This window comes from Bradyrhizobium sp. SZCCHNR1051 (assembly GCF_032489615.1).
GTDB lineage: Bacteria > Pseudomonadota > Alphaproteobacteria > Rhizobiales > Xanthobacteraceae > Bradyrhizobium.
In genome coordinates this window covers 172552-287150 of the sequence record NZ_JAUEYJ010000001.1, presented here as the reverse complement: position 1 = coordinate 287150, position 114599 = coordinate 172552, and the positions used below count along the sequence as shown (strand labels likewise).

General features: G+C 65.4%; 108 protein-coding genes (2 of these 108 only partly in view). 73 read left to right on the top strand and 35 right to left on the bottom strand.

Annotated features, from left to right (window positions below):
* From QW868_RS01270 to QW868_RS01135, 28 genes are all read left to right on the top strand, one after another.
* Positions 1-272: the 3' end of an NADPH-dependent FMN reductase gene (locus QW868_RS01270; RefSeq protein WP_316229743.1), read on the top strand. Its footprint begins 286 nt before the window's first position; 272 of the gene's 558 nt are visible here — the last part of the coding sequence; its start codon lies off the left edge, out of view; the stop codon is at positions 270-272.
* 146 nt (positions 273-418) lie between these two features.
* A complete protein-coding gene (locus QW868_RS01265) occupies positions 419-1210 on the top strand; it encodes an aldolase (protein ID WP_316229742.1) in 792 nt (263 codons plus the stop codon).
* Positions 1211-1274: 64 nt separating this feature from the next.
* A complete protein-coding gene (locus tag QW868_RS01260) occupies positions 1275-1592 on the top strand; it encodes a septum formation initiator family protein (RefSeq protein ID WP_315738186.1) in 318 nt (105 codons plus the stop codon).
* Positions 1593-1790: 198 nt separating this feature from the next.
* Complete coding sequence (pdhA, locus tag QW868_RS01255) at positions 1791-2813, top strand: pyruvate dehydrogenase (acetyl-transferring) E1 component subunit alpha (RefSeq protein ID WP_315756686.1); 1023 nt, start codon at positions 1791-1793, stop codon at positions 2811-2813.
* A 29-nt stretch (positions 2814-2842) separates the two neighbouring features.
* Entirely contained in the window at positions 2843-4240 is a 1398-nt protein-coding gene (locus QW868_RS01250; protein WP_316229741.1) for a pyruvate dehydrogenase complex E1 component subunit beta, read from the top strand.
* A gap of 12 nt (positions 4241-4252) precedes the next feature.
* Entirely contained in the window at positions 4253-4558 is a 306-nt protein-coding gene (locus tag QW868_RS01245) for a DUF5076 domain-containing protein (RefSeq protein WP_015666657.1), read from the top strand.
* A 2-nt stretch (positions 4559-4560) separates the two neighbouring features.
* Positions 4561-5904: a pyruvate dehydrogenase complex dihydrolipoamide acetyltransferase gene (locus QW868_RS01240; protein ID WP_316229740.1), complete on the top strand. Its 1344-nt coding sequence runs from the start codon at positions 4561-4563 to the stop codon at positions 5902-5904.
* A gap of 39 nt (positions 5905-5943) precedes the next feature.
* Positions 5944-6183, top strand: coding sequence for a hypothetical protein (locus QW868_RS01235; RefSeq protein WP_315738181.1), 240 nt, complete (start codon positions 5944-5946; stop codon positions 6181-6183).
* Positions 6184-6215: 32 nt separating this feature from the next.
* A complete protein-coding gene (gene lpdA / locus QW868_RS01230) occupies positions 6216-7637 on the top strand; it encodes a dihydrolipoyl dehydrogenase (protein WP_315738180.1) in 1422 nt (473 codons plus the stop codon).
* A 137-nt stretch (positions 7638-7774) separates the two neighbouring features.
* Positions 7775-9016 (top strand): threonine synthase, encoded by a 1242-nt coding sequence (locus tag QW868_RS01225; protein WP_316229739.1) that lies wholly within the window; start codon positions 7775-7777, stop codon positions 9014-9016.
* 91 nt (positions 9017-9107) lie between these two features.
* Positions 9108-10079: a tripartite tricarboxylate transporter substrate binding protein BugD gene (locus QW868_RS01220; protein ID WP_316229738.1), complete on the top strand. Its 972-nt coding sequence runs from the start codon at positions 9108-9110 to the stop codon at positions 10077-10079.
* A 234-nt stretch (positions 10080-10313) separates the two neighbouring features.
* Complete coding sequence (gene ilvD, locus QW868_RS01215; RefSeq protein ID WP_315774988.1) at positions 10314-12038, top strand: dihydroxy-acid dehydratase; 1725 nt, start codon at positions 10314-10316, stop codon at positions 12036-12038.
* 103 nt (positions 12039-12141) lie between these two features.
* The gene (locus tag QW868_RS01210) at positions 12142-12858 is read left to right on the top strand and encodes a tetratricopeptide repeat protein (RefSeq protein ID WP_409997702.1); all 717 of its coding nucleotides are present in this window, start codon (positions 12142-12144) and stop codon (positions 12856-12858) included.
* 41 nt (positions 12859-12899) lie between these two features.
* A complete protein-coding gene (locus QW868_RS01205) occupies positions 12900-13376 on the top strand; it encodes a GNAT family N-acetyltransferase (protein WP_315738175.1) in 477 nt (158 codons plus the stop codon).
* Positions 13377-13575: 199 nt separating this feature from the next.
* Positions 13576-14625: a substrate-binding domain-containing protein gene (locus QW868_RS01200; RefSeq protein ID WP_316229737.1), complete on the top strand. Its 1050-nt coding sequence runs from the start codon at positions 13576-13578 to the stop codon at positions 14623-14625.
* A gap of 99 nt (positions 14626-14724) precedes the next feature.
* Positions 14725-15963, top strand: coding sequence for an ABC transporter substrate-binding protein (locus QW868_RS01195; RefSeq protein ID WP_316229736.1), 1239 nt, complete (start codon positions 14725-14727; stop codon positions 15961-15963).
* A gap of 65 nt (positions 15964-16028) precedes the next feature.
* Entirely contained in the window at positions 16029-16895 is an 867-nt protein-coding gene (locus tag QW868_RS01190; RefSeq protein WP_315738172.1) for an ABC transporter permease subunit, read from the top strand.
* Positions 16895-17947 (top strand): branched-chain amino acid ABC transporter permease, encoded by a 1053-nt coding sequence (locus QW868_RS01185; protein WP_316229735.1) that lies wholly within the window; start codon positions 16895-16897, stop codon positions 17945-17947. The genes QW868_RS01190 and QW868_RS01185 overlap by 1 nt, the downstream gene beginning before the upstream one ends.
* 1 nt (position 17948) lies before the next feature.
* Entirely contained in the window at positions 17949-18677 is a 729-nt protein-coding gene (locus tag QW868_RS01180) for an ATP-binding cassette domain-containing protein (RefSeq protein ID WP_316229734.1), read from the top strand.
* Positions 18674-19375, top strand: coding sequence for an ABC transporter ATP-binding protein (locus tag QW868_RS01175; RefSeq protein WP_315780133.1), 702 nt, complete (start codon positions 18674-18676; stop codon positions 19373-19375). Before QW868_RS01180 ends, QW868_RS01175 begins: the two co-directional genes overlap by 4 nt.
* A gap of 83 nt (positions 19376-19458) precedes the next feature.
* Entirely contained in the window at positions 19459-20973 is a 1515-nt protein-coding gene (locus QW868_RS01170) for an amidase (protein ID WP_316160085.1), read from the top strand.
* Positions 20973-21275 carry a putative quinol monooxygenase gene (locus QW868_RS01165; protein WP_316229733.1) on the top strand — a complete coding sequence of 101 codons (303 nt, stop codon included), beginning with the start codon at positions 20973-20975 and terminating at the stop codon, positions 21273-21275. Before QW868_RS01170 ends, QW868_RS01165 begins: the two co-directional genes overlap by 1 nt.
* A gap of 220 nt (positions 21276-21495) precedes the next feature.
* Positions 21496-21945, top strand: coding sequence for an urease accessory protein UreE (gene ureE, locus QW868_RS01160; RefSeq protein ID WP_316229732.1), 450 nt, complete (start codon positions 21496-21498; stop codon positions 21943-21945).
* Positions 21938-22615 (top strand): urease accessory protein UreF, encoded by a 678-nt coding sequence (locus QW868_RS01155; protein ID WP_315780126.1) that lies wholly within the window; start codon positions 21938-21940, stop codon positions 22613-22615. The genes ureE and QW868_RS01155 overlap by 8 nt, the downstream gene beginning before the upstream one ends.
* A gap of 11 nt (positions 22616-22626) precedes the next feature.
* The gene (gene ureB, locus QW868_RS01150) at positions 22627-23325 is read left to right on the top strand and encodes an urease subunit beta (RefSeq protein WP_315780124.1); all 699 of its coding nucleotides are present in this window, start codon (positions 22627-22629) and stop codon (positions 23323-23325) included.
* A 4-nt stretch (positions 23326-23329) separates the two neighbouring features.
* Entirely contained in the window at positions 23330-25036 is a 1707-nt protein-coding gene (ureC, locus tag QW868_RS01145; protein WP_316229731.1) for an urease subunit alpha, read from the top strand.
* A complete protein-coding gene (ureG, locus tag QW868_RS01140; protein WP_316229730.1) occupies positions 25033-25677 on the top strand; it encodes an urease accessory protein UreG in 645 nt (214 codons plus the stop codon). The genes ureC and ureG overlap by 4 nt, the downstream gene beginning before the upstream one ends.
* A complete protein-coding gene (locus QW868_RS01135) occupies positions 25674-26519 on the top strand; it encodes an urease accessory protein UreD (RefSeq protein WP_316229729.1) in 846 nt (281 codons plus the stop codon). The genes ureG and QW868_RS01135 overlap by 4 nt, the downstream gene beginning before the upstream one ends.
* Here the strand turns inward: QW868_RS01135 and bla are convergent.
* The 4 genes from bla to styA all read right to left on the bottom strand — a co-directional run bounded on the left by bla (position 26474) and on the right by styA (position 30362).
* Positions 26474-27337, bottom strand: coding sequence for a class A beta-lactamase (bla, locus tag QW868_RS01130; RefSeq protein WP_410051272.1), 864 nt, complete (start codon positions 27335-27337; stop codon positions 26474-26476). The two genes, QW868_RS01135 and bla, sit on opposite strands and share 46 nt — an antisense overlap.
* A gap of 21 nt (positions 27338-27358) precedes the next feature.
* Positions 27359-28150: an exodeoxyribonuclease III gene (gene xth, locus QW868_RS01125; protein WP_315738159.1), complete on the bottom strand. Its 792-nt coding sequence runs from the start codon at positions 28148-28150 to the stop codon at positions 27359-27361.
* Between the two features lie 420 nt (positions 28151-28570).
* Positions 28571-29098: a flavin reductase family protein gene (locus tag QW868_RS01120; RefSeq protein ID WP_316229727.1), complete on the bottom strand. Its 528-nt coding sequence runs from the start codon at positions 29096-29098 to the stop codon at positions 28571-28573.
* Between the two features lie 16 nt (positions 29099-29114).
* A complete protein-coding gene (styA, locus tag QW868_RS01115) occupies positions 29115-30362 on the bottom strand; it encodes a styrene monooxygenase subunit StyA (protein ID WP_316229726.1) in 1248 nt (415 codons plus the stop codon).
* Between the two features lie 95 nt (positions 30363-30457).
* On the opposite strand from styA, the gene QW868_RS01110 reads away from it, so the two are divergent.
* The 4 genes from QW868_RS01110 (at position 30458) to QW868_RS01095 (ending at position 37436) form a co-directional block, all read left to right on the top strand.
* Positions 30458-31363 (top strand): LysR family transcriptional regulator, encoded by a 906-nt coding sequence (locus QW868_RS01110; RefSeq protein ID WP_316229725.1) that lies wholly within the window; start codon positions 30458-30460, stop codon positions 31361-31363.
* A gap of 267 nt (positions 31364-31630) precedes the next feature.
* Positions 31631-32371: a metallophosphoesterase family protein gene (locus QW868_RS01105; protein WP_316229724.1), complete on the top strand. Its 741-nt coding sequence runs from the start codon at positions 31631-31633 to the stop codon at positions 32369-32371.
* Positions 32372-33422: 1051 nt separating this feature from the next.
* A complete protein-coding gene (gene ltrA, locus QW868_RS01100) occupies positions 33423-34700 on the top strand; it encodes a group II intron reverse transcriptase/maturase (RefSeq protein ID WP_316229723.1) in 1278 nt (425 codons plus the stop codon).
* A 420-nt stretch (positions 34701-35120) separates the two neighbouring features.
* Complete coding sequence (locus tag QW868_RS01095) at positions 35121-37436, top strand: ATP-binding protein (protein ID WP_316229722.1); 2316 nt, start codon at positions 35121-35123, stop codon at positions 37434-37436.
* A 15-nt stretch (positions 37437-37451) separates the two neighbouring features.
* Here the strand turns inward: QW868_RS01095 and erpA are convergent, their stop codons facing one another.
* Positions 37452-37793 carry an iron-sulfur cluster insertion protein ErpA gene (gene erpA, locus QW868_RS01090; RefSeq protein WP_315711699.1) on the bottom strand — a complete coding sequence of 114 codons (342 nt, stop codon included), beginning with the start codon at positions 37791-37793 and terminating at the stop codon, positions 37452-37454.
* 110 nt (positions 37794-37903) lie between these two features.
* Between erpA and QW868_RS01085 the strand changes: the two genes are divergently transcribed.
* From QW868_RS01085 to surE, 12 genes are all read left to right on the top strand, one after another.
* Positions 37904-39070 carry a deoxyguanosinetriphosphate triphosphohydrolase gene (locus QW868_RS01085; protein WP_316229721.1) on the top strand — a complete coding sequence of 389 codons (1167 nt, stop codon included), beginning with the start codon at positions 37904-37906 and terminating at the stop codon, positions 39068-39070.
* An 8-nt stretch (positions 39071-39078) separates the two neighbouring features.
* On the top strand, positions 39079-40875 hold the full coding sequence (argS, locus tag QW868_RS01080) for an arginine--tRNA ligase (protein ID WP_316229720.1): 1797 nt from the start codon (positions 39079-39081) through the stop codon (positions 40873-40875).
* Positions 40876-40970: 95 nt separating this feature from the next.
* Positions 40971-42515, top strand: a complete 1545-nt coding sequence (locus QW868_RS01075) for an SPOR domain-containing protein (RefSeq protein WP_316229719.1) — start codon at positions 40971-40973, stop codon at positions 42513-42515.
* Positions 42516-42557: 42 nt separating this feature from the next.
* A complete protein-coding gene (gene nagZ, locus QW868_RS01070) occupies positions 42558-43586 on the top strand; it encodes a beta-N-acetylhexosaminidase (RefSeq protein WP_316229718.1) in 1029 nt (342 codons plus the stop codon).
* Positions 43583-44422, top strand: coding sequence for a ScpA family protein (locus QW868_RS01065; RefSeq protein WP_315738149.1), 840 nt, complete (start codon positions 43583-43585; stop codon positions 44420-44422). The genes nagZ and QW868_RS01065 overlap by 4 nt, the downstream gene beginning before the upstream one ends.
* A 19-nt stretch (positions 44423-44441) precedes the next feature.
* Positions 44442-45536, top strand: a complete 1095-nt coding sequence (gene scpB / locus QW868_RS01060) for an SMC-Scp complex subunit ScpB (protein WP_315738148.1) — start codon at positions 44442-44444, stop codon at positions 45534-45536.
* Between the two features lie 284 nt (positions 45537-45820).
* Positions 45821-46054, top strand: coding sequence for a twin-arginine translocase TatA/TatE family subunit (locus tag QW868_RS01055; RefSeq protein WP_006614346.1), 234 nt, complete (start codon positions 45821-45823; stop codon positions 46052-46054).
* Positions 46055-46166: 112 nt separating this feature from the next.
* On the top strand, positions 46167-46694 hold the full coding sequence (gene tatB / locus QW868_RS01050) for a Sec-independent protein translocase protein TatB (RefSeq protein WP_315738147.1): 528 nt from the start codon (positions 46167-46169) through the stop codon (positions 46692-46694).
* Positions 46691-47509: a twin-arginine translocase subunit TatC gene (tatC, locus tag QW868_RS01045; RefSeq protein WP_315738146.1), complete on the top strand. Its 819-nt coding sequence runs from the start codon at positions 46691-46693 to the stop codon at positions 47507-47509. The genes tatB and tatC overlap by 4 nt, the downstream gene beginning before the upstream one ends.
* Positions 47510-47627: 118 nt before the next feature.
* Positions 47628-48959: a serine--tRNA ligase gene (gene serS, locus QW868_RS01040; RefSeq protein WP_315738145.1), complete on the top strand. Its 1332-nt coding sequence runs from the start codon at positions 47628-47630 to the stop codon at positions 48957-48959.
* Between the two features lie 102 nt (positions 48960-49061).
* Positions 49062-49418, top strand: coding sequence for a hypothetical protein (locus QW868_RS01035; RefSeq protein WP_315738144.1), 357 nt, complete (start codon positions 49062-49064; stop codon positions 49416-49418).
* 99 nt (positions 49419-49517) lie between these two features.
* A complete protein-coding gene (gene surE / locus QW868_RS01030) occupies positions 49518-50285 on the top strand; it encodes a 5'/3'-nucleotidase SurE (protein ID WP_315738143.1) in 768 nt (255 codons plus the stop codon).
* 8 nt (positions 50286-50293) lie between these two features.
* Here surE and QW868_RS01025 read toward each other — a convergent pair whose 3' ends face one another.
* Positions 50294-50677: a response regulator gene (locus QW868_RS01025; protein ID WP_315738142.1), complete on the bottom strand. Its 384-nt coding sequence runs from the start codon at positions 50675-50677 to the stop codon at positions 50294-50296.
* Between the two features lie 264 nt (positions 50678-50941).
* On the opposite strand from QW868_RS01025, the gene QW868_RS01020 reads away from it, so the two are divergent.
* Positions 50942-51589 carry a protein-L-isoaspartate(D-aspartate) O-methyltransferase gene (locus QW868_RS01020; protein ID WP_315738317.1) on the top strand — a complete coding sequence of 216 codons (648 nt, stop codon included), beginning with the start codon at positions 50942-50944 and terminating at the stop codon, positions 51587-51589.
* A gap of 107 nt (positions 51590-51696) precedes the next feature.
* A complete protein-coding gene (locus QW868_RS01015; protein WP_315770789.1) occupies positions 51697-53139 on the top strand; it encodes a LysM peptidoglycan-binding domain-containing M23 family metallopeptidase in 1443 nt (480 codons plus the stop codon).
* 51 nt (positions 53140-53190) lie between these two features.
* Here QW868_RS01015 and QW868_RS01010 read toward each other — a convergent pair whose 3' ends face one another.
* Positions 53191-54207, bottom strand: coding sequence for an ATP-binding protein (locus QW868_RS01010; protein WP_315738140.1), 1017 nt, complete (start codon positions 54205-54207; stop codon positions 53191-53193).
* A 203-nt stretch (positions 54208-54410) separates the two neighbouring features.
* On the opposite strand from QW868_RS01010, the gene yajC reads away from it, so the two are divergent.
* From yajC to QW868_RS00985, 5 genes are all read left to right on the top strand, one after another.
* Entirely contained in the window at positions 54411-54779 is a 369-nt protein-coding gene (yajC, locus tag QW868_RS01005; protein ID WP_315738139.1) for a preprotein translocase subunit YajC, read from the top strand.
* A gap of 89 nt (positions 54780-54868) precedes the next feature.
* Positions 54869-56470 carry a protein translocase subunit SecD gene (gene secD, locus QW868_RS01000; RefSeq protein WP_315738138.1) on the top strand — a complete coding sequence of 534 codons (1602 nt, stop codon included), beginning with the start codon at positions 54869-54871 and terminating at the stop codon, positions 56468-56470.
* 8 nt (positions 56471-56478) lie between these two features.
* A complete protein-coding gene (gene secF, locus QW868_RS00995; protein WP_316229717.1) occupies positions 56479-57486 on the top strand; it encodes a protein translocase subunit SecF in 1008 nt (335 codons plus the stop codon).
* A 50-nt stretch (positions 57487-57536) separates the two neighbouring features.
* Positions 57537-57914 (top strand): Mth938-like domain-containing protein, encoded by a 378-nt coding sequence (locus tag QW868_RS00990; protein WP_315738136.1) that lies wholly within the window; start codon positions 57537-57539, stop codon positions 57912-57914.
* Entirely contained in the window at positions 57911-58774 is an 864-nt protein-coding gene (locus QW868_RS00985) for a phytoene/squalene synthase family protein (protein ID WP_315738135.1), read from the top strand. Before QW868_RS00990 ends, QW868_RS00985 begins: the two co-directional genes overlap by 4 nt.
* Before the next feature lie 13 nt (positions 58775-58787).
* Here QW868_RS00985 and QW868_RS00980 read toward each other — a convergent pair whose 3' ends face one another.
* The 5 genes from QW868_RS00980 to QW868_RS00960 all read right to left on the bottom strand — a co-directional run bounded on the left by QW868_RS00980 (position 58788) and on the right by QW868_RS00960 (position 63533).
* On the bottom strand, positions 58788-59480 hold the full coding sequence (locus QW868_RS00980) for a TauD/TfdA family dioxygenase (protein WP_315738134.1): 693 nt from the start codon (positions 59478-59480) through the stop codon (positions 58788-58790).
* A 244-nt stretch (positions 59481-59724) separates the two neighbouring features.
* Positions 59725-60615 carry a TauD/TfdA family dioxygenase gene (locus QW868_RS00975; protein WP_316229716.1) on the bottom strand — a complete coding sequence of 297 codons (891 nt, stop codon included), beginning with the start codon at positions 60613-60615 and terminating at the stop codon, positions 59725-59727.
* 67 nt (positions 60616-60682) lie between these two features.
* Complete coding sequence (locus tag QW868_RS00970; protein ID WP_316229715.1) at positions 60683-61783, bottom strand: AMP-binding enzyme; 1101 nt, start codon at positions 61781-61783, stop codon at positions 60683-60685.
* A 7-nt stretch (positions 61784-61790) separates the two neighbouring features.
* Positions 61791-63224 carry a methylenetetrahydrofolate--tRNA-(uracil(54)-C(5))-methyltransferase (FADH(2)-oxidizing) TrmFO gene (gene trmFO / locus QW868_RS00965; RefSeq protein WP_316229714.1) on the bottom strand — a complete coding sequence of 478 codons (1434 nt, stop codon included), beginning with the start codon at positions 63222-63224 and terminating at the stop codon, positions 61791-61793.
* Positions 63225-63380: 156 nt separating this feature from the next.
* On the bottom strand, positions 63381-63533 hold the full coding sequence (locus tag QW868_RS00960) for a DUF1127 domain-containing protein (RefSeq protein ID WP_006614327.1): 153 nt from the start codon (positions 63531-63533) through the stop codon (positions 63381-63383).
* Positions 63534-64007: 474 nt separating this feature from the next.
* On the opposite strand from QW868_RS00960, the gene QW868_RS00955 reads away from it, so the two are divergent.
* Positions 64008-64271 (top strand): hypothetical protein, encoded by a 264-nt coding sequence (locus QW868_RS00955; RefSeq protein ID WP_315738130.1) that lies wholly within the window; start codon positions 64008-64010, stop codon positions 64269-64271.
* Positions 64272-64343: 72 nt separating this feature from the next.
* Here QW868_RS00955 and QW868_RS00950 read toward each other — a convergent pair whose 3' ends face one another.
* Both QW868_RS00950 and QW868_RS00945 read right to left on the bottom strand, forming a co-directional pair.
* A complete protein-coding gene (locus QW868_RS00950) occupies positions 64344-65165 on the bottom strand; it encodes a lytic murein transglycosylase (RefSeq protein WP_315797501.1) in 822 nt (273 codons plus the stop codon).
* Between the two features lie 193 nt (positions 65166-65358).
* On the bottom strand, positions 65359-66270 hold the full coding sequence (locus QW868_RS00945) for a DUF2189 domain-containing protein (protein WP_315797500.1): 912 nt from the start codon (positions 66268-66270) through the stop codon (positions 65359-65361).
* A 402-nt stretch (positions 66271-66672) separates the two neighbouring features.
* On the opposite strand from QW868_RS00945, the gene QW868_RS00940 reads away from it, so the two are divergent.
* The gene (locus tag QW868_RS00940) at positions 66673-67038 is read left to right on the top strand and encodes a DUF3597 domain-containing protein (protein WP_316229713.1); all 366 of its coding nucleotides are present in this window, start codon (positions 66673-66675) and stop codon (positions 67036-67038) included.
* A gap of 91 nt (positions 67039-67129) precedes the next feature.
* Here the strand turns inward: QW868_RS00940 and QW868_RS00935 are convergent, their stop codons facing one another.
* From QW868_RS00935 to QW868_RS00925, 3 genes are all read right to left on the bottom strand, one after another.
* Positions 67130-67294, bottom strand: coding sequence for a DUF1127 domain-containing protein (locus QW868_RS00935; protein WP_316229712.1), 165 nt, complete (start codon positions 67292-67294; stop codon positions 67130-67132).
* Between the two features lie 115 nt (positions 67295-67409).
* Positions 67410-67682, bottom strand: coding sequence for a GNAT family N-acetyltransferase (locus QW868_RS00930; protein ID WP_315738125.1), 273 nt, complete (start codon positions 67680-67682; stop codon positions 67410-67412).
* A gap of 6 nt (positions 67683-67688) precedes the next feature.
* The gene (locus tag QW868_RS00925; RefSeq protein ID WP_316229711.1) at positions 67689-68231 is read right to left on the bottom strand and encodes a DUF3828 domain-containing protein; all 543 of its coding nucleotides are present in this window, start codon (positions 68229-68231) and stop codon (positions 67689-67691) included.
* Positions 68232-68486: 255 nt separating this feature from the next.
* On the opposite strand from QW868_RS00925, the gene QW868_RS00920 reads away from it, so the two are divergent.
* The 6 genes from QW868_RS00920 to QW868_RS00895 all read left to right on the top strand — a co-directional run bounded on the left by QW868_RS00920 (position 68487) and on the right by QW868_RS00895 (position 75162).
* Positions 68487-70088, top strand: a complete 1602-nt coding sequence (locus QW868_RS00920) for an acyl-CoA synthetase (protein WP_315780087.1) — start codon at positions 68487-68489, stop codon at positions 70086-70088.
* 6 nt (positions 70089-70094) lie between these two features.
* Entirely contained in the window at positions 70095-70952 is an 858-nt protein-coding gene (locus QW868_RS00915) for a PCC domain-containing protein (protein WP_315738122.1), read from the top strand.
* Between the two features lie 75 nt (positions 70953-71027).
* Positions 71028-71798: an AAA family ATPase gene (locus QW868_RS00910; RefSeq protein ID WP_316229710.1), complete on the top strand. Its 771-nt coding sequence runs from the start codon at positions 71028-71030 to the stop codon at positions 71796-71798.
* Between the two features lie 553 nt (positions 71799-72351).
* A complete protein-coding gene (locus QW868_RS00905; RefSeq protein WP_316229709.1) occupies positions 72352-73284 on the top strand; it encodes a UPF0149 family protein in 933 nt (310 codons plus the stop codon).
* Between the two features lie 114 nt (positions 73285-73398).
* Positions 73399-73953: an SRPBCC family protein gene (locus tag QW868_RS00900; protein ID WP_316160122.1), complete on the top strand. Its 555-nt coding sequence runs from the start codon at positions 73399-73401 to the stop codon at positions 73951-73953.
* 276 nt (positions 73954-74229) lie between these two features.
* Complete coding sequence (locus QW868_RS00895) at positions 74230-75162, top strand: cytochrome D1 domain-containing protein (RefSeq protein ID WP_316229802.1); 933 nt, start codon at positions 74230-74232, stop codon at positions 75160-75162.
* A 128-nt stretch (positions 75163-75290) separates the two neighbouring features.
* Here QW868_RS00895 and QW868_RS00890 read toward each other — a convergent pair whose 3' ends face one another.
* A complete protein-coding gene (locus QW868_RS00890) occupies positions 75291-75935 on the bottom strand; it encodes an HAD hydrolase-like protein (RefSeq protein ID WP_316229708.1) in 645 nt (214 codons plus the stop codon).
* A gap of 273 nt (positions 75936-76208) precedes the next feature.
* Between QW868_RS00890 and QW868_RS00885 the strand changes: the two genes are divergently transcribed.
* The 3 genes from QW868_RS00885 (at position 76209) to QW868_RS00875 (ending at position 78277) form a co-directional block, all read left to right on the top strand.
* Complete coding sequence (locus tag QW868_RS00885) at positions 76209-77201, top strand: lipase family protein (RefSeq protein ID WP_316229707.1); 993 nt, start codon at positions 76209-76211, stop codon at positions 77199-77201.
* Positions 77202-77394: 193 nt separating this feature from the next.
* Positions 77395-77712, top strand: coding sequence for a hypothetical protein (locus QW868_RS00880; protein WP_315738116.1), 318 nt, complete (start codon positions 77395-77397; stop codon positions 77710-77712).
* Positions 77713-77947: 235 nt separating this feature from the next.
* Positions 77948-78277 carry a hypothetical protein gene (locus QW868_RS00875; protein ID WP_315797490.1) on the top strand — a complete coding sequence of 110 codons (330 nt, stop codon included), beginning with the start codon at positions 77948-77950 and terminating at the stop codon, positions 78275-78277.
* Between the two features lie 185 nt (positions 78278-78462).
* On the opposite strand, the gene uvrA is transcribed toward QW868_RS00875, so the two are convergent.
* The 6 genes from uvrA to QW868_RS00845 all read right to left on the bottom strand — a co-directional run bounded on the left by uvrA (position 78463) and on the right by QW868_RS00845 (position 86370).
* Positions 78463-81450: an excinuclease ABC subunit UvrA gene (uvrA, locus tag QW868_RS00870; protein WP_316229706.1), complete on the bottom strand. Its 2988-nt coding sequence runs from the start codon at positions 81448-81450 to the stop codon at positions 78463-78465.
* 275 nt (positions 81451-81725) lie between these two features.
* The gene (locus QW868_RS00865; RefSeq protein ID WP_315797488.1) at positions 81726-82370 is read right to left on the bottom strand and encodes a porin family protein; all 645 of its coding nucleotides are present in this window, start codon (positions 82368-82370) and stop codon (positions 81726-81728) included.
* Positions 82371-82656: 286 nt separating this feature from the next.
* Positions 82657-83397: an outer membrane protein gene (locus tag QW868_RS00860; protein ID WP_315738112.1), complete on the bottom strand. Its 741-nt coding sequence runs from the start codon at positions 83395-83397 to the stop codon at positions 82657-82659.
* A 212-nt stretch (positions 83398-83609) separates the two neighbouring features.
* On the bottom strand, positions 83610-84395 hold the full coding sequence (locus QW868_RS00855; RefSeq protein ID WP_315738111.1) for an outer membrane protein: 786 nt from the start codon (positions 84393-84395) through the stop codon (positions 83610-83612).
* A 271-nt stretch (positions 84396-84666) separates the two neighbouring features.
* Entirely contained in the window at positions 84667-85422 is a 756-nt protein-coding gene (locus QW868_RS00850; RefSeq protein ID WP_316229705.1) for an outer membrane protein, read from the bottom strand.
* 192 nt (positions 85423-85614) lie between these two features.
* Positions 85615-86370, bottom strand: coding sequence for an outer membrane protein (locus QW868_RS00845; protein ID WP_315780069.1), 756 nt, complete (start codon positions 86368-86370; stop codon positions 85615-85617).
* A gap of 461 nt (positions 86371-86831) precedes the next feature.
* On the opposite strand from QW868_RS00845, the gene QW868_RS00840 reads away from it, so the two are divergent.
* The 3 genes from QW868_RS00840 to gyrA all read left to right on the top strand — a co-directional run bounded on the left by QW868_RS00840 (position 86832) and on the right by gyrA (position 90710).
* Positions 86832-87332, top strand: coding sequence for a single-stranded DNA-binding protein (locus QW868_RS00840; RefSeq protein ID WP_316229704.1), 501 nt, complete (start codon positions 86832-86834; stop codon positions 87330-87332).
* 58 nt (positions 87333-87390) lie between these two features.
* Positions 87391-87789 (top strand): DUF2306 domain-containing protein, encoded by a 399-nt coding sequence (locus tag QW868_RS00835; RefSeq protein WP_316229703.1) that lies wholly within the window; start codon positions 87391-87393, stop codon positions 87787-87789.
* 170 nt (positions 87790-87959) lie between these two features.
* Positions 87960-90710, top strand: coding sequence for a DNA gyrase subunit A (gene gyrA / locus QW868_RS00830; RefSeq protein WP_315756621.1), 2751 nt, complete (start codon positions 87960-87962; stop codon positions 90708-90710).
* A gap of 59 nt (positions 90711-90769) precedes the next feature.
* Here gyrA and QW868_RS00825 read toward each other — a convergent pair whose 3' ends face one another.
* A complete protein-coding gene (locus QW868_RS00825) occupies positions 90770-91027 on the bottom strand; it encodes a hypothetical protein (RefSeq protein ID WP_315738105.1) in 258 nt (85 codons plus the stop codon).
* A 290-nt stretch (positions 91028-91317) separates the two neighbouring features.
* Between QW868_RS00825 and coaD the strand changes: the two genes are divergently transcribed.
* From coaD to queA, 4 genes are all read left to right on the top strand, one after another.
* Positions 91318-91812, top strand: a complete 495-nt coding sequence (gene coaD, locus QW868_RS00820) for a pantetheine-phosphate adenylyltransferase (RefSeq protein WP_316229702.1) — start codon at positions 91318-91320, stop codon at positions 91810-91812.
* Positions 91813-91880: 68 nt separating this feature from the next.
* On the top strand, positions 91881-92444 hold the full coding sequence (locus tag QW868_RS00815; protein ID WP_315711771.1) for a peptidylprolyl isomerase: 564 nt from the start codon (positions 91881-91883) through the stop codon (positions 92442-92444).
* Between the two features lie 291 nt (positions 92445-92735).
* Positions 92736-93200 carry a peptidylprolyl isomerase gene (locus tag QW868_RS00810; RefSeq protein ID WP_315770783.1) on the top strand — a complete coding sequence of 155 codons (465 nt, stop codon included), beginning with the start codon at positions 92736-92738 and terminating at the stop codon, positions 93198-93200.
* A 139-nt stretch (positions 93201-93339) separates the two neighbouring features.
* Entirely contained in the window at positions 93340-94434 is a 1095-nt protein-coding gene (queA, locus tag QW868_RS00805) for a tRNA preQ1(34) S-adenosylmethionine ribosyltransferase-isomerase QueA (protein ID WP_316229701.1), read from the top strand.
* A 39-nt stretch (positions 94435-94473) separates the two neighbouring features.
* On the opposite strand, the gene QW868_RS00800 is transcribed toward queA, so the two are convergent.
* Positions 94474-95499 carry an aspartate-semialdehyde dehydrogenase gene (locus QW868_RS00800; protein ID WP_315774923.1) on the bottom strand — a complete coding sequence of 342 codons (1026 nt, stop codon included), beginning with the start codon at positions 95497-95499 and terminating at the stop codon, positions 94474-94476.
* A gap of 272 nt (positions 95500-95771) precedes the next feature.
* Between QW868_RS00800 and tgt the strand changes: the two genes are divergently transcribed.
* Positions 95772-96926 (top strand): tRNA guanosine(34) transglycosylase Tgt, encoded by a 1155-nt coding sequence (tgt, locus tag QW868_RS00795; protein WP_316178001.1) that lies wholly within the window; start codon positions 95772-95774, stop codon positions 96924-96926.
* Positions 96927-97100: 174 nt separating this feature from the next.
* On the opposite strand, the gene QW868_RS00790 is transcribed toward tgt, so the two are convergent.
* Positions 97101-97319, bottom strand: a complete 219-nt coding sequence (locus QW868_RS00790) for a hypothetical protein (RefSeq protein WP_315711782.1) — start codon at positions 97317-97319, stop codon at positions 97101-97103.
* A gap of 488 nt (positions 97320-97807) precedes the next feature.
* Between QW868_RS00790 and cysK the strand changes: the two genes are divergently transcribed.
* The gene (gene cysK, locus QW868_RS00785; RefSeq protein ID WP_315738099.1) at positions 97808-98770 is read left to right on the top strand and encodes a cysteine synthase A; all 963 of its coding nucleotides are present in this window, start codon (positions 97808-97810) and stop codon (positions 98768-98770) included.
* 2 nt (positions 98771-98772) lie between these two features.
* Positions 98773-99012 (top strand): BrnA antitoxin family protein, encoded by a 240-nt coding sequence (locus QW868_RS00780; RefSeq protein ID WP_315711784.1) that lies wholly within the window; start codon positions 98773-98775, stop codon positions 99010-99012.
* A 76-nt stretch (positions 99013-99088) separates the two neighbouring features.
* Here QW868_RS00780 and QW868_RS00775 read toward each other — a convergent pair whose 3' ends face one another.
* On the bottom strand, positions 99089-100549 hold the full coding sequence (locus tag QW868_RS00775; RefSeq protein WP_316229700.1) for a caspase family protein: 1461 nt from the start codon (positions 100547-100549) through the stop codon (positions 99089-99091).
* A 208-nt stretch (positions 100550-100757) separates the two neighbouring features.
* A complete protein-coding gene (locus QW868_RS00770) occupies positions 100758-101648 on the bottom strand; it encodes a DMT family transporter (RefSeq protein ID WP_316229699.1) in 891 nt (296 codons plus the stop codon).
* Positions 101649-101871: 223 nt separating this feature from the next.
* Between QW868_RS00770 and QW868_RS00765 the strand changes: the two genes are divergently transcribed.
* A complete protein-coding gene (locus QW868_RS00765) occupies positions 101872-102102 on the top strand; it encodes a hypothetical protein (RefSeq protein ID WP_315738096.1) in 231 nt (76 codons plus the stop codon).
* A gap of 6 nt (positions 102103-102108) precedes the next feature.
* Here the strand turns inward: QW868_RS00765 and QW868_RS00760 are convergent, their stop codons facing one another.
* The 6 genes from QW868_RS00760 to QW868_RS00735 all read right to left on the bottom strand — a co-directional run.
* On the bottom strand, positions 102109-102576 hold the full coding sequence (locus tag QW868_RS00760; protein WP_315770776.1) for a hypothetical protein: 468 nt from the start codon (positions 102574-102576) through the stop codon (positions 102109-102111).
* Between the two features lie 25 nt (positions 102577-102601).
* Positions 102602-102952: a hypothetical protein gene (locus QW868_RS00755; protein WP_315738094.1), complete on the bottom strand. Its 351-nt coding sequence runs from the start codon at positions 102950-102952 to the stop codon at positions 102602-102604.
* Between the two features lie 293 nt (positions 102953-103245).
* Positions 103246-103839, bottom strand: coding sequence for a formyltransferase family protein (locus tag QW868_RS00750; protein ID WP_315738093.1), 594 nt, complete (start codon positions 103837-103839; stop codon positions 103246-103248).
* Positions 103840-104546: 707 nt separating this feature from the next.
* Positions 104547-108773 (bottom strand): sulfotransferase, encoded by a 4227-nt coding sequence (locus tag QW868_RS00745; RefSeq protein ID WP_316229698.1) that lies wholly within the window; start codon positions 108771-108773, stop codon positions 104547-104549.
* Between the two features lie 252 nt (positions 108774-109025).
* Positions 109026-110840: a hypothetical protein gene (locus QW868_RS00740; protein WP_316229697.1), complete on the bottom strand. Its 1815-nt coding sequence runs from the start codon at positions 110838-110840 to the stop codon at positions 109026-109028.
* Between the two features lie 568 nt (positions 110841-111408).
* Positions 111409-114599 carry the 3' portion of a hypothetical protein gene (locus tag QW868_RS00735; RefSeq protein WP_316229696.1) on the bottom strand. It continues 64 nt past the right edge of the window, so the window shows 3191 of its 3255 coding nt (coding positions 65-3255); the start codon falls outside the window, past its right edge; it ends in the stop codon at positions 111409-111411.

The window sequence follows — 114599 nt, the reverse complement described above, 5'->3', positions numbered from 1 at the left end:
CGCGCCCCTATGGGCAGAGCTCGTTCCTGGGCAAGCCGGTCGGTCTCATCGCCAACTCGCCGGGGCCGCTCGGCGGCGTCGCGGCGGCCAAGCACCTGCAGAACATCATGCCGGGCATCGCGGGCCCGGTCATGGGGCAGCCGGAGATCTACCTGAACGGGGTCGGCGACGCCTTCGACGTCCAGGGCGAGCTGGTCAAGGACTCGCTCAAGACGGTGCTGCAGCAATATCTGGAGGCGTTCGCCGCCTTCGTGGCCAAGCAGAACGGCTGACCAGGGTCGTCGCAGTGCCTCCGCCCGTGCGGCGGGCGCCAACTGCATGACGGGTATGATCCGGGCAGGGCGTTGACGCGCCTTGCCCGATCCGTTTCAAGGCAGTGCCGGATCTGCGCAAGGATGCGCATTGCCAAGGAAGCATGATGGCCCATTCGTTCACACCCGCGTCGTCAGTGAAGCCCGGCCCGAACCAGCCGGATCTCGACTCGGAGGCGGTCTGGCAGGCGCGGGTCGATCTGGCGGCCTGCTTCCGGATGGCCGCACGGCATGGACTCGAGGAGGGCATCTGCAACCACTTCTCGGCGCTGGTGCCCGGCTATGACGACCTCTTCATCGTCAATCCCTACGGCTATGCATTCCGCGAACTGACGGCCTCGAAGCTGTTGGTTTGCGATTTCGACGGCAACGTCATTGCCGGCGACGGCCGCCCGGAGGCGACCGCGTTCTATATCCACGCCCGCATCCACAAGGCGCTGCCGCGCGCCAAGGTCGCGTTCCATACGCACATGCCGTATGCCACCGCGCTCTCGATGACCGAAGGCGATCCGCTGATCTTCGCCGGGCAGACGGCGCTGAAATTCTATGGACGAACCGCCGTCGACGCGAACTACAACGGGCTGGCGCTCGACGCGCGCGAGGGGGACCGCATCGCCGGGGCTGTCGGTGATGCCGACATCGTCTTCATGAAGCATCATGGCGTCATGGTCCTGGCGCCGACCATCGCCGAAGCCTGGGATGATCTCTATTATCTCGAGCGCGCCTGCCAGGTTCAGTGCCTGGCGCTGTCAACCGGCCGCAAGGTGGTGCCGGTGGCGCCCGACATCGCCGAGGCCGCCTATCGCCAGATGCGGGAGGGAGATGCGGAATCGGCACGGCTGCATCTCGAAGCGATCAAGCGGACGCTCGACGCCGAGGAGCCCGCCTATCGGACTTGAGCGCGTAGCGGCACGGGGGCTCAGGGTTAGCGTTTCCTTAACCGGGGCGCCGCATTCTCGGGCCATGGTCTCCCGCGCGCGCCTCAAATCCTTCCTGACCGGGCTAGCTCTCTACACGATGGCGGCCGCCATCATCGGCTATTTCGGCATCAACGCCTATACCGGCCGGTACGGCCTGACCGCGCGTCAGGAGCTCGACCAGGAGATCATTGCGCTCACCTCCGAGCTCGCCCGGTTGAAGCAGGAGCGGGCGGAGGGTGAGAAGCGCGTATTGCTGCTGCGCTCCGACCGGGTCGATCCCGACATGCTCGATGAACGCGCCCGTTTTCAGCTCGGCTATGCCAACCCGCGTGATCTGATCCGGATCAATCGACCGCAGTGACGCGTGTCCCTTCGCCGCGGTGCCTAAACTTTAGCAGGCCGTGGCATCAGGAATTTCAAAAACGCGCTCATCAGCATTCGTTTATTTCGCGCTCGTTTGCAGTGCGGCAAAGCAAAATGAACCGCAATTCACGCAGTCCTTTTACGTGCCTTGGAGTTGAGCTAGAGAGAGCTACTTTTTCTCTCATCCGGAATTGCCATGGCCGCACCCAAGAAGACCGCCGCAAAGGAACAAGGGCAGGACAGAGACAACGGCCCGCCACCGGAATTCACCAGAGAACAGGAATTGGCCGCGCTACGCGACATGCTGCTGATCCGTCGCTTTGAGGAGAAGGCGGGTCAGCTTTATGGCATGGGTGCGATCGGCGGTTTCTGCCACCTCTACATCGGGCAGGAGGCTGTGGTCGTCGGCATGCAGATGGCGCTGAAGCCGGGCGATCAGGTCATCACCGGCTATCGCGATCATGGCCACATGCTGGCGACCGGGATGGATGCCAAGGGCGTCATGGCCGAGCTCACCGGGCGCCGCGGCGGCTACTCCAAGGGCAAGGGCGGCTCCATGCACATGTTCAGCATGGAGAAGAACTTCTTCGGCGGCCACGGCATCGTCGGTGCGCAGGTGTCGCTCGGGACGGGCCTCGCGCTCGCCAACCGCTACCGCGGTAACGACTCGGTCAGCATTGCCTATTTCGGCGACGGCGCGGCCAATCAGGGACAGGTCTATGAGAGCTTCAACATGGCGGAGCTCTGGAAGCTGCCGGTGATCTACGTCATCGAGAACAACCGCTATGCGATGGGCACGGCGGTGTCGCGCGCCTCGGCGCAGACCGACTTCTCCAAGCGCGGCATCTCCTTCAACATCCCGGGCGAGCAGGTCGACGGCATGGACGTCCGCGCCGTGAAGGCTGCCGGTGAGAAGGCCGTCGCGTGGTGCCGCGAGGGCAAGGGCCCGTACATTCTGGAAATGCAGACCTATCGCTATCGCGGCCACTCGATGTCCGACCCGGCCAAGTATCGCACCCGCGAGGAAGTCGAGAAGGTGCGCCACGACCAGGATCCGATCGAGCAGGTGCGCAACCGCCTGCTGGCGGCCAAGGTCACCGAGCAGGATCTCAAGGCGATCGACGCCGACGTGCGCAAGATCGTCAACGAGGCCGCCGATTTCGCCCAGGCCGATCCCGAGCCGGATGTCGCCGAGCTCTACACCGACGTTTACCGTTAAGCGCAGACGCTGTTTTGTCCGGAGCTGATATGCCAATTCAAGTTTTGATGCCTGCGCTGTCGCCCACGATGGAGAAGGGCAATCTCTCCAAATGGCTGAAAAAGGAAGGCGAGGCGATCAAGTCGGGTGACGTGATCGCCGAGATCGAGACCGACAAGGCCACGATGGAGGTCGAGGCGACCGACGAGGGCACGCTCGGCAAGATCCTGATCCCCGAAGGCACCGCCGACGTCGCGGTCAATACGCCGATCGCGACCATCCTCGCGGACGGCGAGACCGCGGCCGATCTCGGCAAGGCCGCAGCACCTGCGGCCGAGACGAAGGCTGCACCATCGGCGCCGCCGTCCGAGCCTGCCGCAGCCGCGCCGGCCGCGCCCGCGCCGACCGGCGTGGCTGCGCCGCAGAGCGTTGCTCAGCCCGATCCCGAGGTGCCCGCGGGCACCGAGATGGTCACGCAGACCATCCGCGAGGCGCTGCGCGACGCGATGGCCGAGGAGATGCGTCGCGACGGCGACGTCTTCATCATGGGCGAGGAGGTCGCCGAATATCAGGGCGCCTACAAGGTCACCCAGGGCCTGCTGCAGGAGTTCGGCGCCCGCCGCGTGATGGACACGCCGATCACCGAGCACGGCTTCGCCGGCATCGGTGTCGGTGCCGCGATGGCCGGCCTGAAGCCGATCGTCGAGTTCATGACCTTCAACTTCGCCATGCAGGCGATCGACCAGATCATCAACTCCGCAGCCAAGACGCTCTACATGTCCGGCGGCCAGATGGGCTGCTCGATCGTGTTCCGCGGCCCGAACGGCGCGGCGGCGCGCGTTGCCGCCCAGCACAGCCAGGACTACTCGTCCTGGTACTCGCACGTGCCCGGTCTGAAGGTGGTCGCGCCGTATTCGGCGGCGGACGCCAAGGGCCTGCTGAAGGCCGCGATCCGTGATCCGAACCCGGTGATCTTCCTCGAGAACGAGGTGCTGTACGGTCACTCCGGCGAGGTGCCGAAGCTCGACGACTACGTGATCCCGATCGGCAAGGCGCGCATCGCGCGCGCCGGAAAGGACGTGACGATCATCGCGTGGTCGAACGGCATGACCTATGCGCTCAAGGCCGCCGACGAGCTCGCCAAGGAGGGCATCGAGGCCGAGGTGATCGACCTGCGCACCCTGCGCCCGATGGACACGGAGACCATCGTCGCCTCGGTCAAGAAGACCGGCCGCGCCGTCACGGTGGAAGAGGGTTGGGCGCAGAGCGGCGTCGGTGCCGAGATTGCCGCGCGGATCATGGAGCACGCCTTCGACTATCTCGATGCGCCGGTCGTCCGCGTGTCCGGCAAGGACGTGCCGATGCCGTATGCGGCCAACCTCGAGAAGCTCGCGCTGCCGTCGGCGGCGGAGGTCGTGCAGGCCGCCAAATCCGTCTGCTACCGCTAAGGGAAAGCCCAGATGGCCGGACCCAAGGAGCAGCCATTGCCGCCGGACGTCATCGGCCGCGAGGACGCCACCGAAGTGTTGCGCGCCTTCGTGCTCGATGGCGGGCTCTCGATCGCCTTCCAGCGCGCCTTCGAGGAGCCCGACGTGTGGGGGCTGCTCCTGGTCGACGTCGCCCGCCATGCTGCGCGCGCCTATGCGCGCGAGAGCGATTATTCCGAAGACGAGGCGCTGCAGCGCATCGTCGAGATGTTCGAAGCCGAGCTGGCTCGGCCGACCGACACGGGCACCACCAGCCCCAGGTCGAAACAAGGTCACTGATCATGCCGATCAACATTCTCATGCCCGCGCTGTCGCCGACGATGGAGAAGGGCAACCTTGCTCGTTGGCTCAAGAAGGAAGGCGACCAGGTCAAGTCCGGCGAGGTCATCGCCGAGATCGAGACCGACAAGGCCACGATGGAAGTCGAGGCGGTCGACGAAGGTACGCTCGCCAAGATCCTGGTGCCGGAAGGCACGCAGGATGTACCCGTCAACGACGTGATCGCGGTGCTCGCCGGCGAGGGCGAGGACGTCAAGGCGGCCGGCAGCGCGCCGGCGGCCGCAGCTCCCAAGCCAGAAGCAAAGCCCGCTGCCGCAGCGGCAGCCGCTCCTGTCGCCACGCCTGCGCCGAAGCCGGCCGCAGCTCCTGCTGCTCCCGCGCCCGCCGCTGCGCCGCAGCTGAACGGCCACGCCCGCATCTTCTCCTCGCCGCTGGCACGGCGGCTCGCCAAGGATGCCGGCATCGATCTCGCCCGCATCACCGGCACCGGCCCGCATGGCCGCGTGGTCGCGCGTGACGTCGAGGAGGCGAAATCGGGCAAGGGCCTCAAGGCCGCGCCGTCAGCAGCGCCCGCTGCGGCAGGCGCCCCCGCGCTCGCACCCTCGATGTCCGACAAGCAGATCCTGGCGCTGTTCGAGCCGGGCTCCTACGAAGTCATCCCGCATGACGGCATGCGCCGCACCATCGCGCAGCGCCTCACCGCATCGGTGCAGAACGTCCCGCACTTCTACCTGACGATCGACTGCGACATCGGCAAGCTCTTGGCCGCGCGCGAGGAGATCAATGCGGCGGCTCCGAAGGACAAGGAAAAGAAGCCGCTCTACAAGCTCAGCGTGAACGACTTCGTCATCAAGGCGATGGCGGTGGCGCTGCAGAAGATCCCCAATTGCAACGTCAGCTGGACCGAAGGCGGCATGGTCAAGCACAAGCATTCCGACGTCGGCGTCGCCGTGGCGATGCCGGGCGGCCTGATCACGCCGATCATCCGCAAGGCCGAGACCAAGACGCTGTCGGCGATCTCCGGCGAGATGAAGGACTTCGCCGCGCGTGCCCGCTCGCGCAAGCTGAAGCCGGAGGAATATCAGGGCGGCACCACAGCCGTGTCCAACCTCGGCATGTACGGCATCAATCACTTCACGGCGGTGATCAACCCGCCGCATGCGACGATCCTCGCGGTCGGCACCTCCGAGGAACGCCCGGTGGTGCGCAACGGTAAGATCGAGATCGCGAGCATGATGAGCGTGACCCTGTCGTGCGATCACCGCGCCATCGACGGCGCGCTCGGCGCCGAGCTGATCGGCGCGTTCAAGCAGCTGATCGAGAATCCCGTGATGATGATGGTGTGATGTTGCTTTGCGGAGCGGGATGGCAAACGGGGCCAGCGCATGCGGATCAGAACGCGGTGGCCCTGGATCACGGCACTGGTAAGCGTCGCGCTGCTCGCCAACCCGCTCGGGATCGACGTCATCCATTCTGCTTTCTTCTCCGGCGAGGCGCTGTCGCGCGGCATCTGGGCGCCAATCGTGCTCGCCGGATTCGCGATCTGCGCTGTGCTGATGCTGCTGGAGGCAATTATTCGAGCCTTGATCTGGCGACGTTCCGTCGGCAGCACCACGACCATCTGATTTCCAACTGCTTCAGTTGAATGGGAGCCGTAATGGCCGACACATCCTTCGACGTCATCATCATCGGCTCCGGCCCGGGCGGCTACGTCGCCGCAATCCGCGCAGCCCAACTCGGGTTCAAGACCGCGATCATCGAGAAGTCCTACCTCGGTGGTATCTGCCTGAACTGGGGCTGCATCCCGACCAAGGCGCTCTTACGCTCGGCCGAGATCTATCACTACATGCAGCACGCCAAGGATTACGGCCTCTCTGCCGAGAAGATCTCCTACGATCCGAAGGCGGTGGTGCAGCGCTCGCGCGGCGTCTCCAAGCGGCTGAACGACGGCGTCGGCTTCCTGATGAAGAAGAACAAGGTCCAGGTGATCTGGGGGCGCGCCGCGATCGATGCGCCCGGCAAGATCACGGTGACCAAGTCGGATGTCGAGGCGCCCAAGGGCGCGCTGGGCGAGGGGACCTATCAGGCCAAGCATATCATCGTCGCGACAGGCGCGCGGCCGCGCGTGCTGCCGGGCCTCGAGCCGGACAAGAAGCTGATCTGGACCTATTTCGAGGCGATGGTGCCGGACAAGATGCCGAAGTCGCTGCTGGTCGTCGGCTCGGGCGCGATCGGCATCGAGTTCGCCTCGTTCTTCCGCACCATGGGCTCCGAGGTCACCGTGGTCGAGGTGCTGCCGCAGATTCTCCCCGTGGAGGACGCCGAGATCGCCGGCATCGCGCGCAAGCAGCTGGAGAAGCAGGGCCTCAAGATCATGACGGGGGCCAAGGTCACCAAGCTCGACAAGAAGAGCGACAGCGTGGTGGCGACGATCGACGACGGCAAGGGCAAGACCGAGTCGGTCGAGTTCGATCGCGTGATCTCGGCGGTCGGTGTGGTCGGCAACATCGAGAATCTCGGCCTGGAGAAGCTGGGCGTGAAGACCGATCGCGGCTGCATCGTGATCGACGGCTACGGCAAGACCAACGTGCCCGGCCTCTACGCGATCGGCGACGTCGCTGGCCCCCCGATGCTGGCGCACAAGGCCGAGCACGAGGGCGTCGTCTGCATCGAGGCGATCAAGGGCCTGCATCCGCATCCGATGGACAAGAACCTCATTCCCGGCTGCACCTATTGCCATCCGCAGGTTGCTTCCGTGGGTCTGACCGAGGCCAAGGCCAAGGAGCAGGGCCGCGACATCCGTGTCGGCCGCTTCCCCTTCGTCGGCAACGGCAAGGCGATCGCGCTCGGTGAGGACCAGGGCCTCGTCAAGGTGATCTTCGACAAGAAGACGGGACAGCTGATCGGCGCCCACATGGTCGGCGCCGAGGTCACCGAGCTGATCCAGGGCTATGTCGTGGCGATGAACCTCGAAACGACAGAGGAAGAGCTGATGCACACGGTGTTCCCGCATCCGACGCTGTCGGAGATGATGAAGGAAGCCGTGCTCGACGCCTACGGCCGCGTGCTGAACATGTAGTCTCGTTTCCCGTCGTCATGCGCGGGCTTGACCCGCGCATCCATCGCGCTTCTGGAACGTTCGCGAAGAGGATGGATTGCCGGGTCAAGCCCGGCAATGGCGGATGCAACCAGACGGGCCAACCTGAAAGTCCTGCCGTGAAATCCAACGACAATCTCACTATCGAACGCCCGACCTTCGTCACCCACCTCGAATGCGCGATGGAGGGCGATCATTATCCGGCGGACCAGGTCCACAACCTGTCCAAGGCCGGCAAGCCGCTCCTGGTGCGCTACGATCTCGCCGGCGTGAAGCAGGCGCTGACCAAGGACGCGCTGGCGCAGCGTCCGGCCGACATGTGGCGCTATCGCGAGCTGCTGCCGGTGCACAAATGCCAGGACATCGTCAGCCTCGGCGAGGTCATGACGCCGCTGATCAATCTGCCGAAACTCTCGAAGAAGCTCGGCGGCGGCGAGATCATCGTCAAGGACGAGGGACGGCTGCCGACCGGCTCGTTCAAGGCGCGTGGCCTGGTGATGGCGGTGTCGATGGGCAAGGCGCTCGGCATCAAGCACATGGCGATGCCGACCAACGGCAATGCCGGTGCTGCGCTCGCGGCCTACGCGACCTCCTGCGGCATCAAGACCACGATCTTCTGTCCGGCCGATACGCCGGAGGTGAACGTCAGCGAGATCGAGCTGCAGGGCGCGACCGTCTATCGCGTCAACGGGTTGATCGACGATTGCGGCAAGATCGTCGGCGAGGGCAAGGCCAAGGTCGGCTGGTTCGATACCTCGACCCTGAAGGAGCCCTATCGCATCGAGGGCAAGAAGACGATGGGCCTGGAGCTCGCCGAGCAGCTCGGCTGGGACGTGCCCGACGTGATCTTCTATCCGACCGGCGGCGGCACCGGCCTGATCGGCATGTGGAAGGCGTTCGACGAATTGGAGAGAATTGGATTCATCGGATCGAAGCGCCCGCGCATGGTGGCGGTACAGGCCTCCGGCTGCGCGCCGATGGTGCGCGCCTTCGAGCAGGGCGTCGAGCATGCGACGCGCTGGGAGGATGCCCACACCATCGCGTCCGGCATCCGTGTGCCCCAGGCGGTCGGTGATTTCCTTATCCTGCGCGCCGTCCGCGAGAGCAAAGGTTTCGCCATCGCGGTCGATGACGAGAAGATTTCATCTGCGCTCAGCGAAGTCGCGCGCGAGGAGGGGCTGCTGTTGTGCCCGGAAGGCGCGGCGACCTATGCCGCCTACAAGCAGAGCCTGGCCGACGGACGCGTGACGAAAAACGATAGCGTCATGCTGTTCAATTGCGCGACAGGACTTAAATATCCGCTGCCGCCGGTCACCCGGACGCTCGATCGTCACCAGCCGATCGACTTCGGGCAGTTCTAACTAACAAAACAGCACCGCGGCCTCGAGCACATGCTCCGGCGCAGACGCATTCGCGTCTGTGACCGGCGCGTGCGACACAAGGGAGGACGTGATGCGACGAGCTCTTTGCGCCGTGCTGTTTGCGTGCCTGGCTCTGGCGGTGCCAGCGCGCGCCGACACCTACCCCTCGCGCGCGATCACCGTGATCGTGCCGTTCGCCGCCGGCGGCCCATCGGATGCGATGATGCGCATCCTCGCCGAACACATGAAACGGACGCTCGGCCAGCCCGTGCTGGTCGAGAACGTGACCGGCGCGGGCGGCTCGATCGGCGTGGGACGCGCGGTGCGCTCGAAGCCCGACGGCTACACCGTGAGCTTCGGCCATCTCGGCACCCACGTCGCGAACGGCGCCGTCTACCGGCTTGGCTATGACCTCGAGGCCGATCTCGAGCCGGTCGTGCTGCTGCCGAGCAATCCGATGATCATCGTCAGCAGGAACAACATCCCGGCCAAAACGCTGCCGGAGTTTCTCGCCTGGGTGAAGTCGCAGCCGAACCCCGTATCGGCCGGCACGGCGGGCAACGGCTCCGGCAGCCACATCGCAGGCCTCTATTTCGAGCAGGTCACCGGCCTCAAGCTGCAATACGTGCCCTATCGCGGCACGGGGCCGGCGATGAACGATCTCGTCGCCGGCCAGATCGATCTGATCGTCGACCAGACCTCCAACGCCATCAACCAGGTCCGCGCCGGCACGATCCGCGCCTACGCCGTCACGGACGCCAAGCGCCTCGATTCCGCGCCCGAGATCCCGACCACCGATGAAGCCGGCCTGCCGGGCTTCCACATGACCCTGTGGTCGGGACTCTGGCTCCCGAAGGGCGTCAGCAAGGAGATCGTCGACACGCTCAACGCGGCCGCCGTGGCTGTGCTGGATGAGCCGGATGTGAAAAATCAGTTGAAAAACCTGGGGTTGCAGATGCCGGCGGCGGACCAGCGCAGCCCGGCCGCCCTTGGAACCCTGCAGCGCGCCGAGATCCGCAAATGGTGGCCGATGATCCGAGCCTCCGGGGTGGTGCCCGAGTAGCTTTCGCTCTTCATGCTAACCGAGGATGGTTGCGCGTCGGCCACGAATGTTGCGACGTCGCCACAGTTTACGAAGTTTTGGTAACAATCTCCGGCGCTCCGCAAACGCGCCGCTTTTTAGCCACACCTGGTCGTGAAATACTTTGATCAGAACATAACCAGTGCGTGTGAGGCTGCCGAAAATCCATTTCTAGGATTTTAGCGTTCTCCTCAGCACCGGGAGGCCAGAACAGCGATGGACGCGAAGACCGACATCAAGCGCAGGCTGCCCAGCCGTCATGTGACGGAAGGGCCCGAGCGTGCGCCGCATCGGTCCTACCTCTACGCGATGGGCCTGACCACGGCCCAGATCCACCAGCCCTTTGTCGGCGTCGCCTCGTGCTGGAACGAGGCCGCGCCCTGCAACATCGCGCTGATGCGGCAGGCCCAGGCGGTCAAGAAGGGCGTGGCGCATGCGGGCGGCACGCCGCGCGAATTCTGCACCATCACCGTGACCGACGGCATCGCGATGGGCCATGACGGCATGCGCTCGTCGCTGCCGTCGCGCGAGGCGATCGCCGATTCCGTCGAGCTGACGATTCGCGGCCATTCCTACGATGCGCTGGTCGGGCTCGCCGGCTGCGACAAATCGCTGCCGGGCATGATGATGGCGATGGTCCGGCTCAACGTGCCTTCGATCTTCATCTATGGCGGCTCGATTCTGCCGGGCAATTTTCGCGGCCAGCAGGTCACGGTGCAGGACATGTTCGAGGCCGTCGGCAAGCATTCGGTGGGTGCGATGTCGGACGAGGATCTCGACGAGCTCGAGCGCGTCGCCTGTCCATCGGCCGGCGCCTGCGGCGCCCAGTTCACGGCCAATACGATGGCGACGGTCTCTGAAGCGATCGGGCTGGCGCTGCCTTATTCGGCCGGCGCCCCGGCGCCTTACGAAATCCGCGATTCGTTCTGCATGACGGCTGGCGAACAGGTCATGGAGCTGATCGCCGCCAATATCCGCCCGCGCGACATCGTCACGCGAAAATCCCTGGAGAATGCCGCTGCGGTTGTGGCGGCGTCCGGCGGGTCGACCAATGCTGCGCTGCATCTACCTGCGATTGCACACGAGGCGGGCATCAAGTTCGACTTATTCGACGTCGCCGAAATCTTCAAAAAGACACCTTATATCGCGGATTTGAAGCCGGGTGGCCGCTATGTCGCCAAAGACATGTTCGAGGCTGGTGGCATTCCGCTCTTGATGAAGACGTTGCTCGACCATGGCTATTTGAACGGCGACTGCCTCACAGTCACCGGCCGGACGATCGCCGAAAACCTCAAAGGCGTGAAGTGGAATCCGCACCAGGACGTGGTGAGGCCGGCCGACCAGCCGATCACTGCAACCGGGGGTGTCGTCGGTCTGAAAGGCAATCTCGCGCCGGAGGGCGCGATCGTGAAAGTCGCGGGCATGTCGAACTTGAAATTCTCTGGGCCGGCCCGCTGCTTTGATCGGGAAGAGGACGCCTTTGACGCCGTCCAGAAGCGCACCTATCGCGAAGGCGAGGTGATCGTCATTCGCTACGAGGGACCGCGCGGCGGTCCGGGCATGCGGGAAATGCTGCAGACGACGGCGGCGCTGACCGGGCAGGGCATGGGCGGCAAGATCGCGCTCATCACCGATGGCCGGTTCTCGGGCGCGACCCGCGGCTTCTGCATCGGCCACATCGGACCAGAGGCGGCGGTCGGCGGAACGATCGCTCTGGTCGAGGATGGCGACATCATCGAGATCGACGCCGAGGCGGGTATCCTTAACGTGAAGTTGAGCGATGCCGAGCTGGCGACACGCAAGACCAAGTGGACGCCGCGTGAGACGCATCACACGTCAGGTGCACTTTGGAAATATGCCCAGCAGGTGGGGCCGGCCGTGGCGGGCGCCGTGACTCACCCAGGTGGTGCGCAAGAGAAGTATTGCTATGCGGACATCTGATCGGATCATTTTCGCATTGATGCTGGGGGTTGCCCCGCTCGCGTTGCCGACGTCGTCGTTCGCGTTCGATGGCGCTCCGGTCAACCAGGAGCCGGCGATCCCCGTGGCTGGAGCTCAGGCCGGCGCCGGCGCGCTGCGCAAGGCGTTGCCTGCGACCACGTCCTCCACGTCGCCCACGCAGTCGCTGACGGCGCTGCAATACGCGGCGGAGGAAGGTCACCCGGTTGCGCAGTTCAAGCTCGGCCGCATGTATGCGGCTGGCGATGGCGTTGCGCGGGATGACATGCGCGCCTTCGACTATTTCAGCCGCATCGCCAATGCGCATGCGGAGGACAGTCCGTCGGCGCCGCAGGCGCAGATCGTTGCCAATGCCTTTGTCGCGCTTGGCCGCTATTACCTGAGCGGCATCCCCAACACGAAGGTGAAGGCCGATCCGGATCGCGCGCGGGAGATGTTCTCCTATGCGGCGTCCTACTTCGGCAATGCCGACGCCCAATACGACCTGGCGCGGATGTACCTGAAGACGGCGGATGCCTCGCGCGACGACTTCCGCTATGGCGCGCGCTGGCTTGGCCTCGCCGCGCAGAAGGGCCAGCATCAGGCCCAGGCGCTGCTCGGCCAGATGCTGTTCAACGGCGACCGGCTGCCGCGCCAGCCGGCGCGCGGCCTGATGTGGCTCACCTTGGCGCGCGACAGCGCCGGTGCGGACGAAGCCTGGATCAAGGAGAGCTACAACCGCGCCTTCGCCAAGGCCTCCGACGATGACCGCGCCTCGGCGCTGCAGATGCTCGAAAGCTGGGTGCAGGGCAAGCGCGAGTAGCAGGAGCGCATCGCGTTCCCTCCGTTCGAGAGAGGGATTGAATGGTCATTCGCGATGCGACACCGGAAGACGCAACGGCGGCCTGCGAGATGCTGCGGGCATCCATCATCCAACTGTGCGTGGCTGATCACCGCGGCGATCCCGACATCCTTGGCCGCTGGCTCGCCAACAAGACGCCGGACAACGTCGCGACCTGGGCCGACGGGCAAGGCCGGTCGCTGTTGGTGGCGGTCGAGGAGGGGGCGATTCTCGCCGTCGGCGGGCTCGCGCACCCCGGCGAGATCACGGCCAACTACGTGTCGCCGCAGGCGCGCTTTCGTGGAATCAGTTCGGCGCTGTTGGCGGAGCTGGAGCGCCGGGCGATGGCACTGGGCGCCCGCGACGTCGCGCTGCTCAGCACCGAAACGGCGCACCGATTCTATCTTGCCCGCGGCTACGCCGATGTCGGCGTGCCCGCCGGCAAGTTCGGCACCGCGGCCTCCTATCCAATGAGCAAGACGCTCGCCACCGCGCCGTGAGTCGCGGGCCACGGTGAGACATCAAGGCCACGGCAGCGGCTGCCCAAGGAGTGGGCGATGACGCGCCGATGTTTTGACCAGCGTCAGGTTCCAGAACCAAAATCGGCGATCTTTGGTACACGAACGACCCCGATGACGCCAAAACGCGCTTGGCACGATTCGTGAGTGCAAGTCCTCTGCGACAGCAGAGGCGGCACGTTTGCGCAGCGTTCGGATCGGCCTGATCATTCCTCAGCGCGGCTCGGCAGGGTTGTGGGCGCCCTCCGCCGAAGCCTGCGGGCGGCTGGCCGTGACCGAGCTCAACCAGGCCGCCGGCATCCGCCGCCGACAGGTCGAGCTGATCGTCATCGACGCCGGCGCGACCGCCGCCAGCGCGGGCCGGGCTGCGGTCGAGGCGGTCGACGAACTCGCCGTCGACGGCCTCGTCGGCATGATGCCGAGCTACGCGCGCGATCCTGTCGCGCAAGCCGCGCGCGGCCGCGTGCCGTTCGTCTACACGCCCCAGTTCGAAGGTCTGTCGGCGAACAGCGACGTGATGACCACGGGCGAGACCGCTGGCGAGTTGCTGGGGCCGGCGGTGCAGTGGCTCTCCGAGGTCAAGCGCGCCCGGCGCTTCTTCCTCTGCGGCAACGACTACATCTGGCCGCGCTCGTCGCTCGACATCGCCAAGCGCCTGATCGCGCGATACGGCGGCGTCGTCACCGGAGAGCACTACGTGCCGGTCGGCGTGCATGATTTCGACGAGATGCTCGATCGGATCAAGACCACGCGCAGCGATGTCGTTCTCCCGGTCTTTCTCGGCTTCGACTGCATCGCCTTCAGCCGCGCCTTCTGCGCCGCCGGGCTCAGCCGCCACGTTCTGCGCTTCTCCTCGGCCTTCGACGAGACCATCGTCTATGGACTCGACAGCAGCGAGACCGAGAACGTCTTCGTCGCCTCTAGCTACTTTGCATCGCTGCGCTCGCGCAACAACGGCGCCTTCCTGGAGCGCTACTACACGGCGTTCGGCGACAACCCGCCGCCCGCGAACGGCTATGGCGAGTCCTGCTACGAGGGCATTCACGCGCTCGCCGCGCTGATCGAGCGCGCCGAGAGCTTCGACGCCCGCAACCTCAGGCGCTTCTACGGACGCACGCTGCAGTGGCGCACGGCGCGCGGCAACGAGGCGCAGCCGGTGGTTGGCGGACGCCACCCGATCCATCTCGCCGAGCTGGACGGCTACGACTTCGCGGTCGTCGCGTCGCGCTAGCGCGCAGGGCGCTTCCTAAAAACACTTGCCTTTTCAAATATTGTCATTTTAAACTTATCGCGGATCATGAACCGGCATCATCAACCCATGGGGACCTTTATGACTCTCTCCCGACGTCGTTTCCTGCAACGCTCGGCCATCGCGACCTCGACATTGATCGCGGCACCCGCCGTGCTGCGCTCGGGTGCGCTCGCGGCCGAGAATCCGATCACGGTCGGCAGCCTGCACGACCAGTCCGGTCCCATCGGCACCTCCGGCACGCCGATGGTCTATGCGCTGCAGCTTGCCGTCGAGGAGATCAATGCCGCGGGCGGCCTGCTCGGACGTCCCTTAAAGGTGATCCACTACGACACCCAGTCCAACATCCAGATGTACTCGCAATACGCCCAGCAGTTGGCGGTGAAGGACAAGGTCGACGTCGTTCACGGCGGCATCACCTCGGCCTCGCGCGAGGCGATCCGGCCGACCTTCGACCGCTTCAAGGTGCTGTATTTCTACAACACGCTGTACGAAGGCGGCGTCTGCGACCGCAACACCTTCTGCACCGGCACGACGCCGGCGCAGACCGTGGAGAAGCTTGTGCCGAGCGCGATGAAGAAGTCCGGCAAGAAGGCCTACATCATCGCGGCCGACTACAATTACGGTCAGATCACCGCGAAGTGGATGACCAAATACTGCAAGGACAATGGCGGCGAGATCCTCTCGACCGACTTCTTCCCGCTCGACGTCACCAATTTCGGCTCCACGATCTCGAAGATCCAGGCGGCGAAGCCCGACCTGATCCTGTCGGCGCTGGTCGGCGGCAACCATACCGCGTTCTACCGGCAGTGGACCGCGGCCGGCATGAAGGGGAAGATCCCGATCGCCTCGACCACCTTCGGCCTCGTCAACGAGCCCTCGACGCTCGATGCCGCCGAGAGCGACGCCATCATCGGCGCCTACGGCTATTTCGAGGAACTCACCACGCCGGCCTCCAAGAGCTTCGTCGAGAAGATCAAGAAGGCGCATCCGGATTCGCCTTATATCAGCGAGCTCGCCTCGTGCACCTATGAAGGGGTGATGCTCTGGGCCGAAGGCGTCAAGAAGGCGGGCAGCATCGACCGGATGAAGGTGATCGAGGCGCTGGAAAGCGGCCTCGTCTTCGACGGTCCCAGCGGCAAGGTCTCGCTGGACAAGCAGACCCATCACACCGTTCGCAACGCGTTCCTCGCCGAGGTGAAGGATCGCAAATGGTCGGTGCTGGAGACCTACACCGACGCCAAGCCGGCCGACACCGCTGGTGTCTGCGACCTCGTCAAGAACCCGAACGACGTCAAGCAGTACATCATCAATCTCTGACGCCTGCCGGGTCCCGCCGTCCGGCGGGGCCCGGTTTCACTGGACTGCCTTGAAAGATCTGACGCATGGCGATCTACGTCATCCTCGCGCTCGACGTCCTCAACGGAATCTCCTCGCTGTTCCTGTTGTGCCTTGGGCTCGCGATCATCTTCGGCATGATGAAGATCATCAATCTCGCCCATGGCGAGTTCATCATGCTGGGAGCCTATGCCACCGTGATCTCGGCCAACGCCGGGGTGAACATCTGGATCGCGATGCTGATCATCGCGCCGTTGTTCGTCGGCATCGTCGGCCTCGTCATCGAGCGCTGCCTGATCCGCTTTCTCTATGGCCGCCTCGTCGATTCGATGCTCGCGACCTGGGGCCTCAGCCTCCTGATCATCGGGATCGTCACGACGATCTATGGCAACACCCAGCAGGGCGTGCCGACGCCGCTCGGCGGCTTCTCGATCGGATCCTACCAGTCGAGCTACTACACGCTGTTCCTTGCGTTGATGGCGGCCGTCATGATGGCGATCATCTACGGCGTGATGCGCTACACCCGCTTCGGCCTGGTGGCGCGGGCGACGATGCAGAACCCGGCGATGGCGGCCACGCTCGGGGTCAATCCGGCCCGCGTCTACATGAGCACCTTCGCGCTCGGTGCGGCCGTGACGGGCCTCGCCGGCGGCCTGCTGGCGCCGGTGTCAGGCATCACCCCGGTGATGGGCGGGGCCTATGTCGCAAAAGCCTTCATGACCGTGGTCGGGGGCGGCGCGGCGATCCTCTCCGGCACGCTGTCCGCGGCAAGCCTGTTCGGCTCGGTCAACCAGATCGGCGCCTACTTCACCACGCCTGTCTATGGCGAGGTCATCGTCTTCACCACCGCGATCGTGCTGATCCGCTTGCTGCCGCAGGGCATCTCCGGGCGCTTCTTCAAGGGGAACCTGTGATGCCCAAGCACTCCCGTCTTGCGGGCCAGATGGGTGCGATCGTCCTTGCCATCGTGGCGATTGCGATCGTGCCGAGCGTGATCGAGCTGTTCGCCCTGATGCAGCTGACGCTGTTTGCCGCGATGTCGGTGCTGGCGCTGAGCCTCGCCTTCATCTGGGGCTATGGCGGCATCCTGTCGTTCGGGCAGACCGCGTTCTTCGGGCTCGGCGGCTATGCCTATGCCATCGCGGCCATCAATTTCCAGGATTCGACGCCTGCGATCCTGCTGGCCATCGTGATTCCGGCGCTGTTCGCAGCGATCCTCGGCTACTTCATCTTCTTCGGCCGCATCTCCGACGTCTACCTCGGCGTCATCACGCTCACGGTCACCCTGATCCTGTTCAACTCGGTCAACTCGACCTCGGGCGATGCCTACAAGATCGGCAAGGCGCTGCTCGGCGGCTTCAACGGCATGCCGGCGGTGCCGACCTTCAACATGCCGTTCGATCCGTCGACCGTGCTGTCGCCGGAGCAGTCGTGGTGGACGACAGCCTATGTGCTGCTTGGCGTGTTCCTGCTGCTGCGGCTGCTGCTGGCGCTGCCGGCCGGGCGCGTCATCGTCGCGGTGCGTGAGAACGAGGTGCGGGCCTCGCTGCTCGGCTATGACCCGCGGCTCGTGAAGTGCCTGACCTTCATCCTCGGCGGCGCGATCGCCGGTCTTGCCGGCGCGCTCTACGTCAACTGGGGCGCCTTTGTCAGCCCCACCATCTTCAGCCTGTCGCTGTCGGCCGAGATCATCATCTGGATCACGGTCGGCGGTCTCGGCACCTTGCTCGGTCCGATCATCGGCTGCGTCGTGATCGAATACATCGTCGCCTATATCGGCTCGCAGCAGCTCTTGAACTCCAACCTCGTGCTCGGCTGCGTGCTGGTGATCTTCGTGCTGCTGCTGCCGAAGGGCATGGTGCCGACCGCCCGCGATCTTGTGATGCGGCTGATGCCGGACAGGAAGAAGACCGGCGGTCCCCCGATGCAGCCAGCGGCGGCGCCGCATCCCGCAGGAGCCGAATGACATGGCGGACCTGGTTCCTCTGCTCAAGGCCGAGCACCTGACGATGCGCTTCGGCGGCGTGGTCGCTAATGACGACATCAACTTCACGCTTCAGGAGATGGAGCTGCGCTGCCTGATCGGCCCGAACGGCGCCGGCAAGAGCACGTTCTTCAAGACGCTGACCGGACAACTGGTGCCGACGTCGGGCAGCATCGCATTCCGTGGCATGCCGATCGCGGGCAAGCTGTCGCACGAGATCGCGCGGATGGGGATCGGCATCAAGACCCAGGTCCCGAATGTGTTCAACGGCCTCTCGGTGCGCGAGAACATCTGGATGGCGGTGCGCCGCAAGGCGACGCCGCGCCAGCAGGGTCCGGCGGTCAATGCCGTGCTCGAGATGATCCGGCTGACCGACTACGCCGACAGCATCGTCGCCACCCTGTCGCACGGCCAGCGGCAATGGGTCGAGATCGGCATGGTGCTCGCCGCCGAGCCGGAGCTGATCCTGCTCGACGAGCCCGCCGCGGGGATGACCGACGAGGAGACCTTCCACACCGCGGCGATCATCCGCGAGATCAACCAGACCCGCGCCATTGTCGTGGTCGAGCACGACATGGAGTTCATCAAGCAGATCGCCAAGCGCGTGACCGTGTTCCACCAGGGCCGCGTGCTGGTCGAGGACACCGTCGACAAGGTGCTCGCCGACCAGCGCGTGCGCGACGTCTATCTCGGCAAGAAGGTGGCCGCATGAGCACGCTCCTCGAGGTCAAGGGGCTCAAATCCGGCTACGGCCGGATCCCGATCCTGTTCGGCATCGACATGACGGTGGCCGATGGCGAGTATCTCGGCATTCTCGGTCACAACGGCATGGGCAAGACCACCGCGCTGCGCACGCTGATGGGGCATCTGCCGACCACCGACGGCTCGGTCGTGTTCGCCGGCAAGACCATCACGCATCTGAAGCCGCATGAGCGCTCGCGGCTCGGCATCGGCCTTGTGCCCCAGGGCCGCGAGATCTTCCCGGACCTGTCGGTCATGGAAAATCTGCGCATGGGCCTCGCATCCGCGCCCAAGGAAGATCGCAGCGTCATTGATGCCGTGCTCCAGGATTTCCCGCGGCTGGTCCGGCTGCTCGATCGTCGCGGCGGCGCGCTGTCCGGCGGCGAGCAGCAACTGCTGGCGCTGGCGCGCTGCCTCTGCACCAAGCCGAGGCTGATCCTGCTCGACGAGCCGACTGAAGGCATCCAGCCATCGATCATCGAGGAGATCATCGAGACCCTGCTGGCGCTGAAGATGCGCTGGAAGATGTCTTTGATCGTGGTCGAGCAGAACCTCGAATTCATCACGTCGTTGTCCGATCGCATCCTGCACATCCAGAAGGGGCGCATCACCGAGGAGCTCGACCGTGAGACTCTGCTGGCCCGGGAAGGTCAGATGGTCCCGAGCTAGAATCTACCGGCGCGCTGCGCCGGACCATTGAACTGACAATTTGCTGTCTCTGCCCAGCTTGTCCTCACAAGAAAGGATGACTCATGTCCATCAAACGCCCGAATGCCGAGGAAGTCGCCGATCTCGCCGCCAGCCTGCATATGAACATGACGGTCGAGGAGGCCGCCGAATATCTGTCGCTGATGGGTGGCATGTTCGATCAGTACGACATCATCGATGAGTTGCCGAACCCGCTGCCGCCGGTGAAATATCCGCGTACGCCGGGCGCCAAGCCGCCGGCGAAGGAGAACAAGTACAACGCCTGGGCGATCAAGACCGAGGTCAAGGGCGCAGCGGGCGGCAAGCTCGCAGGCCGCACCGTGGTGCTGAAGGACAACGTCGCGCTCGCCGGCGTGCCGATGATGAACGGCTCGACCACGCTCGAGGGTTTCATTCCCGCCGCCGACGCCACCATCGTCTCCCGCATCCTCGATGCCGGCGGCACCATCGTCGGCAAGGCGGTCTGCGAGCACTTCTGCCTGTCCGGCGGCAGCCACACTTCCAATCCCGCGCCAGTGCACAATCCCTGGAAGATGGGCTATTCGGCCGGCGGCTCGTCCTCGGGTAGCGCCGCGCTGGTGGCGGCCGGCGAGGTCGACATGTCCATCGGCGGCGACCAGGGCGGCTCGATCCGCATCCCCGCGTCCTATTGCGGCATCTACGGCATGAAGGCGACCCACGGTCTCGTGCCCTACACCGGCGTGATGCCGATCGAGTCGACGATCGACCACACGGGACCGATGACCAAGTCGGTTGCCGACAATGCGCTGCTGCTCGAAGTGCTGGCCGGCGCCGACGGGCTCGATCCCAGGCAATATGCGCCGAAGGTCTCCGCCTACACCGAGGCGCTCGGCAAGGGCGTCCAGGGCCTCAAGATCGGCGTGCTCAAGGAGGGCTTCAGCGCGCCGAACATGGAAGAGGGCGTCGTCAGCAAGGTCAAGGCCGGTGCCGAGCGCTTCGCCAAGCTGGGCGCCTCGGTGTCCGAGGTCTCGATCCCCGAGCACATGCATGCGCTGGCGGCGTGGAATCCGATCACGCTCGAAGGCTTCCTGGTGCAGATGATGCTCGGCAACGGCATGGGCTTCAACTGGAAGGGCCTGTATGACGTTGGCCTGCTCGATGCGCATTCCGGTTGGCGCACGCGCGCCGACGACCTGTCGGTGACGCTGAAGCTGACCATGCTGGTCGGGCAGTGGGGCCTCGAGCACTATCGTGGCCGCTACTACGCCAAGTCGCGCAACATCGCGATTCAAGCCAAGGCGGCCTATGATGCGATGTTCGGCTCCTATGATCTGCTGCTGATGCCGACCCTGCCGTGCGTCGCCACGCCGATCCCGGCCAAGGATGCGCCGCTCGCCGAGGTCGTGCAGCGCGCCTTCGAGATGACCGCGACGACCAGCCCGTTCGACGTGACAGGCCATCCGGCGATGACCTTGCCGTGCGGCTTGTCGGACGGCCTGCCGGTCGGCCTGATGCTGATCGGCAAGGACTATGGCGAGTCCACGATCTACCAGGCGGCGAGCGCGTTCGAGGCCGACGGTGACTGGAAGACGTTCTGATGATCACCATCACCGCGGTCATCAGGGCCAAGGCGGGACACGAGGCCACGATGCGCGACGCCCTCGTCGCCGTCGCGGCCCATGTCGCGGAGAGCGAGCCGGAGACGATCGGGTTCTTCATCTCGCAGAGCGAGGCCGAGCCCGGTCTGTTCACGACCTACGAGCGCTTCGCCGACAAGGCCGCGATGGACCGCCACAACGGCTCCGCCGCGGTGGCGACCTTCTTCGGCATCGCCAAGCCGATCCTTGACGGCGAGGTCATTCTCGTGACCTCGCAGGAGGTCTCGGCGACGCTGCGGTAGGGCGCGGAGGTACTTGAGCAAACCAATCGTCCTTCGAGACGCCCGCCTTGCGGCGGGCTCCTCAGGACGAGGACGGTGGCTGTGGCGGGAGAAAACTCACAGCGAAGCTAACCCACCGCGAAACTCTCAACCCTCATGGTGAGGAGCCCGCCACTTGGCGGGCGTCTCGAACCATGAGGCCCCAATGCCGAGAACTGACGAACAAAGAGGACCAACGCCGATGCTCCGCCTGCACGGCATCATAGGACGCGCCGACGACAGGGCCTATGCCCGGCAACTGCACGCCCTTGAACATCGCGGCGGCATCGAGCTGTTGTTCGTGCCGCCCGCCGATGCCGGCCGCAAGCGCTTCCGCCTGACGACTGATCGCGGCACCGATTGCGCGGTCAGCCTCGATCGCGACGAGGATCTGATCGACGGCGCGCTGCTCTATCTGGAATCCGATCGCGCCATCATCGCCCGTTTCGGCGAGCAGAGGGTCTGGCACCTCACGCCGCGCGATCCGGCCAGCGCGCTCAAGCTCGGCTGGCACGCCGGCAATCTGCATTGGCGGGTTCGCTTCGAAGACGATTGTCTCGTCGTGCTGCTCGATGCGCCGCTCGAGACCTATCGCGCGCGCATCATGCCTTTGATCGAGTCCGGCGAGGTCGTGGAGCGCGATCATGTTTGATCGTGCCGAGGCGCTGGCGCTCCTGCAACTCGGCGACAGCGCGTTTCCAGCCGGCGGCTTCGCCTTCTCGTGGGGCATCGAGGGCCTCGCCGCCGACGGCCTGCTGTCGAACCGCGACGATCTCGATGGCGTCATCGCCGATCATCTGCAGCAGCGCTGGGCCAGCATGGACCGCATCCTGCTGCGCCGCGCTTGGCGCGCCTGCGACACCGCCGCCATCGCCACCGTCGATCGCCTTGCCGAGGCCACCACGCCGTCGGCTGAGATGCGCGACGGCTCGCGGCGCGCGGGCAGGGCGCTGCTCGGCGTCTGGGTCAAGCTCGCCGGTCCCTTGTCCGTGTCCTATCGCGCGTGCGTCTCGGCGGATGCTCGGCTCGGCCATCTCGCCGTCGTGCAAGCCATTGCCGGCCGTGATGCTGGCCTCGGCCTCGATGCGGCGGAGCTCGTTTCCGGCTGGACCCTCATCACGGGCCTCGTCAGTGCCGCCGTGCGGCTCGGCCTGATCGGCCACATCGACTCCCAGCGCAGCCTCGCGCGCGCCCGCGCGCTGCTCTCCGATTTGCTGGCCGATACGCCCGACGATGACCCCATGCCGTCGAGCTTCACGCCCTTCATCGACATCGCCGTGTCGCGCGGTCCGCTGCGGCACGTGCGCATGTTCACGACCTGAGAGGTTGCGCCATGATGAACCTGTCGCCGACCGAGATGGATCGTCTCGTGATCTTCAACGCCGCGCAGATGGCGCGGCGCAACCGCTTGCTCGGCATCAGGCTCAGCCATCCCGAGGCCGTGGCCTACATCACCGACGAGGTGATGACCGCCGCGCGCCGCAATCTGCCCTACGCGGAGATCCGCGACATGGCGGGACGGCTGCTCACCACCGACGACGTCGAACCCGGCGTCGCGCAGATGATCCCGATGCTCTATGTCGAGCTGATGTTCGCCGAGGGCACCAAGGTGATGGCGCTGTTCGAGCCGATCCAGCCGGCCGACGGCACCGCGGGTGACGAGTTCGTGCCCGGCGAAATCATTGCGGGCGGCGACGACATCGCGATGTTCACTGCGCTGCCGGCGGTCACGCTCGACGTCGTCAACACCGGCGACCGCGACATCCAGGTGCGCAGCCATACCCATTTCTTCGAGGTCAACCGCGCACTGTTGTTCGATCGTGCCGCCGCCTGGGGCATGAAGATCGATCGTCCGGCTGGACTCGGCGTCCGCTTCGAGCCGGGCGTCACCAAATCGGTACGCCTCGTGCCGATCACCGGCGACCGGATCGTGCGCGGCCAGGCCGGTCTCGTCAACGGCCCGCTCGATGCGGCCGGCGCGCGCGAAGCCGCGTTGAAGCTCGCGCAGTCGCGCGGCTACCTGGGAGCCTGAGATCATGGCCACGCTGACCCGCCGCGCCTATGCCGAGCTCTACGGTCCGACCAAGGGCGATCTCGTCAGGCTCGCCGACACCAGCCTGCTCGCCGAGATCGAGCACGACTACACCATCTACGGTCATGAGCTTTTGGTCGGCGCCGGCAAGAATTTGCGCGACGGCGAGGCCATCGCCGGCCATCGCACCTGTCAACACAAGGTGCTCGACGTCGTCATCAAGAACGCCACCATCATCGATGCCGTCGCCGGCATCGTGAAGGCCGACATCGGCATTCGCGACGGCCGCATCGTCGGCATCGGCAAGGCCGGCAACCCCGACGTGATGCCGGACGTGCATCCGGACATGGTGGTGGGACACACCACCGCGCCGATCGCCGGCGGCCCGTTCATCGTCACGGCGGGCGCGATCGAATCCCACGCGCATCTGATCTCGCCAGAACAATCCGATCATGCCCTGGCCGGCGGCACCACGACCCTGGTTGGCAACGGCTCGGGGCCTGTCTTCGACGTCGGCAGCGGCTCGGGGCCGAACTTCGGCCATTTCCTCAAATCGATCGAGTTCTCGCCGCTGAACTACGCGCTGTTCGGCCGCGGCGGCTCCAACCCCGAAGCGGTCGAGGAGGCGGTCGCGGCCGGCGGCATGTCCGTCAAGATCCACGAGGATTTCGGCGCCGCGCCCGACGTGATCGACAAGAGCCTGATCGCCGCCGACCGCAACGATTTCGCCGTCCATCTGCATACCGACTCGATCAATGAATACGGCTTCTGCGAGGACACGATGGCCGCGGTCGATGGCCGCACCATCCACATGTACCACGTCGAGGGCGCCGGCGGCGGCCATGCGCCCGACCTGCTCAAGGTCGTGTCCTGGCCCAACGTGATCCCGTCCTCGACCAATCCGACCAATCCCTACACCTCGTATGGGATGGAGGAGGGCGTACCGATGACGATGATCTGTCATCAGCTCAACTACAACGCCCCCGAGGACGTCATGTTCGGCGAGGCGCGGGTGCGCGCGCAGTCGATGGCGGCGGAGGATTTCCTGCACGACATGGGCGCGATCTCGATCTTCGGCACCGACACGCAGGGGATGGGCCGGCTCGCCGAGAACGTCGCCAAATGCTGGCAGCTCGCCAGCGTGATGAAGGACCGCATCGGCCGGCTGCCGGAGGAGACGACCGCGCGCGCCGACAATGAGCGCATCAAGCGCTACGTCGCCAAGCTCACCATCAATCCCGCTGTTGCCGTCGGCATCGATCATGTCGTCGGCTCGATCGAGGTGGGCAAGATGGCCGATCTGGTGCTGTGGCCGCGCGCCTCGTTCGGCCTCAAGCCCTACATGGTGATCAAGAACGGCTTCCCGGTGTGGGCGGCGATGGGCGACGGCAATGGCAGCCTCGGCCTGTCGGAGCCGATGATCCAGAAGCGGATGTGGGGCGCGCTCGGTGCTGCGCCCCAGCGGCTCGGCGTGAACTTCATGTCGAAGCTCGCGGTCGAGGCCGACATCCGCCGCAAGCTCGGGCTTGGACGTGAGACCGTGCAGATCAAGAATGTCCGTCGCCTGCGCAAGACCGACATGATCAGAAACGCGGCGATGCCGCATGTCGAGATCGATCCGCAGACGTTCGAGGTGCGCGCCGACGGCAAGCTGCTGATGTGCCCGCCGGCCACCACGGTGCCGCTCGCAAGGAGGTTCATGCTGCGATGAGCCGGCTCGTTCTCACCCGCGTCGATCAGCCCATGACCGCGGCGCGCGTCGGCGTCGGCGGCCCCGTCGGCTCCGGCAAGACGGCGCTGGTCGAACGCCTGATCCCGGCGCTGCAGGCGCGCGGCATCGACATCGCAATCATCACCAACGATCTCGTCACGTCAGAGGATGCCGAGCGCGTCCGCCGCTCCGGCCTGATCGATCCTGAAAGAGTCTCGGCGGTCGAGGCCGGCGCCTGCCCGCACACCGTGATCCGCGAGGACCCGACGCTCAACATCGAGGCCGCCGACGAATTGGAGCGGCGCTTTCCCGGCGTCGAGCTGATCCTCTTGGAGAGCGGCGGCGACAATCTCGCTTCGACGTTCTCGCGCGACCTCACCGATTTCTGGATGTTCGTGATCGACGTCGCCGGCGGCGACGACATCCCGCGCAAGCGCGGTCCCGGCGTGGTCCGCGCCGATCTGCTCGTCATCAACAAGGTCGATCTCGCTCCGCATGTCGGCGTCGATCTCGCCCGCATGCAGCGCGAGGCGACGGAGGTGCGCGGTGGCCGGCCCGTGCTCTTGACCAACTGCCGGCGCGGCGAGGGCGTTGAAGCGATCGTCGACCTGCTCGAGCGCGAGGTGCTGTTCCGCACGTGAGCGCTTCAGCCCCAGAGCCGCCGCGGCTCGATCTCTCCTTCGTTCGCCGCGGCGGCCGTACGGTGATCGATCGCCGGTTGTTCGCCTGGCCGTTCGTGTTGACGCGCAGCTTCCACACCGATGCAGAGCGGCCTGATCTCCTCAGCGTGATCCTGCAGACCGGCAGTGGCGCGGTGCATGGCGAGGACCGGCTGACGCAACGCTTCACGCTTGGCCCGGGTGCGGCGGCCTGCGTGACGACGCAGGGCGCAACGTCAGTGTATCGCGCCGAGCCGGGCGCGCGGGCGGTAGAGCAGGTGCTGCTGCGCGTCGCGGCCGGCGCGTCGCTCGACTACCGACCCGAGCCGCGCATTCTGTTTCCCGGGGCTGCCTTGTGCCAAGTGCTCGACCTGGACTGCGCCGCCGATGCATCGGCGCTCGTGACCGACGCCTTCACGATGCATGACCCGGACGGGCAGGGGCGCTTGTTCCGCGAGCTCGACTCCACGCTCGTCGTGCGCCGGACGGGCGAGGAGCCGCTCCTGATCGACCGCATGCAGCTGCGCGATCCCGATGTCGCCGTCTTCAAGGGCCATCGCGCGTTCGGCTCGGCCGTGCTGATGCTGCCCCCGACGCACGATCTCACCGCGCTCCGCCAGCGTCTCGCCGATGCGCTGTCCTGCATCGGCGCCCTCTATGCTGCGGCGAGCCTGCTGCCGGATAGCGCCGGTCTCGGCGTGCGCCTCGCCGGCCGCGAGATGCGCCAGCTGCGCACCGGATTCGACGCGATCGCCGCGATCTATCGCGAGGCGGCGGCTCAGGCCCCGAGCGCGCTGGCGACGGCGCGGCCGACCGCGGCGTGAGCCGCGTTGCGCTTGTCGTCGTCCGCCTTGGTCCCGGTGAGATAGCTCGTCACGATCACAGCCGCGCGCCCCGTCGGCCAGATCACCGCGACATCGTTGCTGCTGCCGCGCTCGCCGGAACCGGTCTTGTCGCCGACGCGCCATTCGCCGGGCAGGCCGGCGCGCAGCTTGGCACCACCGGTCTTGCAGCCGATCAGCCATCCGTTCAGGACATCGCGCGACGCGGCCGACAACGCGTTGCCGGTCGTCAGCTTCGCCAAGGTCTGCGCCATCGCCGCCGGCGTCGTGGTGTCCCTGGGATCGCCCGGCACGCTTTCATTTAGCTCGGGCTCGATGCGGTCGAGCCGGGTGATGGCGTCGCCGAAGCCGCGGATGGCGCGGGTCAGTCCGGTCGGACCGCCGAGCGACGCCAGCAGCAGGTTCGCCGCCGTGTTGTCGCTGAGCGTCACGGTCGCCTCGCACAATTCACCGACCGACAGGCCCGACGTCCCCACATAGGCCTTGGTGACCGGCGCATAGGACAGGATGTCTCCTTGCGCGATCGGAATGCGGCGCGCCAGCTGCTCGGCGCCGGCATCGACCTTGGTCAGGATCGCGGCCGCCAGCAGCGCCTTGAAGGTGCTGCACATCGGGAACCGCTCGTCGAGCCGGTGGCCGCTCAGGGCGCCGCTCGCGGTGTCCAGCAGCGCCACGCCGAGCCGCCCGCCGCTGTCGGCCTCGATGCCCGCAATTGTCTCTTGGAGGTCGGCTGCGAGCGCGGGCTTCACCAGCAGGGGCACGAGCGCGAGCGGAAACAATTGCCGCCGTGAGTAACGCATCACGGGAACCGTCCTTGAACTCTACGCCGTCTCGAGATCGAAATCGGCCCATACCGGCACGTGGTCGGACGGCTTCTCCCAGGCGCGGACATAACTGTCGATGCCGACCTCGACCAGCCGGTCGCTGGCCTGCGGCGACAGCAGCAGATGATCGATTCGGATCCCCATGTTCTTCTGCCAGGCGCCCGCCTGATAGTCCCAGAACGTGTATTGCCCGGGCGCATCGGTCACCGCGCGCAGCGCGTCCGTGAGCCCGAGGCCGAGCAGCGCCTGGAAGCTCTCGCGCGTCTGCGGGCGGAACAGCGCGTCCTCGACCCAGGCTTCCGGATTGGAGACATCGGCCGCCGTGGGGATGACGTTGAAGTCGCCTGCGAGGATCAGCGGCTCCTCGGTCTTCAGCCGTTCACGCGCATAGTCACGAAGCCGCGACATCCATTTGAGCTTGTAGGGATATTTTTCCGTGTTCGGCGGATTGCCGTTGGGCAGATAGAGGCAGGCGATGCGGACGACGCCGTGCTTCAGGCTGACCACGCCTTCCAGGAAGCGCGCATGCACATCCTCGGCATCCCCATCGAGCCCGGACTTGGTCTCGTCGAACGGCAGCTTCGACAACAGCGCCACGCCGTTGAAGGTCTTCTGGCCGTGCGTCACGACGTTGTAGCCGAGCGCCTCGATCTCCAGCCTGGGGAATGCGTCATCGGTGCACTTGATCTCCTGCAGGCAGACGATGTCCGGCGCGCACTCCTTCAACCAGGTGAGGAGGTGATCGATCCGCTGCCGGACCGAATTGACGTTCCAGGTGGCGATGCGCATGGCCTGAGGTTCCCGGGGGAAGGAGAAACGGCCTCGGTTAGATCAAGCCGCGACCACCCCGGTCAAGGCGAATGGCGTGGAATCACAGGCTGAACGAGCGCCGCTAGCTGACGACGCGCGCAACTCCTGTGGACCACCGGCCGCAGGGCTGGCGCCTGCGGTGCCGATCCATTTGACGACGAGGCGGGGTGGGCGGTAAAATTTAGGTTCGATCGTCACGTGGCCGCGCTCCGGTCATCCTGGAGCCGCCACAACGGGGGGCATCGACCCCGGACCGATCGGCGGTTGAGCCTCACGACTGTGCCGGACCCGCAGTCTTCAATGTGACGATGTTTGGCTCACTAAGTCGTCCCGGCGAACCGCTTCATTTTCCATCGTCGTGCGGCAGGGGGCTGCCGTCACTCCAGGGCACGGTCACGCTCAGATGGTCCAGCCCTCCGCCGGATAGGCGAGCGCGTCGTTCGGCTGAATTTCCGCTCCCAAACCATTGCGGAAGCGGCTGGCGTAGAACGCCAGCGGCAGGCCGTCCTGGTGCCGGCACCAGCGGACTTCGCCGATGAACAGCGTGTGGTCGGCGATCTCGATCGTGCTGACGACCTCGCAGCCGAACTGCGCGATGGCCTGCGGCAGCAGGAAGAACCCGTCGCGCGCGTCAAGCGCTGGTGCTCGTTGGGCCAGCGGGGTGCCGGCGAAATGCCGGCATATCGCGACGGCGTCGGCGGCGAGCACATTGACCGCATAGCGACGTGTCGTGCTCACCGCCTGCCACGTCCGGCCGCGCTTCAGCGACACCAGCACCGTCGGAGGCTGCATCGAGACCGTGGTAAAGCTGTTGGCGGTCATGCCGACCGCCGCGCCGTCTTCGCCGCTGCTGGTCACCACGGTCACACCGGTCGAGAACCGCGACGCGGCCGCGCGAAAACTGGCCGGGTCCGGCTGATGGCTCATCGGCTTCTCTCCGCCATCACGCTGCAAGCTTTGCTCGGTCATCGATCCAGGCATGAATCCGCCGCTCGCTCGCCAGCCGGTCCCATTGCCGCTCCGGATAGTTGAAATTGTCGGTGAACTCGTCGCAGAGCCCGCGATCCTGCGCCATGGTGAAGATCAACCGCCCCATCGCCTCCGAGGGCGGCTGCAGCATCAGGTTGGTCCAGCGCGCTGCGGCAAGCACGCGGTTCTCACGCGCGCGATCCACCGTCTCGACGAAGCGGTCGTCGAACGCCACCGCCTCGGTGATCGCCTTGCCAAGCTCGAACGCGGCATAGGAGGCCATGTTGGCACCCTGGCCCATCATCGGATCGACCACGGAGTGCACGTCGCCGAGCGCGATCGCGATCTTGCCGTCGTCGAAGCTGACCGAGGAGCGCCGCACGGTCGGCACCACGGCGCCCTGCAAGAGGTCCAGCGGCTGCAGATCGAAGCGGTGCGTGTCGATCCGGTTGTAGGTGTGCGGATGGTGCTTCTCCAGCTTGTCGAGCAGCATCCGCCGGAAGCCCGAGGGATCGGCGTCGTAGTTGAGCGACACCAGCTCGGCCATGTCGCCGCCGGGAATGTTCTCCATCAGCAGCGCTGTCTTCATGCCGCCGAAGGTGAGCGTCGGGATCACGATCATCTCGCCATGCCCCGGCGAGACCGACAGCGTCACGCCGCGCGGATCGTCGCCGTCGGGGCTGCCGTGGTCGACGCCGTCATAGAGGCCGACGCAGAGCAGGCGCTGCGGCTGGTTGTAGGGCGACAGCTCCGGCCGGTGGCTGAACATCCGCCCCAGCGCGCCCTTGCCGGTCGATACCACCAGCAGGTCGAAGCGCGCCACCAGGGCCGGAATGTCGTCGTCCTGAATGCTGGCATATTCGATCGCGCCGCCGCGATCCTCGAAATCCTTCATCAGCGCCGGCAAATAGATCCGATAGTCGACGGCCCGGCTCGGCTGCTTGAACGCGCCGCGGAAGAGCAGGGGGCTGCCCGGAAAATTGAAGAAGTGATCATGGTGGTGATAGACGACATCAGGATCGTCCCAATGGTTCACGCCGAGCTCGTTCTCGCGTGCCACCGTGACGCCGTGGTGCGCCACCGTGTTCATCAGCCGCGTTGCAGCATACTGCTCGGGCTCGCGGTCGGTCAGGACCGTCGCCCGGACGCCATGCTTTTGCAGATAGAGCGCGAGATGCAGCCCGCCGATGCCGGCTCCGACAATGCCAATCGACTTCTCCATGGTCTCCCTCCGTTTGATTTTTTGAGAGGCTAGACCAGGCCGCCTCCTGACGTATACGGAATGAGGAGAATAAAACTCATTCCGGGGAGGAATGGATGGACCGGATCGACGCGCTGCAGACCTTCATCCGCGTCATGGAGGCCGGCAGCTTCACCCAGGCCGCGGCCGATCTCGGCTTGGGACAACCGGCGATCACCAAGCGCATCGCGCTCTTGGAGGAGCAGTTCGGCTGCCGCCTGTTCGTCCGCACCACGCGCAAGCTGCGTCCGACCACCGAGGCCGATCGCGTCCTCAAGCTCGCCAAGGACATCGTCACCTTGTTCGAGAGCGCGGGCATGCCGTCGCCGAAGCGCGTCGGCGCGCCCTCCGGGACCTTGCGGATGACGGTGCCGACCTCGTTCGGCCGCTATTTCTTCAGCGACGTCTTCGCCGAATATAGCCGCCGTTATCCCGAGGTGCGGCTCGACATCCGGTTCACCGAGCAGTTCGTTGACCTCGTCGAAACCGCAACCGAGCTCGCCGTCCGCATTGGCGTGCTCAGCTCGAGCTCGCTGGTCGCGCGCCGCGTCGGCACCGTGAAGCGGCTACTGGTCGCGGCGCCCACGCTGCTCGCCCGGCACCGTCAGCCGCGGCTGCCGAACGATCTGCGCGAGCTCCCCTGCGTGACCTATTCGCGGTTGTCGCCAAAGAACGAATGGAGCTTCGAGTCCGAGACCGGCCGCCACGTCGTCGGCATCATGCCATCGCTCACGTGTGATGACGCCGACATCATGACCCTGGCCGCGCTGGAAGGGCTCGGCGCTGCCGTGCTGCCGGACTGGTGCGCGGTGGAGCATATCGCGTCGGGCAAGCTGATCCACTTGCTGCCCGACTACGACGTCCCGTCGCTGCCGCTGCACGTCGTCTATCCCGATCCGCAATGGATGTCGCATAGGGCGCGTCTGTTTCGCGACCTGATCATCGAGCGCGCCGATGTGTTCGCGATCAATGCGCCGCAATGAGAGAATCGTAGGGTGGGCAAAGGCGCACAGCGACGCGCCAGCGTCGCGAGCACCGTGCCCACCGTTCCACAACATGATCGCGATGGTGGGCACGCGCCGCCTTCGGCGCCGCTTTGCCCACCCTACGTTTGCGCCGTCATTGCGAGCGAAGCGAAGTAATCCATAGTTCCTGGGTCGCCCTGGGTTGCTTCGCTTCGCTCGCAATGACGATCATGCTATGGCTCTGTCTCAAGTGATCACTACGAATTGCGACGCGAGGAAACGACAATGCGACTGGCCGTGATTTCCGATGTGCATGGCAATCTTCCGGCACTGGAGGCCGTGCTCGCCGACATCGCGACCCGCAGCGTCGATGCCACCGTCAATCTCGGCGACTGCGTCACCAGCCCGCTATGGCCGCAGGAAACCTTCGAGCTGCTGCAGTCGCTGGCGCTGCCGACGGTGCGCGGCAATCATGACCGCTGGATCGAGGAATGGCCGGAGGAGAAGCTGTCGCCGGCCGGCCGCTTCGCGCGTGCGGCGCTCACGCCTGAGCAGCGACGCCAGTTGCATGCCTTGCCGGCGCGGATCGCGTTGAAGCAGGGCATTCTTGCCGTCCACGGCACGCCGGATGACGACAGCACCTGCCTCCTCGAAGAGATGCTCGACGACGGCCGCTACGTCTCGGCGCGTCGCGACGTGCTGGCCGCGCGTCTCGTCAATCTCGGCGGCGCCACGCTGGTGCTGTGTGGCCACAGCCATCGGCAGGCGATGGTGCAAGTGCCGCGCGGGCCTCTGGTCGTCAATCCCGGCAGCGTCGGCTGCCCCGTATTCGGCGACATCCCCGTCGCTGCCCAGCTCGAATATCGCTCGCCGCACGCGCGCTATGCCGTTCTGACGGAGCGGCGCGGACATTGGCAGGCGGAGTTGTTCGCGCTGACCTACGACTGGGATCGCGCCGCGGCGCGCGCCATGGAGAACGGGTTTCCGCGTTGGGCCAGCGCCTACGCATCCGGCGCGGTGATCTGAGGGATCGGTCCGAGCGCGGCGCGACACTGGCCCTCGCGCGTGCCCGTCGGGCAAATCGGTGGCGCGGCCTTGTGTATTCTTCGAGCGTCAGCCGGTGCGGCCGGCGTCGAATCCGTCTGCGCGCCGAAAGGATTTTCGTCAGTCGCTTCAAGCTGATTTGCCCTGTCCAGTCCCGCGTCGCAAAATTTCGTTGTTTCTTTTTATCAGAAATCATGCTTCGTTCAGGTCGTCCCGCCCCGGCACGAGGGGCGTATCGCGATCGTCACGACACGCGGGGTGGGATGCGACGGGCGCTGTGGACTGCAGCACGGATGATGCCGTGCGGACGAACAGTCCTGGCGCACGCCGAAATCGCATGGTCCTGGTCTCCCGATGCTGAGGCCAAGCCGGTGGGGACGATGATCCGCCGGTCACGGGGGCAATCAAGCCGGTCCCCGGGGAGAGTGCGTATAAGGTGCGCCGTGGAAAGGCGCGGTTCTTGAGAGGGTGAAAGTCCCTTCCGGCAAATGTCGTTCCAGCCGGTAGCAATCGGAGCAGTCGGCGAGGTAACGACCCGGCTGAAGCCTCCGGTGGAGAGGGTCACGAGGTGACTTGGCGAGTGGGCGGGCTGTAACACGAGTGAACGTTGAGCAGGCCTCGAAAAGCTCGATGTGGAGGCTGACCTGGCCTTATTACAGGGAAAGCTGACATCGCTGGGGAAGAGAGCGACACGCGCACCCAGCGGCTCCACCGGGGTAGTGACGACGGCACGTCCACAACGAGAACCGAAGCAACACGGGAGACCCCATCGCGCGGTCGAGCGAGAGACCAACCGGAGGCCTGTGAAGGTCAGGCCGGGCGCGGCGGGGAGTCGGATGGGCTCGTAGTACCGGGGAAGCCGGGTAATGCCGGTGGAGGGAAGGAGCCCTCGTTCAGGCCAATGTAGAAAGTGGCGCGGGAGGGGAGATTGGGTCACCTCGAAACTCCACCAAGTGTCCGGAAGCTGCAGACTGCGTTACATGCGAAAGCGAAGGCAGAACCCGGGTTCAGGTTCTATCTTCTGTACGACAAGGTGTCTCGGGCGGATGTTCTGAGCTTCGCCTATGCCAGATGCAAAGCCAATGGCGGCGCGGCTGGTGTGGACGGTCAGACGTTCGAGGCCATCGAGGCGTATGGAGGCCAAGGTGCGTCGTCCGCGGATCACAAGAACCCGGATGTCGACAATGGCTGGAATCCGTGGCTCGGAGAACTGGCGGAAGAGCTCAGGAACAAGACGTATCGGCCGCAAGCGGTCAGACGGGTCTACATTCCGAAGCCGAACAGCAAGAAAATGCGACCTCTGGGGATCGCGACGATACGCGACCGGGTGGTTCAGACGGCGGCGATGCTGGTGCTCGAGCCCATCTTCGAAGCCGATCTGGAGCCCGAGCAATATGCGTACCGCGCCGGCAAGACTGCGCTGGACGCGGTGGAGACCGTGAACCGCCTGCTCAATCTGGGGTACACGGCCGTCGTCGACGCGGACCTGCGTGGCTACTTCGACGAGATACCGCACGGACCGCTGATGAAATCAGTGGCGCGCCGGATCTCCGACCGGCACATGCTGCATCTGATCAAGATGTGGATCGAGGCGCCGGTCGAGGAGACGGACGATCGCGGGCGCAAGCGTCGGACCACGTGGAATCGGGACGAGCACCGCGGCATCCCGCAGGGCTCTCCGATCTCCCCGCTGCTGGCGAACCTGTACATGCGACGGCTGGTGTTGTGGTGGAGACAATCGGGCGCGCGGCGGCGGCTGAAGGCCGTCATGGTCAACTATGCCGACGACTTGGTGATCTGCTGCAAGGGTACGGCCGACATCGCCATGCAGACGATGCGAGAGGTCATCAAGAAACTGCAACTGGCGGTCAACGAGGACAAGACACGAATCTGCCACCTGCCGGAAGAGCGGTTCGACTTCCTGGGCTACACGTTCGGACGGTGCTACTCCCACAAGACCGGGAAGGCCCACCTCAACTCGAAGCCATCGAAGAAGAGCATCAAGCGAATCTGCGATGCGATCAGGAACGAGACGGGCCGGCACAGGACGTTGTTATCAACCGAGAAGGTGGTGAAGCGGCTCAATGCCAAGCTCACCGGATGGGCGAACTACTTCCGTCTCGGGCCGGTCTCACCGGCCTACAGGGCGGTCGATGCCCATGCCATCCATCGGCTGCGCCAGTGGTTATGCGAAAAGCATCGGGTTCAAGGCCAGGGGTACAATCGCTTCCCCGACCGGTACCTCTACGAGACGTTGGGGCTGGTACGGCTGCCGAAGTCGACGCGTAACCTGCCGTGGGCGAAGGCATGAGAGCTTGCCCGGGAGCCGGATGCGCGAAACGCGCACGTCCGGTTCGATGAGCGGGGAAGGGAAACGGGGCGTTGCCGAATGGCCCAAGCCACCGCGCCCTTCCTCGACTCTACGCGTAGAGCCGTCGCGCAGGGAATGCCGGTTGACCGGCTGGACCTGTGGTGACTGCCGCCTGCTTTTTTTCTGCAGGCGGGCCATGGGTTGCGGCCAGCTCCCGGCATTCCCTGCGCCCTCGACCTCAACGAGGGTGAAATCGACGATCATGACTCGGGCATATCGTGCCGCGAGAACGACGAGTTGCATCCAGCCCTGTCAGCGCGCGCGTTCGGAGCTTCCGTAATTCTACGGGCGGGACAATTAACGCGGCTGAAGCAGCCGGTCAGGCATGGCAAGGGATCACAAGGAAGGTTCTGCGCGCTCATGAATTGGCCTGGGGATCCCACGCGCTCGAAGCGAACGGCCGGTGGCAGCCCGCTGGGTGCCTTCTTCCTTTGGATCGGCGGCTTCGGCGCCATCGAAGGTCTCGACGATGAAGCGCTGACCGAGCGCGATCGCCGGCGCATCCGGGCGCAGCAGGTCGATGCCGTCGCGCGCCTCGTCCCCGTGACCATCGGCATCAATTTCGCCAACGCGGCGATCATTCTCGGCGTGTTCTGGAACACCGTCTCCAATCTCTTCCTCATCGCGTGGGGCGCCGCGATCGCCGTGGCCGGCGGCATGGCGCTGCGCGGCTGGTGGCGCGCGCGCAAGTCGTGGCCGCAGGAGGCGTCCGAACGCGCCATCTCCCGGATGACGCTGCAGGCGTTTTTCTTGGCAACCATCTGGGGATCGCTGCCGCTGATCGTGATGCCGCAGGTCGATCCGCATCTGCAGATCATCGTGGGCTCGCTGATGACCGGGATGATCTCCGGTGGCGCGTTCGCGATGTCGAGCGTGCCGCGGGCCGGCCTCGCCTACACCTGGACCCTGATGCTCGCCTCGGTGGGCTCGCTGCTTCTGTGCGGCGGCGCGACCTATCTCGTGCTCGTCGTGTTCCTGCTGCTCTACACCTCGTTCATGGTGCGTCACCTGGTGTCGCACGGCAACGTGTTCCTGGAGAACCTGAAGGCGCAGATCCGGCATGAGCGCCAGAACGAGACGATCTCGCTGCTGCTGAAGGAATTCCAGGAGAACGCCGCGAGCTGGCTGTGGCAGACCGATGCCGAGGGCCGTCTGATCGACGCGCCGCAGCGCTTCGCCGACGTGGCGCAGCTTCCGCTCGATCAGCTCAAGGGCGAGCGGCTGATCGATACGCTGAAATATCTCTGCCCCACGGATACGGCGACGCTTTCGACTCTCGCCGACCGCATGGCAAAGCGGCTATCGATCCCGGAGATCCTGATCCATGTCGTGGTCGCGGGCGGCGAGCGCCGCCGCTGGGCGCTGACGGCGCGGCCGGCGCGCGACCATGAGGGCAAGTTCGCGGGCTATCGCGGCTTCGGCCGCGACGTCACCGAGCGCTGGCGGGCCGAGCAGGCGGAGGCCGAGAGCCGTGCCAAGTCCGACTTCCTGGCGATGATGAGCCACGAGATCCGCACGCCCATGAACGGCGTGCTCGGGCTCGCCTCGACCCTGCTGGAGACAAAGCTCGACGATGAGCAGCGCCACGCGGTCATGACGATCCGCGAGTCCGGCGACAATCTGCAGCGCATCCTCAACGACATCCTCGATCTGTCCAAGCTCAATGCCGGCAAGCTCGAATTCGAGACGGTGGATTTTTCGCCGGCAGCCCTGGTCGAGGCGGTCACCGCCATCATGGGGGTCAATGCGAAATCGAAGAGCCTGCTGGTCAACGCGGACATCGATCCGAAGCTGCCGCCGGCTCTGAAGGGCGACGTGGCGCGCATTCGCCAGGTCCTGATCAATCTTGCATCGAACGCGGTGAAGTTCACCGAGCGCGGCGGCGTCACCATTGCCGTAGCCTGCCGCACGCGGGACGATCACAAGGCGACGATCGAATGGCGGGTCTCCGACACCGGCATCGGCATTCCCGCCGATCGGGTCGGCAAGCTGTTCACGGATTTCGCCCAGGCCGATGCCTCGATCAACCGCCGCTTCGGCGGCACCGGGCTGGGGCTTGCGATCTCCCGGCGCATCATCGAGCAGATGGGCGGGGTCATCGCGGTGTCGTCGGTACAGGGCGAAGGCTCGACCTTCCGCTTCAGCCTGACCCTGCCGTGGAGCGACAAGCAGGTGTCCGATCAGCGCGGCGACCGGGTCGGCGCCGGTGACCTCAAGGCGCGGATCGAAGCGCTCGGCCGTCCGTTGCGCGTCCTGATCGCCGAGGACGACGCCACCAACCGCATGGTGGTGTCGAAGATGCTGCAGGAGTTCGCGGTCGACAAATGCATCGTTCCGGATGGCTTGCAGGCGGTGAAGGCGGCGGACGAACAGGAATTCGATCTGGTGCTGATGGACGTCCGCATGCCCGAGATGGATGGCATCACTGCGACCCGGACCATCCGGGCGAGGGGCGGGCGGCTCGCCGAGCTCCCGATCATCGCGCTCACGGCCAACGCCTTCCCGGACGACATCAAGCAGTGCCGCGAGGCCGGCATGACCGACTTTCTGGCCAAGCCGTTGCGCAAGCCGGCCATGGTGGCGGCGATGCTGAAGGCAATCGGAACACCCGCACCGAGCCTTGAAGGGCCAACGCTTGCGCCGTCCGACGGCCCTGCCGTTACCGCGGAGGTCTGACCGATACGACGGAGGCTAGACCGAGAAGCTGGTGCCGCAGCCGCAGGAGGCGGTGGCGTTGGGATTATTGACCCGGAACGAGGCGCCCATCAGGTCGTCGACGAAATCGACCTCCGAGCCGGCGAGGAACGGCACCGAGGCCGGATCGACCAGCACGACCGCGCGATCGCGCTCGATGACGAGATCGTCGTCCGCCTTGGCGCGGTCGATGTCGAACTTGTACTGGAAGCCGGAGCAGCCACCGCCTTCGACCGAGATGCGCAGCATCGCGCCGGCGCTCTCCTTGCCGAGGATCTCTCCGATGCGGCGGGCGGCGCGTTCGCTGATGGTGACGGGGCCGGTCGAGGCATCAGTCATGGCAATGGGTCTCCGGGAGGCGCGTCATGCCCTATTCATTTGGTGCCGGGCACTCCCCATAGTTAAGTGGGCTCCGTCGAGGAATCAAATCGCAAAAGGAACAATCGCCCGTGTCGGTCGGAATGGCTGCCCCCCGCGCTCCCTATTCCTGCGATCCCGATCGCAGCCGGGGCCGCCTGTTCGCCGAGCCGCCGTCCCGCACCCGCAGCCCCTTTCGCCGCGATTGCGACCGCGTGATCCATTCGACCGCCTTCCGACGGCTCAAGCACAAGACCCAGGTGTTCGTCTTCCACGAAGGCGACCACTACCGCACCCGTCTGACCCATTCTTTGGAAGTCGCCCAGATCGCCCGCGCGCTCGCCCGCCAGTTCGGCCTCGACGAGGACCTGACGGAGACGCTGGCCTTGGCGCATGATCTCGGCCATCCGCCGTTCGGCCATGCCGGCGAGCGCGCGCTGAACCGCTGCATGGCGGACCATGGCGGCTTCGACCACAATGCCCAGACATTGCGCATCGTCACGTCGTTCGAGCAGCGCTACCCGGATTTCGACGGTCTCAACCTGACCTGGGAATCGCTCGAGGGCATCGTCAAGCACAACGGGCCGTTGCAGGCGCCGATCCCGCCGGGAATTACCGAGTTCAACGCCCGGTTCGACCTGGAGCTGTGGAGCTATGCCTCGCTCGAGGCCCAGGTCGCGGCGCTGGCGGACGACATCGCCTATGATGCCCACGACATCGACGACGGGCTGCGCGCCGGCCTGTTCACGGTCGACGACCTCAAGGAGATTCCGCTGCTCGCGGCGATGATCGCCGAGATCGACCGCCAATATCCGGCGCTCGATCCGATCCGGCGCGGCGCCGAACTGGTGCGCGAGCTGATCTCTTACCTGATCGCAGCCGTAGCGGCCGAGACCGAGCGCCGGATCGCGCGGGCGCAGCCGATGTCGCCTCACGACATCAGGCGGCACAGCGGGCCGCTGGTGGCATTTCCGGCCGATGTGGCCGAGCACGAGGCGACCATCAAGGGGTTTCTCTGGCAGCGGATGTACCGCCATGAGCGGGTGATGCGGGTGATGCGCGATGCCGAGCGCATCGTCGCCGATCTGTACGGCCGCTACCATGAGGACGGTTCGACGCTGCCCGTGGGCTGGCTGGACGGTTGCGAGGGCGAGGGCGATCGGGCTCGCCGCATCGGCCACTTTATCGCCGGAATGACGGACCGTTTCGCCTTAACGGAGCACCACCGGCTTTTTGACTCGACTCCGGATTTGCGTTAGGCGGCGGCATGGTCGAACAAGCTTCCACCCCTTACCTTTTTGCCGACATGCTCGCGCGTGTCCACGCCATCTGCGCCGCGCTCGCCAAGGATGGCGGCTGGCCCGAGGGCATCGATTTTTCGCGCGTGGTGGTCGAGCCGCCGCGCGATCCGAGCCACGGCGACATGGCCACCAATGCGGCGATGGTGCTCGCCAAGGAGGCGAAGGCCAAGCCGCGCGATCTCGCCGAGCAGATCGCCGAACGTCTGCGTGCCGACGAACTCGTCGCCAAGGTCGACGTCGCCGGTCCCGGCTTTATCAATCTGACGCTTCAGCCGGTGGTCTGGGCGCAAGCGCTCGGCACTATCCTGCGCCAAGGCGCTGCTTACGGCTGCGTCGCGCCGGTGCCCGGCGCGCCGAAGGTGAACGTCGAGTACGTGTCGGCCAATCCGACCGGGCCGATGCATGTCGGACACTGCCGCGGCGCCGTGTTCGGCGATGCGCTATGCAGCCTGCTGCAGTTCGCCGGGCGCGACGTCACGCGCGAGTACTACATCAACGACGCCGGCGCGCAGGTCGACGTGCTCGCGCGCTCCGCCTTCCTCCGATATCGCGAGGCGCTCGGCGAGGATATCGGCGCGATTCCGGATGGGCTCTATCCCGGCGACTATCTCAAGCCGGTCGGGCAGGCGCTCGCGAGCGAGTACGGCGACAAGCTCAAGGCGCTCGCTGAGACCGAGTGGCTGCCGATCGTACGCGACAAGGCGATCGCGATGATGATGGCCGAGATCAAGGACGATCTCGCCGCGTTGAACATCCGTCATGACGTGTTCTTTTCGGAGCGCTCGCTGATTGCAGGTAGCACCAACAAGGTTGCCGACACGATCGAGTTCCTGCGCGAGCGGGGCGACGTGTATGAAGGCCGTCTGCCGCCGCCAAAGGGCGCGCCGGTGGAGGATTGGGAGGATCGCGAGCAGCTCCTGTTCCGCGCCACCGCCTATGGCGATGACGTCGATCGTCCACTGATCAAGTCGGACGGCAGCTACACCTATTTCGCCTCCGACATTGCCAACCACCGGCACAAGTTCGAGCGCGGCTTCGCCGACCTGATCGACGTATTCGGCGCTGATCACGGCGGCTACATCAAGCGCATGCAGGCGGCGGTGAAGGCCGTCACGGCTGCGCAGGCCGTGCTCGACGTCAAGGTCGTGCAGCTCGTCAAGCTGTTGCGCAATGGCGAGCCGGTGAAGATGTCGAAGCGCTCCGGCGACTTCGTCACCTTGCGGGAAGTTGTTGATGAAGTGGGGCGCGATGCGGTCCGTTTCATGATGCTCTACCGCAAGAACGACGCCGTGCTCGATTTCGACCTTGCCAAGGTGATCGAGCAGTCGCGCGACAATCCCGTGTTCTACGTCCAGTACGGCCACGCGCGAGGGCATTCGATCTTCCGCAATGCCCGGGAAGGCCTGCCCGAATTGCCGGAGGCGGAGGGCGCGCGACTCGCGTTCCTGGCGCAGGCGAATCTCGAAAAACTATCCGACCCGGCTGAACACGACCTCTTGAAACGGCTGGCACTGTACCCACGTACGGTTGAGAGCGCGGCCGTAGCGCATGAGCCGCACCGGATCGCCTTCTACCTATATGAACTTGCAAGCGAATTTCACGCCCTCTGGACGCGGGGGCGGGATTTGCCCTATTTACGCTTCATTATCGATGATGATGCAGAATTGACCAAGGCACGTTTGGCCATGGTTCAGGGCGTCGTCTCGGTTCTGGCGTCGGGACTTGCGATCTTGGGCGTTAATGCTCCTGATGCAATGCGCTGATTGGGGGAAACACACGACTTCAGTTGGGGGCCTCAATCTGGCAGGGTCCGCCTTAGGACGCATATGCGGCTCACCCGCAGGGACGCTTCATCACGATGGCTGATCGTTACCAGGACAGACCCTTTCCCGCTGATGGTTTTGGCCGTGGTGGAAACCAGCAGGCCGATGCCGATCCGCTCGCCGAACTCGCTCGCCTGATCGGGCAGAACGATCCTTTTGCCGCGTCGGGCCGGGCAACTCCGCAATCTCAGCCGCGTCCGATGGTGCGCCCCGCCGCGCCCGCGCCAGAACAGCCGGTTCCCGGCATGCCTCCTGCCGGCGCTCCGACCTGGATGCAACGTGCCCAGCCTGCCGCCGCCAACCCCTTCGCCGACATCGGCCGCGAGCCGCCGCAGCCGGCGCCGCCGGCCTTTCCGGCGGGCTATCAGGATCCGCGCGGCCAGCCGGGCTTCCCGGACCAGGATTTCGCGCCCGCGCCCGCTCCCCGGCAGCAGCAGGGTTATCCGAACGCGGAGTTCGCCGACCAGCTGTCCAAGCTCGACTACAGCGTCGGGGAGTCGCGCCACGGGTTCGCCGAGAACGACCGCGACTACAACCGCGACAACGGCTTCGATGACAACGAGCCGGACTCCTCGCGCTATGACGATGCGCTGTTCGGGCAGATGGGCTCGGGACAGCAGGGGTTTCAGGGCGACAACGATTTTCAGGACGGCCAGTACGGCTATCAGGACGGCTACGACGAGGGCGAGGAAGAGGAGCGGCCGCGGCGGCGCAGCGGCATGAGCACCGTGCTCGCGGTGTTGACCCTTGCAGTGGTCGGCACCGGCGGCGCCTACGGCTACAAGACCTACATCTCGTCCGGCCGCACTGGCGAGCCGCCGATCATTCGCGCCGACAACAGTCCGACCAAGATCATGGCCCAGCAGGATCCGACGCCGAAGGTGCCGGATCGCCTGCTCGGCAATGACGGCGGCGAGAAGCTGGTGTCCCGCGAGGAGACGCCGATGGATCTGAACGCCCGCGGCGGCAATCCGCGCGTGGTGTTCCCGCAAATGAACCAGAATGCGGCTCCGCCGCCGGTCAGCGCCGGGGCGGCCCCGATGTCGCAAATGGCCAACGCCAATGGCATTTTGCCCAACAGTGATCCGCGTCCGATCAAGACGCTATCCGTGACGGGGGGCAATCAGGCCGCAGCGGCCGATCCGCCGATGCCGGCGACGCCTGCAACCAAGCCGGCGGCGACGCCGAAGGGCCGCAAATCGCCGGCCAACGCCAACGCGTCGGCCGCCAACGACAGCCCGATGCCGCTGACACCGCAGGCCGCCGCACCGGCGCGCATCGCCGCGGCCGTGCCGGTCACAGAGCAGACCCAGAATGATCGTACCGGCGGCTATCTGGTCTCGATCTCGTCGCAGGCCAGCGAGGCGGAGGCGATGTCGTCCTACAAGGCGGTGCAGGACAAGTACGGCGCCGTGCTGGGCAAATATGAGCCGATCATCAGGCGGATGGATCTGGGTGAGAAGGGCGGTGTCAGGTACCGCGCAGCCGTCGGGCCTTTCGCGACGAAGGAAGAGGCCAACAAGATGTGCGGATCGTTGAAAACCGCCGGCGGACAGTGTTTCCCGTTTAGCAACCAGTAAGGCTTGCTTGACCGCCCCCGAGGCGGGGTCTATGCGGCCCGCATGACCATGCGGGCTTTCATTACCGGCATCTCCGGGCCTGATCTCACCGACGCCGAGCGCGCGTTCATCCGCGAGTTCAGCCCCTGGGGTTTCATCCTGTTCAAACGCAACGTCCAGTCACCCACCCAAGTGACTGCACTGGTTGAGGAATTAAGGGCCTGCGTCGGCCGCGCCGAGGCTCCAGTCCTGATCGACCAAGAGGGGGGCCGGGTGCAGCGGCTGGGGCCGCCGCATTGGCCGGCCTATCCCGCCGGCGTGGTGTTCGACCGTCTCTACGATCTTGATTCGGCCGCAGGCCTCCGTGCCGCTTGGCTCAGCGCCCGCCTGATCGCCGACGACCTGCTCAAGCTCGGCATCACCGTGGATTGCCTGCCGCTCGCCGACGTCCCCGTCGCCGGCGCCGATGCCGTGATCGGGGATCGGGCTTATGGCACGACGCCAGAAAAGGTGGCGGCGATCGCCCGGGCGGTGACGGAGGGGCTGGAGCAGGGCGGCGTGCTGCCGGTGCTGAAGCACATTCCGGGGCATGGCCGGGCCGCCGCCGACACCCATTTCCGGCTGCCGACCGTGGACACGCCGGAAGCGGAACTCGACGCAACCGATTTCGCCGCCTTCAGGACGCTGGCCGACCTCCCGATGGCGATGACTGCACATGTTGTGTTTAGCGCGATCGACGCCGCCCATCCGGCCACGACTTCTGCGACAATGATCGAACGGGTGATTCGCAAACGGATCGGGTTCCAGGGTTTGTTGATGAGTGATGACGTTTCCATGAACGCATTGGCCGGATCGATCGCCGAGCGCACGCGTGCGATCGTGGCGGCCGGCTGCGACATGGTTCTTCACTGCAACGGCCGACTGGACGAGATGCAGGCGGTCGCGGCCGAGACGCCGGAGCTGGCCGGCCAGGCTCTGGTTCGCGCCGATCGCGCGCTTGCGGCGCGCAAGGCACCCACAGGCTTCGATCGTGACGCCGCGCGCGGCGAGCTCGACGCCTTGATCAACCGGCTGGGACCCGCGAGCGCATGACCGCTGAAATTCTGTCGTTTGAAACCGGCCGGCCCACCACGGAGCTGGCCGAGGCCGAACCGGCGTTGGTCGTCGACGTCGAGGGCTACGAGGGCCCGCTCGATCTGCTGCTCGCGCTGGCGCGGCAGCAGAAGGTCGACCTCGCCAAGATCTCGATCCTGGCGTTGGCCGACCAGTATCTCCAGTTCATCGAGGCCGCGCGCAAGATCCGGCTCGAGCTCGCTGCCGACTATCTGGTGATGGCGGCTTGGCTCGCCTTCCTGAAGTCGCGCCTCCTGTTGCCCGAGCCGCCAGCGCAGGAAGGGCCGAGCGCCGAGGAGATGGCGACCGCGCTCGCCAACCGGCTGCGCCGCCTGGAGGCGATCCGCGAGGCCGCCAATCGTCTGATGAATCGGCCGCAGTTCCAGCGCGACGTGTTCCCCCGCGGCAATCCGGAAGAGATCGCGGAAGTCCGTCGCCCGAAGTTCACAGCCACCCTGTTCGACCTGCTGTCGGCCTACGCCATTCAACGGCAGGCACGTGTCGTGACATCCGTTCATATGGCCAAGCGCACCGTCTGGTCGCTCGCCGAGGCGCGCGCGTCGCTCGAACGGCTCGTCGGCATGACCGAGGTATCGGACGACTGGGGATGTCTCGACGACTATCTCCTGAGCTACGTCGCCGAGCCGGCCCAAAAGGCCACCGTCTTCGCATCGAGCTTTGCGGCCGTGCTGGAGCTGGTCCGCGAAGGGCAGCTCGAGCTGAACCAGAAGCAGGCGTTCGCGCCGCTGTATTTTCGTAAGCGTCCACCGATCCAGCCCGGCGCCATGGCTGCGCCGGACTTGACGGTTGAGTAACGAAGAAGGAGACCCTGCCATGGCAAGCTTGGCGGAACTGCGCATGGAAGAGCCCGACGAGATCGCGACGAGCGAGCCCGAGGTGCGCCCCGAAGAGTTGCGCATCCTCGAGGCACTCTTGTTTGCCTCGGCCGAGCCGCTCGAGCAGGCCACGCTTGCCAAGCGTATGCCTGAAGGTGTCGATATCAAGGCCGCGTTGGCGCAACTGCAGGCGGAATACGCCAATCGCGGCGTCAACCTCGTGCGCGTCGCCAACAAGTGGACCTTCCGTACCGCCGGTGATCTCGCCTGGCTGATGACGCGCGAGAGCACCGAAACGCGCAAGCTGTCACGCGCGGCGATCGAAGTTCTGGCCATCGTTGCCTATCACCAGCCGGTGACGCGTGCCGAGATCGAAGAGATCCGCGGCGTCGTCACCTCCAAGGGAACGTTGGACGTTCTGTTGGAGACCGGCTGGATCAAGCCACGCGGGCGCCGCAAGACCCCGGGCCGTCCGCTGACCTTCGGCACCACCGATGCGTTCCTGGCCCAGTTCAGCCTGGAGACCCTGGGCGATCTGCCAGGCCTGGAAGAGCTGAAGGGCACGGGCCTGCTGGATTCCCGCCTGCCGACCGGCTTCACCGTCCCGACGCCATCGGACGATCCGACGCTCCGGGAGGATGAGGAGCCGCTGGATCCGGGCGATCTCGATCTGGCGCTTGCGCCGGCGGTCGAGGCCGAACCTGGCGAGGCCGAAGCCGCGGAAGACGAAACGGCCGAGATGGAAACGGTCGCAGCCGACACGGCTGCGGCCGAGGTCGCCGAAGGCCAGATTGCGACCGCCGAGGCCGCTGTTCGGGACGACACCTCGTCGCAGGTCGCCATTGGCGATCTGGAACTGCCGGGCGCCGATGCGGAAACCGAGATCACCGAGGTGGACTTGGCCGTCGAGGAGATCGAGGTCGGGCCGGACGACGGGGCCGTTATCGAGCTCGTCGAGCTGTCTGCCGACGCTGACGCTCAGGTAGACGACGAGGCAGAGGCAGAGGCCGAGGTCGACGCGGCGGATGAGGAGATCGACGCGGCCGATGACGCGCACGACCGCGATACCGACGACAACGGCTCGCCGCACTAAAACTAGCGGCCGGGGCTGTTAACACTCGCGTTATTGCGTAGGTCCGGCCTCGATTTGTCGGACCTTAAGTGCTTGTTTTTGGAGGCGTTGGCGCCTACCTTCCGCCCAGATCGGGCTGTCCGCGCGCTATTTTGGCCAGTGACAGGCCGCGTTCGTGTTGCTGTTTCGCAATCGAATGCTAGAAGCGAAGTGTCGCGGTCAAGTCCATGGATATGGCGCGGTTTCGGCGGTAGCGTCGACGGGCAGTCGGGTGAAGGCTGCGCCGGTGTTTGGAGGGTTGCAGGATGGGTTCGCTTAGCATTTGGCACTGGATCGTCGTGATCGCGGTCGTCCTGCTGTTGTTCGGGCGCGGCAAGATTTCCGATCTGATGGGCGACGTCGCGCAGGGCATCAAAGCCTTCAAGAAGGGCATGCAGGACGACGACAAGGCGCCGGAGAAGACCGAGCCGGTCAAGTCGATCGATCATGGCGCGACACCTTCGGCCACCCGCACGGATGTCGGCAGCAAAGCCGTGTGATCTGCGCGTGAAAGGCGCGGGCGGCGCGCTCCCGCAGAGACGGCACCGGGACCTGTTCGGACAGACCCGGGCAGGCGGGATCAGAGGCGTCGTCGCGTAGGCGGATTGTTTCATGTTCGATATCGGCTGGAGTGAGCTGCTCGTCATTGGGGTCGTCGCGTTGATCGCGATCGGTCCCAAGGAGCTTCCGGGCGTCCTGCGTATGGTCGGGCAATGGATCGGCAAGGCGCGCCGGATGGCCTCGGAGTTCCAGGGCCAGTTCCAGGAGGCGATGCGCGAAGCGGAGATGGCCGACCTCAAGAAGAGTTTCGATGAGGTCCGCGAGGCGGCCAGCGGTTTCACCCCGACCGGCGTGATCTCCTCGTTGCAGCGCGACGTCGACAAGGCGCTCGATATCGAGGGGATCGACAAGTCCGCCGAGCCGGCACCAGCATCGGACGTGGCTGCTGCTTCGCCCGAGCCTCCTGTGATGACCCCGACCACCCCCGAACCTCCAGTGGCCGAGACCTTCGTGGAGCCTGAAGTCCATCAAGCCGTGGGCGAGCCACTGGCGATCGTGCGTGAAATCAAGCCCGAGCCGCAGCCTGAAATGTCTGCGTCAGCAGAAGCTGAACGTCTGAAGGACGCCAAAGCGTCATGACCGTCGAAGATATCGAGGCCAGCAAGGCCCCGTTGATGGATCACCTGATCGAGCTGCGGTCGCGGCTGATCAAGGCACTGCTCGGCTTCGGCGTGGCCTTCATCTTCTGCTTCTTTTTCGCCAAGCAGATCTACAACATCCTGGTGCTGCCGTTCGTCTGGGTGGCAGGGGCCGAGAACAGCAAGTTCATCTACACCCAGCTGCTCGAATATTTCATCACGCAGCTCAAGCTCGCGATGTTCGGCGCTGGTTTCATCTCGTTCCCGATCATCGCGACGCAGATCTACAAGTTCGTGGCGCCGGGGCTGTATCGCCACGAACGCAATGCTTTCCTGCCCTACTTGATAGCGACCCCCGTCTTCTTCGTGCTCGGCGCCATGCTGGTCTATTTTGCGGTGTGGCCGATGATCGTGCGCTTCTCATTGGGCATGCAGCAGCTCGGCGGCCCCGAGACGGCGCAAATCGCGCTGATGCCCAAGGTCGGCGAATATCTGTCGCTGATGATGTCGCTGATCTTCGCCTTCGGCATCGCGTTCCAGTTGCCGGTGATCCTGACCCTGCTTGGTCGCATCGGCATCGTGACCTCGCAGATGCTGAAAGAGAAGCGGCGCTATTTCATCGTCATCGCCTTCATCATCGCCGCCGTGCTGACGCCGCCGGACGTGCTGAGCCAAGCGTCCTTGGCGATCCCGCTGCTGGCCCTCTACGAAGGCGCCATCATCGCGGTGGGGATCGTCGAGAAGCAAGCGGCTGCGAAGTCGGGCTCCGGCACGTCGTCCGGCTCCGGCAATCTGCCCAGCAATCCGGCCGAGTAGGGCCGGGCTTCCCGCCCGGCCTGGCCTGTTCCCATCCGCTGCCATTCGCGGTAGTGCAAGCCGGCCCGTGACCCCGGGCGACTCGCCGAGATCTTTTCGTCTCCAGGACCGAACGACCATGCACGACATCAAATCGATCCGCGACAATCCGCAAGGTTTCGATGCGGCGCTGACGCGCCGGGGTCTGTCGCCCCAGTCGTCGCAGCTGCTCGCCATCGACGAACGGCGTCGCGCTGCGATCCTGGCGTCCGAGCAGGCGCAGGCGCGGCGCAACGCCGCCTCCAAGGAAATCGGCGAGGCCAAGAAGGCCAAGGACGACGCGCGCGCATCGGCGCTGATGGAGGAGGTCGCCAAGCTCAAGACCACCATGCCGGAGCTCGAGGCGGCCGCGAAGCAGGCAGATGAGGAGCTGGCGCGCGAGCTCTCGGCGATTCCCAATTTGCCGCTCGACGAGGTGCCGGACGGCAAGGACGAGCACGACAATGTCGAGCGCCACATGTTCGGCGCGCGGCGCAACTACGCCTTCGCGCCGAAGCCGCATGATGATCTCGGTGCGGCTCTTGGCACCATGGACTTCGAATCGGCTGCGAAGCTGTCGGGCGCGCGCTTCGTCGTGCTGAAGAGGGGCCTGGCGCGGCTCGAGCGCGCGCTCGGGCAGTTCATGCTCGACCTGCATACCAATGAGCACGGCTACACCGAGATCAATCCGCCGCTGCTGGTGCGCAACGACGTCATGTTCGGTACGGGCCAATTGCCGAAATTCGAGGACGACCAGTTCTGGGCCGTGAAGGGCGAGCTGATTGCAGCGCCGGATGATCGCCTCAAGACCGAGCGGCTGGGTCTCATTCCAACTGCCGAGGTGGCCCTGACCAACCTGGTCCGCGAGTCCATCGTTGACGAGAAGGAGTTGCCGATGCGGCTCACGGCGCTGACGCCGTGCTTTCGCGCCGAGGCCGGAGCAGCCGGACGCGACACCCGCGGCATGATCCGTCAGCATCAGTTCACCAAGGTCGAGCTGGTGTCGATCACGACGCCGGAGACCAGCAAGGACGAGCACGAGCGCATGCTGGCCTGCGCCGAGGAAGTGCTGCGCCGGCTCGATCTGCACTATCGCGTCATCACGCTGTGCACCGGCGACATGGGCTTCTCCTCGCAGAAGACCTACGACATCGAGGTCTGGATGCCCGGGCAGGGCGATGGCGGCGCCTTCCGCGAGATCTCCAGCTGTTCGGTGTGCGGCGACTTCCAGGCACGCCGCATGGATGCACGCTATCGCGGAAGCGACGGCAAGCCGCGCTTCGTGCACACATTGAACGGCTCGGGCACGGCAGTCGGCCGCGCGCTGATCGCAGTGATGGAGACCTATCAGCAGGCCGACGGCTCGATCGCCGTCCCCGATGTGCTGCAGCCCTATATGGGCGGCCTCAAGGTGGTGGCCGCGGAGCCATAGCGCCGCGGCAAATTGCATCCGCCCAGGTCGCCGCCATTGCGTGGGCGCCGGCGGGTCGTATCCTCGGTTCTGTTCAGCAATTGCTTTTCAGATACCGGCATCATGGCTCTGCATCGGGATATTTTCTGGATCGGACGGCAATGGGCCGTCACCGGCTCCGGCATCCAGGCGGTCGACCAGCGCCTGAAGGGAGCATTCGATATCGATCGTGCAGCGGTGTGGCATGATGGCCCGCCGGAGGCCCTGCGCCATCAGGCCTGGTTCAACGCTGCTGATTTCGACAAGGCGCTGGGTGTTGCGCGGGCCCGGTTTCCGGCGCCGCCGCTGGCCGAGTCCGCTGTGCCTTCGCCGGTCCCTCCGCCAGCGTCCCATGTGTCCGTCACCCCCGCCGCGTTGCTCCGGCTGGGTACGCGAGGGAAGCTCGCCAGGTTCCTGCCGCAGTGGCGGATTCGGCCCTGAACCACTGCCGAACCCGGCTCGAGGTGGCGGGTTTGCCTCGATGTCGCGCAGCAGATAAGACACCGCGGCAATCGTCTTGAACGGGATGGAAAGGTGGCCATGCGGATTCTCTGCACCAATGACGACGGAATCCATGCGCCGGGTCTCAAGGTGATCGAGGAGATCGCACGCGCCCTGTCCGACGACGTCTGGATCGTGGCTCCCGAACTGGACCAGAGCGGCGTGTCCCATTCGCTCTCGCTCAATGACCCCCTGCGGCTGCGCGAGGTCGGCCCGCGGCATTTCGCGGTGCGCGGCACGCCGACCGACTGCGTCATCATGGGGGCCCGTCATATTCTGGGGGCGAAGCTGCCCGACGTGGTGCTGTCCGGCGTCAACAAGGGCCGCAACGTTGCCGAGGACGTCGTCTATTCGGGCACCATCGCCGGCGCGCTCGAAGGCACCATTCTCGGCTTGCCGTCGTTCGCCCTGTCGCAGGAATTCAGCGTCGCAACCCGTGACAAGCCGTCCTGGGACACCGCGCTCAAATTCGGCCCGCAGATCGTGCGCAAGGTGCTCGAAGCCGGCGTGCCGAGGAATACGGTGATCAACGTCAACTTCCCGGCCTGTGCGCCGGAAGAGGTCAGGGGCGTCGTGGTCACCCGCCAGGGCAAGCGCAATCTCGGCTTCTTGAAGGTCGACGAGCGTCGCGACGGCCGCGGCAATCCCTATTTCTGGATCGGCTTCGACCGCGCTGCCTCGCTCGACGTGCCCGACGAGGGGACGGACCTCGCGGCCCTCGCGGCGCACTACGTGTCAGTGACTCCGCTTCGCCTGGATCGCACGGACGAGGCGTTCTCCGGCAAGCTCAGCGACATTCTGGGCTGAAGCGCCGTCTACCCCTGTGGCTCAGCGCCACGCAGCGCATGGTCGATCGCCTTTCCGAGCGTCTCGAGCTGGAACGGCTTCTGCAGGGCCGGCCGGTCGCGATATTCTTCCGGCAATCCCGACGAGCCGTAGCCGGTTGCGAAGATGAAGGGCCGGTTGCGCGCCTTGATGAGATCGGCCACCGGCGAGATGACCTTGCCGTTGACGTTGACGTCGAGAATGGCGACGTCGAAAAAGGTGCTCTCGGCCAGCCGCATCGCTTCGCCGATTTCGCCGGCCTCGGCCGCGACGGTATAGCCGAGCTCCTCGAGCATGTCGGCCACCATCATCCGGATCATGACTTCGTCTTCAACCAGAAACACAGAGCCGCGCGGCGGCCGCGGTGCAGTCATGATGTCAGTCCTTGCCCATACCCGATTTGACGCTCGCAAATAACGGCTTATGGCGCAACGTCAACAATGTCATCTTTCACTGCCGTGCGGCGTGGGCAGGCTCGCCCATAAGGTGAACGAACCGGAGCCGACTTGGTTCCTCGTGCGAAACGCGGTCGTCGTCGGGACCATGTCGGTGCGTAGTTGCGACGCGGGCGCGGAAATTCGGTGCGCAACCCTCGCCCCGCAGGTAAATTGCCCACGAGCCCACCAACCGACATCCCGATGCCCCCAGCCGCTCCTCCCGAGAAAATGATGTTTCAGCTGACCCTGCGTCGGCGGGGGATCAGCGATCAGGCGGTGTTGCGTGCGATGGAGGAGGTGCCGCGGGAAGAGTTCGTTCTGCCGGCCGACCGCCCGGACGCCTATCGCGACAGCGCGATGGCGATCGCTTGCGGGCAGACCATCAGCCAGCCGTTCGTCGTGGCCTACATGACCGAACAGCTCAAGCTGCAAAAGACCCACCGCGTGCTCGAAATCGGCACCGGGTCCGGATACCAGGCCGCGATCCTGTCCCGGCTTGCGGCTCATGTCCTGACGGTAGAGCGCTTCCGGACATTGGCCGACAAGGCCAGGGAGCGGCTGGAGAAGCTCGCCTGCTTCAATGTCGAGGTCATGCTCGGCGATGGCTACGCGCTGCCGCCGGGGGGCGGCCAATTCGGTCGCATCATCGTGACCGCGGCGATGGACGAGATTCCCCAGAGCCTGCTCGACCGGCTGGAGCCGGACGGTATCCTGATCGCGCCGGTCGGGCCGCAACACGGGGTGCAGACGCTCGTCAGGATCACGCGAACGGGCGATCGTTTCGACCGAAAAGAGCTCGTCGACGTGCGATTTGTGCCGGCAATTCCGGGGATTGCGCGCGAACTTTAAACGTGCGGATCAGCAGGCCGCACAACGCTTTATTCGCGGCTTAAGCGCTTATTTACCGCGGCTGTGTTTACTCGAATTCGTTGTTTGTTGCGTACGAGTGAGTAACCATGCCCACTACCGTCGAGTTGCTTCGCTCGCGCCGCCTGCCGCAGGTTGCGGCATTGGCGCTGATGTCGTTCGGCGTCGCCGGCTGCAGCGCCGACATGTCGACGCGGCTGTCGCAGACGCAAAACCCGTTTTCAAACCCCTTTGCATCCGATTCCACGGGGTCGGTGCAGGCGCAGCCGCCCCGGCAGCACCAGCCCTACACGCCCGCTCCGGCGCCGGCGCCGGCCTACTCGTCCTCGGCGCTGCCGCCCCCGGCGGTCGGGGCTCCGCAATCCTATCCGGCCGGCGGCGGTGCGGGAGGCGTATCCTCGGGCGGGCGCGGCGTCGCATCCTATGCGCCACCTGCTGCGGTCCCCGTGGCTGCACCCCCGGTCGCTGCACCCCAATCCTATGCACAGCCGGCGCATTCCTATGCTCCGCCGGCCCAGCCGCGCCTCGAGACCACCGGCACCGTGCCGCCGCGTTCGGTCGCCGCCGCGCGTCCCGCCATCGGCACCAAGATCATCGTCGGCACCAGCGATACGCTCGACATCCTCGCCAAGCGCTATCGCGTGACACCGGCTGAGATCCTGGCTGCGAACGGCTACAAGGGCCCGCGCGCGTTGTCGCCGGGCCAGCAGCTGATCATTCCGCATCCCGGCACGGTCGCGGCTGCGCCCGCGGCCCAGCCCGTTGCTGCGGCGCCAATGGTTGCGCCGAAGCCGGTGGCGGCCGCAACACCGTCCACCGTCCACTTCGTCAACCGCGGCGAGACACTCGCCAGCATCGCCCGCCAGAATCATCTGACGGCGGCTGAGCTCGCCCGCGCCAACAATCTCGATCAGGCTTCGCCGCTCAAGCTCGGGACCAGGCTGACCGTCCCTGGCAGGGCCGTGGCGGCAGCTGCGCCGGTGGCTCCGGTCGCAACCGTTCCCCAGGCGGTTGCGACCGTGCCGGCGCCAGCGCCGACCACACGGGTCGCGACGGCCGCAGGTCCGGTCCAGACCGCCCGCCTGGCCCAGGCCAATCCGGCACCCGAGAAGGAGGAGGAGCCGGCTCGGCCGGCCGAGACCACCAGCTCGCTGCCGACATTCCGCTGGCCGGCGCGCGGCAAGGTGATCACGAGCTATGGCGCCAAGACCAACGGCAAGTCCAATGATGGCATCAACATCGCCGTTCCCGAGGGCACCCCGGTAAAGGCGGCCGAAGATGGCGTCGTCGCCTACGCCGGCAATGAATTGAAGGGCTATGGCAATCTGGTCCTGGTGCGGCATTCCAACGGCTACGTCACCGCATATGCCCATGCGAGTGAGCTGATGGTGAAGCGCGGTGATCCGATCAAGCGCGGCCAGGTCATTGCCAAGTCGGGTCAATCGGGAGAAGTCGGATCGCCGCAGCTCCACTTCGAGATCCGCAAGGGATCGTCGCCGGTTGACCCGCTGCAATTCCTCAACGGGGCGTGAGGTCCGGTCGTTTGACCTCACGCAATCGTGGACGACACGGGGCCGCGCAGATTACTGCGCGGCTTTTTGCGTTGTCAGCCGCACGCCGAGGCGGCCCGCCAGATCTTGCGTGAACTGCCACGCGACGCGGCCCGAGCGCGAGCCGCGCGTCGTGGCCCATTCCAGCGCCTCGCGCTCCAACTGATCCTCGGCGACCGCGATGTCGAAATGGCTGCAATAGCCTTTGACCATCGCGAGGTACTCGTCCTGGCTGCAGCGGTGGAAGCCGAGCCACAGTCCGAAGCGGTCGGACAGCGAGACCTTTTCCTCGACCGCTTCGCCCGGATTGATCGCGGTCGAGCGCTCGTTCTCGATCATGTCGCGCGCGAGCAGGTGGCGCCGGTTCGAGGTGGCGTAGAGAATGACGTTCTCGGGGCGGCCCTCGATGCCGCCTTCGAGCACGGCCTTCAGCGACTTGTAGGACGCGTCATTGCCGTCGAACGACAGGTCGTCGCAGAACACGATGAAGTGGAACGGCGCGGCACGCAGGATGTCCATCAGCGCGGGCAGGCTCTCGATGTCCTCGCGATGAATCTCGATCAGCTTGAGCCGGTCCGCCGGCTTGCGGGCGACATTGATGCTGGCATGGGCGGCCTTGACCAGCGATGACTTGCCCATGCCGCGCGCGCCCCACAACAACGCGTTGTTGGCCGGCAGGCCGTTGGCGAAGCGCTCGGTGTTCTCGATCAGGATGTCGCGCATCCGGTCGATGCCCTTGAGCAGGTCGATCTCGACACGGCTGACGCGCGGCACCGTCGAGAGCCGGCCGTCCGGATGCCAGACGAAGGCGTCGGCCGCGTTGAGGTCCAATGCCGGCGCGGCACCCGCATGGGTTGTTGCCAGATGCGTCGCAATGGCTTCCAGCGCACGGGCGATGCGCTCGGCGATGTGGTCGGGAGCAGGGCCGGCGGGACGTTTTGCCGCGACCTTCGCCGGCTTTTGCGCTGCGGGCTTGGAGCTTTTTTGGAGACGTCTGACGACGGTTTGGGCGGGACCGCGGGACGGGGCTTTGGCTGGTTTTTTCGACATGCTGCAAGTTCCTGATGGGGCAGCCATATCGGGCCTCGCCCGCTGCCGCAAGCGGGGCGAAATGAAGGGGCGGGGCGCCTTGCTATTGGGACTGCTGCCGCTATATTCCGCGCGAAATTCGCAAGAGGCCGGCCCGCGCCGAGACAAGCGTGGTTCGCCGGCTATTCCCGTCTCACCGGGCGCTGCCCACGAGGATCGACCACATGCTGATCACCCCTGCCTATGCCCAGGCCGCCGGCGCTGGCGACACCAACAGCATGCTGATGTCGCTGCTGCCGTTCGCGCTGATCTTCGTGATCATGTATTTCCTGATCCTGCGGCCGCAGCAGAAGAAGGTCAAAGAGCACGCCGACCTCGTCAAGAACGTCCGGCGTGGCGACACGATCGTGACCCAGGGGGGTCTGGTCGGCAAGGTCACCAAGGTCGTCGACGACGACCAGGTCGAGTTCGAGATCTCCGATGGTGTCCGCGTGCGCCAGATGCGCCAGATGATCACCGGCGTCCGCACCAAGGGCGAGCCGGCCAAGGCGGACGCAAAGGACGACAAGAAGGACGAGAAGGCCGCGAGCTGATCGCCGGCCTGGCCAGTCGAACGCCGGCCGTCGCTCTTTGTGATGTTCTGATTTTTTCGGGCCGGATACGGCCCTTACGGACAACCTCCATGTTGTATTTCACGCGGTGGAAGGCGCTGGGCATCATTCTCACGGCGCTCGTCGTGTGCCTGTGCGCGGTGCCCAACTTCTTCTCCGAAGCGACGGTCAAGACCTGGCCGTCCTGGGCGCAGCGCCGGCTGGTGCTCGGCCTCGACCTGCAGGGCGGCTCCTATCTGCTGCTCGAGGTCGATTCCAACTACATCAAGAAGGAGCGGCTCGATGCCGTGCGCGACGACGTTCGCCGCACGCTGCGCGATGCCAAGATCGGATACACCGGATTGGTGAGCCGGGGTGATGGGGTCGAGGTCCGGATCACCAAGGAAAGCGACACGGGAACTGCGATTTCCAAGCTGCGCGATCTCTCGCAGCCGCTCGGCGGGCTGCTCGGCTCCAGCGGCCAGCGCAGCCTCGAAGTCAGCGATGCCGGTGGCGGACTGGTCCGGCTGACGATCCCGCCGGCGGCCATCACCGAACGCATCCGCCAGACCATCGAGCAGTCGATGCAGATCGTCGAGCGCCGCGTCAACGAGCTCGGCACCGTGGAGCCGGTGATCCAGCGCCAGGGCAACGACCGCATCCTGGTGCAGGTGCCGGGCTTGCAGGATCCGACGCAGCTCAAGAACCTGCTCGGGCGCACGGCCAAGATGGAATTCCGGATGGTCGATACGTCCGTGCCGGCGGATCAGGCGGTGCAGGGAAGGGTGCCGCCGGATTCCGAGGTGCTCCAGAGCGCATCGCCACCCAACCAGCCCTATGTCGTGAAGAAGCAGGTGCTTGTCTCCGGCGGTGATCTCTCCGATGCGCAGACCGGCTTCGACCAGCGCACCAACGAGCCGATCGTCACCTTCCGCTTCAACTCGGCCGGCTCGCGCAAGTTCGCGCAGGCCACGACCGAAAATGTCGGGCAGCCGTTCGCCATCGTCCTCGACAACAAGGTGATCTCGGCGCCGGTCATCCGCGAGCCGATCACCGGCGGCTCCGGCCAGATCTCCGGCAATTTCACCGTGCAGTCCGCCAACGAGCTCGCGATCCTGCTGCGCGCCGGCGCGCTGCCGGCGCCGCTCACGGTCATCGAGGAGCGTACCGTCGGTCCGGGCCTCGGCGCCGATTCGATCGCCAAGGGCGAGCTCGCATCCTATGTCGGCTCGATCCTCGTCATCGTGTTCATGCTGGTGACCTACCGGCTGTTCGGCGTGTTCGCCAACATCGCCGTGGTGGTGAACGTCGCGATGATCTTCGGCGTGCTGTCGCTGTTGAATGCGACGCTGACGCTCCCGGGCATCGCCGGCATCGTGCTGACGGTCGGCATCGCGGTGGACTCCAACGTGCTGATCTATGAGCGCATCCGCGAGGAGCTGCGCGGCGGCCGCAATGCCATTTCGGCAATCGACGCGGGCTTCAAGCGCGCATTGGCGACGATCCTGGACTCCAATATCACCACATTCATCGCCGCAGCCGTGCTGTTCTACATCGGCACCGGCCCGGTGCGCGGCTTTGCCGTGACGCTGGGCATCGGCATTCTCACCACGGTCTTCACCGCCTTCACGCTCACCCGCCTGATTGTGGCGGCCTGGGTGCGGTGGAAGCGGCCGCAAAGCGTGCCAATCTAGGAGCTACTGTGACATACTGGGTTCTCATCGGGCTTGGCATCCTGATCGCGGTGCTGACGGTGGTCAGCGCGCTCGGCCTGCTGCCGTCGCTGCGCATCGTTCCCGACGACACGCATTTCGATTTCACGCAGTTCCGCCGCGTCAGCTTCCCGATCTCGGCGGCGCTGTCGATCCTCGCGATCGTGCTGTTCTTCACCCATGGCTTGAACCTTGGCATCGATTTCCGCGGCGGCACCTTGCTTGAGGTGCGCGCCAAGTCCGGCACCGCCGACATCGCGGCGATGCGCGCGACGCTGGCGACCCTCGGTCTGGGCGAGGTGCAGCTGCAGCAGTTCGGCGGGCCGGCGGGGGTTCTGATCCGTGTTGCCGAGCAGCCGGGTGGCGACGCCGCCCAGCAGGAGGCGGCCAACAAGGTCAAGGCGGCGATCGGCGATTCCGTCGAGTATCGCCGGGTCGAGGTGGTGGGTCCGCGCGTTTCCGGCGAGTTCCTAGCCGTCGGCATGCTCGGCCTGATGCTCGCGATCGTCTCGATTCTGATCTATCTCTGGTTCCGGTTCGAGTGGCAGTTCGCGCTCGGTGCCATGATCGCCAACGTCCACGACATCGTGCTGACGATCGGCTTCATGTCGATCAGCCAGGTCGATTTCGACCTCACCAGCATCGCGGCGCTGCTGACCATTCTCGGCTATTCGCTCAACGACACCGTCGTCATCTACGACCGTATCCGCGAGATGTTGCGGCGCTATAAGAAGATGCCGATGCCGCAGCTGCTCAACGAATCGATCAACTCGACCTTGTCGCGCTCGATCATCACGCACGTCACGGTGACCCTGGCGCTGCTGGCGCTGCTCTTGTTCGGCGGCCCGGCGATCCACAGCTTCACCGCGGTGATGATGTTCGGCGTGGTGCTGGTCGGCACCTACACCTCGATCTTCATCGCCGCGCCGATCCTGATCTATCTCGGCGTCGGAGCCGTTCGGGGTGATCAGGCCGACGAGCCGAAGAAGAGGCCTTGATCGGGACTTGAGCCGTTGGACCCGAACCGGGGCTGAGAGGTTGGTCTCGCATGGCAACTGACGCTCCGCATTTCCCGCGGTCCGCGCCGATCGACGGCTATGGCAAAGGCGGCTTCGCCTTTGCCGGCATGTCGCATCGCGGCTCGCTGCTGTGCCTGCCGGATTCGATCTGGGCCTGGGACGTCACCCAGCCGAGCCAGATCGACCGCTACGCGTTGCAGCGCGTTTTCGACGCAGCCAACAAGATCGACACACTGATCGTGGGGACCGGAAACGATGTCTGGATCCCGCCGGCACCGCTGCGCGCGGCCTTGCGGGGCGTGAACGTCGTGCTCGATGCGATGCAGACCGGTCCCGCGATTCGCACCTACAACGTCATGATCGGCGAGCGGCGGCGGGTGGCGGCAGCGCTCATCGCCGTCCCATGAGCGAGGCCAGCGCCAACAGCGACGCCGCGTTCTGTGCGAGCCTCGTCCGCGAGCATGATTTCGACCGCTACGCTTCGACGCTGTTCATGGCGCCGGAACTCCGGCGTGCGCTGTTGTCGCTATACGCATTCAACGTCGAGGTGAGCCGTATTCGAGATCTCGTGTCGCAGCCGCTGCCGGGCGAGGTCCGCCTGCAGTGGTGGCACGACACGCTGACGGGGCATGAACATGGCGGCGCGGAGGGAAATCCCGTTGCAGCCGAATTGCTGCTCACCGTGCAGCGCTTCGCGCTTCCGGTCGAGCGGCTGACGCGCCTGATCGATGAGCATCAGTTCGATCTCTACAACGATCCGATGCCGACGATGGCGGCGCTGGACGGCTATCTCGGCGACACGCGCGGCGCGCTGTTCGCGCTGGCGGCACAGATCATTGCGCCGCCGTTTGCGGAGGCGGATCACCTCGCGCACCATGCCGGCATCGCGCAAGGGTTGCTCCAGGTGATCGCATCGCTGCCGCGCGATGCCGCCCACCGGCAGCTCTATGTTCCGCTCGATCTCCTCGCGCGCCATGGCGTCAGCCAGGAGGAGATGTTCGCAGGCAAGGCATCATCGGCGATCCAGGATGTGATCATGGACCTGCGTGGGCAGGCCCGGCAGCATCTCGATCACACCCTCGAGCTGGCGCGTCAGGCGTCGCCGGCGGTGCGGCCGGTTCTGCTGCCGCTGGCGCTGGTCCGGCGCGACCTCGCGCGGGCCGATCGCCGCACCGACGATCCGTTTCAGCCGCAACCCCGCTCGCGCCTTGCGACGTTGTGGACGCTGTGGCGCGCTGCGAGGACGGCGAGTTTTGGCGCGCGCTGACGCTCTCGCGGGCTCAAGCCGAGGGCATCGTATTCCAGAGTGGCGGGCTGTGAAGGAGTCTCGGCATGTCTGGCGGCTCGTGCCGGTGGATCGTGCAGCGGGTGTCCCAGACGACGAGATCACCGGACCGGCAGGTGTGGGCCCAGCTGAACTCGGGCCGCTCGGCAAGCTGCCAGAGATCGTCGAGCAGCGCATCCGATTCGTCCTGCTCGAGACCGACGACACAGGAATAGCGGCGCTGCCCAAGCGCGAGCATCGCTCGGCCCGTATCGGAGTGATTGCCGACCAGCGGATGCACGGGGCCTGCGACGATGGTGCGACGGCCATCATCGGCGGTGTCGCTCGCGACATGACGGACCTTCAGATGAGCGACGCGGCTGCGCAGCGCCGGCGAGAGCGCGTCATAAGCGGCGTAGAGGCTGCAGAACGACAGCCTGCCGCCCAGCAAGCTGCCGGGGGAGGTGTAAAATAGATCCGCGTGACCAAAGCGACGACTGAAGGCCGCGATGTCACACTCACCAAGACGCTGGCCGCGCACGAGCAGGACCTGGTGCTTGAGCAGCGCGCGCATGAACGAGGCGAACGCCCAATCGTCGAAGGATCTGAGATCGACATTGCAGACCTCGGCACCGAGCGTCTTTCCCGTCGGGATGACCTGGATGAGGCTGCTTTCGGCGCTTCGAGCAACGTTGCTTCTGAGACTCACTTGCGTCATCTCCCAAGTTTCACCAGCGCCTGCAAATCAACCATCGTAATTTGTCGGGGGTGTTTCGGCTCGGAGGCAATTCGCGGAAGGATCGCGGCACGATCTGGCGATTGTCGGCACACTCTGCCGCTCTGAGTCGGAAATTGGACGCTTCAAGGCGACGCGCGAGGAAATATCCAGCAACCTGCAACTCATTCGCAGGCATTCTGGCGCTTGATCGTGCGGATGCCCGCGCGCAAGCGAATCAGTGCGGGCGATCTGTTCCCTTGATCTGGGTTCGATGCATGATTCGCCGCGCATGATCATCGAACGGATCGCGCCGATGCATGGTGCAGCGATTGTCCCAGATGACGAGGTCGCCGACCTTCCAGACGTGCTCCCAGGCGAATTCCGGACGAGCAACATAGGTCCACAACTCGTCGAGCAATGCTTCCGACTCGGCGAGCCCGAGGCCGACCAGATAGGCGTTGCGCCGGCGGCCGAGATAGAGCATCTGCCGGCCGGAATCGGGATGCGTGCAGACCAGCGGATGGATCGCGCCCGGCGACGTGCGCGGATCATCGGTCGGCGTCACGCCCTGCCGGACGAAGCCGCCGCTGTTGTAGGTGCCGTCATGCTTGATCTTCAGATCCGCGACGCGGCGCTTCAGTTCAGGAGGAAGCGCGTCGTACACGGCATACATGCTGCAGAACGACGTGTTGCCGCCGACGGGGGGAATTTCCAGCGCGTAGAGCGCGCTCGCGATCGGCGGCGTGTCGAGATATGACATGTCCGTGTGCCACACCGCTTCGCCGGCGCCGAGGCTGCCGATCGCCTCGCCGTTCACCTTCACGTTCGACACGATGTAGATCTCCGGCAGACCGTCGACAAAGCGCCGGCCGTTCTCCTGCACCGGCGCCCAGTCGAGATCGCCGAAGCGGCGGCTGAAGGCGATCAGATCCTGGTCCGTCAGACCCTGGCCGCGCACCAGCAAAACGGAGTGCGTGTGAAAGGCACGGAGCAGGGCGCTGAAGCCCGCGTTGTCCAGATGCTTGAGATCGACATGTCGAATCTCGGCACCCAGTTGCCGGCCGGTCGGGATGATCTCGATGTTCGACGACCGAGACGTGGTGGCTGCGCGGCTCTCGACGTTCATTGCCAGATCCTCCCAAAGGACATTGCATTCGCAGGATACAATGGTCGGACCGCGAAGTCTCGTCCGCTCAGGCCGAAGGCAGTTTCAGGTCCGCCTCGAAATTGAACCGGTCGCGCAGGTTCTTGCGCGAGTCCAGGATGTCCTTGAGGAAAGCGCGATCGCTGTCGCTCGTGAGCATCGGTTCGATCAGGTCGATCTGGTTCATCGCCACCAGCTGCAACAGCTCAGTGCGTGGCCTGCCGCTGGCGTCGCGCGGCAGGGCATGCACGACCTGGATATGCTCCGGCGGCTTCGGGCCCTTGGCTGAAGCAAGCTCGTTTTGCAGCTGAGTTTCAAGCGTCCGCTGCTCGCTCTCGACGAACGCATAGAGCCCGACGCCGGTCCGGCGATCGGCGAAGGCAACGATCGCGGCGTCGCGCACGGCCGGGTTCTTCCGGATCATGTCCATCAGCACCGGCGCATCGTTGACCAGGCGTCGTCCGCCACCCTCGCGGTCGGTGAAATTGAAGATGCCGCGCGTGATGGCGCGATACACCTTTTTGCCGGTCATCAGCCAGATGCGCGCGAACAGCGATTTGCGCGCCAGGATTTTGCGCTCCTTCGGCGTCAGCGCCTCGGGCGCGTAACTCCGCTTATGCTTGAGCAGATGACGCAGATCCTCATAGGCCGCGATCCGGAACAGCCGGCTGCGGCTCTCGAAGCAGGCGGCCAACTGGAAATCGGTCACGTAGCATTGGCCGTCGTGACCGACGAGCCAGTTCTGCTCCTTGGCGAGATCGTTGTGCGTGATCCCGGCGCTATGCAGCCGGCGCATCATCTGTTTGGCCGAGCGGAAATAGGCGACGTTGCCGTGCGGCTTGGCCAGATGCAGCGCCACGCCATTGATGAAGCCGCGGACCAGCGCGCGATCCCCAGCCCATAGCAGATCAGGGCCGGCGTTGAGCCCCTTGGCGCGCATCAGCGCCTTGCGCTCGCGCGCGAACAAATGCCGCGCCAGCATGAACGACCACCACGGCACCTCGTCGAGCCGGCGCAGCACGGCGTCGACATCGCCGGCCTCGCTCTTGAAGCGGCCGCGCTCGACGGTCGAGAACACGTCGCGCTTGAGCAGTACACCTTCGCTCCAGCGCGCCGCCAGCAGGGCGGAATCGGTCTTCGGCAGGCTCATCGTACTCTCACGCAGCGGCCGCGACGGGCAGGTGCTCGGCGATCCAGCGGTCGAGATCGGCCAGCGCGCGGGCGCTCATCGCCTGCTTCTTCGCCACCGTCTTCTCATTGCCCTTCAGCCGCGTGCCGTCCGGCTTGCGGGTCGGGGCCGTCGCCAGCGGCGGGAACAGGCCGAAATTGATGTTCATGGGCTGGAACGAGCGCGTCGCTCCATCGATCGTTTCGATATGGCCGCCAGTGATGTGGCTGAGCAGGGCACCGAGCGCAGTGGTCGGAGGCGGCGGCAGCAGATTTGCGCCACGTGTCTCCGCGGCGGCGTAGAGGCCGGCGATCAGGCCGATGCTCGCCGACTCGACATAGCCCTCGCATCCCGTCATCTGGCCGGCAAAGCGCAGCCGCGGCTGGGCCCGCAGGCGGAGCTGCGAATCCAGCAGTTTCGGCGAGTTGAGGAAGGTGTTGCGATGCAGGCCGCCGAGCCGCGCGAATTCCGCGTTCTCGAGGCCTGGGATCGTGCGGAAGATTTGCTGCTGCGGGCCGTATTTCAGCTTCGTCTGGAACCCGACCATGTTGTAGAGCGTGCCGAGCTTGTTGTCCTGGCGCAGTTGCACGATCGCGTAGGGCTTGACCGTCGGATTGTGCGGATTGGTCAGGCCGACCGGCTTCATCGGGCCGTGACGCAGCGTCTCGTGGCCGCGCTCCGCCATCACTTCGACCGGCAGGCAGCCGTCGAAATAGGGCGTGTTGGTCTCCCACTCCTTGAAGTCGATCTTCTCGCCGGCGAGCAACGCCGCGACGAAGGCGTCGTACTGCTCTTTCGTCATCGGACAGTTGATGTAGTCGGCACCGGTGCCGCCCGGACCGACCTTGTCGTAACGCGACTGGAACCAAGCGACCGACATGTCGATCGTGTCCTTGTGCACGATGGGCGCGATGGCGTCGAAGAACGCGAGCGCCGTCTCGTCGGTCAGGTCACGGATGGCCTCGGCGAGCAGCTGTGAGGTGAGGGGACCGGTGGCGATGATCACCTTCTCCCACTCCGCGGGCGGCAGGCCCGCGATCTCGCCGCGGCGCAGCGCGATGCGTGGATGGCCTTCCAACGCGCTTGCGACGGCCGCCGAGAAGCCGTCGCGGTCGACGGCCAATGCGCCACCGGCCGGGACCTGGTTGGCGTCAGCGGCCCGCATGATCAGCGAGCCCAGCCGGCGCATCTCGGCATGCAGGAGGCCGACGGCGTTGTTGGCGGCATCGTCGGAGCGGAACGAATTCGAGCAGACCAACTCGGCAGGCGTGGCGGTCCGGTGCGCCTCGGTCATGCGGTCCGGCCGCATCTCGTGCAGCACCACGTCGATGCCGGCCTCGGCCAGCTGCCAGGCGGCTTCGGATCCGGCGAGGCCGGCACCGATCACGTGGACGGTATTGGAAGGTGATTTGGTCCCTGTCATGCGCGGGACAGGTAGCGCTTTTCCCGAGCGCTGCAAATGCGCCAGTGGGGTTCAACGCGAGAAACCGGGCGCATGTGTTTCGTTGCGCCAGGGCCTAGACGCGGCAACGCCCGCAGCGAGGCGGGCGATGTCCGGTAGATATCGGAAGAAGGCTGATCAGCCGTTGTAGTGACCGGCAGCAACGCGCGGGATGTCCGAACGATCGAGACCGATGTCGGCGAGTTCGCGATCGCTGAGCTGCGACAGCTCGGCAACGTTGCGCTGATACTCACGGAACGCCTGCACCATGCGGATGAGCGAGAGCAACATGAGAAATCTCCTTTAGTTCGCGATTCAGTTCTTCGTCGGAACCTCATCGTTGAAATGAACATAGAAGAGCTTATTGCGATGCGGAAGCGTGAATGTTGCGATGCAGCTAAACCCCGGACGCATAGCTTGCATAACCCTTGAGTAAGAATCGGGCAAGCGCCCGGCAGCTAAGCGACTCGCGCAAGGCTTCGTATTCATGCGGATTTTCGATCGCCCGTTCGAATTGCGGGATCGAGCAATGCCGGCTTCGAGGCTGGTCCAAGCACGAAGCCAATGCCCGACATATACCTCACGAAACGCATGGGTCGATGTAATGAACATAAATTCATTATGTACGTTGCGCCTCTCAAATCGATGATCGCCATCACGGACCGCTCGCGCGGTTTTCACTTCGCGGCATATAACGAAAGGTGCGACAAAGTGTCGCGGTGCTGGGCAATGATGCCGGCGCCGTCGCACCAGCGAGGAAAAACAATGAACAAACTTTTTGGGGCCGCGCTCATCACTGCGGCAATTGTGGCGGTCGGTCCGGCTCAGGCGGCGCGGATGCATGGCGCCGGCTGTAGCGGGGCCAATCTGGAAAAGACCGAGACGGCGATCGAGGCGATGGCCGACGGCGACGCCAGATATACCGCGCAGAAGGAGATTGCGGCAGCGCAGGACGCGCTGCTGAGCGGCAAGATGGGCGCCTGCAGCGTGCACCTGACCAAGGCGATGCAGGCCGGGATGATCAAGTAGCAGGCGCATCTTTCGCATCATCGAACGAACGGCCGGTCGCGATGCCGCGATCGGCCTCATTCCTGACCCGGGCTACGGCGCCCGCGCCAGCTGGGTCGCGAAGGTCGCGACCGTCCGCGCGTAGACCTCGCTCTTGTTCCACTGCTGGATGACCGCAAAATTCGGGCCGCCGGGCTCCCAATCCTTGCCCTTCTGCCAGCCATAGCCCTTCAAATAGTTCGCGGTGGAGGCGAGAACGTCGGGCGCGCTGCGGATCAGATCGCGCCGGCCATTGCCGTCGAAATCGACGGCGTATTTGATCCAGGACGACGGCATGAACTGCGTCTGACCGATCTCGCCGGCCCAGGCGCCGCGCATTTCGGCCGGCTGAAGGTCGCCGCGGTCGACGATCCGCAGCGCATCCAGCAACTCGCCGCGAAACTGCTCGGCGCGGCGGCAGTCATAGGCCAAGGTCGCGAGCGCACGGATGGTCGGAAATTTTCCGACATTGACGCCGAAATCGGTCTCGAGCCCCCAGATCGCGACCAGCACCTCGCCCGGCACGCCGTAGCTCTGCTCGATCCGCGACAGCACCGAGCCGTATTGCTTCAGCATGTTGGAGCCGCGGGTCATGCGCGGCGGGATCATGCGCCCGGAGAATTCCTCGAAGGTCTGGCTGAACACCTTCTGACCGCGGTCGCGGTTCAGCACGCTTTGGTCGGGCGTCACGCCGGTCAGCGCCGCATTGATCGTGTTTTGTGAGATGCCCTTGGCCGCAGCTTCGGTCTTGAACTCGGCGAGCCAGCCGTCGAAATTGCCGCTGCCGCAAGGCACCGCGGCGCGCGCTGGCGCTGACAGGGTGGTGAGGGCAGCGAGGCAGGCAAGAGCGGAAACGGCGAGAACGCGAGCAATCATCGAAACACCTGGACGGCAATGGATTCAAAAAGCGTTGCTGGGCGCGCTCCATGTCGGGCGTAACCGCGGCAGCAACAAGGCCTTTCGATCACATTGGCGTCGGATTTCGTGAGCGCTGCAACACGCTGGCGGCTTCTCGAGGCGACCGCCGGCCTGGGAGGCCGGCGGCCGTGACAAACTCGTCGCTGCGTCCTCACATCCCGTCGCGCGAGCGCCATGGGAACAGGTTCGCCGGGAAGTCGGCCGCGGGTTTGGAGCCGCGCGGGGCCGGCGGCACGATCCGGGCTGCGTCGGGATTGATCGCGATGGCTTCGCGGTAGAGATGCCAAGTGGCGTGGCCGAGCACTGGGATCACAACGGCGAGCCCCAGGAAGAACGGAATCGTGCCGGCGACCAGAAGCACCGCGACGATGAGGCCCCAGGCCGCAACCGGAACGGGATTCTTGGCCACCACGCGCAGCGAGGTGACGACTGCTTCGAGCGCGCCGGCGTGTCGGTCGAGCATCAGCGGGAAGGAGACGACGCTCAGGCACAGCGCCAGCAGCGCGAACAGGAAGCCGACGCCGCAGCCGACCGCGATCAGCCACCAGCCTTGCGGCGTCGTGAACACCCGCTGCAGGAAATCGCCCGCGCCCGTCGCGCCGCCATAGCCGAACACTGCGACGTAGATCGCCTGCGCGGTCGCGACCCAGGTGACGAACAGCGCGAGCAGCAGCGTGCCTAGTCCGAGCATCGAGCCGAACGACGGCGACCGCAGCACCTCCAGAGCATCCCAGGCACTGGTGTCCTCGCCGCGGTCCCGGCGGCTGCTGAGCTCATAGAGACCGAGCGCGGCGAATGGGCCGAGCAGGGCGAAGCCCGCCGCCAGTGGAAACAACAGCGGCAGCACCGCATAGCCGAACACCGCGCGCGCGATCACCAGGCCGAGAACGGGATAGATCGCACATAGCATCACGGCGTGACTCGGGACGGCCTTGAAATCGTCCCAGCCGAGCCGCAGCGCGCGCATCAGGCTCGACATGTCGATCGTGCGAATCGTCAGCTCAGCCGCGACCTCGTCTGCCGCCCGAACGTGGGAGGCGGCATTGCTGTGGTAGGTGGCCATCGTCGTGTGCTCCCTCAACTTGCGTAGGGCGCTACCCAACCACGCAGGCGGGCTGCGCTTCTCGTTGGAACAAATTCGCCGATGGCCAGACGCGACGAACCTCGGGGCGGCCATTCGCGAACGGAAGTCATCAGGATAGTGGCAAAACAGGCCGCGCCTACTCACGCCTCGGTGAGTGCTGTGAATGTCGCGGTGCATTAGAACGGTGCCGCGACCGAAGAAGCCGAGCCATCCACGGACAAAGTCATTCCGCCGTCATTCCGCCTTGGGTAAGCTTCACATTCGTCGCCGTGGTCGCCTTGGCAGGCCTCGGCGGGTGGCGGAGCGGCTCTACGGCCGTCTTTGCAACGGAACAACGCCGGCCGAGTTCTTCTTACGATCACCATCCATTGGGAGCCATTGATGAGCATTTTCGGAAAGATCATGGGCGCTATTTTCGGTCATCATGCCGAGGCTGCGCCGGCCGGCGGCACGGTAGCTCCGACCGGGAGCCCGGCTGCCGCGGCGCAAAACGTCGATGTGGCGGCGATCGTCGACAAGGCCGCGGCTGCCAAACACGAGAAGCTGGAGTGGCGGACCTCGATCGTCGACCTGATGAAGGCGCTCGACATCGATTCGAGCCTCGCCGCGCGCAAGGAGCTTGCCAAGGAGCTCGGCTACAGCGGCGACACCAACGACTCGGCCAGCATGAATGTGTGGCTGCACAAGCAGGTGATGAGCAAGCTCGCCGCCAATGGCGGCAAGCTTCCGCCGGAGATCAAGCACTGAGCGTCGGCCGCCGACGGCCCAAAAGCGAAAGGCCCGCCATCGCGCGGGCCTTTGTCGTCGATATCGTGTCGCGGGAGGCTGCTCGAACGGCTCAGACGTGCACGAAGCCGGCGCGTTGCCAGGCCTCGGCGTGCAACTGGTCGCGGTTGAAGCCGATGTCGCGCAGCGTGCGCTCGTCGAGCTGGTCAAGATAAGCGAGCTGGGTGCGGTAGTGGACGTAGCGCTTGAGAACGTCGAAAATGGCAGTGATGAACATGAGCCTCTCCCCATCGGTCTGGTTGCTTGTTCGGCGGGGGATTGCTGGTCCATCCGGGTAGCCATTGCGTTAAAGCACACGGTCCAATCGTCTTGCTCGGTAATTCTACGGAACGTCACGCCATGATGTCCCGGTTCTCCGGGTGGTCACGGAGGTAGTCGGCGACGAAGCTGCAGCCCGCGATCACCTTGCGGCCCTCGGCGCGGATCAACTCCAGTGCGCCCTTGACCAGCTCGGACCCGATGCCCCGGCCGCGCAGGGCCGCCGGGGTCTCCGTGTGGGTGATGACGACCGCCTGCGGCGTCGCTCGGTAGTTTGCAAAAGCGATGCTGCCTTCGACGTCGAGCTCGAAGCGGCTCTGGGCCTTGTTGTCGCGGACGACGGTCATGCTCCTCTACCTTCGTTTCGGTTTGTCGGTCTGCTTGATGAACTCCGCCAGCATTTCGCGGATCGACCAGGGCTTGCCGTCGACGGCGCCGCGGATGTCGTCGATCTTCCATTGGCCGGCATCGCGCACGAAGTCGTAACGGATGACGTTGTCGGCCTGTTCCGTGCGATCGTTGCGATGGCCGGCGATGGTGACGGCGACCGTCGCCTTGTCGGCCTCCTGCTTCTCCGGACTCACCTTGAACGAGGCGACATCCGGATCCTGCGAATTGGTGACGGGATCGAAATCGACCGCGCCGACCTCGCCCTTCGGCGTGCGGGCGTCCATCTTTGCCCATTGGGCGGCCAGCGACTTTGACAGATAGTACGCGCGTGCCGCCTTGTTCTCGATGACGAAGTTGCCGCCATCCTCGCCCTTGCCCTTGGCGACGCGGGCGTAGATCGCGGTCATGATGCCGGTAGGCTCATTGGCGGCGGGGGCCTGCGCGCGAAGCGGGGATACGGCGAGCACGCCAGCGAGGCCGAGAAGCAGGAAACGACGATTGATCATGGGTGTCCTCAAATCAGATTCGGTGCGTGGTGAAATGAAGGAATGCGCGGCCGGCCTCGGGTTTGTCGCACGGCATCTGCATTCGTTCGAATGACACCGTCGCATGGGAGCGATGGGCAGGCCGCGCTTGCGAGGTCGCGCGGGACCGCGATAAACAAGCGGGAAGGTAACGGGTGGCCGAGACCGCCCGAGAATCGATCGAGGGGACGCTGTCATGGGTCTGTTCATTTGCTGCCGGGATGCGAGGGCTCGTCGATGAGTGGCACACAGCTGCGGATGTCGCGGCGGGTGATGAATCTCGCGCATATCGTGACGCAGAACGGCCGCCGGCTCGGCGACCGCGTCGGCTTCGTCTGGGGCGAGAGGTCGTGGTCCTGGCGCGAGATCGACGCGATGGTCTCGGCGCTCGCGGCGGCGCTGGCCGAGCAGGGCATCGCCAAGGGCGATCGCATCCTGGTGCACTCCAAGAACTGCGAGGAGATGTTCGTCTCGATGTTTGCCGCGTTCCGGCTCGGCGCGGTCTGGGTGCCCACCAATTTCCGCCTGATGCCGGACGAGGTCGCCTACCTCGCGACCGCCTCGGGCGCGAAGGCGTTTCTCTGCCACGGCGACTTTCCGGAGCACGCTGCCGCAGTGACGACTGCTGACTTCACCTGGCGCATCGGTGACGGCGGCAGCTTCGGCACGGGGGCCGTGGCCGACGCAATGAAGGCGCATGTCGGCGCACACGTCGCGAACGCTGCCGTCGAGCACGACGATCCCTGCTGGTTCTTCTTCACCTCGGGCACGACCGGCCGCTCCAAGGCGGCGGTGCTGACGCATGGCCAGATGGCGTTCGTCATCACCAACCATCTCGCGGACCTGACGCCGGGCACGACCGAGCACGACGCGTCTCTCGTCGTGGCGCCGCTGTCGCACGGCGCCGGCGTGCACCAGCTGATGCAGAGCGCGCGCGGTGCCACGACCGTGCTGCTGCCGAGCGAGAAGTTCGACATCACCGAAGCCTTCCGCCTGATCGAGGTGCATCGCGTCAGCAACCTGTTCACGGTACCGACCATCCTGAAGATGATGGTCGAGCATCCCGCCGCCGACCAGTTCGATCATTCCTCGCTGCGCCATGTGATCTATGCCGGCGCGCCGATGTATCGCGAGGACCAGAAGCGCGCGCTGGCGCGGCTCGGCAAGGTCATCGTCCAGTATTTCGGCCTCGGCGAGGTCACCGGCAACATCACGGTGCTGCCGGCCGCGGCGCACGAGGAAGAGGATGGACCGGAGGCGCGGATCGGCACCTGCGGCTATGAGCGCACGGGCATGCAGGTCTCGATCCAGGACGATCAGGGGCGCGAGCTGAAGCCGGGCGAGACCGGCGAGATCTGCGTCATCGGTCCGGCCGTGTTCGCGGGCTACTACGACAATCCCGACGCCAATGCCAAGGCGTTTCGCGACGGCTGGTTTCGCACCGGCGATCTCGGCCACATGGATGCGCAAGGCTTCGTCTACATCACCGGCCGCGCGTCGGACATGTACATCTCCGGCGGCTCCAACATCTATCCGCGCGAGGTGGAGGAGAAGATCCTGACCCATCCCGACATCGGCGAGGTCGCCGTGCTCGGCGTGCCTGATCCCGTGTGGGGCGAGGTCGGCGTCGCCGTCTGCGTGGCGCGCGAGGGCGCGGCCGTGCCGAGCGAGAGCGCGATCGCCGGCTATCTCGCCACCAAGCTGCCGCGCTACAAGATGCCGAAGCGCTTCTTCTTCTGGGACGCGCTGCCGAAGTCTGGCTACGGCAAGATCCCCAAGCGTCTCGTGCGCGACGAGCTCGAGGCGCGCGGCTTGCTCGATCTCACCAGGCAGGGCTGAGCACTGATGCGATTCATCAAACAGCCCGGCGCGCCGGTGGCCGACCGCGTCCAGTGGGTCGAGGCGCGCGGCCGCGCCTTCACCTTCACCATGGAGCAGGGGTTGCCGCTGCTGGAAGCGGCCCATCGCGGCTTTGCGCGTGAAGGCTTTGCCGGCGGCGTGCTCGACATCAAAGGAGGTGCGCTCGGACCGTTCGCCTATGTCATGCCGGCGCTGTCGAAGGCGCCGGATCATGCCGCGTTCTACAGCGAGACCTATCGGCCCGCCGGTGTCACCCAGCTCTCGACCGCGACCATGACGCTGGGCGTGCGCGACGGCGCGCCGTTCTTCCATTGTCACGCGCTGTGGACCGAAGAGGGCGGCCGGGCCGGTGGTGGCCACATCCTGCCCGAGGAGACTGTGGTCGCCGAGCCGTTCGAGGTCGAGGCGTTCGGGCTCGATGGCGCGATCTTCACCGCCGCGCCTGATCCCGAAACCGGCTTCAAGCTGTTCGGCCCGGTGGCGGCCGCACCGAGCAGCGCCCCAACGGATCGCCGTGCCTTCGCGCTGCGGCTGCGGCCGAACCAGGATTTTGCCGGCTGTCTGGAGGAGTTCTGCCGCGCGCAAGGCATCAGCAGGGCGCGGATCCGCGGCGGTGTCGGCTCGACCATCGGCGCGCGCTTCGAGAGCGGTGCTGTGGTCGAGCCGTTTGCGACCGAGCTGACCATCGCCTCGGGCGCGATCGCGCCCGGCGCTGTCGGTCTCGAAGCCACGCTCGACGTCGCGCTGGTGGACTACACCGGCGCGTTGGCGCAGGGGCGTCTGGTTCGCGGCGACAACCCGGTGCTGATGACGATGGAGCTGGTGCTGGAGGTCGCGGCGTAGCCCGCGTGGGACGGTAGCCGATCCCGCCGCCTTGTGCGAGATTGCCCGCGATGTCACCGAATTTGTGAAGGCGTCATGGCGAGGAAGCAACGCGAGATCCGGCTGCGCGCCCCCTATCTGAAGCGGCTGTGGCTCGATCCGGCCAAGATCGCCGACCGCGCTGAATATCCGTTCTGCCTGCCGTTCCTGCAGGACGAGTTCGAGCTGAGCTTCACGAGCGCCATCACCATCATCGTCGGCGAGAACGGCACCGGCAAATCGACCCTGCTCGAAGGCATCGCGGCGCTGGCCGGCTATGACGAGGCCGGTGGCGGCAAGGGCTACAGGCCGGTGGATCATGGTCGTGCGATCGAGCGCATGGGGGGCACGCTCGGTGCCGCGTTCCGTGCGAGCTGGCTGCCGAAGATCACGCAGGGCTGGTTCTTCCGCGCCGAGAGCTTCTTCTCGGTGGCGCGCTATCTCGACGAGGCCGCGTTGGACGATCCATTCGGAGGGCCGCCGCCCGACTTCCTGTCGCATTCCCACGGCGAGGGCTTCCTGCGCTTCTTCGAGGAGCGCTGCCAGCGCCAGGGCATCTACATCTTCGACGAGCCGGAATCGGCGCTGTCGCCGGCGCGCCAGATCGAGTTTCTCAAGCTGATGCAGCGGATGGACGAGTCTGGTCATTGCCAGGTGCTGATGGCGACGCATGCGCCGGTCCTGATGGCCTATCCCGGCGCGACCCTGCTGCGCCTGACCAAATACGGTCTCGAGAAGGTCGCTGTGCAGGACACCGATCACTTCAAGGCCCTGCGCGAGTTCTGCGCCGATCCCGATGGCTTCGTGCAGGCGGTGCTTGCGGAGTGAGGGCGGGGTGTGGTGCATGAGAGTTGGCGAGGTCGACCAACTTGCTCCGCCGTCATTGCGAGCGAAGCGACGTGTCCGCCGAAGCCCATCGGGCGCAGGCGGAAGCAATCCAGGGCTGCGCAAAGACTCTGGATCGCTTCGTCGCTTTGCTCCTCGCGATGACGGAGAGACATGAGTCCGCGTTCCCGCGTGCGAATGGCGTCCGGGCTTTGCATCATATTCTGCCCTCCTCGAAGTGAGAGGGCGCAGGGAAGGCCGGGCATCCGCTGATGCCCGCGGCCCCCGTGCGGGAAAAATGCACGGGGCAGGAACCACAGGCTCAGCCGAGATGACCCGGCCTTCCCTGCGCGATGGTGTTACGGCTTATGCGTGATCTCCTCGGTGCACCGGGCTTTCTGGCCACCGTCACCGGCGCGATGCGTGAGCATCACCACCAGCTTGACCTCAGCGTCGGGAGGTCAGGACCACACGATTTCGCCGTCCGCCGCCGGACCCGTCGTCTGCGCATTTGCGCCGGGCCCGTGACGTCCATCGCATCCCGCACTCAACGCCCGTGACGACCGCGAAGCGCCCCTCTCGTGAGTGCAGGACGCACCCAGAAGAACGCAAATTCCGAAAAAACGAAAGAAGAATATTTTTCGCGACACGACTGGACAGGGGTGATGGCGCTGATCCCGCGTCGAAATATAGATTTTGCGCGCAAGGCCGTTTTGGTGTCAAAATGGTCGCGTCACGCCTTCGCGGCGTGCGCGTCGGGCAAATCAGGTCGCGACGCGGGGTGAGGGAAGCAGGGTTTCAGATGTCGGAGCAGGCCAACCGTCACGACGAGCTCGACCAGGCGCTGCTCGCCCTCGACGACCGCGCCATGGTGCTGGAGGAACTCGACGGCTTCATCGCCGGCCTGCTGGTCCTGCCGGAGCAGGTCCCGCCCGGCGAATGGTTCGCCGCGGCGTTCGGGTTCGGCAAAGGCCGCCACTCGGTGTTTGCGAGCATCGACCACGCCAATGCGGTGCTCGACCTGGTGATGGCGTATCATGACGAGATCGCCCGGACGCTCACGCAAACGCCGGAGCTGTATCAGCCGCGCTATCCGGTCGATCCGATCGACGGCAGTGTGATCTGGGAGTTGTGGATCGACGGCTTCGCTGCGGCGGTGGACCTGCGTCAAGAGCGGTTCAAGGCCTACCGGAACGTCGACGGCGACGTGGGCGAGGCGGCCCTGAGCCTGATGGTGGCGATCGAGCTGGCGCGCGACGAGAATGCCGACCGCGTCGAGAATACCAGGCTCGACCGCGAAGCACCTGCTGACATCCGCCATGCGGTGCTGACCCTCAACCGTCATCGGCGGAGCGGGGCGCCCGTGCCCGGCGCGCCCGCCTTCATTGAGCAACCCAATCCGTTCGCCTCCTTCGGCAAGGTCGGCCGCAACGATCCCTGTCCGTGCGGTTCCGGCCAGAAATACAAGCGCTGCTGTGGCGCCAATTGACCCGCTTTCGAGCGCCACGACACGGTCTTTTTTGTTGCAACAATCGGGAGCGGTGCAAAGATGGGTCCGCCGCGCCAGATGCGCGGGCCAAATGAGAATGGTTGAGGAAACGAGATGAGGATGGTGTTCGGCAAGGCGCTGGCCGCAACGGCGGCGCTCGCGATCGCAACGACGGCTTTGAGCACGGCGGATGCGCATGGTCCCACCCGGCGCAAGGTGCAGGAGCACGTCGAGATCAACGCCGCACCCGCCAAGGTGTGGGCCGTGATCGGCAACTTCCAGGACATGAGCTGGCTCGGCGTCGTCGACAAGACCGCGGGCGACAAGGGCAACGAGATCGGCGCCACCCGCAAGCTGACCCTGAAGGGCGGCGCCACGGTCGACGAGGAGCTCTACAAATACGACGCCGAGAAGATGAGCTATTCGTACCGGATCACGGCGGTCGATGTGAAGGTGCTGCCGGTGACAAACTACTCGTCGACCATCGCAGTGACGCCGAGTGCGGATGGCAAAGGCAGCGTGGTCGAATGGACCGGCGCGTTCTACCGCGGCTTCCCCAACAACGATCCGCCGCCGGAGCTGAGCGACGAGGCCGCGGTCAATGCGGTGACCGGGCTCTACAAGGGCGGGCTCGAGGGACTGAAGAAGAAGGTAGAGAGCGGGAGCTGATTGGATGCGACCATGTCGCCAAGTCAGCGCTGCGCTCCCTCTCCCCGTTCTTACGGGAAGAGGGTTGGGGTGAGGGGCAGCCGAACGGGTGGTGTGGGTGGTGAGACCTGTGCCCCCTCACCCGGATTGCATCTGGCGATGCAATCCGACCTCTCAGCGCGAGCGAAGCTCGTCGCGGCCCCGCATTCGCCTTCGCTCTGCGAGCTACGGCGGACAAGAGCGGGGCGAGGTGGGTACAAGGCAAGCCGCTGTGCCACTCCTCGTCTCTCAGATCCTATTCGAGCTTTTCTGCTCGCAGCCGTGCTCGTCTGCTGCGCCAGTGCCCACGCCGAAGAAGCCTTCGTCACCAATCAGCTCAGCGATGATCTGACCATCGTCGACCTCGCGACCTCGAAGCCGGTGGCGACGATCCCGATCGGCGGCAAGCCGGCCGGCGTTGCGGTGGCTGCCGACGGACGCTTCGCCTATGTGGCGAGTCCGGACGACAAGAGCATCAGCGTCGTCGACGCTGTCGCGCGAAAGGTTGTTGGACGGATCGAGGTCGGTGGCGGCCCGCTCGGCATTGCCGTGACGCCGGACGGTTCGACGGTCTACGTCGCAGACTGGTACAACGCCGCAATTCGCGTGATCGATGCGAAGACCCGGACCGTGACCGGCAGCATCGCGGTCGGCGCCTCGCCGTCGGGGCTTGCGGTGACACAAGACGGCAAGCTGCTGCTCTCCGCCGACCGCGACGACGACATGGTCTCGGTGATCGACACGGCGACGCGCCAGCGCCTTGCGACCATCAAGGTTGGCACGCGGCCGTTCGGTGTCACCATCGACGCCGAGGGCAAGCGCGCCTACACGGCGAATGTCGCCTCCAACGACGTCTCGGTGATCGACCTCGCCGAGCGTCGCGAGATCGGCCGGGTCAAGACCGGCTTGCGGCCTTATGCGGTGGCGCTGGCGCAGGGCAAGGGCTTCGTAACCGACCAGTATGACGGCACGGTCAGCGTGTTCGACCTGGCGAGCCTCCAGCCGCTCCAGCGCATCAATGTCGGTGACTATCCCGAGGGCATCGAGGCGACGGCCGACGGCCGACGCGTCATCGTCGCCAATTGGGAGAGCAACATCCTGAGCGTCATCGACGTGGCCGCACTGAAGGTCACAGGGGAGATCAAGGTCGGCAACGGCCCGCGCGCGTTCGGCGCGTTCCTGCGGCGGTGAGGCAGGCCGGCCAGTGGCGGGAATGGAGTTGCATCTGCAGCCTCCGTCATTGCGAGCGTAGCTCGCAATGACGCGGGGAGGTATCGAGGCTCGTCGTTATCCCTGCATGTCGCCGGCGCTGATGCAGGCTACGAATCTCGTCTGGCGGGCACCACCAACCGTTCCACGATCTCGTCCATCCGGGTGAACAGCAGCTCCGGCTGGTGGTCGCGCAGCGCCTGCTCCGCGGCATAGCCCCATGTCACCGCACCGAAGGCGATGCCGGCGGCGCGCGCAGCCTCGATGTCGCGGGTCTCGTCGCCGATCGCGATGACCTGGGCCGGGTCGACGCGCAGCCGCTTCAGCACCCGGCGAAACTTCCGTGCCTTGCCGAACACCGAGGCTGAGCAATCGAAATCGGCGAACAGACCGGCGCGCGATCCGAGCTTCTGCCGCGCGTTGGCCTCGCTGTCCGACGAGACCAATGCGAGCATGGTGCCGTTCGCGGCAAGCGTGTCGAGCATGATGTCGACGCCTGCAAACAGCGGGATGCTTGCTGCATGCGCCGTCTTCAGCCGGCGCACGTGGCGCGCGATCAAGGGCAGCTTCCAGCGCGGCACCTGAAGGAAATCGAGGATCTCACGGGTCGAGGCATGGCGCAGCCCGTCGATGTCCTGCTCCTCGACCTGACGAAAGCGGTACCGCACGGCGACGGCATTCACGTGGGTGCGAAACCACGGGAAGCTGTCGGCGAGCGTGCCGTCGAGATCGAAGATGACGAGGGAATATGGCATCGCGCGGGGTGAGCGTGGCGAGGGGCTGATGATCGTCGAGGCGTGTCGTCGTGCGACAGCCCTGCGCCATAGCAATGGGAGGGGCGGCGCGCAATGAGATGCGACCCTTGCGTGTCGCAGCTCCATCGTGACGTTCGATGATCAGGGGTTGAACATGTTGTGATGTGCACCTGGAAATAACGCGGTCTATGATCCCGATGCGCCGGCGGATCAGGGTCTGCCTGCCCGATTTGATCGAATTTGTTTTCATCATTCAAGCCAGAGAGATTTCACATGGCCCTCAACAAGGTTGCTGCAGCGTATCTGTCCTACTTCGCCTATATCGACGACGCGCTCGATACGGTCCAGCCGAACGATTTCGTGACGATGCTGAAGTCCGTTCCGTCGGGCGCAGCGAACGGTCCGTGGTCGCTCGTCTGGGGCCCGGCGGTCAACAACGGCGTGCTCGCCTATGTCGCGCAAGGCAGCGACGGCAGCTACGCGCTGGCGTTCCGCGGCACCGATGTCGACGGCTCGGTCGGCGGTGCCTTCGAGAACGTGCTCGCCGACGTCGATGCAGTCTTCCAGGTGCCGTGGCTGTATCCGCAGCAGGCCGGCTCGCCGCTGCAGATCAGTGCCGGGATCAACGATGCGCTGGCGCTGGTCATCGCGCTCACCGATCCCGCGACGGACCTGTCGCTGCTCGACTATCTGCGCGGCCTTGCGGGCAAGCAGAATCTGCAACTGATGGTGACCGGGCACAGCCTGGGCGGCGCGCTCGCCGTGGTGGCGACGGCGTGGCTGAAGGATCAACTGCCGAAGCTGAACTCGTCGCTGAAGTTCACGCTGTGGCCGCACACCTTCGCGGCTCCGACCATGTGGAACGCGGGCTTCGCGACCACCTTCGCGAAGGCCTATACCTACTATGCGGCGGTCAACAGCAACGACATCGTGCCGATGGGATGGGCCAATCTGAAAGGGATTCTCGTCACCTATGCGCCGCCGGCGCCGGTCCTGAAGGACACCAACTACTACTCGATCTACAAGCCGCTTGAGATCCTCAGCGCAACGATCCCGACCTATACGTCGATCGTGCCGAGCAATCCGGACCTGTTCACGATCACGCCGATCGTGGAGACGAACGATTCCTGGACCGCAGAAGCCGGCTACATGCATTCCATGCAGTTGCAGTACTTCCCGCACGCGACTGGCACGACGGCGCCGCCGCTGCCGGGGGTCACCAAGACCGGCGTGGCGCGGCCGCGGGCGGTCGCCGTCGCAGCGTGAGCTGCTGATCAGGGGACGTCGCCGTCCGGGTCGCGTCTCGCGTTGCCCTCTTGCGAGCCTGCTCCCGCAGGTCTGCAAGAGGGTTTTGACGCGCATCCGATCAACAATCTCTCACGGCCTTTGTGAGCGTGCGCTGCAGGAACGCCTTGCGCAGTGCGATCGTTGACCCCCGTACAAGAGCAAGGAGAGACACATGCAACGCACGCTCAAGATGGCCGCGCTGGCCGCCGCCACGCTGGTGCTCGGCACCGCCGCCGCATCCGCGCAGGGCTATGCCCGCTACGGCGACTCGATGGCCTGGGGGCCGCCGACACAGGGCAACGATTCCGAGCCGGTGTATGACGCCGCGCCGGCGCCGGCCTACGCGCCGGGTGAGGTGGCGTGGGGTACAACGGCCTGGGGCCACGGCTACAACGGCACCAACCATCCGACTCCTGGCTCGACCCAGGGCGATGTCGGTCCGTCCGGCAACAACAACGGCACGCTGACCGGTGTCTACCGGCAGTGGTAGCCGCCATCTCGCGTTAAACGTTAGGCGATCAAACCCGCCGCTCGACAAGAGCTGCGGGTTTGTCGTGTCGGACGGGTTCGCTGCGCGTGTCGGCGATGTCACGAAGCCATTGGATCACGAGGTCGCGCGAAGGTGAGCGTCGCGTTGTGTCGCACGATTGTTGTGGGGATCGGCGGAACCTTGGATGGATCGATATCGTTTGTTCTCCAAGAATTAGGAACGAAGGAGCAAGTTCATGACGCGCACGTTTGGATTCGCCGCGCTGACCGCCGTCACGCTCGTGGCCGGCACCGCTGCGGCCTCGGCCGGCGAATACGGCCCGGGCGGCTACGGCTATGGTGGCCAGGTCACCAGCACCTACGCCTACCGCGATTCCTTCGCCTGGGCGCCGGGGCCGGTCTATCAGGAAGGCTACGTCGCGGTCGCGCCGGGCCCGTATGACGGCCCGGGCTGGGGCACCGGCTACAACGGCACCAACCACCCGACTCCGAGCTCGACCCAGGGCGACGTCGGCCCGGGCGGCAACAACAACGGCACGCGCAGCGGATATTATCGCCAGTGGTAATCTGAGTTCGTTGTGGAAACATCGAGCCCGCCGCTCTGCAGAGAGCGGCGGGCTTTGCTGTGATGAACCGGTATCGACCACATGCGTCATTGCGAGGAGCGCGATGCAATCCAGAATCGCGTACGCGGCCCTGGATTGCTTCGCTTCGCTCGCAACGACGATCGATACAAGGGAATTGAGGGCAACTACTCCGCCGCCTCGCTGGCTGCGCCGCGGCTGCGCTTCTTCGGCTTGGCTGACTTCTCCAGCACCGGCTTGAGGAACTGCCCGGTGTAGCTGCGCGGCGCCTTGACGATGTCCTCGGGCGGGCCCCAGGCGACGATCTCGCCGCCGCCGTCGCCGCCTTCGGGGCCGAGATCGATCACCCAGTCGGCGGTCTTGATGACCTCGAGATTGTGCTCGATCACGACCACCGTGTTGCCCTGCGCGACCAGCTCGTGCAGCACCTCCAGCAGCTTCTTGACGTCGTGGAAGTGCAGGCCGGTGGTCGGCTCGTCCAGGATGTAGAGCGTGCGGCCGGTGGCGCGCTTCGACAGCTCCTTGGCGAGCTTGACGCGCTGCGCCTCGCCGCCGGAGAGCGTGGTGGCCTGCTGGCCGACATGGATGTAGTCGAGGCCGACGCGGCGCAGCGTCTCGAAGGTGTCGCGCACGCGCGGCACCGCCTTGAAGAACTCGGCGGCCTCCTCGACCGTCATGTCGAGCACATCGGCGATCGACTTGCCCTTGAACAGCACGTCGAGGGTCTCGCGATTGTAGCGCTTGCCCTTGCAGACGTCGCAGGTGACGTAGACGTCGGGCAAAAAGTGCATCTCGATCTTGATGACGCCGTCGCCCTGGCAGGCCTCGCAGCGGCCGCCCTTGACGTTGAAGGAGAAGCGGCCCGGCTCGTAGCCGCGTGCCTTCGATTCCGGCAGGCCGGCGAACCATTCGCGGATCGGCGTGAACGCGCCGGTATAGGTCGCGGGGTTGGAGCGCGGGGTGCGGCCGATCGGCGACTGGTCGATGTCGATGATCTTGTCGATGTGCTCCAGCCCTTCGATGCGGTCGTGCGGCGCGGCGGCCTCGTTGGCGCCGTTGAGCTTGCGCGCGATCGCCTTGTAGAGCGTGTCGATGAGAAGCGTCGACTTGCCGCCGCCGGAGACGCCGGTGATCGCCGTGAACAGGCCGAGCGGGATCTCGGCCGAGACGTTCTTTAAGTTATTGCCGCGGGCGTTGACGACCTTGATGGTGCGGCGATGGTTCGGTGGCCGCCGCTCGGGCACCTCGACCTCGAGCTCGCCGGTGAGATATTTGCCGGTCAGCGACGCCGGATTGCGCATGATCTCGGCCGGCGTGCCCTCGGCGACGATGTTGCCGCCATGGGTGCCGGCGCCGGGGCCGATGTCGAGCACGTAGTCGGCGAGGCGAATGGCATCCTCGTCATGCTCGACCACGATCACGGTGTTGCCGAGGTCGCGCAGCCGCTTCAGCGTGTCGAGCAGGCGGGCGTTGTCGCGCTGGTGCAGGCCGATCGAGGGCTCGTCGAGCACGTAGAGCACGCCGGTCAGGCCCGAGCCGATCTGCGACGCCAGGCGGATGCGCTGGCTCTCGCCGCCCGACAAGGTGCCGGAGGAGCGCGCCAGGGTCAGATAGTTCAAGCCGACGTCGAGCAGGAAGGTGAGGCGGTCGCGGATCTCCTTGAGGATGCGGGTGGCGATCTCGGTCTGCTGCGCGTTGAGCTGCTTCGGCACCTCGGCGAACCATTCGCCGGCAGCCCTGACGCTGAGCTCGGAGATCTCGCCGATGTGCTTGCCGGCGACCTTGACGCACAGCGCCTCGGGCTTCAGCCGGAAGCCGTTGCAGCCGGCGCAGGGCACGTCGTTGAAGTACTTGCCGAGCTCCTCGCGCGCCCATTCGCTCTCGGTCTCGCGGAAGCGGCGCTCGATGTTGGTGATCACGCCCTCGAACGGCTTTTTGGTGTCGTAGGCGCGGACGCCGTCCTCATAGGTGAACTTGATCTCGTCGTCGCCGGAGCCGTGCAGCAGCGCGTTCTGCGTCTTCTTCGGCAGGTCCTTCCACTTGGTGTCGAGCGTGAACTTGTAGAACTTGCCGAGCGCTGTCAGCGTCTGCAGGTAATAGGGCGAGGACGACTTGGCCCAGGGGGCGATCGCGCCCTTGCGCAGGGTGACGTCCTTGTCGGGAATGACGAGATCAGCATCGACGTGCTGCTCGACACCGAGGCCGCCGCATTCCGGGCAGGCGCCGTAGGGATTGTTGAACGAGAACAGCCGCGGCTCGATCTCGGGAATGGTGAAACCGGAGACTGGGCAGGCGAACTTCTCCGAGAACAGGATGCGCTCGGGCCCGCTCTTGTCATGGATCTTGGCGGTCTTCTTCTTCTCCTCGGCCGGGGCGGCGGAGGCGGGCGCGTCGGCGAACTCGATCACGGCGAGTCCCTCCGCGAGCTTCAGCGCGGTCTCGAAACTCTCCGCGAGGCGCTGGCCGATGTCGGGGCGCACCACGATGCGGTCGACGACGACGTCGATGTCGTGCGGGAACTTCTTGTCGAGCGTGGGCACCTCGGCGAGCTCATGGAAGGTGCCGTCGATCTTGACGCGCTGAAAGCCCTTCTTGAGATATTCGGCGAGCTCCTTCTTGTACTCGCCCTTGCGTCCGCGCACGACCGGGGCCAGCAGATAGAGGCGGGTGCCCTCGGGCAGCGCCAGCACGCGGTCGACCATCTGCGAGACGGTCTGGCTTTCGATCGGCAGGCCGGTGGCCGGGGAGTAGGGCACGCCGACGCGCGCCCAGAGCAGCCGCATGTAGTCGTAGATCTCGGTGACCGTGCCGACCGTCGAGCGCGGGTTCTTCGAGGTGGTCTTCTGCTCGATCGAGATCGCCGGCGACAGGCCGTCGATCTGGTCGACATCAGGCTTCTGCATCATCTCAAGGAACTGGCGCGCATAGGCCGACAGCGATTCGACGTAGCGGCGCTGGCCCTCGGCATAGATCGTATCGAAGGCGAGCGAGGATTTGCCGGAACCGGACAGGCCGGTGAAGACCACGAGCCTGTCGCGCGGGATCTCGACGTCGACGTTCTTGAGGTTGTGCTCGCGGGCGCCGCGGATCGTGATCGCCCGCAGGCTCGACTGGTTGGCTTGCGCGCGCTGCTTGGCCTTGAGCACTTCATCCATGACGATCGTCCCACGGCGCAGAGTCGCGCCATCGTTGCAGGCGCGTTCGCCGGAAGCCGGCCATCGGACGCCAGAGGGAAAAGGTATCGTCGGAACGTAGGAAGAACGGGGCTGGATTTCCAGTGCCGTCAGCGAATCATCAACAATGCGCTCAGGGAATGGCAGCGAATGGCAGGAGGCTGCCGGTTCCGTCCTGCCTTGTGCGCGATCCCGCAAAGAAAAAGCCCCCGCTCTGGCAGAGCGGAGGCTGTGTGCGTTGGCCCGGAGGCGAAGACTTAGAAGTGGTAGTTGATGCCGACCTGACCGGAATGCACGTTGAGCGTGCCGGTCGCGAGCGTGCCGAGGCCGGTGAAGGTGTAGCTCTCGCCACCGAAGCTCTTGTAGAGGTATTCGCCCTTCAGCGACCAGTTCGGGGCGAACATGTACTCGACGCCAGCGCCGACGGTCCAGCCGGAGTGGATCTTGCTGTCCGAAGCGGCGAAGCCCGGAGCCGTCAGCGAGATGCGGTTGTCAGCCCAGGCGTAACCACCGGTCGCGTACAGCAGGGTCGGGCCGAAGGCGTAGCCGATGCGGCCGCGGACGGTGCCCCAGTCACGGATCTTGGATTCGGCGTTGACACCGAGCGCGCCAACGTTTGCGTTGATGTCGGCCCAAGCGGCGTCGGCCTCGAGGCCGAACACGACAGCGCCCTGCTGCCAGTTGTAGCCGACGGTGCCGCCAGCGAAGCCGCCCTTCATGGCCGCGAAGTCAGCATCCTCGTTGGCATAGCCGCCCATGGCACCGATGTAGAAGCCGGTCCAGGTCAGCACAGGCGCGGCAACCGGCGCCTTGGTATAGGTCGGGCGCGCGGCAAGATCAGCGGCGGCAGCGGGAGCGGCCAGGGCGGCCAAGGCCACGGTCGCGAGCAGGATCTTCTTCATTCCAGTCTCCAGTTAATTCCTAGCAGTCCGCATCGCACCGAGAGTTTTACGCACGAAACAGACTCACCCGTTCAAGTTGACGAGGTTCCTATAGCCCGGTTCCGTACGGATTACCGTCACCCTGAAGACACACTCGCGGCCAAACCGCGTTTTTACGGGCAAGTTCCAGAAAGCCTATGTCACTCAACTGCTTGGTTCCGGGTGTGGCGAGCCGGCAAGGTGGCATCAGGGCAACAAAAAAGGCCGGCTTTCGCCGGCCTTTCTCGGAACCTGTCGGTTGCAGGTGTCAGTACTTGGCGATGACCGGGCCGCCGAAATGGTAGCTGAGGCCGGCCTTGACGGTGTGGACGGTGTCCTTCCACTCGGAGCGGTTGGTTGCGAAAGCGCTGTACTGGATCGCGCTCTTGCCGAAGTCGAGATAGTTGTACTCGAGCTTGGCCGACCAGTTCGGCGCGAACATATACTCGGCGCCGGCGCCGACCGTGTAGCCCCAGCGGGTGGTATTCTGGCTGAAGACGTTGCCGGGGACGCCGTCATAGCGATGCTGCAACTGGCCCACCGCGGCGCCGCCGCTGACGAAGAACAGGGCGGGGCCTGCGGCATAGCCGAGGCGGCCCTTGATGTCGCCGAAGCTGGTCAGCTTGGTGAAGAAGGTGTCGCCGAGGCCGGCATTGACCACGGCGGAGCGGCCGTTGATGTCGGCCCAGTGATAGTCGCCTTCGAGGCCGAACACGACGTTGTCGACCTGCCAGTTGTAGCCGACCACGCCGCCGACGAAGCCGCCATTGGTGTTGTAGTTCTGGGTGCCCAGGAAGCCCGGCGCATTGAAGCGGCCGAGGAAGGTCTCCTTGCTGGTGCCCCAGCCGCCGCCGCCCTGGATGCCGGCGTAGAGGCCCGACCAGCTCAGGATCTGCGCGACCATCGGCGGCGCCTTCGTATAGGGACGTGCCGCCATGTCGGCCGCCGAAGCGGACGTGGCCGTTGCGATGCCGACGAGCGCCGTCGTGATCACAAACAACTTCTTCATCAAATTCTCCCCCGGGAGGTTGGAATGACAAGCGATGGGCAAGTCATACACAGGGCATCCCGGTGAGGCTGTAACGCGCCCGCCACAGAAACGAAAAAGCGTTATAAATCATATATTTAGCACAAAAACGCCGCGACGCTGCCGGGCTGTTGACACGAAAAAGGCCGGCGCGAGGGCCGGCCTTTCCGAATGCGTGCGAGCGGCGGCTTTTTTCAGTAGCGCGTGCCCATCGGCGCCCCGAATCGATAGTTCACCCGGACTGTCGCCATGTCGATGTCCTGCTTGATGGTATCGACGCGCGACAGCACGGTTGCGGTGGCCGGGAAGCTGATGTCGCGCGAGCCCATGAACAGGTGGTCGTACTCGACGGCGACCGACCAGTTCGGCGCGAAGCCGAACTCGACGCCCGTGCCGACGGTGCCGCCCCAGCGGGTCTCACTGGCGGAATCCAGCAGCGTGCCGACCGGGAAGGGCGCAGCCGCATTCGCCGTGCCGGTGTATTTGTTGTGGGTGACGGCGGCGCCGCCCTTCACGTACCAGAGCACGTTGCCCCAGGCGTAGCCGACCTGGCCGGTGAACAGGCCGATCGCATCGGTCTTGGTGTTGTTGGTGATGCCCGCAGCCAGCGCCGCCGTGCTCGCATTGGACGACTTCAGGTCGGTCCAGTTGCCCTGGGCCTCGACGCCGAACACCCAGCTCGCCGCCTGCCAGCGATAGCCGACCTGGCCGCCGATGAGGCCGCTCGAGGCATTGTGGCAGCCTTCGGACTGGGTCGGCACGACCGGCACGCCGCCGACGCGATTGAGCGTCCAGCAGTTGTGGCTCCAATCGGCGCCGCCATTGACGCCGAGGTAGAACCCGGCCCAGTTCGGCAGCGGCGTGACATAGGCCGGCGGTGGCGCCTTGCTGTAAGGGCGCGTCGCGAAGTCGGCCGCTGAGGCCGGCGCCAGTCCCAGCGCCGCGGCGCTTGCGGTCAAGATCAAGGTCGTCTTCTGCATTCGTCTCTCCCCAGTCCCAATACACCACGCTCCGGATCCCTCCGATCCGGGCCCACGCGAAGGTGGCCTGTTGCTGGTTGTAGGAGAGACTGCTTTCTAAACTCGTGATCGGGAGCAGGCGCGTGGCGGGATGTGCCGAACGTACTTAAGCGCTGGTAAAGATCGCGACCGGTCGTGCAGATCGCAGAGCTGTCCCGAGGCGCGAGGGGGGGGTGAGCGCTTGGCGCGTCAGCCCCTGGAGTGCCAGTCTTCGACTGCCAGTCCTCGAGGGTCAGTGCTTGGATACGACGGGACCGCCCCAGCGATAGTTCACGCGGACCGTCGCCATGTCGACGTCCTGGCCGACCGCATCGGTCCGGCCCGCGGCTCCACCGGGAACGCCCGAGAAGCCCAGGGTGCGGTTGCCCATGAACAGGTGCTCGTATTCGGCTGCGACCGACCAGTTCTTGGCGAAGCCGACCTCGACGCCGGTGCCGACAGCCGCACCCCAGCGCGTGGCGCTGGACTGGTCGAGCACACCGCCAGTTGCCGTGGACAGACCGTTGTACTTCTCACCCGCAACCGCGGCGCCGCCCTTCACGTACCAGAGCACGTTGTTCCAGGAATAGCCGATCTGGCCGGTGAGCAAGCCGATCCCATTGATCTTGGTCTGGTTGGTCACGGGCGGGACCAACTGGCTGGTGTTGCTGCCCTTGAGGTTGGCCCAGTTTCCCTGGCCTTCGACGCCGAACACCCAGCCGCCGGCCTGCCAGCGATAGCCGATCTGGCCGCCAGCCAGCGCGCCGGTTGCGTCATGGCAGCCTTCCGCGTTGGTTGCGGCCACGCCGGCGAAGCTGACCTTGTTGGTCCAGCAGGTGCGGGCCGATGCGCCACCGGCATTCAGGCCGATATAGAAGCCACTCCAATCATAGATCGTCGTGATCATCGCAGGCGCTTTGGTGAAGGTGCGCGCGGGCAAGTCGGCAGCGATGGCCGGCGCAATCCCCAGCGCCAGCGAAGTTGTCGCCCCCAGCAACAGCCTTCTCATCGCATTCCCCAAACCAAGTCCGACGCCCGCACGCACACTCTCACCAACGCCCACCCGCCGGACCTTGATAGCCCCTTCCGTCGTAAAAAGCCGTCACCCAAATGACACAACGGCCCAGCAAGTACCGGTTCTGGCACACAAAAAAGGCCGGCGCGAGGCCGGCCTTTCGACACATTCGATTTGCGCGTGCAATCAGTAGCGCGACACGATCGGGCCGCTGAAGTGATAGGAGACGCCGGCCTTGACGGTGTGCACGGTGTCGCTCCACTCGGAGCGATTGGCCGGAACCGCGCTGTACTGAATCGAGCTCTTGCCGAAGTCGAGATAGTTGTATTCGACCTTGGCCGACCAGTTCGGCGCGAACATGTACTCGGCGCCGGCACCGATCGTCCAACCCCAGCGCCAGTTGTTCTGAGCGAAGCTATTCGCCGCGCCGCCATTGAGCGCTGCGTCGTAGCGGTGTTGGAGATCGCCGACGGCAGCGCCGCCGCTGACAAAGAACAGCGCCGGACCCGCAGCCCAGCCGAGGCGGCCCTTGATGTCGCCGAAGCCGCGCAGCCTGGTGAAGTAGGTATCGCCGAGACCGGCGTTGATGACGCCCGACCGGCCGTTGATGTCGGCCCAGTGATAGTCGCCCTCGAGACCGAACACGATGTTGTCGACCTGCCAGTTGTAGCCGACCACACCGCCGATGAAGCCGCCGCTGGTGTTATAGTTCTGGGTGCCGGCAAAGATCGCCGTATTGGGCGCTCCGAAGAAGGTCTCGTTGCTTCGGCCCCAGCCGCCGCCGCCCTGCAGACCGAGATAGAAACCGGCCCAGGTCGGAAGTGGCGCCGGCGCCACCACCGGGGCCTTCGTGTACGGGCGGGCGGCGAGATCGGCGGCTCCCGCCGGCGTCAGCGCCCCCAAAACCATTAAGCTGACAGCTCCGAGAAAAATTCTTTTCATCCCAAGTCTCCCGCGTTGGGCGTCTCCAATTGGTCCCCGGAGACGCACTTCTGTGAAGTTGGTGCGACCACGCTTGCGGCCCCAATCCGTCCAGAAATATACGCTATTCAACCCTGGATACCGTCTCCCAAAAGCCACAGCCGAGGAGGAAGTGCGGCGAGCTAACTTGATGAAAGTTAATCCCTTTTTCGTGAATAGGGAACTTTTTCCTGGTTCCATTTGCGAGGACTTGCGGTTCCGTCGAGTTCCGCGGAACTCGACGCACGGTTGTGGACATATGCGCGCGAACAAAACTGGAACAATGGCCTTCCGCCTGCTATATGTGGATAAGCAATGGACAGGGCGGGTGGACCGCGCGGCAACCGTATAGGGTCCGCCGCGAGAGGAAGGGTTAGCCACCGGACGCCGTGAGGCCGGTGTGGACGGCCGGTCCGATGATCGAGAACCGCGGGAGAGTGGTGATGGCGGGTAGTGTGAACAAGGTGATTCTGGTCGGCAATCTTGGCAAGGACCCCGAGATCCGGCGTACGCAGGATGGGCGGCCGATCGCCAATCTGAGCATTGCGACGTCGGAAACGTGGCGCGACAAGGCGACCGGCGAGCGCAAGGAAAAGACCGAGTGGCACCGCGTGGTGATCTTCAACGAGGGTCTTTGCAAGGTCGCCGAGCAGTATCTGAAGAAGGGCGCCAAGGTTTACATCGAGGGCGCGCTGCAGACCCGCAAATGGACCGACCAGAGCGGTGTCGAGAAGTACTCGACCGAGGTCGTTCTGCAGGGCTTCAACTCGACCTTGACGATGCTCGATGGCCGGGGCGGCGGCGGTGGCGGCAGCTTCTCCGATGACATGGGTGGCGGCGATTTCGGCAGCAGCGGTCCGTCGATGGCGCCTCCGCGCCGCGCGGTCGCTTCGGCCGGTGGTAGCGGACGCAACAGCGACATGGACGACGACATTCCGTTCTGAGGCGCAGGGGCGGCCGCACGACGTTCAGGCCGCTGCCGTCTGACCACGGGGGTGTTGCATGAGCTTCGCACCGCTGCTCGCCGCTGAACCCGCCGTCCTGCTGCACGCCGTCGCCGCGATGTCGGCGTTTGCGCTGGGACTCGTCCAGTTCGCGGCCCCGAAGGGGACCTTGCCGCATCGAACGATCGGCTGGGTCTGGGTCGCGCTCATGGTTGCCGTTGCAGCCAGCTCGTTCTGGATCCACACCATCCGGCTGGTCGGGCCATGGAGCCCGATCCACCTGCTGTCGCTCTACACGCTGGCCGTGCTGCCGCTTGCGGTGTGGGCTGCGCACCGCCATCGGGTGGCGGCCCATCGCCGGGCCATGATCACGCTGTTTTCCGGTGCCCTCGTGATTGCCGGAGTGTTCACGCTGCTGCCCGGACGGATCATGCACAAGGTGGACTTCGGGCCCTAGCCAGAGACGGTTCCCGAGCAGGCCTCGCGGAGCCGCGTCATGTGGTTAAGTCCCTGGAAAGGCGAGCAGAAAAAGCGCGGCCCACCTCGGTTTGGGGGTGGCCTGCGGCGCGCTCCTGCGCTATATGATTCCAAGCGATTTTCGCGTGTCAAAACCGACCGGTATCCCCTTTGTCCGATAAAGAAGATGAGAAGCCCGGCGAGCCGGGCGGACCTTCCGACATTCGTCCCGTTTCCATCCTCGACGAGATGAAACGCTCCTACCTCGATTACGCGATGAGCGTGATCGTGTCGCGAGCGCTGCCCGATGCGCGCGACGGCCTCAAGCCCGTGCACCGGCGCATCCTGTATTCGATGTACGAGCAGGGCCACACGCCCGACAAGAAATACGTCAAGTCCGCGCGCGTGGTCGGCGACGTCATCGGTAAATATCATCCGCATGGCGACCAGTCGATCTACGACGCCATGGTGCGCATGGCGCAGGACTTCTCGATGCGCGTGCCGCTGATCGACGGCCAGGGCAATTTCGGCTCCGTCGACGGCGATCCGCCGGCCGCCTATCGATACACCGAAGCCAAGCTCGCCAAGTCGGCGATCCCGCTGCTCGACGACATCGACAAGGACACCGTCGATTTCCAGCCGAACTACGACAATTCGGACAAGGAACCGTCGGTTCTTCCGGCCAAATATCCGAACCTGCTGGTCAATGGCGCCGGCGGCATCGCGGTCGGCATGGCCACCAACATCCCGCCGCACAATCTCGGCGAGGTGATCGATGCCTGCATCGCGCTGATCGACAATCCCGCGCTCACGATCGATGACCTCATCAACATCATTCCGGGGCCGGATTTCCCGACCGGCGGCATCATTCTTGGCCGCGCGGGCGCCCGCTCGGCCTACCATCTGGGCCGCGGCTCGATCATGATGCGCGGCAAGGTGACGATCGACACGATCCGCAAGGATCGCGAGGCGATCATCATCTCCGAGATCCCCTACCAGGTGAACAAGGCCACGATGGTCGAGCGCATCGCCGAGCTGGTGCGCGAGAAGAAGATCGAAGGCGTCGCCGACCTGCGCGACGAAAGCGACCGCGACGGCTACCGCGTCGTCGTCGAGCTGAAGCGCGACGCCGTGCCGGACGTCGTGCTCAACCAGCTCTACAAGTTCACGCCGCTGCAGACGAGCTTCGCCGCCAACATGCTGGCGCTCGACGGCGGCCGCCCGCAGACGATGACGTTGAAGGACCTGCTGACGATCTTCGTCGCGTTCCGCGAGCGTGTCGTTACGCGCAGGACCAAGTTCCTGCTCAACAAGGCGCGCGACCGCGCTCATATCCTGGTCGGCCTTGCCGTGGCCGTGGCCAATATCGACGAGGTCATCAGGGTCATCAGGACCTCGCCAGATCCTGCGACGGCGCGCGAGGCGTTGATGTCGCGCGACTGGCCGGCGCGCGACGTCGAGGCCATCATCACGCTGATCGACGATCCGCGCCATCGCCTGGCCGAGGACGGCACCATCCGGTTGTCGTTCGAGCAGGCCAAGGCGATTCTCGACCTGCGTCTGCAGCGCCTGACCGCGCTCGGCCGCGAAGAGATTTCCGACGAGCTCGACAAGCTCAAGGTCGAGATCAACGACTATCTCGACATCCTGCGCTCGCGGGCGCGGGTTCAGGGCATCATCAAGGACGAGCTCGCCGCCGTGAAGGCGGAGTTCGGCACGCCGCGCCGCACCGTGATCGCCGAGCAGGAAGGCGAGGTCGAGGACGAGGACCTGATCCAGCGCGAGGACATGGTCGTGACCGTGTCGCATGCCGGCTACACCAAGCGCGTGCCGCTGTCGGCCTATCGGGCGCAGCGTCGCGGCGGCAAGGGCCGCTCGGGCATGCAGACCCGTGAGGAGGATTTCGTCAGCCGGCTGTTCGTGGCCTCCACGCACACGCCGGTGCTGTTCTTCTCGTCGCGCGGCCAGGTCTACAAGGAGAAGGTCTGGCGGCTGCCGATCGCGGCGCCCAACGGGCGCGGCAAGGCGCTGATCAACATCCTGCCGCTGGAGCAGGGCGAGCGCATCACCACGATCATGCCGCTGCCGGAGGATGAATCCTCCTGGGCCAATCTCGACGTGATGTTCGCCACCACCGGCGGCAACGTCCGCCGCAACAAGCTGTCGGATTTCGTCGACGTGCGCCGCTCCGGCATCATCGCGATGAAGCTCGACGAGGGCGAGGAGATCGTCAACGTGCAGATCTGCACCGAGCGTGACGACGTGCTGCTCACGGCGTCGGGCGGGCAGTGCATCCGATTCCCCGTCACCGACGTGCGCGTCTTCACCGGGCGGACCTCGATGGGCGTGCGCGGCATCGCGCTCGCCGGCGGTGACAAGGTGATCTCGCTGTCGATCCTGCGCCATGTCGAGACGACCTCGGACGAGCGTACGGCCTATTTGAAGATGCGCCGGGCGATGTCGGGCGATGCTGCCACCGAGGAGCCGGTCGAGACCGAGGGCGAGGAGGCGGCCGCTGGCGCGATCCAGCTGTCGCAGGAACGCTATGTCGAGATGTCCGCGCAGGAGCAGGTGGTGCTGACCGTCTCGGTCAACGGCTACGGCAAGCGCACCTCGTCCTACGAGTACCGCACCACCGGCCGCGGCGGCAAAGGCATCGTCGCGATGTCCGTCAACAACCGCAACGGCAAGCTCGTCGCCTCATTCCCGGTCGAGGACGGCGATCAGATCATGCTGGTGACGGACAAGGGGCAGTTGATCCGTTGCCCGGTCGACGGCATCCGCATCGCGGGACGCTCGACCCAGGGCGTCATCGTGTTCGACACCGCCGATGATGAGCACGTCGTTTCGGTGGAGCATATCGGCGAGGAGACCGAGAACGGCACCGGTGGGAACGGGACTGAAGGTGCGAATGGCGAATAGGAAGTGGCGAATAGAGGAGGAATCAAGTCTTCCCGCTATTCGCTATTCGCTATTCGCCCTTACTGTGTCCGCTCGACGGAGACCATCCTGGCCTCGCGGATCGTTCCCCTGGTGCCGGCGCTGCGCAGGCAGCCCGCTTCGAAGTTCGGCCAAGCCTGCTGCGAGCAGTCGCGGCCGATCGGGCGAATGTCCAGGCGGTCCGCCTTGGCGAGCGGACGCGGCACGCTGGCTTCAACCTGAGGAGCGAAGCCGGGCAGGACGGTGATGCCGGCAGCCACCAAGCCGGCAGCTGCGACTGCAGATAGCGCTTTGATCATGACGGTCCCCTGTCCGGGCCGTTCGGCCCGTTGTTCGTTAAGGATTTGATAATCAGCTCGGGTTTCGAGACGTCTTCGCGGGACGGGCGAATTGGCTTCTTCTCGGCCCGGCGTGTTTCATGTCCCAAGTTCCGATGAAACAATCGCGGTAGCCGACCACAGTTCCGGCCCCCCGGCGTCGCACCTCATTTCATTGCGGTGCAGTCTCGGCCACTCTTTGCCCATCACAGCCACGCCAGCGGGCCTGGCGGTGGCTTGCCGGCCTGTTCCCGGCGGTATAGGACGGGCGCATGCAACGCATTGCGCTCTATCCGGGCTCGTTCGATCCCGTCACCAACGGCCATCTCGATGTGGTTCGGCAGGCCGTTCATCTCTGCGATCGCCTGATCGTTGCGGTCGGCGTGCATCACGGCAAGAAGCCGCTGTTCTCGACCGAGGAGCGGCTGGCGATGGCGCATGAGATCTTCGGCCCCGTCGCAGCCGCGGCGGGCTGCGGCTTCGAGGCTTCGACCTACGACAATCTGACCGTCACGGCCGCGGAAAAAGCCGGCGCGATCATGATGATCCGGGGCCTGCGCGACGGCACCGATTTCGACTACGAGATGCAGTTGGCCGGCATGAACCAGACCATGGCACCGCAGGTCCAGACGGTGTTCGTTCCAGCCTCGGTGAGTGTCCGCCCGATCGCCGCCACGCTGGTTCGCCAGATCGCCGCCATGGGCGGCGAGATCTCGCATTTCGTGCCGCCCTCGGTGGCCGAAAGTCTCAGGGCCAAGTTCAACTGATCCTTCAGGCACCGGCCGCTTCCGGCGGTGCCTTCCTCTCCTCATCGTCTCATGCCATCGGAGTTGCTATGATCCGCGCTCTCGCTTTCGTCTTTGCTCTCGTGTTCGCATTGCCGGCGTTGGCCCAGTCGCTGCCTGCCGGGCTCGACAAGCAGAATGCCCTGGTCATCGACACCACCAAGGGCCGCATCATCATCAAGCTGCGCACCGATCTGGCGCCGCAGCATGCCGAGCGGCTGAAGACGCTGGCGCGCGAAGGCTTCTACAACAACGTGCCGTTCCACCGCGTCATGGACGGCTTCATGGCGCAGACCGGTGACGGCCAGAACTTCAATGGCACCGGCGGCTCGAAGTACCCGAACCTGAAGCAGGAGTTTTCGAGCACGCCGTTCAAGCGCGGCACCGTCGGCATGGCGCGCCGGGGCGATAGCGTCGATTCTGCCAACTCGCAGTTCTTCATCTGCTTCGGCGACGCCTCCTTCCTCAACGGCCAATACACCGTGATCGGCGAGGTCGTGCAGGGCATGGACGTCGTCGACAAGCTCAAGAAGGCGCCTCCGGGCTCGTCGGGCGGCGCCGTGACCGATCCCGACAAGATGGTCAAGGTGCAGGTCGCCTCGGACATCAAGTAGGTCCGAGAAAGCAGGGCACCTGGGTCTCGCGCCCGGTTCCCTCAGGCATTAAGGAACCTTTTGCCACGTCGCGGAGGCATGCCGATTCTGCCGCCCCGTCACATCGACAGGGCCGGTGGCTTCAGCTTTAAGCGCATTGGGTCTATTCTCGACCAGCATCGCGGGCCTCGTCGTGCTCGGATCGCCGTCAGGAGGGGTGACGGCCGCACATGGGAAGGCGCCGCGACATTTCAGACCCAGGATTTACTTTGTCCTGACCCCCGTCAATTCCACAAAAACCGAGAGACCAGCATGGCTGTGACCGAAAATACCTTGATCCTCGAAACCACCCAGGGCCCCGTCACCATCGAGATGCGTCCCGATCTCGCGCCCGGCCATGTCGCGCGCATCAAGGAGCTCGTCCGCGAGGGCTTCTACGACGGCATCGTCTTCCACCGCGTCATCGACGGCTTCATGGCGCAGACCGGCTGCCCGCAGGGCAGCGGCATGGGCGGCTCCGGCAAGAAGCTGAAGGCCGAGTTCAACGCCGAGCCGCATGTGCGCGGCACCGCCTCGATGGCGCGTGCGGCCAATCCGGATTCAGGCGACAGCCAGTTCTTCATCTGCTTCGACGACGCCCGCTTCCTGGACAAGCAGTACACGGTCTGGGGCAAGGTCACCGAGGGCATGGAGAACGTCGACAAGATCAAGCGCGGCGAGCCGGTGCAGAACCCGGACAAGATCGTGAAGGCCTACATGGCCGCCGACGCGGCGTAGACTTTGCGATCCTCACGGTGAGGCGCGTGCGCAGCACGCGTCTCGCACCATGAGGCAGACAGTCGGGCCTTCATCCTTCGCGACGCGTGCTGTCGCACGCTCCCCGGAATGCAGGGCCGATGGTCGTCCCAGAACGACGATGCGCACCGACCTGTTCGATTTCCATCTTCCCCCCGAAAACATCGCGCTCCGCCCGGCGAGCCCGCGCGAGTCCGCGCGCATGCTGGTGGTGCAGGGCGACGGTGTCTTACGCGACCGCACGGTCGCCGACCTGCCGGACTGGCTGGAGCCCGGTGATCAGCTCGTCGTCAACGACACCAAGGTGATCGCGGCGCAGCTGTCCGGTCGCCGCATCAGCCGCGAGACCGAAGCGAAGATCGAGGCGACCCTGATCAAGCGGCTCGACGGCTCGCGCTGGCAGGCGCTGGTGCGGCCCGCCAAGAAGCTCGCGCCAGGCGATACGATCCGGTTCGGCAACGAGGGCAAGGTCTGCCTGCTCGGCCATCTCGACGCCACCGTCGAGGCCAAGGGCGCCGACGGCGAGCTGACGCTGTCCTTTGTGTTCCATGGGCCCGCGCTCGACCAAGCGATCGCCGATCTCGGCCGGCCGCCGCTGCCGCCCTACATCGCCGGCAAGCGGCCCGCAGACGAGCAGGACGCGACAGATTATCAGACCATGTTCGCGGCCAAAGAGGGCGCGGTGGCTGCGCCGACGGCTGGGCTGCATTTCACGCCGGCGCTGGAGCAGCGGCTGCGCGACCGCGGCGTCGGGCTGCAGCGCGTGACCCTGCATGTCGGGGCCGGCACTTTCCTGCCGGTCAAGGTCGAGGATACCGAGGGCCACCGCATGCATGCGGAGTGGGGCAGCCTCACGCCGGAGACGGCCGCGGCGTTGAACGAGGCGCGCGCCAAGGGCGGCCGCATCGTTGCGGTCGGCACGACGTCGTTGCGGCTCGTGGAGAGCGCGGCGCAGCCCGACGGCACGATCGCGCCGTTCGAGGCGGAGACGTCGATCTTCATCACGCCCGGCTATCGCTTCCGCGCGGTCGATATCCTGATGACCAACTTCCATCTGCCACGCTCGACGCTCTTCATGCTGGTCTCGGCCTTCGCCGGCTTGGAGACGATGCACGCGGCCTATGCGCATGCGATCCGCAGCGGCTATCGCTTCTATTCGTATGGCGATGCGTGCCTGTTGTTTCGTCAGCCAGAGGAGCGCATCGTCGAGCCGTAGGGTGGGCAAAAGGCCCACCCTGCAAGTTCGCTCTGAGAGCTACGCCATCGCGCGCTCCGGCAAGAGCTCCGCGATCTGCACCGCATTGAGCGCGGCGCCCTTGAGCAGCTGATCGGCGGCCACGAACATCGCGATCGAGTGGCCTGACGGATCGGACAGATCCTTCCTGATGCGCCCGACCAGCACGTCGTCCTGTCCCGACGCGTCGACAGGCATGGGGAAGTGGTTCTTGGCGCGGTCGTCGACGACGCGCACACCCGGCGCGGTGGCGAGGATGCGGCGGACTTCATCTTCCGTGATCGGCTTCTCGCATTCGAAGGTGATCGACTCGCAATGGGCGCGCAGCACCGGCACGCGCACGCAGGTGACGCCGATCGCAATGCCCTCGTCCTCGAAGATCTTGCGGGTCTCGTTGATGACCTTGGTCTCCTCGTCGTTGTAGCCGGTCTCGGGATCGATGGCGGTGTTGTGGCTGAACAGGTTGAAGGCGAACGGATGCGGCATCACCTTGGGCGCGTAGACTTGGCCGTTGAGGCTCGCGCGGGTCGACTGCACCAGCTCGTCCATCGCGGCCGCACCGGCGCCGCTGGCGGCCTGATAGGTCGAGATGATCACGCGCTTGATGCGGTTCTTCTGATGGATCGGCCACAGCGGCACCAGCGCCGTGATCGCCGCGCAGTTTGGATTGGCGATGATGCCCTTGTGGTCGCGGATGCGGCGGGCGTTGATCTCGGGGATGACCAGCGGCACGTTCGGGTCCATGCGGAAGGCCGAGGAATTGTCGACCACGACGGCGCCGGAGCGCACGGCGATCGGCGCGAACTTCTTGGAAATGCCGCTGCCGGCCGAGAACAGCGCGATGTCGACGCCCTCGAAGGAGCGTTCGGTCAGCTCCTCGATCACGATGGTCTGGCCGCGGAAGCTCACGGTCTGGCCGGCCGAGCGGGCGCTCGCCAGCGCCTTGAGCTTGCCGACGCGGACGTTGCGGCGGTCCAGGGTGGCGATGAACTCGGCGCCGACGGCGCCGGTCACGCCGACGATGGCAATGGTGGGATCGTGGGGCACGTCTCAGGTCTCCGGTTGAAATTCGGGCAATAAAAAAGCCCCGGACCTTTATCAGGCGGGGCTTCGGTTCGAAGATGGTCGCAATCGAGTTCGACTACGCGCGCACGCCTCCCGAGGCCCTCGTGGGCTTGGTGGTTTTCGTCGTGCGTTTGGTCGAGGTCGACATGGCGCAGGACCATAGGGGCGGTCGGAACCGCCGTCAACGGCCGAAAGGGGCGAAAACGGCGCCATCGCGGTTGAATCGGGAGCCGTCCTGACGCAATAAGCCGGCCATGAGCTCTCCCGCTGGCGACCTTCCCAACCACTTCGAATTGCTCGCGACCTCCGGCGCGGCCCGCACGGGCCGGCTGACGACGCCGCATGGCGTGGTCCGCACGCCGGCCTTCATGCCTGTCGGCACCGCCGGCGCCATGAAGGGCATCCACTGGCGGGACGTGCGCGAGGCCGGTGCCGACATCGTGCTCGGCAACACCTATCATCTGATGCTGCGGCCCACGGCCGAGCGCATCGCCGCCCTCGGCGGCCTGCAGCGCTTCACCGGCTGGGGCGGTCCGATGCTGACGGATTCCGGCGGCTTCCAGGTGATGTCGCTATCGGGCTTACGCAAGGTCACGGAGCAGGCGGTGACGTTCCGCTCGCACATCGACGGCGCTAGAATCGAGCTGTCGCCGGAGCGCGCCATCGAGGTGCAGCGCCTGCTCAACTCCGACATCGCGATGCAGCTCGACGAATGCGTGCGGCTGCCGGCCGAGCGCGACGACATCGAGCGCGCGATGCGGCTGTCGCTGCGCTGGGCCGAACGCTGCCGCCGCGCCTTCGAGAGTGCGCCGGCAGGCTACATGCTGTTCGGCATCGTGCAGGGCGGCGACGTGCCCGCGCTACGCGTCGCCAGCGCGCAGGCGCTGGTCGACATCGGCTTCCACGGCTATGCGATCGGCGGCTTGGCCGTCGGCGAGCCGCAGGCGGTCATGCTCGAGATGATCGAGGCGACCGCTCCGGCACTGCCGGCCGGCCGCCCACGCTACCTGATGGGTGTCGGCACGCCTGACGATCTCCTGGAGTCGGTCAGGCGCGGCATCGACATGTTCGACTGCGTGCTGCCGACCCGCAACGGCCGCCACGGCGTCGCCTACACGCGCTTCGGGCCGGTGAACCTGCGCAACGCGCGTCACGCCGACGACCCGCGTCCGCTGGATGAAGAGAGCCCGTGGCCGGCGGCGCGCAGCTATGCCCGCGCCTATCTGCATCATCTCATCAAGGCCGGCGAGGCGCTCGGCGCGACGCTGCTGTCGGAAATCAACATTGCCTATTTCCAGCAATTGATGGCTGGGATGCGCGAGGCGATCGCACAGGGGCGCTTCACGGAATTCTACGAGCGCACCAAGGCGGATTGGGCCCGCGGCGACATCGCCCCGCGCGCCGGCTGACGGCCGCGTCAGGTGAAGGCCGTCAGCTTGTTGTGAGCCCGGCCCTATGCGCCGGCCCACATGAAATCGTGCTGGTGATGCATTGCCGACCTGCCCGATGGCCGACCGTTGTGCGATCCGTAGCGACGGACGGCCGTGACATCACGTCGCGGAACTCTCTCGCCCTGGCGCCGTTCAGTTGCAGACGAAACGGCTTTTCACGGAGTGCTTGGTGACGAAGCCATAGCCGCAGGTGTCGCAGGTCCAGAGATAGCTGATGGCATTGTCGGCCAAGTATGCCGACGCCTCCGCGGCAATCATGGAGTCGGCGCAGACCGGGCATGTCGGCAGATCGCAGCCGCGGGGATTCGGGCGGGCGGTTGCGGTCGACACGAGATCAGCGAGTGCTGACATATTGACCTCCTGTACGATCTCTTTGTGGGCGATCTCTGCTTGAACGACGTCAATTTCGAAAGGGTCGATTTCGAACGAGTCGCGTTCGAACGGGTCTATTTCCGACGAGTCCAACTTTTCGCGGATATCAAGTCCGTCACACAAAGAGTTTGTCTGGGTGGTCTGTTCTTATGTCTGTTCTACAACGGCGCTGTCGTTTGGCACGAACGCCCCGATTGTATCACTCCGAAGATGACATCTTGCTGATGTCCGCCCGGGTTGCCGTCGACCTGCATCATGAATTTTCGTCCGGCTGAAGTCAAACATACACCCGGTTTATTGACCTTGTCGCAACACAAATGCGTTGGTTTTTCGCAATTTAGCCACGACTTGTTGTGCGCCGCGATCGTCTTAAGATCGCGCAAACGTGCTTGCGCAGCGCAACAGGCTCGCTGAAGATGGTCAGAAGCGTTGTCGATGTCGCGCGGGGCGCGCAGAGGAGTGATTTCATGGAGTCGTCAGCACAGCGTCCCGGACGCGGGCGCGTATTTGATTCAATTGTCGACGCGTTCGGCAATACGCCGATTGTGCGGTTGCGAAAGCTGCCGGAGCAGCATGGCGTCAAGGCGACCATCCTCGCCAAGCTGGAATACTTCAATCCCGCCGCGAGCGTGAAGGATCGGATCGGCGTCGGCATGATCCTGGCGATGGAGCAGGCCGGCGTGATCAAGCCCGACACCGTGCTGATCGAGCCGACCTCGGGCAATACCGGCATCGCGCTGGCCTTCGTCGCAGCGGCGCGGGGCTACAAGCTGAAGCTGGTGATGCCGGAGTCGATGTCGGTGGAGCGGCGCAAGATGCTCGCCTTCCTCGGCGCCGAGATCGTGCTCACGCCGGCGTCGCAGGGGATGAAGGGCGCCATCGCCACTGCCGAGGAGCTGTTGCGGACGACGCCGAACTCGGTGATGCCGCAGCAGTTCAAGAACCTCGCCAATCCGGACATTCATCGTCGCACCACGGCCGAGGAGATCTGGAACGACACGGCCGGCAATATCGATGTCTTCGTCGCTGGCGTCGGCACCGGTGGCACCATCACCGGCGTCGGCCAGGTGCTGAAGTCGCGCAAGCCCGGCCTCAAGGTCGTCGCGGTCGAGCCGGAGGAGAGCCCGGTGCTGTCGGGCGGCCAGCACTCGCCGCACAAGATCCAGGGCATCGGTGCCGGCTTCGTGCCCGACATTCTCGACCGGTCCGTGATCGACGAGATCGTCAAGATCAACAGCACGACCGCGATCGAGACATCGCGTGCGCTGGCCCGCAACGAGGGCATTCCCGGCGGCATCTCCTCGGGCGCGGCGATTGCGGCCGCGATCGAGATCGGCAAGCGACCGGAAAGCGCGGGCAAGACGATCCTGGCGATCGTGCCGTCGTTCTCCGAGCGTTATCTGTCCACCGCGCTGTTCGAGGGGATCTGATCATGGCCGACCAGCCGCGGCGGCCCCGCACCCTCGCTGACGCCCGTACCGAGGCCGAGGCCGCGTTCAAGAAGGTGACCACCAAGCCGGTGGAGGCGCCGCCGAAGAAGGCGGCGGTCCCTGGCGTGCGCGAGCAAGTGACGTTGCGGATCGACCAGGACGTGCTCGAGCACTTTCAGTCTGAAGGGCCGGGCTGGCAGGACCGCATCAACGCGGCGCTGCGCAAGGCGGCAGGGCTCTGACGGCCGGCTCCATTATTCTAACGAAAGAGCCCGGAGCTCGTGCTCCGGGCTTTTGACGTGGGGGAGATGTCGACGTTTACCGGCGCAGCGCGCTGCCGAGCACACCGCCCATCATGCCACCGATGAAGGCGGCGCCGGCGGCGTTGCCCGCATTGTCCTGCGGCGGCGGATTGCGATAGACCGGCGCCCCCTGCGGCGGCGGGCCGCCGGCAGCGACATTGCCGGCCGGCTTGGCGCGGCGCGGCTTGGCCTCGTCACCGACTGCGGCGGTGGCCGGCGCCGGCTGCGGCTCGGCCAGCAGCGCCTTGTGCTGCAGCTTGGTCAGGAATCCGGTCGACGGATAGCCGCGGGCCGCCTGCCAGCGCTTCATGACGCCGCGGGTCTGGTCGTCGAACACGCCTGTCATCTTGGTGTCGAAGCCGAGGCCGGTCAGCCGCCGCTGCACGTCGCGGCGCTTGGTCTTGTCGAGGCCGATCTGATCCTCGCTGACCTGGCTGCCTTCCTCGGTGTAGGTGGCGGGATCGACGCCCTTGGCGACATTGCGCGTCGCGGTGTTGATGGCGCCGCTCTCGATCGCGGCGATGCGCGCCATCGCCAGCGACTTGAACTGCCCGTTCGGGTAGGTCGCGAGATAGGCGTTGAGCTCTTCCGGCTTGTTGGAATCTTTCACCGAGCGCCAGAATTCGAGCTCGGCCTCGCCCGCGGTCACGGTGGCCGTCGCGACGGCCGGCGTCGTCCCGGCCGCGGCCGCCGTTGCCGCAGGGGCCGCCGCCGGGTTGAGGTAGACCGCGCCGATCAGGTTGGTGTGCCCCCAGGGCAACTGGCCCTTGCTGGTCTCCTCATTGACCTGGGCGCGCACCGCCGTCATGGCCTGCTGGATCTCGATGCCGGGCTGGGCGATGTGCGAGATCAGCGCGCGGGTGAACGGGCTGTTGGCGCCGGCCTCGCCGTCGAGGGCGGTCTGGCCCGGGCCGGTGGCGAAGGCGATCAGCGTGCCCTCGCCGGACTTCATCTCGGCAAGGCCGGTCTGCACCGACACGCTGCGGGTCGGCGAGTTCGACTTGATCTTGGCGGCGAACGGATTGTCGCGGCAGGCATCGAGGAACACCAGCTTGACCTTGGCGTCGCCCATCGTCTGGTCGAGGGTCACGTCGATGTTGATGGCCGAGCCCAGCTTGACGTCCATTTCCGACTTCAGGTCGGCGTCGACCGGCAGCAGGTAGTTGGTGCCGGCAATGGCGATGCCGTGCCCGGCGTAATAGAACACCGCAATATCGGCGCCCTGCGCCTTGCGACCGAAATCGAGCAGCTTCTCGGTCATCTTGTCGCGCGTGAGATTGGTGCCCTCGACGACGTCGAAGCCGACGTTGCGCAGGGTTGCCGCCATGGCCTTGGCATCGACCGGCGGGTTCGGCAATTGAGCCACGCTCTTATAGGCACCGTTTCCGACGACAAAGGCGACGCGGCGGTCGGCCTTGGCGGCTTCAGCGGTCAGCACCATGCAGAGCAGGGACAGGGCGACGGTGAGATAGCGCATCAGGAGATCCCCCAACGATCAAGCGAAGCGTTCACTGCAGCATTTGTCGCGGATCGGCGCGAAAAGTCTTGTTCCCGAGCAAAAAATCACGATTCCGCCACAAACCAGTTCGTGGGTGTTGCGCCAGATCCACGACGGTCGCGTGTAGCGCGCCCGTTTCGTGATCCGAATCACGTCGCTCGAGGGGAGGCAGGGGCTCCCCGGCGCCTCAGGTCCCTGCCGAACCGCCGATCGGCACGGGCCGAGGTTGCGGGGGACGCAGGTTCAGCAGGTTTCCGGCGAGAATCAACCCAGCGCCGAGCACGGTCAGTCCGTCGAGACGCTCCGCATAGACCAGCCAGCCGACGGTGGCGGTCAGCGGAACGCGGAGAAAATCCATGGGTACCACGATGGTGGCGTCGGCGTAGAGCAGCGCGCGCGCCATGCAGAAATGCGAGAAGGTCCCACAGAAGGCGACGAGGAGGATCCAGCCCCAGGTCGTGGCCGATGGCGGCGTCCAGAATAAGAGCGAAGGGATGAGGCCGGCGATGGATTGCACCGCCAGCATCCAGAAGATGATCGACACGGTGGGCTCGGTGCGCGTCAGCAGCTTGACCAGAGCGATCGAGATGCCGAAGCCGACCGCGGCGGCCAGCGCGATGAGCTGTCCCGAATTGACCGCCCCGGTATCCGGGCGGACGATCACGACGACGCCGACGAGGCCGAGCCCGATCGCCGCCAGCTTGAACAGGGTGATGCGCTCGCCGAGGAAGGCTGCTGCCAGCAGCGCCGTCCAGATCGGCATCGTGAACTCGATCGCCACCACCTGGCCGATCGGGATCAAGGTGAGCGCGAAGAACCAGCCGAGCTGCGCGCCGTAATGGACGAGGTTGCGCGCCGCGTGCTGCTTGAGCCGCGAGGTGCGCAGCCTCGCAAAGCCGCCGCTCAGTGCGATGACCGGCGACAGCATCACTAGGCCGATCAGGCAGCGCAGCTCCATCAGCTCGAACACGTTGAGCTCGCGCATGGCTTCGCGTCCGGCCACCGCCATCACCAGCATCAGGCTGAGCCAGCCCGTCATCCACAGTGCGGCGATCAGTTTCGAAGCGGGACGATTCATGAGGTGGTGGAGACAGGGAGGAGGGCGGCGAAGGCGCGCTGTATCACCTCGCGTGCAGGGCAATGCAAATGAAATCAACGGTGCAGCGCATCAACGCCGCTGCAGGCTTTGCTCGCGACGGACGCGTGTCATCGAGAAAAACGTGGAGTGTGGCTGTGTTTCGTCCTAAAGCGACCGCCGCGAAACAGCCCGTGAAACAGCCCAAGGCAGCCAGAGACAAGACATGACCGAACGCGCCGCTTCAGCCGACTTCGTGACCGCCTTTGCCACTGGCTGGCCGGAGCGGGAGCCTCATCTCATGGTGCTGTCGCTGACCACCCATAAAGGTGTGCAGGACTTTGCCATGACGCGGGAGCAGGCGCTGCTGGTCGCCAAGACCATCAAGCGCACCGCCGCGCAGCTGGCTCCGGCGCCGTCCGCAGGTGCGGTCCCCGGCGCCAAGCGCAGCGGCTGATCGGGATCACCGCGACATTGAAATGTTGGCTGCGCGGAACTGGCTGTCGGCCCGGATCGATACCGACTGCCTGTTGCCGCGGGTGGCGAGCGCGATGTTGGCATTGAAGCCGGCGGTGGTTGCAACCAGCTGGAAGTTGCCGCCGCCGCCGCGTCCCTGCAGCACGCCACTGATGCCGCGGCTGGACTCACTCCAGGTTCCCGAGATGGCGGAGCCCTCGGCGATCACCTCGGCCTGCAGAGCGAACTTGTAGGCATCGCTGGCGCAGGTCAGGACGAGCGTCATCCGCGGTCCCGAGACGCCATAACGGGCCCGGCACCGGATGCGCTCGGTTGAGCCGTCCTCGAGGGCAACCGTGCCGCTGCCGCCCCATGTTCCGGCCAAGGCGGTGAAGGGACCGGGATCGGCGTGCCCCGGCGAAGCGGTCACACCCGCCGTCAAAACGACGGCGGCGGCCGCGAGCCGCCGCACCATCTTCAGGAGCGCGTGCTGCGCGCCGTTACAGGCGCGAAGCCTGCCAGCGGCCGCTGCAGGGGATACCTGCCGAGGCGCCGTTCCACTTGCCCGAGCCAGAATTGCCGTTGAGCTGCCCATTCGCATATGCGCCATTGATGGAGACCTTGACGAGGCCTTCGCGTCCAATCGAACCCGACACATTGGCGCCAGCCGCAGAAATCTTACCGTCTGCGACGATCAAGGTCGAGCTGGCTGTGGGCTCGCAGGTGCCACTGTTGGTCACGATCGTCACCTGCCACTGGCCGTCATAGGGCGACTGGGCGAATGCGGGGGCGGCCGAGCTACCCACCAGGATCGACGCGGCGAAAGCCATTCCAATGCGGTCGAGACGCATGAATCGTTGTCCCTCAATGTCGTTTGATCAGGACCTTATTTGGAAGAATTGTGACGAAAATTTGCCGCACCGCCGCAACGGAATTTTATCGAGCAATTTCAGATCATTAACGATTAATGCGGAACCCTGCCTTGAACCATTCGGGCGGCATTATGGGCAAACTGCGCCTTCGCGCACCCCACGAGCGGACCAGCGTCACAGCCTTGCAATGGCAGGTGATGCTGCCGTCGCAGGGCACAGGAGCGCGCCGGCTGGAGCGACGACGCAATTGTCGGGGCGATGCGATCGGATGCTCAGTGCGGGGTGAGGCTGGGCGCGTTGGTCGCGAACTGCTCGTCCTGCGGCTTGGCCGGAATCGTGCCGGTCACTTTGGCCGATTCGATGACATCGCCGAGCAGCTTGAGGCCGAGCGGCGCCAGCGCGCGCTCCCACAGCTCGCGGGCGGTCTCGCCCTTCTTGACGAAGCACCAATCCTGAGCGGCGATGGCGCCCGCATCCATGCGGTCCGCGAGGTGATAGATGGTGCCGCCGGCGATCGGATCGCCTTCATTGATGGTCCACTCCACCGCAGCAATGCCCCGGTGACGCGGCAGCAGCGACGGATGGTAGCCGATGCCGCCGAGCCGGGCGGCTGCGACCGCCTCGTGGGTGACGCGGGCGTGGCTGTGCGCCGTGACGATCAGGTCCGTGTCGGGGGCGATCTCGCCCGCCGGCACGACCTTCGGATTGGCCTGGACTACGACCTCGATCCCGGCCGCCCGCGCCGCTGCTGCGAGCCGGTCCTCGCCATCATGAACGACGACCCGCGCGATCTCGATTCCTCTCTCGCGCAGCATGTTCAGTGTGGCGACACCGAAATGGCGGGAGCCGACGAGAGTGATGCGCATGGTCAGGGATCTTCCACGGTTGGGGGCTGGATCCGGTCGGACTCTGACCGGATGAAACGGGTCAAACCAAGCCTTGGCCTCCAGGTCAAGCGCCTGCTGGGCCGTCGTCACAGTCTGGCTTCGTCCGGCCGGCCGAGGCGTTGGGGACCCAAACGGGAACGGGAAAGCCGCTCCGAGCCAGAGTTGGGGCAGGGCCCTTCGCGCCTATCGGCGCGCCGATCGCCATGGCCGCCATCAAGATGCAGGCCGAGATGACCGTGGCGGATGACACGCCCTCTTTGGTGCCGGCTGCAGCTTCAGATGGACCGGGAGTCAGGATAGGTACCGGCGGCTCGCCGAAAGGTTGTGTCAAGGCCGGTTGCTGCATCACGGCAAATCGGTCGACACACCTCAACTAAAAGGGTCGAACTATCAGCCGAACTGATGAGGACAACCGAAGACGCTACTCCTTCCGGCTCAATGGACGCGATCTGGTCGGTCTGCGAACGCAATTCCCCTCGGCCAATGGCTGAAGAGGTCAATGAACCTATGATTGTATTATCAGTTGGCCGTCTGCGTAGTAAAATTGACGCTTCTGCATATGACGAAGATAATTTCTTAAAGGCCCTACAGCACAATGCTCAAGCCGCTCCGCCGCGCGGCCGGATAGCCGGGTGCCGCGCCTGTCACCGATCCCTGGGCAACAGCACCCGGTTATTTGCCGGCGGTCATGTGGCTTCCGGCGGCGGATGGTCGATGCCGAGCGCGGCGCACAGTGGTCCGAGATGTTTCTCGTAGCGGCGCCAGCTTCCGATCGAACGGCGGTAGATCGGCTCGCGCACCTGCATCAAGCTCGCCGTGCGCACCATGCGCTCGGTGCGATGGAAGTCGAGGCAGGCATCCTCCCAGTCGAGCCCGCAATGGGCGAGCACGCGGCGTGACACGCCCTCGAGGTCGTCGACCAGATCCTCGTATTGAACGTCCATCAAGATGCCGGGCGGCAGCACCTGGTGCCAGTGGTCCATCACGCTCTCATAGCCCCGGTAGTAGTGGCCGAGCTCGGTCAGGTCGTAGGCGAAGGGCTGGGCTCCGGTGAACAGCAGCGAGTAGCAGGAGACGCAATTGTCGAGCGGGTCGCGCCGCGTGTTGATGATCCTGGCGCGCGGGAATGCTGCGTGGATCAGCCCGACGAACAGGAAGTTCAGCGGCATCTTGTCGACGATGCGCTCGGCCTCCGGCGCCAGCGTCCGAACGCGGGCTGTGTATTCCTGCCCGATCTTCGTCATCTCCTCGGGTGGCAGAAGCGTGATCAGATCGGGATACGCCGGCACGACCTTCTGGCGGTTGGCGCATTCGCCGACGAGCTCCTTGAAGGTCTCGAGCTCGCCCGCGCCGAAGACCTTGGAATGGCTGGCCAGCACCTGCTCCATCAGGGTGGTGCCGGAGCGCGGCATGCCGACGATGAAGATCGGGGCCCAGGAGTTGTCGCCGTGCCCGGTAACCGTGCGAAAGAACTCGGGGGTGAAGCGCGCCGCGACATTTTTCATCATGCCGAGCCGCTGCTCGGAGTCGTAGTCGAAGGTCTTGCGCTTGAGGGTGTTGGCCTTGTGCAGATGCGAGAAGGCCAGGTCGTAGTCCTTCAGGTCGGAGGACGCCTTGCCCATCGCGAAATGGGCTGCGATCTGCTTCTCCTGATCGAGCTGGTCGACGCGTTCGAGGAGCTGCCGCAGACTTGGAAGCCGGCTGTCGTCCGGCTTGAACTTCGACATGTTCGCGAGATTGAGGTGGATCGGCGCGTCGTCCGGCGCCAGCTCCAAGGCCTTCTGGAACGCCGAAGTCGCCTCCTCGAAGCGCCCGAGCGCCTGGTAGGCGACGCCGAGATTGTTGTAGGAGCCGAAGCGCTCCGGCTTGATCCTGATGGCCAGCAGGTTCTGCTCGATCGACTCCTCGAGCCGGTTGAGCTCGAGGAAGGCGTTGCCGAGGTTGCCATAGGCGTCGGCATAGTCGGGCCGACTCGCGATCGCCCGCTTGTAGTGCTCGATGGCACGTTCGCGATGGCCCTGGCGCAGCAGCACGTTGGCGATGTTGTTGTGGGTCTCGGCGTGCTCCGGGCTGAAGTCGAGGACCTTGAGGTAGTGTTTCGCCGCCTCGATGTCCTTGCCCGCCGTATACAGCAGGTTGCCTAGCGCGAAATGCGCGTCCAGGTGCTGTGGCTTGTTGTCGATCGCCCGCCGGAGCAGAGCCATCGCCTCGTCGATCAGACCCTGGTTCTGCCGGACCATGGCGAAGGCGTAGAGAATGCCGGGATGGCTCGGCGACAGCGACAATGCGGTCTCGTAATGCTGCACCGCTACGTCGTAGCGCCCCGCCGAGGCCTCGACGGCGCCGATGCTGCCATGGGCTTCGGCGGACTTGTCGTTTACCGCCACCGCGCGCTGGAAGTAGTCCTTGGCCTCGTCGAGCCGGTTGGCGGTGGTTGAGATCATCCCGAGGCCGATGAGGGCGTCGAAACTGGCCGGCTGGCCGGCAAGGATCAGCTTGAAGATCTGTTCGGCATCGCTGATTTCGCCGCGGCTCTGCAGCCTCTTGGCGACGGCGATCACGCCGTCTGCCAGCGTCTGCAGTGACGCAAGCCGCGTGGCGTCGAACGGCCGCGAGTCCGTCGTCGGCGTGACCACCGGCGGGGCGACGTTGACGGGCTGAGGCTGCGTCATGCCCGCGATCGCCTCGGCGATCGTCGGCCGCAGGGCCTCGGTGCCCAGCGCATCGAGCAGCGGCTTCAGCCGGTCGCCATACATGCGCCAGCGGCCGACCGATCCGGTGAACAGCGGCTTGCGCACCTGCACCACGCTCGCGGTGTTCACCGGGCGCTCGTTCTCGTGGAAGGAAAGGCAGGCCTCATCCCAGTCCAGCCCGCAATGCGCGACGATCTTGCGGGCATTCGGCTCGAAATCGCGCACGACGTCCTCGTAGGACAGTTCGAGCATGACGCCCTGCGGCAGGACCGCACGCCAATGGCTCATCAGCGCCTCGTAGGCCCGGTAGTAGCGACCGAGCTCGGCGAGGTCATAGGCGAATGGCTGCGGCTCGGCAAACAGTTGCGTGTAGCAGGACAGGCAGGTGTCGATCGGATTGCGCCGGACGTGAATGATGCGCGCATTCGGCAGCGCGAGATGGATGAGCCCTGCGAACAGGAAGTTCGACGGCATCTTGTCGACGATGCGCTGGGTACTCGCCGGAAGCTCCGTGAAACGCTGGAGATAGGCGCGCGCGAGGGCGGTGACATCGGCATCGGACAGTTGGGCGAGCATCTCCGGATAGTCGCCGCGGGCGCGATCGGTGAAGAGCCCCGCGGCTGCCGCGAAGTAGTTGACCTCGCCGGCGCCATGCACGGCGGGATGGCTGGCCAGGATCTGCTCGATCAGGCTGGTGCCGGACCTGGGCATGCCGATGACGAACACCGGCGCGTGCGATGGATCGCCATGGCCTGCGCGCGCCCGTAGCATGTCCCTGGAGAACACCGCACGGATGCGCTCGATCTGGCGCAGCGTCTGGTTCTCGTCATAGTTGATGCGGCGGCGCTCGAGGGCATTGCCGGCGTTGAGGTGGACCAGCGACCGTTCGCCGTCCTTGATGTCGGCATAAGCCCGCCCGAGGGTGAAGTGCAGGGCGATGCGCGCATCCTCGGTGAGCGTCTCCGATCTCGCGGCCAGATCCTGCAAGGGCGCCCAGCGCGCGTCGTCGACCGCGAACGGCTTGACCACGCCGTAGTTGAGGTGCGTGCCGATGCTGCGCGGGTTGACAGCCAGTGCGGATTCGTAAGCGCGCGCCGCCTCGTCGAGCCGGCCCACGATCGTCAGGACGCCCGCAAGGTGGTTCATGGTCGTGGTGTCGCCGGGATCGTGCGCAAGAGCGGCCTGATATCCGGCGATGGCCTCGTCGTAGCGCTGCACGTTCCGCAGCGAGTCGGCGCGATTGCGGTGGGCAATGGCGTAGTCTGGTCGCAGCCGCAGTGCCTCGTCATAGTGGGACAGGGCCTCCTCGTGCCGGCCCGCCGACTGCAGCGCATTGGCGAAATTGTTGTGCGCTTCGGGGAAGTCCGGCCGCTCAGTGACGGCTCGCTCGTAGTGGAAAATCGCCCCCGGCCAGCTCTTTATGTCGAGGTGGATATTGCCGAGATTGTAGTGCGCCTCGGCGAGATGAGGGCTCAACGCGAGCGCCTGCTGCAAGGTGCGAATGGCGGCATCCAGTTCGCCCATCGCTTGATGACAGCCCCCGAGATTGAGCAGGACCGTCGGCATCTTGGGCTCGATGGCGAGCGCTCGGGCATAGTGAGCGATGGCTTCCGGATGCCGGCCGAGCTGCCGGCAGGCATCACCGAGACTGCTGGCTGCTGCCGCAAATTGCGGCCTCGCCGCAAGCGCTGCCTCATGATGCGACATCGCTCGCTCGGACTGGCCGAGCCGCTGCAGGGCGAGTCCGAGCGCCTGGTGGAGGTCCGGGTTCGTGCCATCGATGGCAAGCGCCAGTTCGAGGTGCCGGACGGCCGCTGCGGGATCCCCCAGGCCGTACAGCGCGCCGCCGAGCAGCAGGCGGGGCTCGATCGAGGATTCGTCGAGTGCGGCGGCGCGCGCGAAATGCGATGTCGCCTTGGCGAGGTCGCCCAAACCTGCGAACGCCTTTCCGACTGTCAAGTGCAGGTCTGCCGAGTCGCCCGCCGCGTCCGCGGCCCGGTCGAGCAGGGTTCGTGCCTCCTGCGCGTCGCCGAGTTGCCGGCGGACAGTCGCAAGGCTGCACAGGGTCCGGAAATGCCTTGGCTGAAGAGCAAGTACTTTCCGGTAGGCCTCCTCGGCAACCTGCAGAGCGCGACCATCAAGCGTGGACGGGAGTGGCGCGCTGGAGTTGGTCGATGCGGACACGAGTCGGGGGCGGAAGGCGAGTGCTGGCTCGTTCATGATCACAACTGACTGATTGTTCGACGGAAGCAGTTGTCGTGGCGGAATGAAGCGAAACGGAGGCTTCGCGGGGGCCGATCCCGATTGATCGTCTAGAACCCTTCGAGCCGGTGCGGTCGGCGCGCTCCGCGATCTCGCTGCCCGGTCTCGCCAATGTCTTTCGCGCGATCGCCGGCTCTCGCCGGAATGCAACGAAGCCGGTGCAGACCAAGGAGTCTGCACCGGCTTTGATCGGGCGTGTCGTTGGAGGCGTCAGCCCCACATGTGATGCATCGCGTGGTGGTGCGACATGTCCGGACCGCTCGAAGCTGCTGCCGCCGTTGCGGCTGTGGCCGCCGCCGCCGTGTGGTGGCTGCCATGATGGCTATGGTGGCCGCCGCAGTGGTGCGTCGTGGTGGTGTTGTTGTTGCCGCCGGTTGTTCCTCCGCCGGCCGTTCCACCGCCCGTCGTGCCGCCACCGGTCGTCCCGCCTCCCGTGGTGCCGCCGCCCGTAGTGCCTCCGCCGGTGGTGCCGCCTCCCGTCGTGCCACCTCCGCCCATGCCGCCGCCGGGCGTGGTCGGGCTCGCCGGGGCGCCGCCCGTGCCGTTGGCGATGTTCGGATTGGCGCCCGCCGGCATGCCGGTGCCCTGGGCAATGCCATTGACCGCAGTCGCCGTCACGAAGCTCGTCGCGGATGTCACGTAGGCCGATCCGCCGATCGCGATGTTGTTGCCCGCGATGTCTCCGGCATTGCCGATGTAGTTCGCGGCGGCAGCCTTCAACATCGCCTGATCGGTCGCCAGGGCTGCACCCGTGTCGCCGTTCATGATGCCCATCAGCGCCTTCGTGGCCATGACGGTGTCGGACTGTAGAGCACCGGCGACGAGCTCGTCGTCGAACCGTCCCTTGAACACCGCCCCCTGCGCCGCATCGAACGCGGCGCCAAAGTTCTGGTAGTTCGTGATCTGGTCGATCAGGGCTTGCGACGCCGTACCTGTTCCATTGGCGACCGCAACCAACTTCGCTCCCAGCGTATTGCCCTCGGCGAGGAACGAGGCCCAGAAATTGGTCTGCGCCTGGTTGTCCTGGAACTTCGTGACGGTCCCGGTCAGGCCGCCGGCCATTTCGGAGAACCCGCCAATGTGACCGGGCGCCCCGGTGCCGCCCGCCGCCGCGTTGAGCGCCGCGTCGTTCTGAAACACGTCGATCATGTCGACGATGTTGTCGGCGGAGCCGCGCAGCGCCGTCGGACTGGCCATCGTCTCGGCGACGTCGTATTTGTTCAGCTGAAGGTTTGCTTGGCTGAGCAGCGTCATCAGATGAAGTGTCGTCGTTTGGGCAGCAACGGAGGTTTGACCTGCTTCAATCGCGGCGAGCTTCGCCGGGTCATTCAGGATCGCTTGAAGGCCCTGCGTCACGGCCGTGAAATCAGTCTGGATCTGGTTGATGTTGTTGGCGCTCATGCCGCCCAGCGAAAGGTCAGCGACGGCATTGAACACCGTTCCGATGGCGGTCAGGTCGCCCGCTGCCGCTGCAGCAAGATTGGTGGCGCTGTCGTTACCGGCGGGAAGGCTCTGGAACGCCACGTCCATGGCACCCGTGTTGGCCAGGAAGGGAACGTTGTTGAGCGCGGCCGAAAGATGCGCGTCACCCTGGATCTGCGCCAGGATCTGCATCTGCACGTTGTGGATGGTCTGGTCGGCTTCGGCGAGCGTCGCCGGATTGGCCGTCAGCGGGGCGGCGTTGATCAGCGTCGTGAGCTCGTTCGAAACCTGGGTGAGCACCGCGGTGTCGGTCGCGTTGAGCGTGAAGGCCTGACCGCCGACCGTGACCTGGCCGGGATTGGCCAGCATCGCGTTGATGTCGTTCTGCACGGCATGCAGGTCGGTGGTGTAGCTGCCGAGGAACGGATTGGAGTTGCCGCTGTTCTGCGGCGTCGAGAACAGCCCGATCGAGATGCGAGTAGCGTCGTTGAATACGACGCCGGCCTGCACGAGGTCGGTCGACAGGTTGAGCGCAGAGGCGCGAACCAGCAGATTGGACGTGCCATTCGCCAGCGCCGTCGGGTTGAAGGTATTGGCTGCCATTGATCATCTCCCCAAGTTTCAACCCGGCGTCTGCTGCTTGGCGTATCGGCAGCACGCGGGCGTTGATCGGGCTGCGACGTCTCGTTCACCCCTCGCGGAACGGGCGAAATGTCGCAGCCTCAGAGCACCTGGGAATTATTTGCTCCAATGGGGCCAAAAGAAGCGCCGCCGAGTCCTCAAATATGATGTTGTTCGGGCAAATGGCTACTGTCGCAGCCGGGTTACGGCGGCGCCAGAAAGCGAACTAACTCCTTGATTTCCGTCGTGGCATCCCTGTAACACCGTCGCTCAGCGACCCTTCGACGCACGGTGCAGACAAGAAGTTGCCCCGATCCTGGGGCCTATCATCGATCTCTCCTTAGAAAAGTTCCAGCGTGACGGACGCGCTCGGCGCGGAACAGAACATGCATCTTCGCGAATCTCGAGAAGCCCTTCATTCAGGCCGCGTCATCTCTTCTCCTCGTTGAACTAATCGTCGTTCTCGTTCGCCCGGGAGCGTTGACCTGATCTGGTTGCTCCCGGGTATCTGATTCCGAAGCAGTTGCTGCGGCTGCTTCGTCCTGCCGTGTCAACCCCACATGTGATGCATGGCGTGGAGATGCGACATGTCGGGCCCGGCAGCCGCGGCTTGGCTCGTATGTGCGCCCTGGCTGTGATGGTGATGTTCGCAGTGATGCGTGGCGTTGCTACCGTTGTTGGCCGTGGTGCCCGCCGACGTGCCGCCAGCCGCCGTTCCGCCGGTCGACGTGCCTCCGGTCGCCGGGGTGCCGCCGGCCGCGGCGCCACCGGCGGCGGTGGTTCCTGCCGCAGCAGTGCCGCCGGTGCCGTTGGCCAGGTTCGGTGTCGCGGTGACCGGAATGGTGCCGTGCGCGGTGCCCTTGATGGAGGTTGCCGCCGAGACCGTCGTGGCCGTCCCGACATAGGTGCCGCCATTGACGGGAATGTTGTTGCCGGAGACGTCCATGGCGTCCGCCGCAAAGCCCTGGCCGGCAGCGGCGATCATCGCCTTGTCGGCCGCGAGTGCTGCGCCGGTGTCGCCGTTGAGGATGCCCTGCAGGCCCTTCACGGCACCGGCCGTGTCAGCTTCGAGCGTGCCGCTGAGCAGTTCGTTGTCGAACCGTCCCTGGAACACGGCGCCCTGGGCGGCGTCGAAATTGGCGCCGAACTGCTGGTAGTTCTGGATCTGCGTGATCAGGGCCGCACTCGCCTGCGCACCGCCGGTCGAGATCTTCTGCAGCGTGGCGTTGATGGTGTTGGCCTCGGCCAGGAAGGCGGCCCAGAAATTCGTCTGTGCCTGGTTGTCCTGGAATTTGGTGACCGTCCCCTTGAGCCCGCCCGGATCCTCGGCAAAGCCGCCCGCATGGCCGGCGTTGCCGTTGCCACCTGCCGCCATGTTGAGGTTGGTATCGCCCTGGATGATGTCGATGATGTCGAGCAGGTTGTCGGCAGTGCCGCGGAGAGCGGCCTGATTGCCGGTGGTCGCAGCCTGATCATACTTGCCCAGCTGCAGGTTGATCTGGCCGAGCGCAGTCTGCAGATGGATCGTCGTCAGCGCCGCGGCGTTGGCCGTCTCGCCAGCCTCGATCTGCGCGAGCTGGGTCTTGTTGTTGAGGATGGCGGTCAGTCCGTGCTGGACGGCGGTGAAGTCCGCGGTCACCTCGGCAAGGTTACCGGTGTTGATGCCGCCCGAGGCGACCTCGACGGCCTTGTTGAAGACCAGACCAACGTCCTTCAGGCTGTTGCCGGCGGTAGCGGCGGCAAGACTCGCCGGATCGTCCGCGCCCGCGGGCGACGTCTGGAAGGCGACGTCCTGGCCGCCGGTATTGGCGAGGAAGGGGACGTTGTTCAACGCGTTCGCCAGATGCGCGTCGTTGTGGATTTCGCCGAGGATTTCCTGCTGCAGCGCGTGGATCGTCTGGCTTGCCGCTGCCGATGTGCTGGCGTTGGCGAACTGTCCCGCCGCCTGCAGCAGTGTGCCCAGTTGCCCCTCGACATTGGTCAGCACCGCCGTGTCGGTCGCGTTCAGGGCGAAGGTCTTGCCGCCGAGCGTGACCTGACCAGGGTTGGCCAGCATCGCCGCAATATCGGCCTGCACCGCCGTGATGTCGGCCTGGTAGCTGCTGAGGAAGGCCGGCGAGTTGCCGCTGTTGGCGAGACTGAAGAGACCGAGCGAGGCGCGCACCGCGTCGTTGAAGACGACGCCAGCCTGCACCAGATCGGTCGAATGCTGGATCGCCGTGGCACGGGTCAAGAGGTTCGACGTGCCGTTGGCAAGCGCGGTCGGGCTGAAGTTCACCGGCGTGGCGCCGCCAGCCGGCGGCGTCGACGATGAGCCGCCGGTGCCGTTGGCAATGTTCGGGGTTGCCGTCACCGGGATCGTGCCCTGTGCCAGGCCGTGCACCGACGTGGCCGTCGAGACCGTGGTCGCCGAGCCGACATAGGTCGCGCCGCCGATGGCGATGTTGTTGCCGGAGACGTCCATGGCGTCGGCCGCGAAGCCCTGGCCGGCAGCGGCGAGCGCCGCCTTGTCGGCCGCCAGCGCCGCGCCGGTGTCGCCGTTCAGAATGCCCTGCAAGCCTTTCACGGCGGCCGCCGAGTCGGCTTCCAGCGTGCCGCTGAGCAGCTCGTTGTCGAAGCGGCCACGGAAGACGTTGCCTTGGGCGGCGTCGAAATTGGCGCCGAACTGCTGGTAGTTCTGGATCTGCGTGATCAATGCCGCGCTGGCTTGCGCGCCACCGGTCGAAATCTTCTGCAGGGTTGCGTTGATGGTGTTGGCTTCGGCCAGGAATGCGGCCCAGAAATTGGTCTGCGCCTGGTTGTCCTGGAACTTGGTGACCGTGCCGGTCAATCCGCCGGGTTCCTCCGCGAAGCCGCCGGCATGGCCGGGCATTCCGTTGCCGCCGGCCGCCGTGTTCAGATTGGCGTCGTTCTGGATGATGTCGATGCTGTCGAGCAGATTGTCCGCGGTGCCGCGCAACGCGGCCTGATTGCCGGTCGTCTCCGCCTTGGCATACTGGTTGAGCTCGAGGTTGACCTGTCCGAGTACCGTCTGCAGATGGATGGTCGTCAGCGCGGCTGCATTCGCCGTCTCGCCTTTCTCGATTTGCGCGAGCTGGGTCTTGTTGTTGAGGATGTTGGTGAGACCTTGCGAGATCGCGGTGAGGTCGGTCGTGACCTCCTGAAGGTTGCCGGTGTGGATGCCGCCGGAGGCGAGGTCGACGACCTTGTTGAAGACGAGGCCGACATCCTTCAGCGTGTTGCCTGCGGTCGCTGCGGCCAAGGTCGCCGCATCATCGGCACCGGCCGGCGTGTTCTGGAAGCCGACGTCCTGGCCGCCGGTGTTGGCGAGGAAGTTGACCTTGTTGAGCGCGCCGGACAGATGCGCGTCGCCGTTGATCTCCTGCAGGATCTCCTGCTGGACCGCGTGCAGCGTCTGATCCGCGGCTGTGATCGTCGCAGCATTCGTGGTCTGCGGTGCGGCCGCGAGCAGCGTCGAGATCTGCGCCTGCACGTTGGTAAGAACGGCGGTGTCGGTCGCGTTCAGCGTGAAGGCCTGGCCGCCCAGGGTCACCTGGCCGGGATTGGCGAGCATCGCGGCGATGTCGTTCTGTACGGCGTGGAGGTCGGTCGTGTAGCTGCCGAGGAACGGGTTCGAGTTGCCGCTGCCGGCCTGTGAGAACAGGCCGAGCGAGGCGCGCACTGCATCGTTGAACACCACGCCGGCCTGGACGAGGTCGGTCGACATGTTGAGCGCTGAGG

Excerpts from the sequence above, each read along its gene's own strand:
- QW868_RS01265 (WP_316229742.1), top strand. The coding sequence starts at position 419 with ATGGCCCATTCGTTCACACCCGCGTCGTCAGTGAAGCCCGGCCCGAAC.
- QW868_RS01260 (WP_315738186.1), top strand. The coding sequence starts at position 1,275 with ATGGTCTCCCGCGCGCGCCTCAAATCCTTCCTGACCGGGCTAGCTCTC.
- pdhA (WP_315756686.1), top strand. The coding sequence starts at position 1,791 with ATGGCCGCACCCAAGAAGACCGCCGCAAAGGAACAAGGGCAGGACAGA.
- QW868_RS01250 (WP_316229741.1), top strand. The coding sequence starts at position 2,843 with ATGCCAATTCAAGTTTTGATGCCTGCGCTGTCGCCCACGATGGAGAAG.
- QW868_RS01245 (WP_015666657.1), top strand. The coding sequence starts at position 4,253 with ATGGCCGGACCCAAGGAGCAGCCATTGCCGCCGGACGTCATCGGCCGC.
- QW868_RS01240 (WP_316229740.1), top strand. The coding sequence starts at position 4,561 with ATGCCGATCAACATTCTCATGCCCGCGCTGTCGCCGACGATGGAGAAG.
- QW868_RS01235 (WP_315738181.1), top strand. The coding sequence starts at position 5,944 with ATGCGGATCAGAACGCGGTGGCCCTGGATCACGGCACTGGTAAGCGTC.
- lpdA (WP_315738180.1), top strand. The coding sequence starts at position 6,216 with ATGGCCGACACATCCTTCGACGTCATCATCATCGGCTCCGGCCCGGGC.
- QW868_RS01220 (WP_316229738.1), top strand. The coding sequence starts at position 9,108 with ATGCGACGAGCTCTTTGCGCCGTGCTGTTTGCGTGCCTGGCTCTGGCG.
- ilvD (WP_315774988.1), top strand. The coding sequence starts at position 10,314 with ATGGACGCGAAGACCGACATCAAGCGCAGGCTGCCCAGCCGTCATGTG.
- QW868_RS01205 (WP_315738175.1), top strand. The coding sequence starts at position 12,900 with ATGGTCATTCGCGATGCGACACCGGAAGACGCAACGGCGGCCTGCGAG.
- QW868_RS01195 (WP_316229736.1), top strand. The coding sequence starts at position 14,725 with ATGACTCTCTCCCGACGTCGTTTCCTGCAACGCTCGGCCATCGCGACC.
- QW868_RS01190 (WP_315738172.1), top strand. The coding sequence starts at position 16,029 with ATGGCGATCTACGTCATCCTCGCGCTCGACGTCCTCAACGGAATCTCC.
- QW868_RS01185 (WP_316229735.1), top strand. The coding sequence starts at position 16,895 with ATGCCCAAGCACTCCCGTCTTGCGGGCCAGATGGGTGCGATCGTCCTT.
- QW868_RS01180 (WP_316229734.1), top strand. The coding sequence starts at position 17,949 with ATGGCGGACCTGGTTCCTCTGCTCAAGGCCGAGCACCTGACGATGCGC.
- QW868_RS01175 (WP_315780133.1), top strand. The coding sequence starts at position 18,674 with ATGAGCACGCTCCTCGAGGTCAAGGGGCTCAAATCCGGCTACGGCCGG.
- QW868_RS01170 (WP_316160085.1), top strand. The coding sequence starts at position 19,459 with ATGTCCATCAAACGCCCGAATGCCGAGGAAGTCGCCGATCTCGCCGCC.
- QW868_RS01165 (WP_316229733.1), top strand. The coding sequence starts at position 20,973 with ATGATCACCATCACCGCGGTCATCAGGGCCAAGGCGGGACACGAGGCC.
- ureE (WP_316229732.1), top strand. The coding sequence starts at position 21,496 with ATGCTCCGCCTGCACGGCATCATAGGACGCGCCGACGACAGGGCCTAT.
- QW868_RS01155 (WP_315780126.1), top strand. The coding sequence starts at position 21,938 with ATGTTTGATCGTGCCGAGGCGCTGGCGCTCCTGCAACTCGGCGACAGC.
- ureB (WP_315780124.1), top strand. The coding sequence starts at position 22,627 with ATGATGAACCTGTCGCCGACCGAGATGGATCGTCTCGTGATCTTCAAC.
- ureC (WP_316229731.1), top strand. The coding sequence starts at position 23,330 with ATGGCCACGCTGACCCGCCGCGCCTATGCCGAGCTCTACGGTCCGACC.
- ureG (WP_316229730.1), top strand. The coding sequence starts at position 25,033 with ATGAGCCGGCTCGTTCTCACCCGCGTCGATCAGCCCATGACCGCGGCG.
- bla (WP_410051272.1), bottom strand. The coding sequence starts at position 27,337 with ATGCGTTACTCACGGCGGCAATTGTTTCCGCTCGCGCTCGTGCCCCTG.
- xth (WP_315738159.1), bottom strand. The coding sequence starts at position 28,150 with ATGCGCATCGCCACCTGGAACGTCAATTCGGTCCGGCAGCGGATCGAT.
- QW868_RS01120 (WP_316229727.1), bottom strand. The coding sequence starts at position 29,098 with ATGAGCCATCAGCCGGACCCGGCCAGTTTTCGCGCGGCCGCGTCGCGG.
- styA (WP_316229726.1), bottom strand. The coding sequence starts at position 30,362 with ATGGAGAAGTCGATTGGCATTGTCGGAGCCGGCATCGGCGGGCTGCAT.
- QW868_RS01110 (WP_316229725.1), top strand. The coding sequence starts at position 30,458 with ATGGACCGGATCGACGCGCTGCAGACCTTCATCCGCGTCATGGAGGCC.
- QW868_RS01105 (WP_316229724.1), top strand. The coding sequence starts at position 31,631 with ATGCGACTGGCCGTGATTTCCGATGTGCATGGCAATCTTCCGGCACTG.
- QW868_RS01095 (WP_316229722.1), top strand. The coding sequence starts at position 35,121 with ATGAATTGGCCTGGGGATCCCACGCGCTCGAAGCGAACGGCCGGTGGC.
- erpA (WP_315711699.1), bottom strand. The coding sequence starts at position 37,793 with ATGACTGATGCCTCGACCGGCCCCGTCACCATCAGCGAACGCGCCGCC.
- argS (WP_316229720.1), top strand. The coding sequence starts at position 39,079 with ATGGTCGAACAAGCTTCCACCCCTTACCTTTTTGCCGACATGCTCGCG.
- QW868_RS01075 (WP_316229719.1), top strand. The coding sequence starts at position 40,971 with ATGGCTGATCGTTACCAGGACAGACCCTTTCCCGCTGATGGTTTTGGC.
- nagZ (WP_316229718.1), top strand. The coding sequence starts at position 42,558 with ATGACCATGCGGGCTTTCATTACCGGCATCTCCGGGCCTGATCTCACC.
- QW868_RS01065 (WP_315738149.1), top strand. The coding sequence starts at position 43,583 with ATGACCGCTGAAATTCTGTCGTTTGAAACCGGCCGGCCCACCACGGAG.
- scpB (WP_315738148.1), top strand. The coding sequence starts at position 44,442 with ATGGCAAGCTTGGCGGAACTGCGCATGGAAGAGCCCGACGAGATCGCG.
- QW868_RS01055 (WP_006614346.1), top strand. The coding sequence starts at position 45,821 with ATGGGTTCGCTTAGCATTTGGCACTGGATCGTCGTGATCGCGGTCGTC.
- tatB (WP_315738147.1), top strand. The coding sequence starts at position 46,167 with ATGTTCGATATCGGCTGGAGTGAGCTGCTCGTCATTGGGGTCGTCGCG.
- tatC (WP_315738146.1), top strand. The coding sequence starts at position 46,691 with ATGACCGTCGAAGATATCGAGGCCAGCAAGGCCCCGTTGATGGATCAC.
- serS (WP_315738145.1), top strand. The coding sequence starts at position 47,628 with ATGCACGACATCAAATCGATCCGCGACAATCCGCAAGGTTTCGATGCG.
- QW868_RS01035 (WP_315738144.1), top strand. The coding sequence starts at position 49,062 with ATGGCTCTGCATCGGGATATTTTCTGGATCGGACGGCAATGGGCCGTC.
- surE (WP_315738143.1), top strand. The coding sequence starts at position 49,518 with ATGCGGATTCTCTGCACCAATGACGACGGAATCCATGCGCCGGGTCTC.
- QW868_RS01025 (WP_315738142.1), bottom strand. The coding sequence starts at position 50,677 with ATGACTGCACCGCGGCCGCCGCGCGGCTCTGTGTTTCTGGTTGAAGAC.
- QW868_RS01020 (WP_315738317.1), top strand. The coding sequence starts at position 50,942 with ATGCCCCCAGCCGCTCCTCCCGAGAAAATGATGTTTCAGCTGACCCTG.
- QW868_RS01015 (WP_315770789.1), top strand. The coding sequence starts at position 51,697 with ATGCCCACTACCGTCGAGTTGCTTCGCTCGCGCCGCCTGCCGCAGGTT.
- QW868_RS01010 (WP_315738140.1), bottom strand. The coding sequence starts at position 54,207 with ATGTCGAAAAAACCAGCCAAAGCCCCGTCCCGCGGTCCCGCCCAAACC.
- yajC (WP_315738139.1), top strand. The coding sequence starts at position 54,411 with ATGCTGATCACCCCTGCCTATGCCCAGGCCGCCGGCGCTGGCGACACC.
- secD (WP_315738138.1), top strand. The coding sequence starts at position 54,869 with ATGTTGTATTTCACGCGGTGGAAGGCGCTGGGCATCATTCTCACGGCG.
- QW868_RS00990 (WP_315738136.1), top strand. The coding sequence starts at position 57,537 with ATGGCAACTGACGCTCCGCATTTCCCGCGGTCCGCGCCGATCGACGGC.
- QW868_RS00985 (WP_315738135.1), top strand. The coding sequence starts at position 57,911 with ATGAGCGAGGCCAGCGCCAACAGCGACGCCGCGTTCTGTGCGAGCCTC.
- QW868_RS00975 (WP_316229716.1), bottom strand. The coding sequence starts at position 60,615 with ATGAACGTCGAGAGCCGCGCAGCCACCACGTCTCGGTCGTCGAACATC.
- QW868_RS00970 (WP_316229715.1), bottom strand. The coding sequence starts at position 61,783 with ATGAGCCTGCCGAAGACCGATTCCGCCCTGCTGGCGGCGCGCTGGAGC.
- trmFO (WP_316229714.1), bottom strand. The coding sequence starts at position 63,224 with ATGACAGGGACCAAATCACCTTCCAATACCGTCCACGTGATCGGTGCC.
- QW868_RS00960 (WP_006614327.1), bottom strand. The coding sequence starts at position 63,533 with ATGTTGCTCTCGCTCATCCGCATGGTGCAGGCGTTCCGTGAGTATCAG.
- QW868_RS00955 (WP_315738130.1), top strand. The coding sequence starts at position 64,008 with ATGAACAAACTTTTTGGGGCCGCGCTCATCACTGCGGCAATTGTGGCG.
- QW868_RS00950 (WP_315797501.1), bottom strand. The coding sequence starts at position 65,165 with ATGATTGCTCGCGTTCTCGCCGTTTCCGCTCTTGCCTGCCTCGCTGCC.
- QW868_RS00945 (WP_315797500.1), bottom strand. The coding sequence starts at position 66,270 with ATGGCCACCTACCACAGCAATGCCGCCTCCCACGTTCGGGCGGCAGAC.
- QW868_RS00940 (WP_316229713.1), top strand. The coding sequence starts at position 66,673 with ATGAGCATTTTCGGAAAGATCATGGGCGCTATTTTCGGTCATCATGCC.
- QW868_RS00935 (WP_316229712.1), bottom strand. The coding sequence starts at position 67,294 with ATGTTCATCACTGCCATTTTCGACGTTCTCAAGCGCTACGTCCACTAC.
- QW868_RS00930 (WP_315738125.1), bottom strand. The coding sequence starts at position 67,682 with ATGACCGTCGTCCGCGACAACAAGGCCCAGAGCCGCTTCGAGCTCGAC.
- QW868_RS00925 (WP_316229711.1), bottom strand. The coding sequence starts at position 68,231 with ATGATCAATCGTCGTTTCCTGCTTCTCGGCCTCGCTGGCGTGCTCGCC.
- QW868_RS00920 (WP_315780087.1), top strand. The coding sequence starts at position 68,487 with ATGAGTGGCACACAGCTGCGGATGTCGCGGCGGGTGATGAATCTCGCG.
- QW868_RS00915 (WP_315738122.1), top strand. The coding sequence starts at position 70,095 with ATGCGATTCATCAAACAGCCCGGCGCGCCGGTGGCCGACCGCGTCCAG.
- QW868_RS00910 (WP_316229710.1), top strand. The coding sequence starts at position 71,028 with ATGGCGAGGAAGCAACGCGAGATCCGGCTGCGCGCCCCCTATCTGAAG.
- QW868_RS00900 (WP_316160122.1), top strand. The coding sequence starts at position 73,399 with ATGAGGATGGTGTTCGGCAAGGCGCTGGCCGCAACGGCGGCGCTCGCG.
- QW868_RS00890 (WP_316229708.1), bottom strand. The coding sequence starts at position 75,935 with ATGCCATATTCCCTCGTCATCTTCGATCTCGACGGCACGCTCGCCGAC.
- QW868_RS00885 (WP_316229707.1), top strand. The coding sequence starts at position 76,209 with ATGGCCCTCAACAAGGTTGCTGCAGCGTATCTGTCCTACTTCGCCTAT.
- QW868_RS00880 (WP_315738116.1), top strand. The coding sequence starts at position 77,395 with ATGCAACGCACGCTCAAGATGGCCGCGCTGGCCGCCGCCACGCTGGTG.
- QW868_RS00875 (WP_315797490.1), top strand. The coding sequence starts at position 77,948 with ATGACGCGCACGTTTGGATTCGCCGCGCTGACCGCCGTCACGCTCGTG.
- uvrA (WP_316229706.1), bottom strand. The coding sequence starts at position 81,450 with ATGGATGAAGTGCTCAAGGCCAAGCAGCGCGCGCAAGCCAACCAGTCG.
- QW868_RS00865 (WP_315797488.1), bottom strand. The coding sequence starts at position 82,370 with ATGAAGAAGATCCTGCTCGCGACCGTGGCCTTGGCCGCCCTGGCCGCT.
- QW868_RS00860 (WP_315738112.1), bottom strand. The coding sequence starts at position 83,397 with ATGAAGAAGTTGTTTGTGATCACGACGGCGCTCGTCGGCATCGCAACG.
- QW868_RS00855 (WP_315738111.1), bottom strand. The coding sequence starts at position 84,395 with ATGCAGAAGACGACCTTGATCTTGACCGCAAGCGCCGCGGCGCTGGGA.
- QW868_RS00850 (WP_316229705.1), bottom strand. The coding sequence starts at position 85,422 with ATGAGAAGGCTGTTGCTGGGGGCGACAACTTCGCTGGCGCTGGGGATT.
- QW868_RS00845 (WP_315780069.1), bottom strand. The coding sequence starts at position 86,370 with ATGAAAAGAATTTTTCTCGGAGCTGTCAGCTTAATGGTTTTGGGGGCG.
- QW868_RS00840 (WP_316229704.1), top strand. The coding sequence starts at position 86,832 with ATGGCGGGTAGTGTGAACAAGGTGATTCTGGTCGGCAATCTTGGCAAG.
- QW868_RS00835 (WP_316229703.1), top strand. The coding sequence starts at position 87,391 with ATGAGCTTCGCACCGCTGCTCGCCGCTGAACCCGCCGTCCTGCTGCAC.
- QW868_RS00825 (WP_315738105.1), bottom strand. The coding sequence starts at position 91,027 with ATGATCAAAGCGCTATCTGCAGTCGCAGCTGCCGGCTTGGTGGCTGCC.
- coaD (WP_316229702.1), top strand. The coding sequence starts at position 91,318 with ATGCAACGCATTGCGCTCTATCCGGGCTCGTTCGATCCCGTCACCAAC.
- QW868_RS00815 (WP_315711771.1), top strand. The coding sequence starts at position 91,881 with ATGATCCGCGCTCTCGCTTTCGTCTTTGCTCTCGTGTTCGCATTGCCG.
- QW868_RS00810 (WP_315770783.1), top strand. The coding sequence starts at position 92,736 with ATGGCTGTGACCGAAAATACCTTGATCCTCGAAACCACCCAGGGCCCC.
- queA (WP_316229701.1), top strand. The coding sequence starts at position 93,340 with ATGCGCACCGACCTGTTCGATTTCCATCTTCCCCCCGAAAACATCGCG.
- tgt (WP_316178001.1), top strand. The coding sequence starts at position 95,772 with ATGAGCTCTCCCGCTGGCGACCTTCCCAACCACTTCGAATTGCTCGCG.
- QW868_RS00790 (WP_315711782.1), bottom strand. The coding sequence starts at position 97,319 with ATGTCAGCACTCGCTGATCTCGTGTCGACCGCAACCGCCCGCCCGAAT.
- cysK (WP_315738099.1), top strand. The coding sequence starts at position 97,808 with ATGGAGTCGTCAGCACAGCGTCCCGGACGCGGGCGCGTATTTGATTCA.
- QW868_RS00780 (WP_315711784.1), top strand. The coding sequence starts at position 98,773 with ATGGCCGACCAGCCGCGGCGGCCCCGCACCCTCGCTGACGCCCGTACC.
- QW868_RS00775 (WP_316229700.1), bottom strand. The coding sequence starts at position 100,549 with ATGCGCTATCTCACCGTCGCCCTGTCCCTGCTCTGCATGGTGCTGACC.
- QW868_RS00770 (WP_316229699.1), bottom strand. The coding sequence starts at position 101,648 with ATGAATCGTCCCGCTTCGAAACTGATCGCCGCACTGTGGATGACGGGC.
- QW868_RS00765 (WP_315738096.1), top strand. The coding sequence starts at position 101,872 with ATGACCGAACGCGCCGCTTCAGCCGACTTCGTGACCGCCTTTGCCACT.
- QW868_RS00760 (WP_315770776.1), bottom strand. The coding sequence starts at position 102,576 with ATGGTGCGGCGGCTCGCGGCCGCCGCCGTCGTTTTGACGGCGGGTGTG.
- QW868_RS00755 (WP_315738094.1), bottom strand. The coding sequence starts at position 102,952 with ATGCGTCTCGACCGCATTGGAATGGCTTTCGCCGCGTCGATCCTGGTG.
- QW868_RS00750 (WP_315738093.1), bottom strand. The coding sequence starts at position 103,839 with ATGCGCATCACTCTCGTCGGCTCCCGCCATTTCGGTGTCGCCACACTG.
- QW868_RS00745 (WP_316229698.1), bottom strand. The coding sequence starts at position 108,773 with ATGAACGAGCCAGCACTCGCCTTCCGCCCCCGACTCGTGTCCGCATCG.
- QW868_RS00740 (WP_316229697.1), bottom strand. The coding sequence starts at position 110,840 with ATGGCAGCCAATACCTTCAACCCGACGGCGCTGGCGAATGGCACGTCC.